Annotated in this window: 74 protein-coding genes, 4 tRNA genes and 3 pseudogenes; 41 read left to right on the forward strand and 40 right to left on the reverse strand. The window is 62.1% G+C overall.

What is annotated here, in order from left to right; genetic code table 11:
- Positions 1-306: 306 nt before the first annotated feature.
- Both INT12_RS17050 and folD read right to left on the reverse strand, forming a co-directional pair.
- Positions 307-591 (reverse strand): hypothetical protein, encoded by a 285-nt coding sequence (locus INT12_RS17050; RefSeq protein WP_017848150.1) that lies wholly within the window; start codon positions 589-591, stop codon positions 307-309.
- Positions 592-732: 141 nt separating this feature from the next.
- Positions 733-1,587 carry a bifunctional methylenetetrahydrofolate dehydrogenase/methenyltetrahydrofolate cyclohydrolase FolD gene (gene folD, locus INT12_RS17055; RefSeq protein ID WP_017848149.1) on the reverse strand — a complete coding sequence of 285 codons (855 nt, stop codon included), beginning with the start codon at positions 1,585-1,587 and terminating at the stop codon, positions 733-735.
- 275 nt (positions 1,588-1,862) lie between these two features.
- Between folD and INT12_RS17060 the strand changes: the two genes are divergently transcribed.
- The 10 genes from INT12_RS17060 (at position 1,863) to INT12_RS17105 (ending at position 11,263) form a co-directional block, all read left to right on the forward strand.
- Positions 1,863-1,939 (forward strand) — tRNA-Arg (locus INT12_RS17060).
- A gap of 32 nt (positions 1,940-1,971) precedes the next feature.
- Positions 1,972-2,047, forward strand: a tRNA-His gene (locus INT12_RS17065).
- Between the two features lie 57 nt (positions 2,048-2,104).
- Positions 2,105-2,189 (forward strand) — tRNA-Leu (locus INT12_RS17070).
- Positions 2,190-2,266: 77 nt separating this feature from the next.
- Positions 2,267-2,342 (forward strand) — tRNA-His (locus tag INT12_RS17075).
- A 400-nt stretch (positions 2,343-2,742) separates the two neighbouring features.
- Positions 2,743-4,053 (forward strand): trigger factor, encoded by a 1,311-nt coding sequence (gene tig, locus INT12_RS17080; RefSeq protein WP_046382846.1) that lies wholly within the window; start codon positions 2,743-2,745, stop codon positions 4,051-4,053.
- A gap of 91 nt (positions 4,054-4,144) precedes the next feature.
- Entirely contained in the window at positions 4,145-4,780 is a 636-nt protein-coding gene (clpP, locus tag INT12_RS17085; RefSeq protein WP_017848147.1) for an ATP-dependent Clp endopeptidase proteolytic subunit ClpP, read from the forward strand.
- A gap of 112 nt (positions 4,781-4,892) precedes the next feature.
- Complete coding sequence (clpX, locus tag INT12_RS17090; protein WP_017848146.1) at positions 4,893-6,176, forward strand: ATP-dependent Clp protease ATP-binding subunit ClpX; 1,284 nt, start codon at positions 4,893-4,895, stop codon at positions 6,174-6,176.
- Between the two features lie 161 nt (positions 6,177-6,337).
- Complete coding sequence (gene lon, locus INT12_RS17095) at positions 6,338-8,734, forward strand: endopeptidase La (protein WP_017848145.1); 2,397 nt, start codon at positions 6,338-6,340, stop codon at positions 8,732-8,734.
- Between the two features lie 148 nt (positions 8,735-8,882).
- A complete protein-coding gene (locus tag INT12_RS17100; RefSeq protein WP_003174819.1) occupies positions 8,883-9,155 on the forward strand; it encodes an HU family DNA-binding protein in 273 nt (90 codons plus the stop codon).
- A gap of 233 nt (positions 9,156-9,388) precedes the next feature.
- Entirely contained in the window at positions 9,389-11,263 is a 1,875-nt protein-coding gene (locus tag INT12_RS17105; RefSeq protein ID WP_193040136.1) for a SurA N-terminal domain-containing protein, read from the forward strand.
- A gap of 48 nt (positions 11,264-11,311) precedes the next feature.
- Here INT12_RS17105 and INT12_RS17110 read toward each other — a convergent pair whose 3' ends face one another.
- A complete protein-coding gene (locus INT12_RS17110; protein ID WP_193040137.1) occupies positions 11,312-12,478 on the reverse strand; it encodes an MFS transporter in 1,167 nt (388 codons plus the stop codon).
- A gap of 120 nt (positions 12,479-12,598) precedes the next feature.
- On the opposite strand from INT12_RS17110, the gene INT12_RS17115 reads away from it, so the two are divergent.
- Positions 12,599-13,498: a LysR family transcriptional regulator gene (locus INT12_RS17115; protein WP_046382850.1), complete on the forward strand. Its 900-nt coding sequence runs from the start codon at positions 12,599-12,601 to the stop codon at positions 13,496-13,498.
- Between the two features lie 89 nt (positions 13,499-13,587).
- The gene (locus tag INT12_RS17120; protein WP_169884918.1) at positions 13,588-14,388 is read left to right on the forward strand and encodes a DUF2242 domain-containing protein; all 801 of its coding nucleotides are present in this window, start codon (positions 13,588-13,590) and stop codon (positions 14,386-14,388) included.
- 1 nt (position 14,389) lies between these two features.
- Here the strand turns inward: INT12_RS17120 and aceE are convergent, their stop codons facing one another.
- Positions 14,390-17,050, reverse strand: coding sequence for a pyruvate dehydrogenase (acetyl-transferring), homodimeric type (gene aceE, locus INT12_RS17125; protein ID WP_193058938.1), 2,661 nt, complete (start codon positions 17,048-17,050; stop codon positions 14,390-14,392).
- A 145-nt stretch (positions 17,051-17,195) separates the two neighbouring features.
- Between aceE and INT12_RS17130 the strand changes: the two genes are divergently transcribed.
- Entirely contained in the window at positions 17,196-17,666 is a 471-nt protein-coding gene (locus INT12_RS17130) for a MarR family winged helix-turn-helix transcriptional regulator (RefSeq protein ID WP_108525050.1), read from the forward strand.
- Between the two features lie 108 nt (positions 17,667-17,774).
- Here INT12_RS17130 and INT12_RS17135 read toward each other — a convergent pair whose 3' ends face one another.
- Positions 17,775-18,779 (reverse strand): transketolase-like TK C-terminal-containing protein, encoded by a 1,005-nt coding sequence (locus tag INT12_RS17135; RefSeq protein WP_079444228.1) that lies wholly within the window; start codon positions 18,777-18,779, stop codon positions 17,775-17,777.
- A gap of 143 nt (positions 18,780-18,922) precedes the next feature.
- Between INT12_RS17135 and INT12_RS17140 the strand changes: the two genes are divergently transcribed.
- The gene (locus INT12_RS17140) at positions 18,923-19,102 is read left to right on the forward strand and encodes a hypothetical protein (protein WP_126585751.1); all 180 of its coding nucleotides are present in this window, start codon (positions 18,923-18,925) and stop codon (positions 19,100-19,102) included.
- Positions 19,103-19,110: 8 nt separating this feature from the next.
- Here the strand turns inward: INT12_RS17140 and INT12_RS17145 are convergent, their stop codons facing one another.
- The gene (locus tag INT12_RS17145) at positions 19,111-20,145 is read right to left on the reverse strand and encodes an AraC family transcriptional regulator (protein ID WP_046485428.1); all 1,035 of its coding nucleotides are present in this window, start codon (positions 20,143-20,145) and stop codon (positions 19,111-19,113) included.
- A gap of 4 nt (positions 20,146-20,149) precedes the next feature.
- Positions 20,150-21,280, reverse strand: a complete 1,131-nt coding sequence (locus tag INT12_RS17150; RefSeq protein ID WP_193040139.1) for a carbon-nitrogen hydrolase family protein — start codon at positions 21,278-21,280, stop codon at positions 20,150-20,152.
- A 211-nt stretch (positions 21,281-21,491) separates the two neighbouring features.
- On the opposite strand from INT12_RS17150, the gene INT12_RS17155 reads away from it, so the two are divergent.
- Positions 21,492-23,531 (forward strand): NADPH-dependent 2,4-dienoyl-CoA reductase, encoded by a 2,040-nt coding sequence (locus tag INT12_RS17155; protein WP_017848135.1) that lies wholly within the window; start codon positions 21,492-21,494, stop codon positions 23,529-23,531.
- A 57-nt stretch (positions 23,532-23,588) separates the two neighbouring features.
- The gene (locus INT12_RS17160) at positions 23,589-24,479 is read left to right on the forward strand and encodes a 1-aminocyclopropane-1-carboxylate deaminase/D-cysteine desulfhydrase (protein ID WP_193058939.1); all 891 of its coding nucleotides are present in this window, start codon (positions 23,589-23,591) and stop codon (positions 24,477-24,479) included.
- Here INT12_RS17160 and INT12_RS17165 read toward each other — a convergent pair.
- The 3 genes from INT12_RS17165 to INT12_RS17175 all read right to left on the reverse strand — a co-directional run bounded on the left by INT12_RS17165 (position 24,476) and on the right by INT12_RS17175 (position 27,102).
- Positions 24,476-25,021 (reverse strand): cytochrome b, encoded by a 546-nt coding sequence (locus INT12_RS17165; protein WP_193058940.1) that lies wholly within the window; start codon positions 25,019-25,021, stop codon positions 24,476-24,478. The two genes, INT12_RS17160 and INT12_RS17165, sit on opposite strands and share 4 nt — an antisense overlap.
- 114 nt (positions 25,022-25,135) lie before the next feature.
- Entirely contained in the window at positions 25,136-25,963 is an 828-nt protein-coding gene (gene phnX, locus INT12_RS17170; RefSeq protein WP_193040140.1) for a phosphonoacetaldehyde hydrolase, read from the reverse strand.
- A gap of 29 nt (positions 25,964-25,992) precedes the next feature.
- Positions 25,993-27,102 carry a 2-aminoethylphosphonate--pyruvate transaminase gene (locus INT12_RS17175; RefSeq protein WP_193040141.1) on the reverse strand — a complete coding sequence of 370 codons (1,110 nt, stop codon included), beginning with the start codon at positions 27,100-27,102 and terminating at the stop codon, positions 25,993-25,995.
- Positions 27,103-27,227: 125 nt separating this feature from the next.
- Here INT12_RS17175 and INT12_RS17180 point away from each other — a divergent pair, with 125 nt between their 5' ends.
- The gene (locus tag INT12_RS17180) at positions 27,228-28,085 is read left to right on the forward strand and encodes a LysR substrate-binding domain-containing protein (RefSeq protein WP_017848130.1); all 858 of its coding nucleotides are present in this window, start codon (positions 27,228-27,230) and stop codon (positions 28,083-28,085) included.
- A 101-nt stretch (positions 28,086-28,186) separates the two neighbouring features.
- A complete protein-coding gene (locus INT12_RS17185; RefSeq protein ID WP_017848129.1) occupies positions 28,187-28,894 on the forward strand; it encodes a YebC/PmpR family DNA-binding transcriptional regulator in 708 nt (235 codons plus the stop codon).
- 124 nt (positions 28,895-29,018) lie between these two features.
- Here INT12_RS17185 and INT12_RS17190 read toward each other — a convergent pair whose 3' ends face one another.
- From INT12_RS17190 to INT12_RS17205, 4 genes are all read right to left on the reverse strand, one after another.
- Complete coding sequence (locus INT12_RS17190; RefSeq protein ID WP_193040142.1) at positions 29,019-30,332, reverse strand: leucine-rich repeat-containing protein kinase family protein; 1,314 nt, start codon at positions 30,330-30,332, stop codon at positions 29,019-29,021.
- Positions 30,333-30,372: 40 nt separating this feature from the next.
- Entirely contained in the window at positions 30,373-31,467 is a 1,095-nt protein-coding gene (zapE, locus tag INT12_RS17195) for a cell division protein ZapE (RefSeq protein ID WP_104902857.1), read from the reverse strand.
- Between the two features lie 117 nt (positions 31,468-31,584).
- Positions 31,585-32,322 (reverse strand): anti-sigma factor family protein, encoded by a 738-nt coding sequence (locus INT12_RS17200; protein ID WP_193040143.1) that lies wholly within the window; start codon positions 32,320-32,322, stop codon positions 31,585-31,587.
- On the reverse strand, positions 32,319-32,825 hold the full coding sequence (locus tag INT12_RS17205) for a sigma-70 family RNA polymerase sigma factor (RefSeq protein ID WP_193040144.1): 507 nt from the start codon (positions 32,823-32,825) through the stop codon (positions 32,319-32,321). Before INT12_RS17205 ends, INT12_RS17200 begins: the two co-directional genes overlap by 4 nt.
- Positions 32,826-33,023: 198 nt before the next feature.
- Here INT12_RS17205 and INT12_RS17210 point away from each other — a divergent pair, with 198 nt between their 5' ends.
- The 5 genes from INT12_RS17210 to INT12_RS17230 all read left to right on the forward strand — a co-directional run bounded on the left by INT12_RS17210 (position 33,024) and on the right by INT12_RS17230 (position 38,469).
- The gene (locus tag INT12_RS17210; protein WP_193040145.1) at positions 33,024-34,631 is read left to right on the forward strand and encodes an amino acid adenylation domain-containing protein; all 1,608 of its coding nucleotides are present in this window, start codon (positions 33,024-33,026) and stop codon (positions 34,629-34,631) included.
- Positions 34,624-35,922 (forward strand): hypothetical protein, encoded by a 1,299-nt coding sequence (locus tag INT12_RS17215; RefSeq protein WP_193040146.1) that lies wholly within the window; start codon positions 34,624-34,626, stop codon positions 35,920-35,922. Before INT12_RS17210 ends, INT12_RS17215 begins: the two co-directional genes overlap by 8 nt.
- A gap of 43 nt (positions 35,923-35,965) precedes the next feature.
- Entirely contained in the window at positions 35,966-36,730 is a 765-nt protein-coding gene (locus INT12_RS17220) for an enoyl-CoA hydratase-related protein (RefSeq protein WP_017848122.1), read from the forward strand.
- A gap of 120 nt (positions 36,731-36,850) precedes the next feature.
- Positions 36,851-37,933 carry a catalase family peroxidase gene (locus INT12_RS17225; RefSeq protein ID WP_017848121.1) on the forward strand — a complete coding sequence of 361 codons (1,083 nt, stop codon included), beginning with the start codon at positions 36,851-36,853 and terminating at the stop codon, positions 37,931-37,933.
- Positions 37,930-38,469, forward strand: a complete 540-nt coding sequence (locus INT12_RS17230) for a cytochrome b (protein ID WP_017848120.1) — start codon at positions 37,930-37,932, stop codon at positions 38,467-38,469. The genes INT12_RS17225 and INT12_RS17230 overlap by 4 nt, the downstream gene beginning before the upstream one ends.
- A gap of 40 nt (positions 38,470-38,509) precedes the next feature.
- On the opposite strand, the gene INT12_RS17235 is transcribed toward INT12_RS17230, so the two are convergent.
- A complete protein-coding gene (locus tag INT12_RS17235) occupies positions 38,510-39,661 on the reverse strand; it encodes a M14-type cytosolic carboxypeptidase (protein WP_193040147.1) in 1,152 nt (383 codons plus the stop codon).
- A 464-nt stretch (positions 39,662-40,125) separates the two neighbouring features.
- Positions 40,126-40,476: a DUF6124 family protein gene (locus INT12_RS17240; protein WP_026140171.1), complete on the reverse strand. Its 351-nt coding sequence runs from the start codon at positions 40,474-40,476 to the stop codon at positions 40,126-40,128.
- A 129-nt stretch (positions 40,477-40,605) separates the two neighbouring features.
- Here INT12_RS17240 and INT12_RS17245 point away from each other — a divergent pair, with 129 nt between their 5' ends.
- Positions 40,606-41,241 (forward strand): LexA family protein, encoded by a 636-nt coding sequence (locus tag INT12_RS17245; protein ID WP_079444220.1) that lies wholly within the window; start codon positions 40,606-40,608, stop codon positions 41,239-41,241.
- Here the strand turns inward: INT12_RS17245 and INT12_RS17250 are convergent.
- Genes INT12_RS17250 through INT12_RS17265 form a run of 4 tightly spaced genes read right to left on the reverse strand, consistent with a single transcriptional unit; the run spans position 41,238 to position 46,764 of the window.
- Positions 41,238-43,163 (reverse strand): acetyl/propionyl/methylcrotonyl-CoA carboxylase subunit alpha, encoded by a 1,926-nt coding sequence (locus tag INT12_RS17250; RefSeq protein WP_193058941.1) that lies wholly within the window; start codon positions 43,161-43,163, stop codon positions 41,238-41,240. The two genes, INT12_RS17245 and INT12_RS17250, sit on opposite strands and share 4 nt — an antisense overlap.
- Complete coding sequence (locus INT12_RS17255; RefSeq protein ID WP_017848114.1) at positions 43,160-43,966, reverse strand: gamma-carboxygeranoyl-CoA hydratase; 807 nt, start codon at positions 43,964-43,966, stop codon at positions 43,160-43,162. Before INT12_RS17255 ends, INT12_RS17250 begins: the two co-directional genes overlap by 4 nt.
- A 15-nt stretch (positions 43,967-43,981) precedes the next feature.
- Entirely contained in the window at positions 43,982-45,589 is a 1,608-nt protein-coding gene (locus INT12_RS17260; RefSeq protein ID WP_057004449.1) for a carboxyl transferase domain-containing protein, read from the reverse strand.
- Between the two features lie 11 nt (positions 45,590-45,600).
- Positions 45,601-46,764, reverse strand: a complete 1,164-nt coding sequence (locus INT12_RS17265; RefSeq protein ID WP_046382870.1) for an isovaleryl-CoA dehydrogenase — start codon at positions 46,762-46,764, stop codon at positions 45,601-45,603.
- A gap of 151 nt (positions 46,765-46,915) precedes the next feature.
- Here INT12_RS17265 and INT12_RS17270 point away from each other — a divergent pair, with 151 nt between their 5' ends.
- Positions 46,916-48,598, forward strand: coding sequence for an AMP-binding protein (locus INT12_RS17270; protein WP_193040149.1), 1,683 nt, complete (start codon positions 46,916-46,918; stop codon positions 48,596-48,598).
- A 593-nt stretch (positions 48,599-49,191) separates the two neighbouring features.
- Here INT12_RS17270 and INT12_RS17275 read toward each other — a convergent pair.
- The 3 genes from INT12_RS17275 to INT12_RS17285 all read right to left on the reverse strand — a co-directional run bounded on the left by INT12_RS17275 (position 49,192) and on the right by INT12_RS17285 (position 51,624).
- Positions 49,192-50,091, reverse strand: a complete 900-nt coding sequence (locus INT12_RS17275) for a hydroxymethylglutaryl-CoA lyase (protein WP_193058942.1) — start codon at positions 50,089-50,091, stop codon at positions 49,192-49,194.
- Positions 50,092-50,107: 16 nt separating this feature from the next.
- The gene (locus tag INT12_RS17280; protein ID WP_017848109.1) at positions 50,108-50,503 is read right to left on the reverse strand and encodes a MerR family transcriptional regulator; all 396 of its coding nucleotides are present in this window, start codon (positions 50,501-50,503) and stop codon (positions 50,108-50,110) included.
- Positions 50,504-50,688: 185 nt separating this feature from the next.
- Positions 50,689-51,624: a LysR family transcriptional regulator gene (locus tag INT12_RS17285; protein WP_017848108.1), complete on the reverse strand. Its 936-nt coding sequence runs from the start codon at positions 51,622-51,624 to the stop codon at positions 50,689-50,691.
- 151 nt (positions 51,625-51,775) lie between these two features.
- On the opposite strand from INT12_RS17285, the gene INT12_RS17290 reads away from it, so the two are divergent.
- Positions 51,776-53,005, forward strand: coding sequence for an acyl-CoA dehydrogenase (locus INT12_RS17290; protein WP_017848107.1), 1,230 nt, complete (start codon positions 51,776-51,778; stop codon positions 53,003-53,005).
- Positions 53,006-53,134: 129 nt separating this feature from the next.
- On the opposite strand, the gene INT12_RS17295 is transcribed toward INT12_RS17290, so the two are convergent.
- Both INT12_RS17295 and xthA read right to left on the reverse strand, forming a co-directional pair.
- Positions 53,135-54,466, reverse strand: coding sequence for a substrate-binding domain-containing protein (locus tag INT12_RS17295; RefSeq protein ID WP_193040325.1), 1,332 nt, complete (start codon positions 54,464-54,466; stop codon positions 53,135-53,137).
- 134 nt (positions 54,467-54,600) lie between these two features.
- Entirely contained in the window at positions 54,601-55,413 is an 813-nt protein-coding gene (xthA, locus tag INT12_RS17300; protein WP_046382874.1) for an exodeoxyribonuclease III, read from the reverse strand.
- A gap of 168 nt (positions 55,414-55,581) precedes the next feature.
- Between xthA and INT12_RS17305 the strand changes: the two genes are divergently transcribed.
- The 7 genes from INT12_RS17305 (at position 55,582) to INT12_RS17335 (ending at position 66,499) form a co-directional block, all read left to right on the forward strand.
- Positions 55,582-56,232 carry a GNAT family N-acetyltransferase gene (locus tag INT12_RS17305; RefSeq protein ID WP_017848104.1) on the forward strand — a complete coding sequence of 217 codons (651 nt, stop codon included), beginning with the start codon at positions 55,582-55,584 and terminating at the stop codon, positions 56,230-56,232.
- Positions 56,233-56,295: 63 nt separating this feature from the next.
- The gene (locus INT12_RS17310; protein ID WP_017848103.1) at positions 56,296-58,023 is read left to right on the forward strand and encodes an autotransporter assembly complex protein TamA; all 1,728 of its coding nucleotides are present in this window, start codon (positions 56,296-56,298) and stop codon (positions 58,021-58,023) included.
- Entirely contained in the window at positions 58,023-61,694 is a 3,672-nt protein-coding gene (locus INT12_RS17315; RefSeq protein ID WP_193040326.1) for a translocation/assembly module TamB domain-containing protein, read from the forward strand. Before INT12_RS17310 ends, INT12_RS17315 begins: the two co-directional genes overlap by 1 nt.
- A 142-nt stretch (positions 61,695-61,836) precedes the next feature.
- Complete coding sequence (locus INT12_RS17320; protein ID WP_017848101.1) at positions 61,837-62,310, forward strand: MarR family winged helix-turn-helix transcriptional regulator; 474 nt, start codon at positions 61,837-61,839, stop codon at positions 62,308-62,310.
- The gene (locus INT12_RS17325) at positions 62,307-63,758 is read left to right on the forward strand and encodes an efflux transporter outer membrane subunit (RefSeq protein ID WP_046484984.1); all 1,452 of its coding nucleotides are present in this window, start codon (positions 62,307-62,309) and stop codon (positions 63,756-63,758) included. Before INT12_RS17320 ends, INT12_RS17325 begins: the two co-directional genes overlap by 4 nt.
- Before the next feature lie 15 nt (positions 63,759-63,773).
- Positions 63,774-64,970 carry an efflux RND transporter periplasmic adaptor subunit gene (locus tag INT12_RS17330; protein ID WP_017848099.1) on the forward strand — a complete coding sequence of 399 codons (1,197 nt, stop codon included), beginning with the start codon at positions 63,774-63,776 and terminating at the stop codon, positions 64,968-64,970.
- The gene (locus tag INT12_RS17335) at positions 64,970-66,499 is read left to right on the forward strand and encodes a DHA2 family efflux MFS transporter permease subunit (RefSeq protein WP_017848098.1); all 1,530 of its coding nucleotides are present in this window, start codon (positions 64,970-64,972) and stop codon (positions 66,497-66,499) included. The genes INT12_RS17330 and INT12_RS17335 overlap by 1 nt, the downstream gene beginning before the upstream one ends.
- A 141-nt stretch (positions 66,500-66,640) precedes the next feature.
- On the opposite strand, the gene lpxH is transcribed toward INT12_RS17335, so the two are convergent.
- Both lpxH and INT12_RS17345 read right to left on the reverse strand, forming a co-directional pair.
- Positions 66,641-67,390: a UDP-2,3-diacylglucosamine diphosphatase gene (gene lpxH / locus INT12_RS17340; protein WP_046382880.1), complete on the reverse strand. Its 750-nt coding sequence runs from the start codon at positions 67,388-67,390 to the stop codon at positions 66,641-66,643.
- Positions 67,387-67,890, reverse strand: a complete 504-nt coding sequence (locus tag INT12_RS17345) for a peptidylprolyl isomerase (RefSeq protein WP_017848096.1) — start codon at positions 67,888-67,890, stop codon at positions 67,387-67,389. The genes lpxH and INT12_RS17345 overlap by 4 nt, the downstream gene beginning before the upstream one ends.
- 248 nt (positions 67,891-68,138) lie before the next feature.
- Between INT12_RS17345 and INT12_RS17350 the strand changes: the two genes are divergently transcribed.
- Both INT12_RS17350 and cysS read left to right on the forward strand, forming a co-directional pair.
- Complete coding sequence (locus INT12_RS17350) at positions 68,139-69,836, forward strand: glutamine--tRNA ligase/YqeY domain fusion protein (protein WP_017848095.1); 1,698 nt, start codon at positions 68,139-68,141, stop codon at positions 69,834-69,836.
- A 14-nt stretch (positions 69,837-69,850) separates the two neighbouring features.
- Positions 69,851-71,239: a cysteine--tRNA ligase gene (gene cysS / locus INT12_RS17355; protein WP_104902869.1), complete on the forward strand. Its 1,389-nt coding sequence runs from the start codon at positions 69,851-69,853 to the stop codon at positions 71,237-71,239.
- Positions 71,240-71,297: 58 nt separating this feature from the next.
- Here the strand turns inward: cysS and INT12_RS17360 are convergent, their stop codons facing one another.
- Complete coding sequence (locus tag INT12_RS17360) at positions 71,298-71,540, reverse strand: hypothetical protein (RefSeq protein ID WP_193040329.1); 243 nt, start codon at positions 71,538-71,540, stop codon at positions 71,298-71,300.
- On the opposite strand from INT12_RS17360, the gene INT12_RS17365 reads away from it, so the two are divergent.
- Positions 71,469-71,927: an HIT family protein gene (locus INT12_RS17365; RefSeq protein WP_026140168.1), complete on the forward strand. Its 459-nt coding sequence runs from the start codon at positions 71,469-71,471 to the stop codon at positions 71,925-71,927. The genes INT12_RS17360 and INT12_RS17365 overlap by 72 nt on opposite strands.
- Before the next feature lie 127 nt (positions 71,928-72,054).
- On the opposite strand, the gene INT12_RS17370 is transcribed toward INT12_RS17365, so the two are convergent.
- The 7 genes from INT12_RS17370 to INT12_RS17400 all read right to left on the reverse strand — a co-directional run bounded on the left by INT12_RS17370 (position 72,055) and on the right by INT12_RS17400 (position 79,235).
- Positions 72,055-72,393 carry a Na+/H+ antiporter subunit G gene (locus INT12_RS17370; RefSeq protein ID WP_017848092.1) on the reverse strand — a complete coding sequence of 113 codons (339 nt, stop codon included), beginning with the start codon at positions 72,391-72,393 and terminating at the stop codon, positions 72,055-72,057.
- On the reverse strand, positions 72,390-72,668 hold the full coding sequence (locus tag INT12_RS17375) for a K+/H+ antiporter subunit F (RefSeq protein WP_017848091.1): 279 nt from the start codon (positions 72,666-72,668) through the stop codon (positions 72,390-72,392). The genes INT12_RS17370 and INT12_RS17375 overlap by 4 nt, the downstream gene beginning before the upstream one ends.
- Entirely contained in the window at positions 72,665-73,153 is a 489-nt protein-coding gene (locus INT12_RS17380; RefSeq protein ID WP_017848090.1) for a Na+/H+ antiporter subunit E, read from the reverse strand. The genes INT12_RS17375 and INT12_RS17380 overlap by 4 nt, the downstream gene beginning before the upstream one ends.
- Positions 73,150-74,832 carry a monovalent cation/H+ antiporter subunit D gene (locus tag INT12_RS17385; protein WP_046485002.1) on the reverse strand — a complete coding sequence of 561 codons (1,683 nt, stop codon included), beginning with the start codon at positions 74,830-74,832 and terminating at the stop codon, positions 73,150-73,152. The genes INT12_RS17380 and INT12_RS17385 overlap by 4 nt, the downstream gene beginning before the upstream one ends.
- On the reverse strand, positions 74,829-75,173 hold the full coding sequence (locus INT12_RS17390; protein WP_007986256.1) for a Na+/H+ antiporter subunit C: 345 nt from the start codon (positions 75,171-75,173) through the stop codon (positions 74,829-74,831). Before INT12_RS17390 ends, INT12_RS17385 begins: the two co-directional genes overlap by 4 nt.
- Positions 75,173-78,094, reverse strand: coding sequence for a monovalent cation/H+ antiporter subunit A (locus tag INT12_RS17395; RefSeq protein WP_017848088.1), 2,922 nt, complete (start codon positions 78,092-78,094; stop codon positions 75,173-75,175). The genes INT12_RS17390 and INT12_RS17395 overlap by 1 nt, the downstream gene beginning before the upstream one ends.
- A 211-nt stretch (positions 78,095-78,305) precedes the next feature.
- Complete coding sequence (locus INT12_RS17400) at positions 78,306-79,235, reverse strand: DMT family transporter (protein WP_017848087.1); 930 nt, start codon at positions 79,233-79,235, stop codon at positions 78,306-78,308.
- Positions 79,236-79,327: 92 nt separating this feature from the next.
- Here INT12_RS17400 and INT12_RS17405 point away from each other — a divergent pair, with 92 nt between their 5' ends.
- Both INT12_RS17405 and INT12_RS17410 read left to right on the forward strand, forming a co-directional pair.
- On the forward strand, positions 79,328-79,891 hold the full coding sequence (locus tag INT12_RS17405; protein WP_017848086.1) for a helix-turn-helix domain-containing protein: 564 nt from the start codon (positions 79,328-79,330) through the stop codon (positions 79,889-79,891).
- A gap of 110 nt (positions 79,892-80,001) precedes the next feature.
- A pseudogene (locus INT12_RS17410) lies at positions 80,002-80,658 on the forward strand (LLM class flavin-dependent oxidoreductase); the annotation flags it as partial.
- Positions 80,659-80,726: 68 nt separating this feature from the next.
- Here INT12_RS17410 and INT12_RS17415 read toward each other — a convergent pair.
- Positions 80,727-81,626, reverse strand: a complete 900-nt coding sequence (locus INT12_RS17415) for a hypothetical protein (RefSeq protein ID WP_126585737.1) — start codon at positions 81,624-81,626, stop codon at positions 80,727-80,729.
- A gap of 401 nt (positions 81,627-82,027) precedes the next feature.
- Here INT12_RS17415 and INT12_RS17420 point away from each other — a divergent pair.
- From INT12_RS17420 to INT12_RS17430, 3 genes and pseudogenes are all read left to right on the forward strand, one after another.
- Positions 82,028-82,177, forward strand: a pseudogene (locus INT12_RS17420) (acyl-CoA synthetase); the annotation flags it as partial.
- Positions 82,174-82,759, forward strand: a pseudogene (locus INT12_RS17425) (ABC transporter ATP-binding protein). The pseudogenes INT12_RS17420 and INT12_RS17425, both read left to right, overlap by 4 nt.
- A gap of 12 nt (positions 82,760-82,771) precedes the next feature.
- Positions 82,772-84,166, forward strand: a complete 1,395-nt coding sequence (locus INT12_RS17430) for an FAD/NAD(P)-binding protein (protein ID WP_193041081.1) — start codon at positions 82,772-82,774, stop codon at positions 84,164-84,166.
- A gap of 37 nt (positions 84,167-84,203) precedes the next feature.
- On the opposite strand, the gene INT12_RS17435 is transcribed toward INT12_RS17430, so the two are convergent.
- From INT12_RS17435 to INT12_RS17450, 4 genes are read right to left on the reverse strand one after another with little or no spacing between them, the layout of a single operon-like run.
- Positions 84,204-85,457, reverse strand: a complete 1,254-nt coding sequence (locus tag INT12_RS17435; RefSeq protein WP_046485019.1) for an efflux RND transporter periplasmic adaptor subunit — start codon at positions 85,455-85,457, stop codon at positions 84,204-84,206.
- Entirely contained in the window at positions 85,447-86,928 is a 1,482-nt protein-coding gene (locus tag INT12_RS17440; RefSeq protein ID WP_193041080.1) for a TolC family protein, read from the reverse strand. Before INT12_RS17440 ends, INT12_RS17435 begins: the two co-directional genes overlap by 11 nt.
- On the reverse strand, positions 86,921-88,120 hold the full coding sequence (locus INT12_RS17445) for an ABC transporter permease (protein WP_057004428.1): 1,200 nt from the start codon (positions 88,118-88,120) through the stop codon (positions 86,921-86,923). Before INT12_RS17445 ends, INT12_RS17440 begins: the two co-directional genes overlap by 8 nt.
- Complete coding sequence (locus INT12_RS17450; protein WP_193041079.1) at positions 88,117-88,824, reverse strand: ABC transporter ATP-binding protein; 708 nt, start codon at positions 88,822-88,824, stop codon at positions 88,117-88,119. The genes INT12_RS17445 and INT12_RS17450 overlap by 4 nt, the downstream gene beginning before the upstream one ends.
- Positions 88,825-89,094 lie beyond the last annotated feature (270 nt).

The following is an 89,094-nucleotide window of genomic DNA, read 5'->3' on the forward strand; positions in this document are numbered from 1 at the left end:
AAATACCGTTCTGCAACGGGCTTTATGAAAAATGACGTTACATTTTAGGAGTATGGATCAGAAAACGATAGAGAGCCTTTAAATAAAGGCTGTAAGGCGATGATTGGTTAGGCTTGTAGCCCATCGCGGGCAAAAAAAGGCCCGCTATGAGGGCGGGTCTAATGGGGATTTTCAAAGGAGTAGAGGTAAGTTGCGCCCGATCCTGTCGATGGCGGGTGAAAAGGATGTCGAAGAAACGCGAAACCGGGTGCTGCAGCTGGGTGATCGAGCCGGATGTTCGGGTGCGTGCTCTATTGGGCAAACCCGTCAGCGTCGGCAGTTCAAGGCGGCTACCTGCATTTTGCCAGCGTCCCCCACATTGACGATGCTCAGGCTGTCAGCGCCAACCTCGGCGGCTTTATTGAATGCGGTGTTCAGAGCGTCGCCGTTGGATGAGCCCTGCACCGTGAAGGCTTTGACGACGTGGCAAGCGTGGGCGGATGAGGCCGTGACGAGGTTGACCTGTTTGCCCGCTTCAGTCAGTTGGGTGGTGCAAGCGGGGATCAATACCGCGATGAGGATCAGCAGAGGGGCGGCATGTAGGTTGCGCATGGCGAAAGCACTCCTGGGGTTCCTGCGGCATCTGGCGGGTGCCGAAGATGTCAGCCGCGGATGCACGATAGCAGAGCGTGAGGTTCATCAGAAACCAAAAGCCCTGCGACAAGGCAGGGCTCTTTTCAGCGCGGCTGTCGATCAGCCGTGCAGGGTTTCCGCTGCATACAGCGTGTTTTCCAGCAGGCAGGCACGGGTCATCGGGCCAACGCCACCCGGTACCGGGGTGATCCAGCCGGCACGGGGCAGGGCGGTTTCGTACACCACGTCGCCGACCAGCTTGCCGTCTGCCTGGCGGTTGATGCCGACGTCGATGACGATCGCGCCTTCCTTGATCCACTCACCTTTGACCAGGCCCGGCTTGCCGGCAGCCACTACCACCAGGTCGGCGCGGCCGACGTGACCGGCGAGGTCCTTGGTGAAGCGGTGGGTCACGGTCACGGTGCAGCCGGCGAGCAGCAGTTCCATGGCCATCGGGCGCCCGACGATATTGGAGGCGCCGACGATCACGGCGTCGAGGCCGTAAAGGTTGACGCCGGTGCTTTCCAGCAGGGTCATGATGCCTTTGGGCGTGCATGGGCGCAGCAGCGGGATGCGCTGGGCCAGGCGGCCGACGTTATACGGGTGGAAGCCGTCGACGTCTTTGTCCGGGCGGATGCGTTCGAGCAACTGGGAGGCGTCCAGATGCGCGGGCAATGGCAGTTGCACCAGAATGCCGTCGATGTTCGGGTCATCGTTGAGGCCGTCGATCAGGTCGGTAAGGGCCTGCTGGGTGGTCTCGGAAGGCAGGTCGTAGGCCTTGGAAATAAAGCCGACCTCTTCACAGTCTTTACGCTTGTGCGAGACATAAACCTGAGACGCAGGATCGCTGCCGACCAGGATCACCGCGAGGCCAGGCGTGCGCAAGCCTTGCTGGCTACGCTCGGTGACGCGTTTGGCGATCTGCTGGCGCAGGCTGGCGGCGATTGATTTGCCGTCGATAAGTTGTGCAGTCATTACGCGTGATTAACCATCGAGAGGGGGAAGAAAAGTGCGCGCATTCTCGCATGCCAAGACGTGGGGGCAAAGGCGCTTGGTCTGCAAATTGGCCTAACCCCTTAAATAAAATGAATTTTTTTCAAAAAAGATTTGACGGCTTTCCGGCGCGTCTATACTATTCGTCGCACTTGTCGGGCACAGCCTAGCACTGGTTAAGAAGGTCTAGCAGGATTGTTGTTCTGCAAGGCTGGAAGCACTTAGTTTGTAATCCTCCAAGAGTACAGATTAATCAGGCGCCCGTAGCTCAGCTGGATAGAGCATCCGCCTTCTAAGCGGATGGTCGCAGGTTCGAGTCCTGCCGGGTGCGCCATTAGGCAGCTTTGGCACAAGTAGCGTTAGATGGTGGGCGTAGCTCAGTTGGTAGAGCACGGGATTGTGACTCCCGTTGTCGAGGGTTCGATCCCCTTCGTCCACCCCATATTTTGAAAAGGCGCCAGATTAATCATCTGGCGCCTTTGCTTTAAGAGCTTCAAGCGCGGATGTGGTGGAATTGGTAGACACACTGGATTTAGGTTCCAGCGCCGCGAGGCGTAAGAGTTCGAGTCTCTTCATCCGCACCAATTAAAGCTTTGCCCGGCCGGAAGGCGGGGTCAGGCTCGACAAAGAAGTGGTTTGGTTTCTTTGTTAACGCAATATGGTGGGCGTAGCTCAGTTGGTAGAGCACGGGATTGTGACTCCCGTTGTCGAGGGTTCGATCCCCTTCGTCCACCCCATATTCGAAAGGCGCCAGATTTAACAGTCTGGCGCCTTTTTTGTTTTAGTGGTTCGAGTATTCCGCGGCTGCAGGTTCTGGGTCGCAAGGCAGGGCGTTTCGTCGTATTTATGTGTCTCGATGATGCCGCGCTGCCTGCCGGTCCTGTTCGCAGGGGCGGCCGTCAGGGAGATGATTGGCGACTTCTTCTATATATAGAAGGGTCGGCGCAGAGCCCTGGCGCGATTGGCTGTATTTGTCACCGGGGCGAGGCGCAACAGTGTCTTCGTACCGATAAATTGCCTGCTGTTTTTTTACCCGTTTCCAGTAGGGTGACTTCTTGAGTTTGACCCACTAGAATGCATGCCCTTGATTCTGGGGTCGGAAACGGCCGGCTAACGTCTGTGCAACGAGGAATATCCATGCAAGTTTCTGTTGAAAATACTACTGCTCTCGAGCGCCGCCTGAGCATCACCGTGCCGGCAGAGCGCATCGAGACTGCGGTCAACAAGCGTCTGCAGCAGACTGCCCAAAAGGCCAAGATCGCTGGCTTCCGTCCAGGCAAAGTGCCAATGAGCGAAATCAAGCGCCGTTTTGGTGCTGATGCGCGTCAGGAAGCGGTAGGCGACGTGATCCAGGCGTCGTTCTACGAAGCGGTTGTCGAGCAAAAGCTGAACCCGGCTGGTTCGCCTTCGATCGAGCCTAAGTCCCTGGAAGCGGGCAAGGACCTGGAATACGTTGCTGTATTCGAAGTGTTCCCAGAGTTCGAAGTTGCCGGCTTCGACGGTATCGCGATCGAGCGCCTGAGCGCCGAAGTGGCTGATGCCGACCTGGACAACATGCTGGAAATCCTGCGCAAGCAGAACACCCGTTTCGAAGTGGCCGAACGTGCTGCCCAGAACGAAGACCAGCTGAACATCGATTTCGTGGGCAAGGTTGACGGCGAAGCATTCGCTGGCGGCTCCGCCAAAGGTACTCAACTGGTGCTGGGTTCCAACCGCATGATCCCGGGCTTCGAAGACGGCCTGGTTGGCGCAAAAGCCGGCGAAGAGCGCGTTCTGAACCTGACTTTCCCGGCTGACTACCAGAACCTGGACCTGGCCGGCAAAGCCGCCGAGTTCACCGTGACGGTCAACAGCGTGTCCGAGCCTAAGCTGCCAGAGCTGAACGAAGAGTTCTTCGCTCAATTCGGCATCAAGGAAACCGGCATCGACGGCTTCCGCACCGAAGTTCGCAAGAACATGCAGCGCGAGCTGCGTCAGGCCATCAAGTCCAAGGTCAAGAACCAGGTCATGGACGGTCTGCTGACCGCCAACCCGATCGAAGTGCCTAAGGCTTTGCTGTCCAACGAAGTGGATCGCCTGCGCGTACAAGCCGTTCAGCAGTTTGGTGGCAACATCAAACCTGACCAACTGCCGGCCGAGCTGTTCGAAGAGCAAGCCAAGCGCCGCGTCGTGCTGGGCCTGATCGTGGCTGAAGTGGTCAAGCAGTTCGACCTCAAGCCTGACGAAGACCGCGTTCGTGAAATGATCCAGGAAATGGCTTCGGCCTACCAGGAGCCTGAGCAGGTTGTGGCTTGGTACTACAAGAACGACCAGCAACTGAACGAAGTACGTTCGGTTGTGCTGGAAGAACAAGTTGTGGATACTGTTCTGCAGAAGGCTAAGGTGACCGATAAAGCGGTCTCTTACGAAGAAGCAGTCAAGCCGGCGGAAGCAGCACAAGCCGACTGATTGTCCAACTCGTTTGAAATACAACCATAAGCCAGCCTCGCGCTGGCTTATGCGTTTTCAAGACATGACTATTTGGGAGTAACTGCAGAGCATGTTCCGTAATTCCTATATTCAGCAGAACTCTGATATCCAGGCCGCAGGCGGCCTGGTCCCGATGGTTGTCGAGCAGTCCGCTCGTGGCGAACGCGCCTACGACATCTACTCGCGCCTGCTCAAGGAGCGAGTGATCTTTTTGGTGGGGCCGGTAGAGGACTACATGGCCAACCTGATTTGTGCGCAACTGCTGTTCCTTGAAGCGGAAAACCCGGACAAGGACATCCATCTTTACATTAACTCGCCGGGCGGTTCGGTGACCGCGGGCATGTCGATCTACGACACCATGCAGTTCATCAAGCCAAACGTGTCGACCACCTGCATTGGCCAAGCCTGCAGCATGGGCGCTTTCCTGCTGACCGCAGGTGCCGAAGGCAAGCGTTACTGCCTGCCGAACTCGCGCGTGATGATTCACCAGCCACTGGGCGGTTTCCAGGGCCAGGCATCGGACATCGAAATCCATGCCAAGGAAATCCTCTTTATTCGTGAGCGTCTTAACACGCTGATGGCCAAGCACAGCGGGCACACCTTGGAAGAAATCGAGCGTGATACCAACCGTGACAATTTCATGAGCGCCGAAGCCGCGCGTGATTACGGGTTGATCGACGCAGTGATTGACAAGCGCCCCGCTTAATATAAGCAGCTCAAAATAGGCCAGGTCGGCAAGTCCGATCACCTGCGGGCTTGAAAAAGCCCGCATAAGCCTTCATCTTGTGTTGCAAGCCTATCGGATTTGGATCGAACGAATGACTGACACCCGCAACGGCGAGGACAACGGCAAGCTGCTCTATTGCTCCTTCTGTGGCAAAAGCCAGCATGAAGTACGCAAATTGATTGCCGGCCCCTCGGTCTTTATCTGCGACGAGTGCGTCGACCTGTGCAATGACATCATCCGTGAGGAGGTGCAGGAAGCCCAGGCCGAAAGCAGCGCGCATAAATTGCCTTCGCCTAAAGAAATCAGCGGCATCCTTGATCAGTACGTGATTGGTCAAGAGCGTGCAAAAAAGGTTCTGGCCGTAGCGGTGTACAACCACTACAAGCGTTTGAACCAGCGTGACAAGAAAAACGACGAAGTCGAGCTCGGCAAGAGCAACATCTTGCTGATCGGTCCTACAGGCTCGGGTAAAACCCTGCTTGCGGAAACCCTCGCTCGCCTGCTGAACGTTCCGTTCACCATCGCCGACGCCACCACCCTCACCGAGGCTGGCTACGTGGGTGAGGACGTCGAGAACATCATTCAGAAGTTGCTGCAGAAGTGCGACTACGACGTAGAGAAGGCCCAGATGGGTATCGTCTACATCGACGAAATCGATAAGATTTCGCGCAAGTCCGACAACCCGTCGATCACTCGGGATGTTTCCGGTGAAGGCGTGCAACAAGCCTTGTTGAAACTGATCGAAGGCACGGTTGCTTCCGTACCGCCACAAGGCGGCCGCAAGCATCCACAGCAGGAATTCCTTCAGGTTGATACGCGCAATATCCTGTTCATCTGCGGCGGTGCGTTCTCCGGTCTGGAAAAGGTTATTCAAAACCGTTCCACCCGTGGCGGCATCGGCTTCAGTGCGGAAGTGCGCAGCAAGGAAGAAGGCAAGAAGGTGGGCGAGTCCCTGCGTGAAGTCGAACCTGACGATCTGGTCAAGTTTGGTCTGATCCCGGAATTCGTTGGTCGTCTGCCGGTCCTGGCGACATTGGACGAGCTGGATGAGGCTGCTCTGATTCAGATCCTCACCGAGCCGAAAAACGCCCTGACCAAACAATATGCCAAGCTGTTCGAAATGGAAGGCGTAGACCTCGAGTTCCGTACCGACGCACTCAAATCAGTGGCCAAGCGGGCACTGGAGCGCAAAACCGGTGCGCGTGGCCTGCGTTCGATCCTCGAAGGCGTATTGCTCGACACCATGTACGAAATCCCCTCGCAGTCCGAGGTGAGCAAAGTGGTGATCGACGAAAGTGTTATCGAAGGCAAGTCCAAGCCACTGTATATCTATGAAAACAGTGAGCCGGCTGCCAAGGCTGCGCCAGACGCGTAAGCGTCCGGCTGCTGCATAACAACAAGGGGCCTTTAGGGGCCCCTTTTGTTTTAAGGGCGTGTTTTTCCTGCATTTAACTGCTGGCATTGAGCTTGTTTTTTTTGCCGGCAGCCCCCATCTTGGTTTCATGCTTACTTTTCAACTGTCATAGAGGCGAAATCATGAAGACAACCATCGAATTGCCTCTCCTGCCGTTGCGTGATGTCGTCGTCTATCCGCACATGGTTATCCCGCTGTTCGTGGGGCGCGAGAAGTCTATCGAAGCCCTCGAGGCCGCGATGACGGGCGACAAGCAGATCCTGCTGTTGGCCCAGAGAAATCCTGCTGATGATGATCCAGGCGAAGACGCCCTGTATCGCGTCGGTACCGTTGCGACTGTCCTGCAATTGCTCAAGCTGCCCGACGGCACTGTCAAGGTGTTGGTGGAAGGTGAGCAGCGCGGTGCGGTCGAGCGCTTCATGGAGGTGGACGGCCACCTGCGCGCCGAAGTGGCACTGATCGACGAAGTCGAGGCCCCGGAGCGCGAGTCCGAAGTATTTGTACGCAGCCTGCTCTCGCAATTCGAGCAGTATGTGCAGTTGGGCAAGAAAGTCCCGGCTGAAGTCCTGTCTTCCCTCAACAGCATTGATGAGCCTAGCCGCCTGGTCGACACCATGGCCGCGCACATGGCGCTGAAAATCGAGCAGAAGCAAGACATCCTCGAAATCATCGACCTGCCGGCCCGTGTCGAACACGTCCTGGCGCTGCTCGATGCCGAAATCGACCTGCTGCAGGTTGAAAAGCGCATTCGTGGTCGCGTGAAGAAACAAATGGAGCGCAGCCAGCGCGAGTACTACCTGAATGAGCAGATGAAGGCCATTCAGAAAGAACTCGGCGACAGCGAGGAAGGCCACAACGAAATCGAAGAGCTGAAAAAGCGCATCGATGCCGCCGGCCTGCCGAAAGACGCCCTGACCAAGGCCAACGCCGAGCTGAACAAGCTCAAGCAAATGTCGCCGATGTCGGCCGAAGCCACCGTGGTTCGTTCCTACATCGATTGGTTGGTGCAGGTGCCGTGGAAGGCTCAGACCAAGGTGCGCCTGGACCTGGCTCGCGCCGAAGATATCCTCGATGCCGACCATTACGGCCTCGAAGAAGTCAAAGAACGCATTCTCGAATACCTTGCCGTGCAAAAGCGCGTGAAGAAAATTCGTGGCCCGGTGTTGTGCCTGGTCGGTCCGCCGGGTGTGGGTAAAACCTCCCTGGCCGAGTCGATTGCCAATGCCACCAACCGTAAATTCGTGCGAATGGCCCTTGGCGGCGTGCGTGATGAGGCGGAAATCCGTGGTCATCGCCGCACATATATCGGTTCGATGCCAGGAAGATTGATTCAAAAGATGACAAAGGTCGGCGTGCGCAACCCGCTGTTCCTGCTCGATGAAATCGACAAAATGGGCAGCGACATGCGTGGCGATCCGGCATCGGCCTTGCTCGAAGTGCTCGATCCCGAGCAGAACCACAATTTCAACGACCATTACCTGGAAGTCGACTACGACCTGTCCGACGTGATGTTCCTGTGTACCTCCAACTCCATGAACATTCCGCCAGCGTTGCTGGACCGGATGGAGGTGATTCGTCTGCCGGGTTACACCGAAGACGAGAAGATCAACATCGCCGTCAAATACCTCGCGCCCAAGCAGATTTCGGCCAATGGCCTGAAAAAAGGCGAGATCGAATTCGAGGTCGAGTCGATCCGCGATATGGTGCGTTACTACACCCGCGAGGCCGGTGTACGGGGGCTTGAGCGCCAGATTGCGAAGATTTGCCGCAAGGCGGTCAAGGAACATGCGCTGGAAAAACGCTTCTCGGTGAAGATCACCGCCGATGTGCTGGAGCACTATCTGGGCGTGCGTAAATTCAGCTACGGGTTGGCGGAACAGCAGGATCAGGTAGGGCAGGTGACTGGCCTGGCGTGGACCCAGGTGGGTGGCGAGTTGCTGACCATCGAAGCCGCGGTGATCCCGGGCAAAGGCCAATTGATCAAGACCGGTTCCCTGGGTGACGTGATGGTCGAATCCATCACCGCCGCGCAGACCGTGGTGCGCAGCCGTGCTCGGAGCCTGGGGATTCCCCTGGACTTCCATGAGAAGCACGACGTCCATATCCACATGCCGGAGGGGGCGACCCCGAAAGACGGCCCTAGCGCTGGCGTAGGCATGTGTACGGCCCTGGTATCGGCCCTGACCGGCATTCCGGTACGCGCCGATGTGGCCATGACCGGGGAAATCACCCTGCGTGGCCAGGTATTGGCCATCGGTGGTCTGAAAGAAAAATTGCTCGCCGCACACCGGGGTGGAATCAAGACCGTGATCATTCCTGAAGAGAATGTCCGCGACTTGAAGGAAATTCCTGACAATATCAAGCAAGATCTTCAGATTAAACCGGTTAAATGGATTGACGAGGTCCTGCAAATTGCGCTGCAATACGCGCCGGAGCCCTTGCCGGATGTGGCTCCGGAGATAGTCGCGAAGGACGAAAAGCGCGAGTCTGATTCCAAGGAAAGAATTAGCACGCATTAATGCGTTAAAGCCTGGGGGCTTCCTTGACAGCTTTTTAGAGCCCTTGTTATAAAGCGGCTCTTAAGTGTCTGTAGGCCATTCAGCACTGGTTTTTGCTTTCACCAAAAAACTTAGAATCATACTCAATAGATATATAAGGGGACTTAGAGTGAACAAGTCGGAACTGATTGATGCTATCGCCGCATCCGCTGATATCCCGAAAGCTGCTGCTGGCCGTGCGCTGGACGCAGTAATCGAATCCGTCACTGGCGCTCTGAAGGCCGGCGATTCGGTGGTACTGGTAGGCTTCGGTACTTTTTCTGTGACTGACCGCCCAGCTCGCACTGGCCGTAACCCACAGACTGGCAAAGCACTGCAAATCGCTGCTGCCAAGAAACCAGGTTTCAAAGCCGGTAAAGCCCTGAAAGAAGCCGTTAACTAAGCCTCGATCAAGCCTTTACCTACCCGGGTCCGACGCAGGTCTGGCCTGGCAGCGGAGCGGCAGCTGACCCACGTATCCATCGGGTCACCACGCCGGGGGTGTGGGTTCTAACCCCCGTCCGCTCCGCCAGTTACGAGAGAAGGCGCATCCTCGGATGCGCCTTTCTTCTATCCGGACTCTACCCACGCTCCACGGTTGCCAATTTTTGAAGTTCAACCGTTTCTGGGGGACGCATGCTGCAAAATATCAGGGACAATTCACAAGGCTGGATTGCCAAGACCATTATCGGGATCATCGTCGCATTGATGGCGTTCACCGGTATCGAGGCTATTTTTCAGGCTTCGACCAACACCAAGCAGGACGTGGCCAAGGTCAACGGTGAAGCAATCACCCAGACCGAACTGAGCCAGGCCGTCGACATGCAACGTCGCCAACTGATGCAACAGATGGGCAAGGATTTCGATGCTTCCCTGCTGGACGAAAAACTGCTGCGCGACGCGGCGCTCAAGAGCCTGATCGATCGCAAGCTGGTACTGCAAGGTGCCGCTGATTCCAAGTTTGCCTTCTCTGACGCCGCGCTGGACCAAGTGATCCTGCAGACGCCGGAGTTCCAGGTGGACGGCAAGTTCAACGCCGAGCGTTTTGACCAGGTGATCCATCAACTGGGCTACAGCCGTCTGCAGTTCCGTCAGATGATGACCCAGCAAATGCTGATTGAGCAGACTCGCTTGGGCATCCTCGGTAGCGCCTTCGTGACTGATGCGCAGGTGCTGGCATTCGCCCGCCTGGAAAAACAGACCCGCGATTTCGCCACCGTCAATATCAAGGCCAACCCTGCGGCGGTGAAACTCACCGACGACGAGGTCAAGGCTTACTACGACCAGCACGCCAAAGAGTTCATGACCCCGGACCAGGTGGTCATCGACTATCTGGAGTTGAAGAAGTCGTCTTTCTTCGACCAGGTCACCGTCAAGGACGATGAACTGCAGGCAGCGTATGAGAAAGAAACCGCCAACCTCGCTGAGCAGCGTCGTGCGGCGCACATCCTGATTGAAGTCAACGACAAGGTCACCGACGCTCAAGCCAAGGCCAAGATCGAGGAAATCCAGGCGCGCCTGGCCAAGGGTGAGCAGTTCGAAGCCCTGGCCAAGGAGTTCTCCCAGGACCCGGGTTCGGCCAGCAATGGCGGTGACCTTGGTTTTGCCGGTCCTGGCGTCTACGATCCGGACTTCGAAGCTGCCCTGTACGCCTTGAATAAGGACCAGGTCTCGGCACCGGTGCGCAGCACCTTCGGTTGGCACCTGATCAAGCTGTTGGGCGTTGAAGCGCCAGAAGTGCCATCGTTCGCCAGCCTGAAAGACAAGCTGACTCACGAGCTCAAGAACCAACAGGTTGAACAGCGTTTTGTCGAAGCGACCAAGCAATTGGAAGATGCGGCGTTCGAAGCCTCCGACCTGGCTCAGCCGGCCTCCGATCTGAAGCTGACCGTTCACACCTCTGCGCCGTTTGGTCGCGAAGGCGGTGAGGGTGTCGCGGCCAACCGTGCCGTGGTCACTGCCGCGTTCAGCCCGGAAGTGTTGGATGAGGGTGCCAACAGCACCGCCATCGAGCTCGACCCGGAAACCATCATCGTGCTGCGGGCCAAAGAGCATCTGAAGCCTACGCAACTGCCGCTGGAAAGCGTGGCAGCGGCGATCCGCACCCAGATGACCAAGGAGCGCGCCAGCGCGGCCGCCAAGACTCACGCTGACGAGTTGATCGCCAGCCTGCGTGATGGCAAGACCCCGCTGAACCAGCCCGTTGATGGCCAGGCCTGGAAAGTCACCGAAGCGGCTACCCGTAGCCAGGAAACGATCGACCCGGTGGTGCTGCAAGCCTTGTTCCGCATGCCCAAGCCTGCGTCCAAGGACAAGCCGACCTTCGCCACCGTGACCCTCGCTGATGGCAGCCTGGTGATCGTGCGCTTGAACGGCGTCACCGAAGCGGCGGCTCCATCGGACGATGAGAAGGCGCAATACCGCCGTTTCCTCGCTTCCCGTGTTGGGCAGCAGGATTTCGCGGCGTACCGCAAGCAGCTGGAAACCAAGGCTGAGATCAAGAAGTACTGATCTCGGTTTGAATTAAAAGCCCCCGGCCTGAAAAGACCGGGGGCTTTTTCATGCGCGTTTGCAAAGGGCCAGCAACATCAACGCCACTACCGCCCAGGGAAACGCGAGCACGCCCCAGCTCTGCAACAACAACCCGCCCGCCAGACCGCCACCGGCAATGCCCAGGTTCCATACCGTCACCAGCATCGACTGCGCGGCGTCCGCCGACTCGCCCGCCGACTTGGCCAGGGCGGTTTGCAGCAAGGCCGGTAGGCCACCGAATGCCAGCCCCCAGGCCGCGACGGCGATGTAGATGATCGCCGGCGAGTCGATCCAGAACGCCAACGCCAGCGCCGACAGGCCAAACAGCATGCAACTGAGTAGCACCAGCGGGCGCAGCCATCGATCGATCAGCAGGCCCACCAGCCAGATGCTCAACAACGCCGTCAGGCCAAACACCAGCAGTACCCGGTCGATATCGGCCTGGATGCCGGCGGGCTCCAGCAGGGGGGCGATGTAGGTGTAGAGAATGTTGTGCGCCAGCACGTAGGTAAAGGTCACCCAAAGCACCGGGCGAATACCGCGCAACCTCATCACCTGGCGCAGGCCCAGGCGTTGTTGTGCTGCTTGGCCGGCGAAGTCCGGGAGTTGCCAGCGCGCCCAGAGCAGCAATGCCAGCGTCAGCCCGGTCATGATCGCAAAACTCAAGCGCCAGCCAACGAGGGTGCCCAGCAGGGTGCCGGCCGGCACGCCCAGGGTCAGGGCCAGCGGTGCGCCAAGCATTGCGATGGCAATCGCCCGGCCTTGCAGGTGGGGGGCGACCATACGACTGGCGTAACCGGCCAACAGGGCCCAGAGCAACCCGGCGAATACCCCGGCGAAAAAGCGCGCTACCAGGGTCAGCCCGTAGTGACTGGATATGGCCGTCACGCTGTTGACCAGGGCGAAGCCAGCAATGGCCACCAGCAGTAGGGGGCGTCGGCGCCAACCCCGCGTCAGCAGCGTCAAGGGGATGGCCGCGAGCAATGATCCGAGTGCGTAGAGCGTGACCAGTTGGCCAACCAGGGCGGGCGACACACCCAGGCCTGCGCCCATCTGCGGCAGGAGCCCCGCGGGCATGGCTTCGGTGAGGATGGTGATAAAACCCGCGCAAGCCAGGGCCAACAAGCCTCCCAGCGGCAGCACGTCAGGCTCGGCGTTCGCCGGGCAATGGGTAAGTGAAGGGTTGTCGCTCATGACGCTTGATCCATATAAAAGGGGCAAGGCGGCAGAGTAAGGGGCTGTGCTGTGCGGAAAAACAGGCTAAGGTTCCGAACTTAGCGGACGTAGGTGTCCGTAATCAGTCGAGGCGTGATCATGGACAGCTTGAGCAGCCTGTCGGTATTTGTGCAGGTGGCGGAGACGCGCAGCTTCACCGTCGCCGGTCGCGTGCTGGGGGTATCGTCGTCGGCCGTGGGCAAAAGTATCGCGCGCATGGAAGAGCGCCTGGGCGTCAGGCTGTTTCACCGCAGCACGCGCAGTATCACCCTGACCAGCGAAGGCTCGCTGTTTCTTGAGCGTTCGCGGCGCATTCTGGCCGAGGTCGAGGCGGCCGAGCAGGAATTGACGGACGCCAGCGCCACGCCGCGCGGCAAGTTGCGCGTCAGCCTGCCGCAGGTACGCGGCTTGTTGATGCCGGTGCTCAGCGACTTTATGCGCGCCTACCCGGATATCGAGTTGGATGTGGATTTTTCCGACCGCATGGTGGACGTGATCGAGGAAGGTTTCGATGCGGTGATTCGCACAGGCAAGCCCGAAGATTCGCGCTTGATGGCGCGGCATCTGGGCTATTACCAGTTGGTGCTTGTGGGCACGCCGGGCTACTTCGCTCAACACGGCACCCCGCAGCAACCGCAGGATCTCAACGATCACGCGTGCCTGCGGCACAAATTCTGCGCCACCGGCAAGCTGGAAAACTGGCCGTTGCGTCACCTGCCGGGCGCCGCCGAGCCGACCTTGCGTACACCGCTGGTCAGTACCACCATTGAGTCCCTCAACCATGTGGTACACGAGGGATTGGGCATCGCCTGTCTGCCCGACTACATGGTCAACGAGGCCGTGGGGCAGGGGCGCTTGCTACGGGTGTTGGATGATTATCTCGAACACCGTGGCAGTTTCTGGATACTGTGGCCGTCAAGTCGTCATGCATCTGCCAAGTTGCGCGTGTTTATTGACCATATGTGCGCCGGGCTTTTCCCTGCAGGCACCGCTGTGTAGGCTTGTGACGTTTTATCGACAGGAATGCGCGCGCCAAGGCCTCGTTCTGTTGCACAATACCGCCCAGACCGTTTTCCTCAGGATTTTCAATGTCGACATCATTTCACTTGCGTAGCCTCGGGTTGGCGCTGGTGTTGGCGGGCGCCACGGGCTGCTCGTCACCCAAGACCGCTGTTTACGAGCACGAAAATTTCGACGACTCCGGTACGTTCTCCCGTAATTACCCGGTCAGTGACATCGCCGCGTGCGAGGCCGCACGCCGTGCCTTGCTGAGCCAGGGCTACATCATCACCAGCAGCGATCCGAAGCTGGTGGTGGGTAACAAGAGTTTCCAGCAGACCGGCGAAACTCACATGCAGATCAGCTTCAATGTGGTGTGTGCCAATGATGGCAAAGGTAAAAGCCACTCGACGATGTTTGCCAACGCCCTGCAGGATCGTTATGCGCTGAAGAAGGTCAACAACTCCGCCAGCCTGGGTGTGGGTGTGCTGGGCTCGGTGTCGATGCCGATCGGCTCCACCGACGACTCGATGGTGAAGGTGGCGAGTGAGACTGTCTCGGCGCCGAAGTTCTACGAGCGCTACTTCGCGCTGGTGGATGTGTTCCTGCCCCAAGAGGTGAAGAAGACCGAACATATTCCCGAACAGCCCAAGGCTGAACTGGGGGTGCCGGAACCCAAAGTTGCCCCGGCAGCGGAGCAGGTGCCAGCGCCGAAGGAAGAACCTGTAGCGCCGGCCGTCTCGACGCCGGTTACACCGGCACCGGAGCCTGCGCCGATCGTCCCGCAGGCAGAACCGAGCCCTGCGCCGGCACCGGCACCTGCGCCAACCACGCCGGACCTGCCGCCGCCGACAGAGGCGATTCCGCCCCTGCCGACGCCCGCGCAGTAAGTCAGACCGCTACGGGATTGGTCTTGTCGACATTGATCCCGTAGCGACTGATCGCCTCACTGAGTTTCTCGCGACCTATCAGCCCGTCATCGGCCAGCGCCTTCAGTGCCGCCAGCACAATGAAATGCCGGTCCACCTCGAAGAACTCGCGCAAGGCCTCCCGGGTATCCGACTGCCCGAAGCCGTCCGTGCCCAGCGCTACAAAGCGTCGGTTCGGCACAAAGGGGCGGATCTGGTCGGCGAACAGCTTCATGTAGTCAGTGGCCACCAGCACCGGACCCGTATGCCCGGCCAAGCATTGCTCGACGTAACTCAAGCGCGGCTCGTGTTCCGGGTGCAACAGGTTCCAGCGTTCGGCTTCATGCCCGTCACGGCGCAGCTCGGTCAGGCTGGGCGCACTCCATACGCTGCTGTGTACGGCGAAATCCTTGTCGAGCAACGCTGCCGCGGCGATCACTTCCCGCAGGATCGAACCGCTGCCCATCAATTGCACCTGTGCCTGCTGGTGTGTGCTCAGCGGATACAAACCCTTGAGAATGCCTTCTTCCACGCCTTCGGGCATTGCCGGGTGCGGGTAGTTCTCGTTGAGCAGGGTGATGTAGTAGTAAATGTCCTCCTGCTCGACATACATGCGCCGCATGCCTTCGCGAATGATCACCGCCAGTTCGTAGGCAAAAGTCGGGTCATACGATACACAGCACGGAATCACCGACGCCAGGATATGGCTATGCCCATCATCGTGTTGCAAGCCTTCGCCCATCAGGGTGGTGCGCCCGGCCGTGGCACCCAGCAGGAAGCCGCGTGCCCGGGCATCGCCTGCCGCCCAGGCCAGGTCGCCGACGCGCTGGAAGCCGAACATCGAGTAGAAAATATAGAAGGGCACGGTCATCAGAGCATGGTTGCTGTAGGACGTACTCGCCGCGATCCAGGAGGCAATCGCACCGGACTCATTCAGACCTTCCTGCATGATCTGTCCGTCCTTGCTCTCTTTGTAGTAGCTCAGTTGCCCGGCGTCTTGTGGGGTGTAGAGCTGGCCGACGGCGGAGTGAATGCCGATCTGACGGAACAGGCTTTCCATGCCGAAGGTGCGTGATTCGTCCGGCACGATGGGCACGATCAGCTTGCCCAGGTGCGGGTCCTTGAGCAGTGTGCCGAGGATCCGCACAAAGGCCATGGTGGTGGAGATGGCGCGCTCGCCGGTGTCTTTGAGCTGGGTCGCGAAAGCGCTCAGTTCAGGAATCTGCAGCGATTCGACGGCGCTGTGGCGCGCCGGCACGTAGCCACCCAACGCCTGGCGCCGGGCGGCGAAGTAGCGCGCCTCTTCGCTGTCGGCAGCCGGCTTGAGGTAAGGAATTTCAGCCAACTGCTTGTCGGGGACTTCCAGGCCGAAGCGATCACGGAACGCTCTGACGGCGTCGGCGCCCATTTTTTTCAGCTGATGGTTGATGTTCTGGCCTTCGCCGGCTTCGCCCATGCCGAAGCCCTTGACGGTTTTCGCCAGGATCACCGTGGGTTGGCCTGAATGACTCATGGCGGCAGCATAGGCGTTATAGACCTTGTCCGGGTCATGACCGCCGCGTGAGAGTTTCCAGATGTCCTCGTCTGACAGGTCCGCAACCAATGCCAGCAACGCCGGGTATTTGCCGAAGAAATGTTCGCGCACGTAGGCGCCGTCCTGGGATTTGTAGTTCTGATAATCACCGTCCACGCACTCCATCATGCGTTGGCGCAGCAGCCCGCTCTGGTCTTTTTCCAGCAGTGCATCCCAGCCGCCGCCCCAGATTACCTTGATCACATTCCAGCCGGCCGCGCGGTAGAGGCTTTCGAACTCCTGGATCACCTTGGCATTGCCGCGTACTGGGCCGTCCAGGCGCTGCAGGTTGCAGTTGACCACGAAGATCAGGTTGTCGAGTTTTTCACGCCCGGCCAGGGAAATGGCGGCCAGGGATTCCGGCTGGTCCATTTCGCCATCACCGAGGAACGCCCAGACCTTGCGGCCCTGGTGCTGCTTGAGCGCACGCAACTCCAGGTAGCGCATAAAGCGCGCCTGGTAGGCGGCGGTGATCGGTCCGAGCCCCATGGACACGGTGGGGAATTGCCAAAAATCCGGCATCAGCCGTGGGTGCGGGTAGGACGACAAGCCCGCACCGCCCGTTTCGCGGCGGAAGTTGTCGAGCTGGGCCTCGCTGATGCGGCCTTCGAGATACGCGCGGCCGTAGATGCCGGGGGAGGAGTGGCCCTGGATGTAGACCAGATCGCCATCGAAGGTGTCGGTGCGCCCACGGAAAAAGTGGTCGAAGCCGACGTCATACAGCACGGCGGCCGACGCGTAGGTGGCGATATGCCCACCGACGCCGGAGTGTTTACCGGCGCGCAGCACCATGGCCATGGCGTTCCAGCGGATAAACGCACTGGTGCGGCGTTCGAGGGCCAGGTTGCCAGGGTAGGGCAACTGGCGGTCCAGCGGGATTGTGTTGATGTAGGGCGTGGTTACCCGCCCGTAGACGTCACCATGTTGCGCCACGTCGAAATCCAGCAACTGGTCGATCAGGTAGTGGGCACGCGGGCGGCCTTCGGTGGACAGCACCGATTCGATGGCTTCCAGCCATTCGCGGGTTTCCTGTGGGTCGTCGTCCAGTCTTACTGCGGTATTCGGGGTCATGTGAGGCTCCAGGGTCGGCGAATATCAAGCAGCGTGCTCCTTGTGGGAGCGGCGCGCATATAGTTGCAATTGCAACTACATGTCTGAATCTAGCGCGGGATGAGCTACTATTGCAACCTTCTTGAAATTCCCCGGATGGTGTTGCATGTCGTCGAAAGAGCCTGATGTCTGGTTCCGTTTTGTCAGGGCCCACAGGACGGTCATCCGTGAAATCGAGCGGCGCCTGGCTGCGGCCGACCTGCCGCCCTACGCCTGGTACGACGCATTGTGGGGCCTGGAAAGCGGCCCCGAAGGTACTCGGCGCATGCATGAATTGGCCGATGTGCTGGCCATCGAGCGCTACAACCTGACGCGCCTGGTGGACCGCCTGGAAAAAGACGGCCTGGTGGTGCGCTCCCGCTCCGACGGCGACGGCCGTGCCGCGTTTGCCACGATCACCGAGGCCGGCCGGGTGTTGCGCAAAAAGATGTGGGGCATCTACGAAAGCACGGTGGATGAGCTGTTCCTGTCGCAGATCGCACCGGAGCAGCGCCAGGGGTTTGCCGAAGCCCTGGAACGTACTGCCGGGTTGGCGATGGAGGCCGGTGTGCAGGTCCGTAGCCGGCGCAAATCCTGAGACACGACGATTCAACGTGGAAGATGGCGTGGTCCCGATCACAGGCAGCTGTCGACTGACCCACCGCTATCGGGAGCAAGCCCCTCGCGCCGTTGTTCGCATTCCGGCTCATTGCAGTGAGTAGCGCTTCATCGCCCGTTCGACCTGCTGTGCAGCGATAAGCCCGTCCTTCGCCAGGGCGCTCAATGCAGACACCGCAATCCAATAACGACTGGGCGCCGATGCCTGTACCGAGCCCGCGCCCAGCCCCACGAACCGCGCATCCACGTAAGCCGCCAACGGGTCGACAATCGGCTGTGCATAGCCGGTCACTGCAATCACCGGCGCGGCATTCCCGGCCAGGCACTCGCGCAAGTGGCTGCTGCGTCTGGGGGCGGTGGGGTGCAGGCGATTCCAGCGTTCGGCGGCCGCGGCTTCTCGGGCCAGCCGCGTGTAGCTGGGGCAACTCCACAGCTGCGCGGTAATATTCCAGTCCTCTGCCAACAAGCGTTTGGCCTGCACGACCTCTTCAAGCGCCCGACCTGCGCCGAGCAAGCGCACGTCCCCTGGGGCATCGCGCTGGAGCGGATACATACCCTTGAGCGCATCTTCACGGTCCTGCTCGGTCAACGGTACTGCGTTGTCGTCGTCATGTAGCGCCAGGTAGTAAAACCCGGGCTTGCCGTCGATATACAAGGTGCGCAGTCCCGCCAGCACAATCGCCCGGACTTCCTCACCCGTGGCAGGATCGTAGGGTGTGCAATGCGGATTGCTCGCCAGCCACAGCGGGAGAGAAGGCTGTGCGCCCTTGGGCCAGGCCGAGGGTTGGGTTTCGATGTCGTTGCACAGGATGCCGCGCTGTGCCGTCTCGGCCGACAAGGCACACAGTTGTGCCGACGACACCGCGCTGTGCAGGTACAGCAACGGTTTTTCCGCAGTTTTGCGCGCAAACCAGACGGGCCAACTGCCCACGCGCCGGGAACGGGACTGGCCGCGAATCACCCAGGCCTGCCGGCTGGCTTCCAGGGTGTTGGCCATGCTCATGACGGTGTGCAATGGCGAACTTCGTGTATGTCCGGCCTGGTTCAACGCATCACAGCAAAGCTGTGCGGCGTGCGCGGTGGTGGCAATCATCGGTCTGACTCCTCGGCAAGGGAGGCTTACCCTAAGGGAAATCGACTTATAATTGCAATTGCAATGGTTGCAATTGTTTTTCGATGACCCAGTGCTAAATCCGCACAACGCTGCTACGTTTAATCTGAACGTGCAGGAACGTCATGACACCGACATTTTTCCGTCATCACGGCACATTAGGCTGGCTGTGCAGGTCATTTACCTGCGGCTGCTTTCAACTCAAAAAGGAGTTCACCATGGACGATTACCAAGAAGAACTGCTGGAGTACCAGGCCTTTGAATGGGACCCTTTGGACCCCGCCGACGACGCTACTGAGCTGTAAGACCGGCTTCAGGCGGATTGCCGCTGACTGCGGCGAAATTCCCCTGGGGTCTGGTTGTTCCATCGCCTGAACGCCCGTTGAAAGGCCTGGGCCGAGGCAAAACCGAGCAAGTAGGCGATCTCGCCGAATGCCAGTTCCGTATCGCGGATATAGGTCATGGCCAGGTCGCGGCGGGTATCGTTGAGGATCGCCCGGAACTGAGTGCCTTCATCGGCCAGTTTGCGGCGCAGGGTCCAGGTCGGCAGCTTCAAGCGCGCCGCCACTTCTTCCAGGTCGGGTTCCCGGCCGCCATTGAGCATCGGCCCGAGCAAGCGGGTAATGCGCTCGCGCAGGCTGCGGGTGCGGGTCAACTGCTCCAACTCCCTTTCACACAGTTGTAACAGCAGTTGCCAGGTACTCGGGCAATGCTCCGGGTTGCGCAGCGCCAGGGTTGTCTGGCTCAGGCGCAGTTGATTGGCCTCGGCGCCGAAGTGGACCGGGCTGTCACCCAGCACGCTGTATTGTTCGCTGTAGTCCGGTGCTTCGAATTCGATCTCGATGCGCTGCGCCTGTACCGGCTGCTGGGCCAGGCTCGACAGTTGGTGCAGCCAGCCGGCGATGATCGAGTCGACCACAAAGCGGTTATAGGCGTTATACGGGCTGATGGAGTAGAAACGCAGCCACGCGCCTTCGGCGTCTTCATGAAAGCTCGACTGCCCGCGATAGTTGGAGCCGTACAGCGCTTCAAAGCGCGTGAGCGTGCGGGCCGCTTCGCGCACGTTGGGCGCCTGGGCGGCCGTGACACCGGCCAGGCCGGCCTGGCTCAAGCGGCTCGACTGGCCCATGCGCAGGCCGAGGCCCGGGTCGCCGGTCAGTTGAATGGCAGCATGGCCCAGGCGCATGTAACGCGGGATCGACAAGCGCGCGCCGGCTTCGGCGAGCCGTAGCGGGTCCAGGCCGTATTGCAGCAACAGCGGTTGCGGGTCCAGGCCGTGGCTGCTGATGGCGTCGGCCAGGGTGTGCACGAAGCCCACCGACAGATCCCCCAGGCGTACCGGCTTCACGGCGTTACAGCCAGATATTCAGCAAGCGCGCGCCACGGGCGTCGCCGTCGGCGAACACCTGGCCGTTGCTGCTGAGAAAGCTCTGGCCGGCGCTGCCCAGGTCCCAGAACTGCCCGCGCAGAAACACACTCATGCCCGCGATGGCCTGGCTGATGGGCGGCTGGCTGATCAAGGTCAGGCGCCGCCAGGCTTCGCCTTCGCTGAGTTCTTCGGGTTTGAGGCTGATTTCCGCGGGCGTCGACACGCTTTTGAAGCCGCGCCAAGGGCGGCCCCAGGTGTCGCGGCCGATAACAAACGCGGGGACTGCGATCAACCTTGCACCTTGCTCATTGAGCTTGCGGTAGTTGTCCGGGTACCAGCTGTCGCTGCCGATCAGGATGCCCAGGCGTCCGGCCGGGGTGTCGACCACGCTGACGGTGTTTTCATCCCCGGGCGCAATGAAGCCGCGCTCGTCGTAGATCGGGTAGAGCTGACGCTGCGGCTGGCCCAGGGGCAGGCCATCGGCCGCAAATACCAGGCTGGCGTTGTACAGCGCGCCATGCCCGACCTGCAGTTGCCCCTCGCTCACGCTGGGGTTGGGCAACGCGATGGAACCGGCCACCAGGGTCACGCCAAACTCCTTGGCCAGGCCGCCGAACAGCACTTGGTAGTCCCGCGCCATTGCCGGGGCTTTCATGCGCAAGTACGCGTCGTCCATGCGGTTGTCGCCGGTGGCGCTGATCCAGGCACGCATGAACTGCAGCGGGTTGCTGATCGACAGCCAGTTCATCGCATCTTTCAGGTGGGTCGCCTGATACAGCTCGTTTTTTTCGCCGCTGAGCATCAGCCAGGTGCCGATATGTTCCGGCAGCACCACGATGGTTTTTTCATTGATCAGCCCCTGGTTTCGCGCCGTTTGCAGGTAGGCCGCGAGCTTCAGGTGTAGGCGTTCCAGGCTCTGGTAGTCGCCGGGGAACAGTTCCGGCTGAATGCCCAGCAGGTTGCCGCGATCGGCAGGCTGGCCTTCGTTGACGGCCAGGGTGATGCGCAGGTCGGACAGGTAATGCGCCACGGGGCGTTCCTGGGTCCAGGCCAGATAGGCGGCGACGGCGGCAACCAGCGCCAGGGTGACGGTAAAAGCGAGAAGTTTACGCATGGGGGAACAGACAACAGACCGAGTGCAGGGTTCGCGACTAGGGTAGGGCCCGCGGCTCGGCTTGCCAAGAGGCGCTGTGCATTTGGATCAATAACTTGTCAGTTTCGGTCATTGAGTGCTAGCCGAACGCCTCTTAGTCTGTGGGACATAAACCGATGGCAAGCCGTAAGAGCGTGCCACGTCCCGTGATGATCCGTTGTGGAGCTTGACCATGACCGCTGCTGCGTACCCGCACCTGCTGGCCCCGTTGGACCTGGGTTTTACCACCTTGCGCAACCGTACCCTGATGGGCTCGATGCACACGGGGCTGGAAGAAAAACCGGGCGGTTTCGAACGCATGGCGGCCTACTTCGCCGAGCGCGCCCGTGGCGGCGTGGGCCTGATGGTCACCGGCGGCATTGGCCCGAACGATGAAGGTGGGGTGTATTCCGGCGCGGCCAAGCTGACCACCGACGAAGAGGCGCAGAAGCACAAGATCGTGACCCGCGCCGTACACGAAGCCGGCGGCAAGATCTGCATGCAGATCCTCCACGCCGGCCGTTATGCCTACAGCCCCAAGCAGGTGGCTCCGAGCGCGATCCAGGCGCCGATCAACCCGTTCAAGCCCAAGGAACTGGACGAAGCGGGCATCGAGAAACAGATCCAGGATTTCGTCACCTGCTCGCTGCTGGCGCAATCCGCCGAATACGACGGCGTGGAAATCATGGGTTCCGAAGGCTACTTCATCAACCAGTTCCTCGCCGCCCACACCAACCACCGTACCGACCGTTGGGGCGGCAGCTACGAAAACCGCATGCGCCTGGCGGTAGAGATCGTGCGCCGGGTGCGCGAAGCGGTCGGCCCGAACTTCATCATTATCTTCCGCCTGTCGATGCTCGATCTGGTGGAAGGCGGCAGCAGTTGGGAAGAAATCGTGCAACTGGCCAAGGCCATCGAGCAGGCCGGTGCGAGCATCATCAACACCGGGATCGGTTGGCACGAAGCGCGCATTCCGACCATCGCCACCAAGGTGCCGCGGGGCGCGTTCAGTAAAGTCACCGCCAAATTGCGCGGCGCGGTGCAGATCCCGCTGATCACCACCAACCGCATCAACACCCCGGAGATTGCCGAGCAGATCCTCGCCGCAGGCGATGCCGACATGGTCTCGATGGCGCGGCCGTTCCTCGCCGACCCGGAGTTCGTCAACAAGGCCGCGGCCGGTCGTGCCGATGAAATCAACACCTGCATCGGTTGCAACCAGGCCTGCCTCGACCACACGTTCGGCGGCAAGTTGACCACCTGCCTGGTCAACCCGCGCGCGTGCTACGAGACCGAGCTCAACTACCTGCCGGTCAAACAGATCAAGAAAATCGCCGTGGTCGGCGCCGGTCCCGCGGGCCTGGCCGCTGCCACGGTGGCGGCCGAACGCGGCCATCAGGTGACGTTGTTCGATTCGGCCAGCGAGATCGGTGGCCAGTTCAACATCGCCAAGCGCGTGCCGGGCAAGGAAGAGTTTTTCGAGACCCTGCGTTATTTCAACCGCAAATTGCAGACCACCCATGTGGAGGTGTGCCTCAACACCCGCGTCGACGTCGCGCAACTGACGGCAGGCGGGTACGACGAGATCATCCTCGCCACCGGTATCGCCCCACGCACGCCGGCAATTGCGGGCATCGATAACCCGAAGGTGCTGAGTTACCTCGACGTGATCCTCGAGCGCAAACCCGTGGGCAAGCGCGTCGCGGTGATCGGTGCCGGCGGTATCGGCTTCGACGTGTCGGAGTTCCTCGTGCATCAGGGCGTGTCCACCAGCCTGGACCGCGACGCGTTCTGGAAAGAGTGGGGCATCGACACGCAGTTGCAAGCGCGTGGCGGCGTCGCCGGGATCAAGCCGCAACCGCACCCGCCGGCGCGCGAGGTGTTCCTGCTGCAGCGCAAGGCTTCCAAGGTCGGTGACGGGTTGGGCAAGACCACCGGCTGGATTCACCGCACCGGGTTGAAGAACAAGCAGGTGCAGATGCTCAACAGCGTCGAGTACCTGAAGATCGACGACGCGGGCCTGCATATCCGCATCGGCGCCGAGGGCGAGCCGCAATTGTTGGCGGTGGACAACATTGTGATCTGCGCCGGCCAGGACCCGTTGCGCGAATTGCAGGACGGCCTGGTCGCAGCGGGCCAGAACGTGCACCTGATCGGCGGTGCCGACGTCGCCGCCGAACTCGACGCCAAGCGCGCCATCAACCAAGGCTCGCGCCTGGCGGCTGAGTTGTAAAACGCCGAGAAGGGGCAGTGTTAGACTACTGCCCCTTTTTCATACGGACTTGCGCCGATGGGCCCTTTCGACTGGCTCCCCCATGCGCCCCTGGAACCGCTGCCGCTGGATTGGCTGAACGGGGTCGAACTGGCCGTGCTGCGCCTGGACCGCATCGACCCGCTGATCAGCGGCAACAAGTGGTTCAAGCTCAGCGAACACCTGGCCCTGGCGCAACAGGCCGGTGCCGACGGGATCATCAGCCTCGGCGGGGCGTACTCCAACCACCTGCATGCGCTGGCGGCGGCCGGCAAGCGTTTTGATTTTCCCACCGTCGGCCTGTTGCGCGGCCATCCCCAAGACACACCCACCGTTCTCGATTTGAAAGCCTTCGGCATGCAGTTGCATTGGCTGGGCTATGGCGGCTACCGCGCGCGGCATGAACCCGGTTTCTGGCAGCCGTGGCACGAACACTATCCCCATCTCTACCCGGTGCCCGAAGGCGGCGGGGGCATCGCCGGGGCGTTGGGTTGCGGCGTATTGGTCGAGCAGGCGCGTGCGCAATTGAGCAACGTGGGGTGGGACGATTACGACGCATGGTGGCTGGCGGCAGGCACCGGCACGACTGTGGCCGGGCTGGCGTTGGCCGAGGCGGGGGGACATCCGGTATACGGTGCAATGGCGGTGCCGGACGATCACGGCGTGGCGCAGAACGTGCGCGCTATCGTGCAGGACGGCTATGCGCTGTTGGACGCCAGCCGGGGTGGCTTCGCCAAGGTCGACCCGTTGTTGCTCGACTTTATCGAGACCACGCAACGGGCCTGCGGCCTGCCGCTGGAGCCGCTCTATACCGGCAAGGCACTGCTGGCGTTGAAGCAACAGGTCGAAGCCGGACGCTTCCCTCCCGGCACGCGTCTGATCTTCGTCCACACCGGCGGCTTGCAAGGCCGCCGAGGGTTGGCTGCCTAACGCTTGGGCAGCATGCGCAACACGGTGTTATCGCGGATGAAGTAGTGGTGGTACAGACCTGCCACGGCATGCAGGCCGATCAACCAATAACCGATGGAGCCGCCCAGCTCGTGCCACTCTTTGATCTGCTTGGACAAGTCCTTGTTTTCGCCGATCAGGGGCGGTAACTCGATCCCATAGAACATCACGGAATGCCCTTGGGCGCTGACGATCAGCCAGCCAGCGATCGGCATGCCGATCATGAAGGCATACAGTGCAAAGTGCATCAGGGTCGCCAGCAGGCTCTGCCATTGCGGCGGCGCCGGTACGATTTTCGGCGCGACCCCCAGCGAGCGGGCAAACAGGCGCAGCCAGACCAGCACAAACACGGTCAGGCCGAACATGAAGTGCATTCCCACGATCAGCGCCCGCCCGCCACTGCCTTTGGGGAAGATCCCGCGAAACTCAATACAGGCGTAGACCACCGCCAGCAGCACCACCATCAACCAGTGCAACGCAACCGACATGGTGCTGTAACGTGACTCGGAATTTTTCCACGGCATCGCTTGATTCCTCACTCATCAGGGCAAACCTCCGTTCTTTGGCGACGAAGTCCTTTTACTGTAAGCCTGTTTTGCAGGGTTTGCCCGGCGCGAATGCCGTTGAGTTGACCTCGATCAGTGGCTTTGCGGCATTTCACCGCGGGCCAGGCGCTGGTTGATGTCGGCGATCACCGCTGGCAGGTCGCTGATGGTGTCGATCATGTAGTGCGGGCGCGAACCTTCGAACATCGCTTCGATACGCGTGCGCTCATGGGCCAGGCTGGCGCTGTCCAGGGCGCGGAACTGTGCGTAGGTCAGGCCCAGGGCGTTGCCGGAACAGGTCAGCGCCACGGTCCACATCCCGGCGCGACGGCCTTCGAGAATGCCCGGTACGGTGTCGTCGACCTTGACGCATGCCGCCACATCGTCAACGCCCAGGGCGATCACGTTGGCCAGCGCCTGCGCCGGCCATGGTCGGCCGTTGGGCACTTCGTCGGTGGCGACCACATGGTCGGCGACGTAGCCGTTGGTGGCGGCCAGCGCGACGACCTTGTCCATCACTTGCTTGGGATAGCCGGAGCAGGAGCCGATCTTGAGCCCTTGCGCACGCAGGGCGGCGATGCAGTCGAGGGCGCCGGGGATCAGCGCCGAGTGCTCGGCGATCTTTTCGATCTGCAGCGGCATGAAGCGCTGGTAGATCGCGGTCACGTCCTCGTCGCTGGGCGTGCGGCCGAACGCCTGGCGGTAACGCTCGGCGACCTGCGGCTGGTTGCACAGGGTGCGGATATGGTCCCATTTGCCCATGCCCATCGGGCCACGGGCTTCTTCGATGGAGACCTGGACGCCGAACTCGGCGAAGGCTTCGACAAAAATCTGCGTCGGCGCGAACGAGCCGAAGTCGACCACGGTGCCGGCCCAGTCGAGGATGACAGCCTGCAGGGTATCGGGGTGTTGATAGTTCATGGTTCAGATCCTGGGGGTAAAAAGGGCAATCAGATGTCCAGCACTTGCATCGCGTGCAGCGCCTGCGCAATGGCCGCGACCGCCGCGCGCATCTCGGCCGCATCGACGTGGCCGATGCAGCCCACGCGAAAGGTGTCCACTTCGGTCAATTTGCCGGGGTACAGAATGAAACCCTTGGCCTTGACCCGTTCGTAGAACGCCTTGAACTGGTAGCGCGGGTCTGTCGGCGCGTGGAAGGTGACGATGATCGGTGCCTGGATCGCCGCCGGCAGGAAGCTGCGCAGGCCCAGTTCGGCCATGCCGTCCAGCAGCACCTGGCAATTGTTGGCATAGCGTCGCTGGCGCGCGGGCAGGCCGCCGTCTTCGTGGTATTGCAGCAGCGCTTCGTGCAGCGCGGCGACCACGTGGGTCGGCGGGGTGAAGCGCCACTGGCCGGTCCTGGCCATGTACTCGTGCTGCTCGAACAGGTCCAGCGCCAGGGAGTGGCAGTTGCCTTGGGCGGCGCCCAGCGCGTGTTTTTCAGCGAAGACAAAGCCCATGCCCGGCACGCCTTCCAGGCACTTGCCCGAGGCGGCGATGAGGGCGTCGAACGGCACTTCGCGGGCATCGATCGGCAGCGCGCCGAAGGAACTCATCGCGTCGACAATCAGGCGCTTGCCATGCTCTTTGACCACCTGGGCGATCTGCGGCAGCGGGTTGAGCAGGCCGGTACTGGTTTCGCAATGGACCAACGCGACGTGAGTGATGGCCGGGTCGGCCTGCAGCAGGCGGTCGACGTCGGCGGCGGTAGTGGGTTCGTCCTCGGCGGTTTCAAAGGTGCTGAAATCGCGGCCGAGCACTTCGCAGATCTGCGCCAGGCGCTTGCCATAGGCGCCGTTGATCAGCACCAGCACCTTGCCGTTGCGTGGCACCAGGGTGCCGATGGCCGCTTCGACGGCGAAGGTGCCGCTGCCTTGCAATGGCACGCAATGGTGAGTGGCGGCGCCGTTGAGGATCGCCAGCAGTTGCGAGCAGACGCTGGCGGTCAGTTGATTGAAGCGCTCATCCCATGAACCCCAGTCCACCAGCATTGCCTGGCGGGTGCGGGCAGAGGTGGTCAGGGGGCCAGGGGTCAGCAGGATCGGCGCGGCGCTGCTCATTTCAAGTCCTCGCAAAGTGTCCGGGGTGGACGTTACGGCGCCTAAATTGCAGTTTGGCTTGTCATCAATCAAATTGTTTGTTGTTATGCGAGCTATCAGTCAGGCCGATAGAAAGGTCACTCAACATGAATTTGTTCCAACTGCGCGCATTCGATGCAGTGGCCCGCGAGGGCAGCTTTACCCGCGCGGCGGCGCGGTTGTTCATCAGCCAGCCGGCGGTGACCGGGCACATCAAGGCCCTCGAAGAGCACTACCAGATCCCCTTGTTGCGCCGCACCGCGCGGCGCGTCGAGTTGACCGAAGAGGGGACACGCCTGGCAGCGATCACCCGGGCGATCTTTGGCCTGGTGGACGAAGCCCAGGCCCTGCTGGAGGCCAATCGGCAGTTGCTCAGCGGACGCCTCGAAGTGGCGGCGGACGGACCGCACCTGGTGATGCCGATGATCGCCAGCCTGCGCGCGCGTTACCCAGGGATCACCGTGAACCTGCGCCTGGGCAATGCCCAGGAAACCCTGGCGGCGCTGCTGTCCGAGCATGCGGATGTGGCGGTGCTCACCGAAGTCGAACCACGCAACGGCCTGCACTTGCAGGCGCTGGGCGAATCGCGGATCTGCGCGTTGGTGCCGGCCAGCCACCCGTGGGCGACGCTGGCCCAGGGCATTCAGTTGGAGCAATTGCACGAGGTGATCATGGTGCTGCGCGAGCCGGGCTCCATTACCCGGCGCACCTTCGATCACGCCTGCCTCGGCGCCGGGGTGCAGCCGAAAGTGCTGCTGGAGCTGGACAGCCGTGAAGCGGTGACCGAAGCCGTTGCCGCCGAGTTGGGGGTTGGCGTGGTGTCCTCGATGGAGGTCAGCCCGGACCCACGCGTGCGTGCGCTGCCGATCCACGGGCAGGGGCTGCTCAACCGACACATGTTGGGGTGCATGGAGCGCCGTCGGTCGCTGCGTTTGATTCAGGCGTTTTTTGAGCTGGCGCCGTGAAGGTTTTTTGGTGGAACGTTGCGTTTTTGCCCTATAAACTCTGCCCCCAAAGCGCCGGCCAGTAGACGTCTCGGCGCGATGCATGAGGAAGAGAGCAAGTCATGGGCGCACAGTGGAAAGTCAAACATAAAGAAGCGGCAGCCAATGCCAAGGGCAAGATCTTCGGCAAACTGGTGAAAGAGATCACCATCGCTGCCCGTAACGGTGCCGACACCGCGACCAACGCCCACTTGCGTCTGGTGGTGGAGCAGGCCAAAAAAGCCTCGATGCCCAAGGAAACCCTGGACCGTGCCATCAAGAAAGGCGCCGGTCTGCTCGGGGAAACCGTGCAGTACCACCGCGTGACCTACGAAGGGTTCGCCCCGCATCAGGTGCCGCTGATCGTTGAGTGCGTGACCGACAACATCAACCGCACCGTGGCGGAAATCCGCGTGGCGTTCCGCAAGGGCCAACTGGGCGCTTCCGGCTCCGTGGCCTGGGACTTCAACCACGTCGGCCTGATCGAAGCCGCGCCGGACAGCCCGGACGCCGATCCTGAAATGGCGGCCATTGAAGCCGGCGCCCAGGATTTCGAAGAGGGCGAAGAAGAGGGCACCACCCTGTTCATCACCGAAACCACCGACCTCGACGCCGTGCAGAAAGCGCTGCCGGAGCAGGGTTTTACCGTGCTGTCGGCCAAACTGGGCTATATCGCGAAGAACCCGGTGACGGGGTTGACCGACGAGCAGATGGCTGAAGTCGAAGCCTTCCTCGAAGGCCTGGACAACCATGACGACGTGCAGGATATGTTCGTCGGCCTGGCCGGCTGATCCGTGCCTGAATAAACGCGCTCAAAACTGTGGGAGGGGGCTTGCTCCCGATAGCGGTGTGTCAGTCAACGACAATGTTGAATGGGCCACAGCCATCGGGAGCAAGCCCCCTCTCACATTGGGTTCAGTGCTGTGGGATAGATTGCAGTAGCGCTTCGACTTCCTCGAAGCCCGGCCGCGCCAGCACTTCGGGCTGACAGCAGCGCGCCTGCAAGCCTTCCAGGATCTGGCGTGTGGTGTCGCTCAAGCCTACGTCGATCCGCTGCAACAACTCCCCGAGCAGCACTCCGAACGCACGCACTTCAATGCGTTGCAGTGCCCTGGTTTCCACGGTGTCGGCGGTGGCATGGAACGACGCCGCGCCGAAATCCCCGAGCAAGCAGTCGCCCGCCGCGTTCCATAGAATATTGTGGCCGTACAGGTCGCCATGGGTGATGCCATGGCGGTGCAGGTGCGCGCCCACCGAGGCGATGCCGCGAGCCATGCGCAATGCCACCGCGAGGCTGAAGCGGGTAGCCGGTTCGTAGATGTCGCGGGTGCAGGACGCCAGGCTCGGTAGGGCGGCGAGGTTGCGGTAGCTCGGCTCGATCAGGTCCATCACCAGCGCGGCCTGGTCGTCGGGGTGGCCAACCACGCGGCCTTCCACCTTGATCAGGTTGGGGTGCAGCCCGGCGGCAATGCATGCCTGCATTTCGTGCAGCGGTGAGCCGTCGCTGGTGATGCTGCCTTTGTACAGCTTGACCGCCACCGGCTTGGCCGAGGGCTGCCAGAGCGCCTTGCGGATCACCCCGGAGGCGCCTTCCCCGAGCACCTCTGCCAGTTCCAGCGCCGACCATGGAATGTCGGGTGTCGCATCGTCGGCGGCCACGTCCGCCGCCATTTCCACCGGGTTGCCGGCGTAGGCCAGCCAGGTCAGGCTGGGCAGCGCCAGGAGCCAATCGGGCAGGCCGGTGAGGCGGTTGGAGGCGATGCGGATCAGCTCCAGGTTGTGACAACTGGCCAGGCTTGGCGGCAGGTGCGCCAGGTGGTTGCCGGCCAGCATCAGTTTTTGCAGCAGCGGCCGCTCGCCCAATTCGTCGGGCAGTTGGCTGATGCAGTTATCGGTGAGGATCAACCAGCGCAACAGCGGCGGCAACGCGGCGGCCGGCACGTGGCGGATGCGGTTGGCCTTGAAGGCGATCATGCTCAGCTTTGCGCATTGGCCCAGGCAGGCCGGCAGTTCGGTAAAGGCGTTGTCCGAGCAGAACAGCACGCGCAGGTGCGGCAGGCGATGCAGGTCGTCGGGCAGGCTGCTCAGGGCGTTGCCGCTGAGGTTGAGGATTTCCAGGGAGTCGGCCAGTTCGAAGATTTCCCGGGGGAATTCGGTCAGCCCACAGGACAGGTCCAGGCGCTGGATGCCGGCCAATTGGCCGGTCTTGAGTTGGACGAGGGTATTCATGAACGGCGCGGTCACTCGGCAAGGGGGCGTAAAAAGGCGCTCATGATACCGGGTCGGGCGTGTGTTGCGGGCGGACCGCCTGCAATTGGTTCAGGCGACTGGCGGTGCGCGCCAGATCGATGGCCTGGCCGCTCAAGGCCTGCTCCAGCGGGTGCGCGCCGATCAGGATCAGCTGTTTATCCTGGTCGTAGAGCACGTCCACCAAGTTGATAAAGCGCTGTTGCACGGCGATCGGGCAGTCTGCCAGATGCGGCAGCCCGTCGATGATCCACTCGTCGAAGTCCTGGCACAGCAGCAGGTAATCCATCACCGCCGTGAGTTGTTCGCAGAGGTCATGGAAGGTGAAGGCGATGCGCCGTGCCTGCTGGCTGCGGCAGCGCAACTGGCGGTTGCCGACCGTCAGCGCCTGCGCCGGGCAATCCGTGGCCGGCAGCCCGAGCGCGGTTCGCTGCGCCGGTGTACCCGGCCACACGTACCGACCGCTGCTGAAGCGCTGTTCGGCATGGGCCTGGGGCAGGCTGCGAAAGTCCTTGGGCGAGCTGACTTCCAGCACGTCCATGCGCGTTGCGATCAGGTCGATCACCGGCTTGAATCGCTCGTGGTACAGCGGGTTGGGCAACAGCCCTTGCGGCGGATAATTGGACGTCACCAACACCAGGACGCGACGTTGGAACAACGCCTTGAACAGGCGGTTGATCAGCATCGCATCGCCGATATCGTGGACATGGAATTCGTCGAAACACAGCACGCGGCAGCCGTCCAGCAGCGTATCCAGGGTCACCGCCAGTGCGTCGTGGTGCTGACGGTGGGCGAACATGCCCCGGTGCAGGCGGGCGAAAAAATCATGGAAATGCACGCGTTGTTTTTCGGCGATCGGCAATGCCTGGAAAAACCCGTCCAGCAGCCAACTTTTGCCGCGCCCCACCGGCCCGTGCAAATACAGGCTGCGGGTGGGCTGGCCGGCGAGCAGGTGGTGGGTCTCGCGCGCCATTGCCGCAATCGCCCGGGCCTGGGCGGCGCTGAGGGTATAGCCGTGCTGCTCGGCCTTGGTCTGAAAGAAGGTGGGGATGGGTGAGTCGTCGTGGGTGGGGTGTTTTTTACCGAGCAAACGACGGATCAGGGAACGCGGCGCCAAGGGGAGTCACTCTGTGTGCGGTGGTCGCTCACTTTAGGGCGACAATCGGGATTTGACCAATAGCGAAGCGCGCCGCCAGCCATCTCGAAAACGCATGGCCTTTACGGGGCGTGGGCTTCAGAACTGCAGCAGCGGCGTGGTCGGCAGCCCCTGCGGGCTGACCATTGCGTAGTTGTACCCGCCGCCGGACCAGTACTCGGCGAGCAAACCATCGGCGCTGCGGCTGCCGCGGGGCAGGAAGTTATTTTCCGGGCCCGGCGGGCGGATGTAGAAACTGATGTGCCGGCCTTGCCGATCCTCGTACAGCACCATCGCCGCCGCGCCTTGTTCGGTGCTGAGCAAGCGCCCGCTGACGGCGGTGAAACCCGCCTGGCTCAAGTCGGGCAGACGCTGGGCCTGGTTGAAATAGCGGTCGAGCCAGGTTTGCATCGTGGCGTTGCCCTGGGCGTGATAGTCGGCGGGCAGCACACCGTCCTGGGCAAACAGGCGGTAAGCCTGCATGGCATCGGCCATGGGCAGCATGGGCGGTTGCGTGGCTTCGCGCGCCTGCCAGCCACCCAGGCCGCCGAGGCTGACCGCCATCAGCAACACCGCCGCCGTGGCGAAATGGCGGCGCGACTGCTGCTTGATGCGGTGGCGGATCAGCGCCGGGTCCAGGGCCGGGTTGGCCGGCTGCTGCAACGCGCCACTCAAGGCGGCGCGCAATACGTGCGCGTCCTGCTGCCAGGCATGCACCTGGGCGGCGACCTCGGGGTGGGCGGCCAAGTAGGTTTCCAGCACACGTCGATCGCTCTCCGGCAGTTGCTGGTCGACGTAGGCATGCAAATCGCGTTCGCTGGGGGGCAGGCTGATCATTTGAGTATCCGCAGGGAAGGGCTGGTCATTTCGCCATCGCTGAGTTGACGCAGGGCTTGGCGCGCCCTGGACAGACGCGACATCACAGTGCCGATGGGCACGTCGAGAATCCGCGCGACTTCCTTGTAGCTCAAGCCTTCGACCGACACCCACAACAGCAGGGCGCGCTGTTCGCTGTTGAGCCGGTCGAAGGCTTGCAGGGTCGACTGGGCGATTACCGTGCGTTCGACCGACGGCTGCACATCGTCGCGGCCGGTGAAGAACTCGAGCATGCGCGCATAGCGCCGGGTGCGCCGATGGGCATCGAGGAACTGCCGGTAGAGGATCGAGAACAGCCAGGCGCGCAGGTCGCCGTCGACGGTTTTGTCGGCCCAGCGGGTGATCGCCCGTTCCAGGGTCGATTGCACCAGGTCGTCGGCGCTGCTGGCGTTACGGCTCAGGGACAGGGCAAAGCGCCGCAGCCTGGGGATGAGTTCACGTAACTGTTCGTCGAGTTCATGCATGGGGAGTCGAGTTTAACCGGTTGTGTGCAGGTAGACGCTGCTCCCCGTAGGTTATTCCACTCGCGATGAAAAGAAACTTTACGCGTGTCGGTGAGAAGTTTCTGTAAAGCCTGAGCGCCTGTAATCGCGGGCTCGTACCTCAATCCACCCTCGTACCTGCCAGCCATTTTTCGGCAGTCAACCGATGAGGGTGTATCCATGATGTTTTCACCGACCGAAAAACCGCTTTTTTCCCCGCCCATGCTGGCGCCTCTGCCTGTCCTGCAGCGCGCCTTGGTTGAGCAATGGGGCTTTGGCCCATCGACCCCGCCGAGCGCCGCCTGTATCCACCACGCCATCGAAGCGCAAGCGGCGCTGGCGCCGCATGCGACGGCGGCAGTGTGTGCGGGGCAGCGCATCAGTTATGAACAACTCAACCGCCAAGCCAATCGTTTGGCCGCGGGCTTGATCGAGCAGGGCGTCAAACGCGGCGACACTGTGGCGCTGTTCGTTGAGCGTTCGATCCCCATGCTGGTGGGCCTGTTGGCCGTGTTGAAGGTCGGCGCCGCGTATGTGCCGCAGGACGCCAGAATCGTCCCGCCCCTGCAACTGGCCATGGTCCTCGAGTCATTGACCAGCCCGCTGATTCTGACCCTGTCGCACCTGGCGGATCGCATCCCGTCAGACGCCGCCCATCGCAGCTTGTGCCTGGACACGTTCCTGGCCGAAGTACCCTGGATCGCCCAGGACAATAAGCCGGTGGGCGCCGTCGTCGACACCCATGACCTGTGTTTCGTGCTGTTCACGTCCGGCACCACGGGGCGCCCCAACGGCGTGTGTGTCAGTCACCGTAACGTATGCAACATCCTGTTGACGCAGCCCGGGCGGATGGGCATGGCGCCGGGCCGCAATGTCGGGCAGATCCTCAATATCGGCTTCGACATGGCAGCCTGGGAAATACTCGGCTGCCTGGCCCATGGCGCGACCTTGCTGATTCGCGGCAAAGCCATTGCGCAGACCGCTGCACAATGCCATGTGTTGATCGCAACCCCTTCGATCCTGGCCGGCCTCGATCCTCGGCAGTGCCCCGATCTCCAGGTGGTCGCGGTCGCCGGAGAACCCTGTTCCCAGGCCCTGGCCGAGCGTTGGGCGGCGCATTGCACGTTCTACAACGGCTGCGGCCCCACCGAAACCACCATCGTCAATACGCTGCATCGGCATGTGCCTGGCACCCCATTGACCATCGGCCAGCCGACCCCCAACAACAGCGTGTATGTGCTCGACGAACAGGGCCGCCCCTGTGAGGCGGGGCAAGCCGGGGAAATGTGGGCGGGCGGCGCCGGGGTAACGGCGGGCTACCTGAACAACCGCGCATTGACCCACGAACGGTACCGCCCGGACCCCTTTGTGGGCGGCGACGCCATGATGTTCCGCACACGCGACCTGGGACGCTGGACGGCCGACGGGCAACTCGAGCACCTGGGGCGCGTCGATGACCAAGTGAAAGTCCGCGGGTTCCGGGTGGAGCTGGACGCGGTGTCCAGCGCCCTGGAAGCCGGCGATGGCTGCACGCGGGCCGTCACGCTAAAACTCGACAGCCGCACCTTGGTCGCCTTTGTTTCGCCGGCCAGCGCCGACGTGGCGTCCTGCCGACGCCAATGCGAGCAGCGCCTGGCCTACTACTGCGTGCCGGCGCTGATCGACGCAGTGGAGCATTTTCCGCTGACCGCCCGCGGCAAGATCGACAAGGCGCTGTTGCTGCAACGGGCGCGTGAAAGATGGGTGGCCATGCAGGCGTTCGCGGTGCAGGAGCCCGGCCATGCTTGATGCCCTGAGTCAAACCGTGGTGCCGCCCAAACCGGCGCTCTGGCGGCGCTGGACGGCGTTGCCGGTGTTTTCCTACTACAACCGCCTGGCGGCGCTGGTGTTGCTCAGCAACCTGGCGTTTGCGGTGCTGGGCGTCGGCCTGCAGGGCGTCAGCGCCCAGACGTTGTCGTCGCTGGTGCTGATCAACCTGTCGCTGGCCATCCTGATTCGCCAGCAATACCTGATCAATGCGTTGTTCTGGCTGGCGACGCGCATCCCCGTCACCTGGCCGCTGCGTGTGCGGCGCAGCGCGGCCAAGGTGTACCACGTCGGCGGGCTGCACAGTGGCGCGGCCCTGGCGGCCACGGGCTGGTTTGCGGGGTGGGTCGGTGTGCAGGCCGCGGACTATCTGCAGCGGCCGGGCAGCGTTTCGTCCGCTGGGTTGTGGCTTGGCGCGACGCTGCTCGGCGTGTTGCTGTTGATGGTGGGCATGGCGCAACCGCGCATCCGGGGGCGATTTCACAATGGCTTCGAGCGGGTTCATCGGTTTGCGGGGTGGGCCGCGTTGCTGTTGTTTTGGGCGCAGACCTTGCTGGCGTCCGTCGAACGCGGTGCGAGCCTGCTGCACAGTGGCGCGTTCTGGATGCTGGTGCTGTTGACGCTGAGCATCGCACTGCCCTGGCTGCGGCTGCGCAAGGTCGCCGTTGAGCACACGCGGCCTTCCGGGCATGCGGTGATTACGCGCTTTACCCACACCACGCCATTCGCCGGTTCGTCGACCGCGATCAGCCGACATCCGCTGTTGGAGCGGCACTCGTTTGCCAACATCCCCACACCGGGCCAAACCGGGTTTCGGCTGACCATTTCCCGCGCAGGGGATTGGACGGGGCGGTTTATCGAGGACCTGCCGCGCCATGTGTGGGTCAAGGGCATCACCACCGCCGGCGTGGCCCATGTGGAAACCCTGTTCAAGTCGGTGGTGTACGTCGCCACCGGCAGCGGGATCGGCCCGGTCATGCCGCATTTACTCGCGGCGCGGCTGCCGATCCAGCTGATCTGGTCGACCCGCAGCCCGCGCAAGACCTACGGCGACGAATGGGTCGACGAGATCCTGCGTGCCCAGCCCGGCGCCTTGATCTGGGACACCGATGAGCGCGGCAAACCTGACCTGGTGCAGTTGGCCTACGGCGCGGTGCAAGCCTGTGGCGCGGAGGCTGTGATCTGTATCGCCAACCAACGACTGACGCAGCAGGTCGTGCAAGAGCTGGAAGCCCGGGGGATACCCGCCTATGGCGCGATCTGGGATTCGTGAAGCGTGTGTGTTCATTAAACGATATCAATCAATGGAGGTGCCTATGAATGTAGTGATCGAGCGTCAGGGTCGGGTGGTCTTGGTCAGGCTCAATCGTCCCCAGGTCAAGAATGCGCTGAACTCGGCGCTGATGACCGAGCTGGTTTCCTGTCTGGAGGCCCTGGACCAGGACCCTCAGGTCGGGTGTTTTGTCATCACCGGCGGTGCGCAGTATTTTGCCGCCGGAGCCGATATCAAGGAGATGAGCGGCAAGACCTATCAGGATATGCTCAACGAGGATTACTTCGTCGGCTGGGAGGCATTTACCCGCCTGCGCACGCCGACCATCGCCGCCGTCAACGGTTACGCCTTCGGCGGAGGGTGCGAACTGGCGCTGATGTGCGACATGATTTTTGCCGCCGATAGCGCCACCTTTGCCCAGCCGGAGATCAAGCTCGGCGTGATCCCTGGCATGGGGGCGACCCAACGTCTGACAGGCTTGATCGGCAAGGCCAAGACCATGGATCTGGTGCTGACCGGGCGGCCGATGACGGCTCACGAGGCTGAACAGGCCGGGTTGGTGTCGCGTGTCTATCCGGCGGCGAGCTTGCTGGAGCAGACGCTGGCGGTGGCCGCGCAAATCGCCGGTTTTTCTCGCCTGGCCACCCGGGCGGCGCGCGAGGCGGTCGAGCAATCCCTGCAGCTCGGGCTGCACGAGGGCGTGCGGCTGGAACGCCGACTGTTCCACAGTCTGTTCGCCACGCCCGATCAGCAGGAGGGCATGCAGGCGTTTCTCGACAAGCGACCGGCCGCGTTTAATCGGGTCTAGGAGGGCCAAGGACTCGGCGCTGGGCTGCTCTGAAAAAAACTACAGTGAAGGAGGAATAAACCTACATGGGATTCGTCTCATAGCTCAATTTCCCCTTGGCCATGTGCCCTGGAGCTTTTCATGGTAGATCACTCATCACCGCCCCGTCCGCCACTCAGCACGGCCAGCCTGGCGATCAGGCTGGCGTGTATCGGTGGCGTGGTAGCGGCTGTCGCCGGGGCGTTTGCCTACGTCAACGGCACCTTCGACCCACAACGCCTGCAGCCCAAAACCCTGGTCAATGCCCTGGAAACCAATAACGGCATCCACCCGGGGTTTCGGCGCAACCATGCCAAGGGCGTGTGTGTCGCGGGGTACTTCGAGAGCAGCGCCGAGGCGCGTGCCTACTCCAGTGCCCAGGTATTCAATGCGGCCAGGACCCCATTGATCGGCCGGTTTGCCTTGCCCAGCGGTAACCCCTACGCGCCGGACAGCAGTGTGCCGATCCGCAGTTTTGCCGTGCAATTCAGCCAGGCCAACGGCCAGCAGTGGCGCACCGGGATGAACAGCATGCCGGTGTTTCCGGTGGGCACCCCCGAGGCGTTCTATCAACTGCTCAAGGCCGGCGCGCCCGATCCGGCCACCGGCAAGCCCAACCCGGCGAATATGCCGGCGTTCTTTGCGGCCCATCCCGAGGCCGCGCCGTTCCTGGCGTGGGTCAAGACGGCCAAGCCATCCGCCAGCTATGCGACGGAAACCTACAACGGCATCAACGCGTTTTTCCTGGTGGGCGCCGATGGCAAGCGCCAGGCCGTGCGTTGGGCGGTTGTCGCGCAAAGCCAGGATGCTGTGGGCGATACCGCGCCAGCCGGCAGTGACTTCCTGGAAAAAGACCTGGTGCAACGCCTGGCTTCCGGACCGCTGCGTTGGCAGTTGAATCTGACCCTGGCCAACCCCGGCGATCCGCTCGACGATGCAAGCAAACCCTGGATCGGCGAACACAAAATACTCAACGCCGGCACCCTGGTGCTGCAAAGCAGCCAAGCGCAAGCAGACGGCGATTGCCGCGACATCAACTTCGATCCGCTGATTCTGCCAAGCGGCATCGAGGCTTCGAATGACCCGCTATTGGCCGCGCGTTCGGCCGCCTACGCCAGTTCCTACCTGCGCCGCGCCGCAGAAGTCAGCCCGTTGCACCGCCCGCCTCAGGAGTCGAAGCCATGAATGCCCAACCACGGTTTTTCGCCCCTCTGGCGCGCCTGCTGCACTGGCTGATGGCGCTGATGATCATCGCCATGCTGTTCATCGGCGCGGGCCTGGCAGCGTCGGTTTCCGAACGGCATGAATGGTTGATCCACCTGCACAAGCCGCTGGGTATCGCGATCCTGGCGTTGGTGATCGTGCGTTTGGCGGTGCGTTTTTCCACGCGCCAACCGCCGTTGCCTGGCGATTTGCCGCGATGGCAAGTGTTGGCGGCCAAGGCCTCCCATTGGCTGCTGTATGCCTTGATGCTGGTGTTGCCGCTGCTCGGCTGGGCGATGATTTCGGCGGCGGGCGACCCGGTGATGCTCAGCCATTCGGTGCAACTGCCGGCGCTGGTGTCGGCCAACGCACCGCTGTTCGCGGTGCTGCGCAAGGCCCATGGCTATCTTGCCTACGTGCTGTTTTTCACGGTGTTGTTGCACCTGGCGGCGGCGCTGTTCCATGGGTTGATTCGCCGTGACGGCGTGCTGCAGAGCATGACGGGCACCCAGGACTGAGGCCCGCGCTTGATCCGTGTGGCGAGCACGCTCGCCACATTCAGCGCAACAGGCCGACGATATCGGCCACGCTGCTCAACACATCCTTGCCCAACTGCATCGAGCGTTTGCCCGACCAGCCGGTGTTCGGGTTGGGCGCGTCGTCGTTGTCCTTGAAGGGCATCTCCAGGGTCAGCGACAGGCAGTCGTACTTCTCACCGACGGCATTGCAGGCCAGGGTCATATTGGCTTCGCCCGGCAGGTCGCGGGTGTAGCCGTGGGTGGTCTGGAAGTCACGGGTCAAGGCGCTCAGGTGGCTGCGAAAGTGCTTTTCCAGGGCTTCGATACGCGGGGTGTAACTGGGGTTGCCTTCGCAGGCGGCGGCGAATACGTAGGGGATTTCCTCGTCACCGTGGATGTCGAGGAACAGGTCGACGCCATACTTTTCCATTTGCGTCTGGACGAACAGCACCTCCGGGCTGATCTCCTGGCTGGCGCTCTGCCAGGCGCGATTGAGGTCCTGGCCCATGGCGTTGGTGCGCAGGTGGCCGTGAAACGCGCCGTCGGGGTTCATGTTCGGCACCAGGTACAGGTCGGCGACGGCCAACAGCTTTTTCAGCTCGGCGTCACCGTCCTGCTGCAGGCGTTCGATGATGCCTTCCATAAACCATTCGGCCATGTGCTCGCCGGGGTGCTGCTGGGCGATGATCCACACCTTGCGCCGGCCTTCACCACCTTTGCCACGGCGCAACAGTTGGATATCGCGGCCTTCGACACTTTTACCGGTGGCCAGCAAGCGGGTACCCGCATGGTTCAGCGCCTGGTCGATGAGCCAGTCGTGGCGTTCGCGGTTGTAGGGTTCGAAGTAGGCAAACCAGGCGTGTTTCTCACGGGTTTCGAGACTGATGTGCAGGGTTTCGCCGTCGAAACGCGTAGGCACCCGGAACCAATTGACGTGGTCATACGACGCCACGGCGTTGTAGCCGCTCCAGGCGTGCTTATAGGACGATTGCCCGGCATTGCTCAGGCGGAAGGTGTGGGTGTGGCCCACGTGCATGCCTTCGGCCTTGAAATGGAACCATTGGAAATGGTGACTGCGGGTATCGGGTTTGATTGCCAGCAACAAGTGATAGGCATCGCTGGCATCCAGAACCTGGATGTTGCCGCTGTCGAAGTTGGTGCTGATTTTGATGGAGGTCAAGGCCACGGTCATAGTCTGGCTGCCTGAGTATGAGTGTTGTGGCGGTTATCTTACACAGAGGCCGGGCAAAATCCGGATGCAAAATTGTTGCGGGAGGAGGGGGCGTCATCCTTGACGCCGCAGCAGCTTAGAATTTGTGAGATTGATTCTCAAGTGCTATTTCGCAAAGGTCTGAGCCAGAGCGGTCGGCCGACTTTCTTTTGACGATGGTCTTTTGCTATCATGCGTGCCATCAAGCAACACACAGTCTTCATTAGCCTGAAGCAAAGCCAGAAACACTGGCAAAAAAAAGACCCGGCCAAAGAGCCGGGTCAAAAACCGTGATTAGCCTGATGAGGAGATATTCCAAGAGTCCGACCTAAGGTCCCTTGGTCTATCGACTGATCTCGCGATCAGCTTGGTCCAATAATAATCATTATCATTTGCAAGTCAAATGTTTTTATCCGTGGGATAGAAATATTTTTCTTTCGCGTGGCTCATGCACCGTCCTGAGCCTGCGGCGCCTGCAACGATCGCTCCACCATCGCCTTCGCCATATCAATCAAATACACCACTGAAAATGCCAGGTCACGCTGGTTGCCTTGATGGCTGCTCGCCGATTCGTAGGCTGTGGCAGCCGCGCTGCGCAACAGGTCCGAGGCATGCACCAGGGCTTCCTCCGGGCTGACACCGGGCTTGATGCTGAAGAAGGCGTCGTTCGGGGCCGAGGCGCACATCTCTTCTTTCAAATAGTAATCCAGCGCACGTTGGGCGGCGCCGCTGCTGCGCATGTCGAGCAGCTCATGGGATTCGGGTTCGCAGGGCAGGCGATACGGGCTTGTCGTCATAGGGCGGTACTCGGGTTGGGTGTCGAAACGCTGATACCCGATGATAGTACGTATCGTATTTATGTCGTTTTATGGATTACTACAAACTGTTTATTGCCCTGAAAAATACGCGACGTATTGTCAGGCCCCATGGATAAATGGATCGCGTTGGTCAGGGCCAACATGAAAGACCGCAAGGTCACGCAGGATGAACTGGCCGAACGCCTGGGCATGTCCCAGGGCGGTGTCGGGCATTGGCTGAACAAGCGCCGGGTGCCAAGCCTGGCGGACATGAACCGGGTGCTGGAGGCGCTGGGGCTGGGCTCCCTGGAAGTCGCGCTGGATATTCGTCGCAAGGCCGATGCGCTGCCGGTTGGGCCACCACACTACAACCCGTACTTCCGCTACCCGGTCAGCGATTGGAAAGGCGTGTGCGAACTTCGCGAAGAGCGCCCGGCCTACGGCGCGGCGCGCTTCGAACTGACGGACTACCATGCCCAGGGCGAGGCTTACTGGCTGCCCGTGGTCGGCGACGCAATGACCGCGCCCAGTGGCCTGAGCATCGGTGCCGGGATGATGATCCTGGTGGACCCGGCCATCGACGCCGAACCCGGCAAGCTGGTGGTCGCGCAGTGGGCGCACAGCCCGCAGGCGACCTTCCGCCAGTTGCGCGAAGAGAGCGGCCAGCTGTACCTGGTACCGCTCAATCCGACTTACCCCAAGCGCCTGTTCAGCGACGATTGCCGCATCCTCGGCGTCGTCGTGCAGGCCACGGCGAAGTTCTAGTCCGCGGGTTCAAGCTCGACCAGCGCGCAACCTTCGGCAACCATTTCGCCTTCCTGGCAGAACAGTGCCTTGACCACGCCGGCCTGCGGCGCGCGGATGCTGTGTTCCATCTTCATCGCTTCCAGCACCACCAACTGCGTGCCGGCTTCGACGGTCTGGCCGATGTCCACCAGTACCCGCACGATGCTGCCGTTCATCGGTGCGGTGAGGCCGCCTTGGTGGGATTGGTTGGCTTCGACCGCCGCAATCGGATCGAACAGGCTGACGGCATGCATGTCGCCCTCCCAGCGCAGGAACAGCGTGCCTGCGCTACGCACGGCCAGATGGGCACGGCGCACGCCCTGGTGGTCGATCAGCAGCTGTTCGCCTTGCAGTCGCGGCGTGTGTTGCGCCAGCGTCACCAGGCGATCCTGGCCGTTGCAGCTCAAGTGCAGCGAGACTTCGGCGGGCAGCCCTGCGCGAAAGCCGCGGGTGTCTGCCCACGGCCCGTCGCCGGCCGGCAGGCTCTGCATGAAGGCCGAACCCGCGGCCTGCCAGAATTCGTCGCTCAATGCTCCGGGCAGCGGCAGCAGTTCGTCCTGATAGCGCGGAATAAAGCCGGTATCCAGCTCGGCGGCGGCAAACGCCGGATGGGCGATGATGCGTCGCACGAAGCCCAGGTTGGTCTTGAGTCCGCCGACGGCGAATTCGTCGAGCATGCTCAACAGCCGCAGCCGCGCTTGTTCGCGGTCCTCGCCCCAGGCAATCAGCTTGCCGAGCATCGGGTCGTAGAAGGGCGAAACGCTGTCGCCTTGCTCGACGCCGCTGTCCACGCGGCGGCCCGGGCCAGGTGCGGATTCGCGGTACAGCGTCAGGTGGCCGGTCGCGGGGAGGAAATCATTGGCCGGGTCTTCGGCATACAAGCGCACCTCGATCGCATGGCCGATCAACGGCACCTGCGCCTGGGTGATCGGCAGCGCTTCGCCCTGGGCCACGCGAATCTGCCAGGCCACCAGGTCGAGGCCGGTAATCGCCTCGGTCACCGGGTGTTCCACTTGCAGCCGCGTGTTCATCTCCATAAAGAAAAACTCGCCACGGGCATCCAGCAAAAATTCCACCGTGCCCGCGCCCACATAACCGATGGCCTGGGCCGCACGCACCGCGGCTTCACCCATCGCCCGGCGCTGGTCGCCGCTCAAGCCGGGCGCCGGGGCTTCCTCGACGACTTTTTGGTGGCGCCGCTGGATCGAACAATCGCGCTCGTTGAGGTACAGGCAGTGCCCCTGCTGATCGGCAAATACTTGGATCTCCACGTGGCGTGGCTTGAGTAAGTACTTCTCCACCAGCATCTGCGCGTTGCCGAAGGACGACAGCGCCTCACGCTGGGCGGAAGCCAGGGCTTCGGCCAGTTGACTGACGTCCTCGACCACTTTCATGCCCTTGCCGCCACCACCGGCCGTGGCCTTGAGCAGCACCGGGTAGCCGATGCGCGCGCAGGCGGCGCGGAAGGTGTCCAGGTCCTGAGCGTCGCCGTGGTAGCCCGGCACCAGCGGCACACCGGCGGTTTCCATCAGTGACTTGGCGGCGGATTTGCTGCCCATGGCGTCGATTGCCGAGGCGGGCGGGCCGAGAAAGATCAACCCGGCCGCCTCGACGGCGCGGGCAAAACCGGCGTTTTCGGAAAGGAAGCCGTAGCCCGGATGAATCGCCTGGGCGCCGCTGGCCTGGGCGGCGGCGATCAGTTTGTCGATTTGCAGGTAACTGTCGGTCGCTTTGCTGCCGCCCAGGTCGACGCGGATATCGGCTTCGCGGCTATGGCGCGCATCGCTATCGGTGGCGCTGTGGACCGCCACGGTGGTCAACCCCATCGCCTTGGCGGTACGCATCACGCGGCAGGCAATTTCGCCACGGTTGGCCACCAGTACGGTGGTCAGTGTGCTCATGAGCGTGGCTCCTGCGACTGCCAGCTGGGTGGGCGTTTTTGCAGGAATGCGCGTAAACCTTCCTGGCCTTCGGCGCTGACGCGGATCCGGGCGATGGCATTTTCGCAATAGCGCCGCAGCGCCGGGGTGAGGGCGCCGTTACCGACTTCGCGCAGCAGATCCTTGCTTGCACGCATCGCTGCCGGGCTGTTTTGCAGGAGGTTGGCAATCCAGTGGTCGACCTGTTGATCCAGGGTTTCGGCCGGATAGCTTTCCGCCAGCAGGCCGATGTCGCGCGCGCGTTCGCCGCCAAAACGTTCGGCCGTGAGCGCATAACGACGCGCCGCGCGTTCCCCGATGGCTTGCACCACAAACGGGCTGATCACCGCAGGCGCCAAACCGATGCGTACTTCCGACAGGCAGAACTGCGCGTCATCGGCCCCGATCGCCATGTCGCAGCAACTGATCAGGCCCAGCGCGCCACCGTAGGCCGCGCCTTGCACCACCGCCAGCGTCGGGATTTTCAGCTTGGCCAGGTTGTACATCAGCTCCGCCAGTTCGCGGGCGTCGTCGAGGTTGGTGGCGTAATCCAGTTCGGCCGACTGTTGCATCCAGGCCAGGTCGGCGCCGGCGCTGAAGTGTTTGCCGCGCCCGCGCAGGACCAGAAAGCGTAGCGACGCATTGCCCTGCACCTGGTCGAGGGCGATGATCAGTTCGCGGATCATCTCGGCGTTGAAGGCGTTGTGCTTGGCTTCGCGACTGAGCCACAGCGTGGCGAAACCACGGCTGTCGGTGATCAGTTCGAGGGTGTTGAAATCGTTCATGGGGTACAGCTCCATTTACATGCGGAACACGCCGAAGCGGCTCGGCTCGATGGGGGCGTTCAGTGCGGCAGACAGGGCCAGGGCCAGCACGTCGCGGGTCTGCAACGGGTCGATGACGCCGTCATCCCACAGGCGTGCGCTGGAGTAATACGGGTGGCCCTGGGTTTCGTACTGGTCGAGGATCGGCTGTTTGATCGCCGCTTCCTCTTGCGCGCTGAAGCCGTTGCCGGCGCGTTCGGCCTGCTCGCGCTTGACCTGCACCAACACGCCGGCCGCCTGTTCGGCGCCCATCACGCCGATGCGCGCGTTGGGCCACATCCACAAAAAACGCGGGTCGTAGGCGCGGCCGCACATACCGTAGTTACCCGCGCCAAAACTGCCGCCGATGATCACGGTGAATTTCGGCACCTTGGCGCAGGCCACCGCCGTGACCAGCTTGGCGCCGTGCTTGGCGATACCGCCGGCCTCGTACTTCTGGCCGACCATAAAACCGGTGATGTTTTGCAGGAACAGCAACGGAATCCCGCGCTGACACGCAAGCTCGATGAAGTGCGCGCCTTTTTGCGCGGCTTCGGCGAACAGAATCCCGTTGTTGGCCAGGATCGCTATCGGGTAGCCGTGCAAGTGTGCAAAGCCGCAGACCAGGGTGGTGCCGAACAGCGCCTTGAACTCATCGAACACCGAGCCGTCCACCAGTCGGGCAATCACTTCGCGCACATCGAACGGCTGCTTGGCATCGGCCGGGATCACGCCGTACAACTCTTCGCCGCTGTACAGCGGCGCCACTGGCGTGCGTTGCAGCAACTGGCCTTGTTTGCGCCAGTTGAGGTTGGCCACGCTGCGCCGGGCCAGGGCCAGGGCGTGTTCATCGCTGTCGGCATAGTGGTCGGCCACGCCGGAGATCTTGCAGTGTACGTCGGCACCGCCGAGGTCTTCGGCGCTGACCACTTCGCCGGTGGCGGCCTTCACCAGCGGCGGGCCGGCGAGGAAGATGGTGGCTTGCTGGCGCACCATGATTGCTTCGTCCGCCATCGCCGGCACATAGGCGCCGCCGGCAGTACACGAGCCCATCACCACCGCAATCTGCGGGATGCCCTGGGCGCTCATGTTGGCCTGGTTGAAGAAGATCCGCCCGAAGTGCTCGCGGTCGGGGAAGACCTCATCCTGGCGCGGCAGGTTAGCGCCGCCGGAATCCACCAGGTAGATGCATGGCAGGCGGTTCTGTTCGGCGATGGTCTGCGCGCGCAGGTGTTTCTTGACCGTCAGCGGGTAGTAGGAGCCGCCTTTCACCGTGGCGTCGTTGGCGACGATCATGCATTCGACGCCTTCCACGCGGCCGATCCCGACAATCACCCCGGCGGCCGGCACGTCTTCGCCATACACCTGATGGGCGGCCAGTTGGCTGAGTTCCAGGAACGGCGAGCCCGGGTCGAGCAAGCGGTTGATCCGCTCGCGTGGCAGCAGTTTGCCGCGCGAGGTGTGGCGCTCCTGGGCCTTGGCGCCGCCGCCTTGCTGCACCTGGGCGAGCAGGGTGTGCAGGGCGTCGACCTGTTGGCGCATCGCCGCGCTGTTGGCGGCGAACTCCGCCGAGCGCGGGTTGAGCAGGGTGTGCAAGGTGGCCATGGCGCGCTCCTTCAGCGGGTTTCGTTGAAGAGTTCGCGACCGATCAACATGCGCCGGATCTCACTGGTGCCGGCGCCGATTTCGTACAGCTTGGCGTCGCGCAGCAGGCGTCCGGCGGGGAATTCATTGATGTAGCCATTGCCGCCCAGGATCTGGATCGCGTCGAGGGCCATTTGCGTGGCGCGTTCGGCGCTGTAGAGGATCACCCCGGCCGCGTCCTTGCGCGTGGTTTCGCCGCGCTCGCAGGCCTGGGCCACCGCGTACAGGTAGGCGCGGCTGGCGTTGAGTTGGGTGTACATGTCGGCGACCTTGCCCTGGATCAGCTGGAATTCGCCGATGCTCTGGCCGAACTGCTTGCGGTCGTGGATGTACGGCACGATCAGGTCCATGCAGGCTTGCATGATCCCGGTCGGGCCGCCGGACAGTACGACGCGTTCGTAGTCCAGGCCGCTCATCAGCACTTTGACGCCGCCGTTGAGCACGCCGAGGATGTTGTCCTCCGGCACTTCCACGTCATCGAAGAACAGCTCGCAGGTGTTGGAGCCGCGCATGCCGAGCTTGTCGAACTTGTTGCTGCGGCTGAAGCCTTTCCAGTCGCGCTCGACGATGAACGCCGTGATGCCGTGGGCGCCTTTCTCCAGGTCGGTCTTGGCGTAGATCACGTAGGTGCTGGCGTCGGGGCCGTTGGTGATCCAGGTCTTGCTGCCGTTGAGCACATAGTGGTCGCCGCGCTTGTCGGCGCGCAGTTTCATCGAGACCACGTCGGAGCCGGCATTCGGCTCGCTCATGGCCAGGGCGCCGACGTGTTCGCCGCTGATCAGCTTCGGCAGGTACTTGAGTTTCTGTTCATGGCTGCCGTTGCGGTTGATCTGGTTCACGCAGAGGTTGGAGTGGGCGCCGTAGGACAACGCCACCGACGCCGAACCACGGCTGATCTCTTCCATAGCCACCACATGGGCCAGGTAGCCCAGGCCGGCACCGCCGTATTCTTCGGCCACGGTAATGCCCAGCAGGCCCATGTCACCGAACTTGCGCCACAGGTCGGCGGGGAACAGGTTGTCGATGTCGATTTGTGCCGCGCGCGGAGAAATCTCCTTGGCCACGAAGGACTGCACTTGGTCGCGCAGCATGTCGATGGTTTCGCCGAGGGCGAAGTTCAGGGAGGGGTAACTCATGGACAGGCACCTTTATTGAGCTTTGTTGTTGTGGGGTGACGGCACCGGGGGGAGGGATGCTCACCTTTACGTTAACGTAAGCTTGCGTTACGGCGCTGTCAATCGTAGTTTACGTTTACGTCAACCTACAAAAAAGACAACAGGGGTCGTTATGGATCAACCGAATCAGAGCTACAGCCGTGGCTCTCAGGACAAGACCTTGTTGGCCATGACGATCGGTCAGGCCTTCGATCACACGGTTGCGCAGTCTCCCGATGGGGAAGCCTTGGTGGTGCGTCACCAGCAACGCCGCTACACCTGGCGGCAACTGGCTGAGACCGTTGACCTGCACGCCCGCGCGCTGCTGGCGTTGGGCCTGCAGCGCGGTGATCGCCTGGGCATCTGGGCGCCGAACTGCGCCGAGTGGTGCATCAGCCAGCTGGCCAGCGCCAAGCTCGGGGTGATCCTGGTCAATATCAATCCGGCCTATCGCAGCACTGAGCTGGAATACGTGCTCAAGCAATCCGGCTGCCAATGGCTGGTGTGTGCCGGTTCGTTCAAGACCTCCGATTACCACGCGATGTTGCAGGAACTGCTGCCCGAGCTGGCGGAGCAACCTGTCGGCCGCTTGAACTGTGAAAAACTGGCGGACCTGCGCGGCGTGATCAGCCTTGCGCCGCGCCCGCCCACGGGCTTTTTGCCCTGGTCGCAACTGGCGGCCCTTGGTGCGGGCATCCCGCCTGAGCGATTGATCGCGCGCCAAGCCAGCCTGCACTTCGACCAGGCCGTCAATATCCAGTACACCTCCGGCACCACCGGCTTCCCCAAGGGCGCCACCCTCAGTCATCTCAATATCCTCAACAACGGCTACATGGTCGGCGAAAGCCTGGGCTTGACCGCGCAGGACCGCCTGGTGATCCCCGTGCCGCTGTATCACTGTTTCGGCATGGTGATGGGCAACCTGGGCTGCATCACCCACGGCACCACCATGATTTACCCGAACGACGGCTTCGACCCGCTGCTGACCCTGGCCGCCGTCGCCGAAGAACGCGCCAGCGCCCTGTACGGCGTGCCGACCATGTTTATCGCCATGCTCGACCATCCGCAACGCGGCGAGTTCGACCTGTCCAGCCTGCGCACCGGAATCATGGCCGGTGCCACCTGCCCGATCGAAGTGATGCGTCGGGTCATCGGCGAAATGCACATGAGCGAAGTGCAGATTGCCTACGGCATGACCGAAACCAGCCCGGTGTCCCTGCAGACCGGCCCCGATGACGATCTGGAGCGCCGCGTCACCACGGTCGGCCGCACCCAGCCGCAATTGGAAAGCAAGATCGTCGACCTCGCCGGTCACACCGTCGCGCGTGGCGAGATCGGTGAGCTGTGTACCCGTGGCTACAGCGTGATGCTCGGTTACTGGAACAACCCCGACGGCACCCGCGACGCAATCGACGACGCCGGCTGGATGCATACCGGTGACCTGGCGACCATGGACGAGCACGGCTACGTGTGCATCGTCGGGCGCAACAAGGACATGATCATTCGCGGTGGCGAGAACGTGTACCCGCGCGAGTTGGAAGAGTTTTTCTTCACGCACCCGGCGGTGGCCGATGTGCAGGTCATTGGTATTCCGGATGAGCGTTATGGCGAAGAGATTGTTGCTTGGGTCAAGTTTCACCCCGGGCATGTGGCCAGCGCGCTGGAGTTGCACGCGTGGTGCAAGGGGCGTATCGCGCACTTCAAGACGCCCAAGCATTTCAAGTTCGTGGACGAATTCCCGATGACGGTCACCGGCAAGATCCAGAAATTCCGCATGCGCGAGATCTCGATCGAAGAGCTGCGAACGCTGTCTTAGTCGTTTCGCTGAAAGGGAGGGAGCAAGCCCCTCCCACAGTTTAAATTGCGTAATCCCAGACAGCACAAAGGGGACTCGAAGGTCCCCTTTAATTTGTTGTTACGTGCTCTTTTTTTATTATTGAGGGGCGGTCTATTGTTGTTTTTGGTAACCGTTACCCTTTACCGCTGTTTTTGGCGACCCCATCCAGGGTCAAGAGCAAACGTATTTTTTTGAGCGCTGATCTGCTTCTTCGTACACGATCCAACCAGTGGGTAGCTACCTGAGGTAGTTTTATTTTTCTCTATCCGGTTGCGGGTTTCGGCATGCCGTACCCTGCGAAGCACATCTTCTCCAAAAAAATCTGTTAGCTGCGTCTCTGCCGTGTTGTTTTTGTTATGTCAGAGTCGTTTCGTCTTATTTTTATTAGGTTTGGCGCTTTTTATTCTTGTTATGCCATAGAGATAGCAGAAGCCGTGCCAACTTTTAAAAATCGTTTAAAATCAATGAGTTGAGTTTTTTGTGGGAAATGCCCTACGGTGAACACGGGAAAATATGTTCCCGTGTTACTCGTCCGGCCGGCCTGCGGTAACACATTGTCACGGCTAAGCTACTCAACTGGCGTTACGCGCCCTGGCAACGCGCGAGCCGCTGGGCCGGCCGAGTACGTCGCTGATCTGCCGGCCCGCGAGAATCAATCGCTCCAGGTCGATGCCGGTCTCGCTCCCGAGGCCGTTGAGCAGGTACACCACATCTTCGGTGGCGACGTTACCGCTGGCGCCCTTGGCATAGGGGCAACCGCCGAGGCCGGCGATAGAGCTGTCGAACACGTTGATCCCTTCCAGCAGGCTGGCGTAGACGTTGGCGACGGCCTGCCCATAGGTGTCATGGAAGTGCCCCGCCAACTTGTCCCGTGGCACGTGCGCGCCCACCACCTCGAACAGTCGGCGCGTGGCTCCCGCGGTGCCGGTGCCGATGGTGTCGCCCAGGGACACTTCATAGCAGCCCATGGCATACAGCTCGCGGGCCACCGCCGCCACTTGTTCCGGGGCGACCGCGCCTTCGTAAGGGCAACCCAGCACGCAGGACACATAGCCGCGCACACTGACACCCTGCTGTTTGGCGGCCGCCATGATCGGCACGAATCGCTCCAGGCTTTCGCTGATCGAGCAGTTGATGTTGCGCTGCGAAAACGCCTCGGACGCCGCAGCAAACACCGCGACCTCCTTGACCCCGGCGGCCAGCGCATCTTCAAAGCCGCGCAGGTTCGGCGCCAGCGCGCCGTAGGTCACGCCGGGCTTGCGCTGGATCTGCGCAAAGACTTCGGCGGAACCGGCCATCTGCGGCACCCATTTGGGCGAAACAAAACTGCCGACTTCGATGTAGCTCAGGCCCGCGGCGCTGAGGGCATCCACCAACTGCACCTTGTCGGCGACGCTGATGGGTTGGGCTTCATTCTGCAAACCGTCGCGCGGGCCGACTTCGACCAGGCGCACGTGGGAGGGGAGGGACATGGCAACTACCTTATGATCAATGGCCAGCCTGGCCTTGGATGGTTTCGGCCAGGGCCTGGGTGCAGCGCTCTTCCGCGGTGTCCAGTTCCAGCTTCATTTGTTCGATGTCCAGTAACTGCTGCTCCAACTGTTCGCGACGCTCGGCGATTTTCACCAGCATGCTGTTGAGTTGGACATGGTTGCCGCTGGTGGGGTCATAGAGTTCGATCAGTTCACGGCATTCGGCCAGGGAAAAACCGATGCGCTTGCCGCGCAGGATCAGCTTGAGGCTGACCTTGTCCCGCGCTGAGTAGATACGTTCCTGGCCCCGGCGTTCCGGGGCCAGCAGGCCTTGTTCCTCATAGAAGCGAATGGCGCGGGTGGTGATGTCGAGCTCGCGGGCGAGGTCGGAAATGCTGTAGGTCGTGCTCATGAAGGCGCTCAAGAAAGTCTTGGCGCTAAACTAATGTCAGGTTGACGTAAACGTCAAGGTCGATCATCAATCCCTGTAGGAGCGAGCTTGCTCGCGAAAAACGTCAACGCTAACGCGGTAGCCCTGATACCCAAAGGCGCCCTCGGGTTTTTCGCGAGCAAGCTCGCTCCTACACGGCGACAGGTTCAGGCTTGCAGCTTGTCGAGTTTCTTCTCGTGCGCCGTGACCTGCTGGCACAACTCGATCATTTGCTCGCGCATCCAGCGGTTGGCCGGGTCCTGGTCGGTGCTCTCGTGCCAGTACAGGTGGGTTTCCACCGGCGGCACGTCGTTGACCGGCAGGTTGAACCAGTGCAGTTCATGGCGGCGGGCGAAGCGCTCGGGCACGGTCATCACCATGTCGGTCTGTTGCAACACTTGCGAGGCCATCAGGTAGTGCTGGGAGCGCAGGGCGATCTTGCGCTGGATGCCCATCTTGCCCAGGGCCAGGTCGACATGGCCCAGGCCGTTGCGGCGGCTGGAGATATGGATATGCGTCAGCGACAGGTAATCGTCCAGGGTGAACTTGTCCTTGCCCGCCATCGGATGGCCCTTGCGCATGGCGCACACGTAGCGGTCTTCCATCAGCTTGACGTGACGCACCTGCGGGTCGGTGTTGAGCGGTGCGTCGACGGCAAAATCCAGGCGCCCGGCGGCCAGCTCCTTGGTGGTCTCGCGGCGTTTGGACAGGAAACTCTCGATCACCACCGTCGGCGCCAGGCGACGCAAGCGCTGGAACAGCAGTGGCAGGATCACCGCTTCGGTCAAGTCGGTCATGCTGATGCGGTAGGTCTTGGCCGCCTGTTGCGGGTTGAAAATCCGGCTTTCCTGCACCGACACGCGCAGCAATGACAGTGCGTTACGCACCGGGCCGATGATGTTCTGCGCCATCGGCGTGGGCACCATGCCTTGGGCGGTCCGCACGAACAGCGGGTCGTTGAAGGTCTCGCGCAGGCGTGCCAGAGCGTTGGACACCGCCGGTTGGGTGATGCCGACAATCTGCCCGGCACGGGTCAGGTTGGCTTCGGTGTAGATCGCGTCAAAGACGATAAACAGGTTGAGGTCGACCTTGCTCAGATTCATTTCGTTGCGCTCTTATTGTTAGGTGGCCATGCCCCGATCATATATCGGTGATGAATGTTAATACACGCCGAGAATAGGCTAGGTAAATTATCAACGCTGTTCTAGCATCGATTGCATGACCTAAACAACCTCTCAAAGAAGGGAGCTGCTCATGGATTTCGCCTATTCGCCCAAGGTTCAGGAACTGCGTGAACGCGTCACTGCGTTCATGGACGCTTACGTTTACCCGGCCGAACCGGTGTTCGAACGCCAGGTCAGCGAAGGCGACCGCTGGCAGCCCACCGCGATCATGGAGGAGCTCAAAGCCAAGGCGAAAGCCGAAGGCCTGTGGAACCTGTTCCTGCCCGAATCCGAACTGGGCGCTGGCCTGACCAACCTTGAATACGCGCCGCTGGCGGAAATCATGGGCCGTTCGCTGCTGGGCCCGGAGCCGTTCAATTGCTCCGCCCCGGACACCGGCAACATGGAAGTGCTGGTGCGCTACGCCAACGCCGAACAGAAACAGCGCTGGCTCGAACCGCTGTTGCGCGGTGAAATCCGCTCGGCCTTCGCCATGACCGAGCCCGACGTGGCCTCCTCGGATGCGACCAACATGGCCGCCCGCGCCGAGCGCCAGGGCGATGAGTGGGTGATCAACGGCAAAAAATGGTGGACCTCCGGCGCCTGCGACCCGCGTTGCAAGATCCTGATCTTCATGGGCCTGAGCAATCCCGATGCGCCGCGCCACCAGCAGCACTCGATGATCCTGGTGCCGGTGGACGCCCCTGGCGTGAAAATCGTGCGCCCGCTGCCGGTGTTCGGTTACGACGATGCGCCCCACGGCCACGCCGAAGTGCTGTTCGACAACGTGCGCGTGCCGTATGAAAACGTCCTGCTGGGTGAAGGCCGCGGTTTTGAAATTGCTCAGGGGCGTCTTGGCCCTGGCCGCATTCACCACTGCATGCGCTCCATCGGCATGGCCGAGCGTGCGTTGGAACTGATGTGCAAACGCGCGATCAGCCGCACCGCGTTCGGCAAACCGTTGGCGCGCCTGGGCGGCAATATCGACAAGATCGCCGACTCGCGCATGGAAATCGACATGGCACGCCTGCTGACCCTGAAAGCCGCCTACATGATGGACACCGTGGGTAACAAAGTGGCGAAAAGCGAAATCGCCCAGATCAAGGTGGTGGCGCCGAACGTGGCGTTGAAGGTGATCGACCGGGCGATCCAGATCCATGGCGGCGCCGGCGTCTCCAACGACTTCCCGTTGGCCTACATGTACGCCATGCAACGCACCCTGCGCCTGGCCGACGGCCCGGACGAAGTCCACCGTGCGGCGATCGGCAAGTTCGAGATCGGCAAGTATGTGCCTAAAGAGTTGATGCGCGGCGGGCAGTAACACCGCGTCGCCTGCCATCGCGGGCAAGCCCCCTCCCACAGTTGACCGAGTTGTGCATGAGAACGCGGTCTAGTGTGGGAGGGGGCTTGCCCGCGACGAGGCCCGTGCGAACAACACAAAACACAAACCTCAGTACACCCAAACCTCCACCCGCCGATTCTTGATCCGGCCCTCATCCGCGGTATTCGCCGCCACCGGCATCTGTGCGCCAAACCCGCGGATATCGCGGAGCACTACGCCGCTCTTGACCAATTCCCGACGCACCGCCATCGCCCGCAGCTTGGACAACAGCGCCGCGCGTTGCGGGTCATTCTTGATATCGCCGAACCCTACCAGCGTCACCTGCTTGTCGAGCTTGCCGTGGCCTTTTATATACGCCACCACGCGCTGCACATCCTGGCGCGCCTTGTTGTCCAGGCTCGCGCTGCCTTCTTCGAAGCGGAAATTCACCGTCAGGCGCTGGGCCTCGCGGGCAATTGCCTGATAGTCCTCGGGCATGGACGGGCGCGGCTCCACGCTTATCGCCTGGACCCGCTGCGCGATAAACCCGTTGGCCGCCACGATCGCCTGGCCCTTGCTGCTCTGGGTGAAGTCCACCAGCGCCTTGGCCCACGGATTGTGCGTGGTCGGCGGTAGGTAAAAGAACAGGCGGCGCGACAGCGGGTAGTCCTCGGTGGCAATCAGGCTGTTCAGCGGCAGCATCGGTTGCGAGTCACCGTCGACGATCGCCACCGCTTTGGCCTGGCGCACATAGGGCAGGCCGATGAAACCGATGCCTTGTGGGTCCTGGCTCACCGCGTCCGACAGTTGCTCGCTGGCCTCGAACCGCTTGGCCGACGCGGCGAGCGGCTTGCCGCGACGGCTCAGGACCAGGTCCTTGAAGGTGTCATAGGTGCCCGACCGATCATCCCGCGCATATAAATGAATCGCCCCGCCGATGCCGCCGAGTGCTTCCCAGGTGCTGATTTCACCGTTGAAAATTTGCGCCAGTTGCTCGGTATTCAGCGTATTCAGCGGGTTGCGCGGGTTGAGGATGATGGCCAGGCCGTCGATGGCGATCACCTGTTCGGCCTCGGGGCTTTTCAGGTCGCCCAGGGGTTCGAGGTCCACCAGTTCGCTGTCTTTGATCGGGCGGGAGGAGGCGGCGAGGTCGGCGCTGGCTTTGTGCAGCGCGGCAAAACCGGTGCTGGAACCATGGGCGTCGACCTCGATGGTCAGCGTCTTGCCCTGGCGGGTCTTGCCGATCACGCGCTGTTCATTGGCGCCTTCGGCGGGTTCAGCGTGGACCCCTTGCAGCCCTTGCTGCTCCATCAACCCCTTGACCAGCGCCGGGCCAAGTGCCGCGCCGATCGTGTTGGAGCCCTGGATGCGCAAGGCGGGGCCCTGATCGGGGACGGGCAGCGGCGCGCTAACGGCACTCAGGGGAAAAAGGGTCAGCAGTAACAGAACGCGCAGGGTCATGCCGGCACCGTCTCAAGGCAAAGGGAGTGCCGCGAGATTAAGTCAGTTGGGTTTCAGTAATATGACTGTCACTCAACCGTAAAAATGTGAGAGCGGGCTTGCTCCCACATTGTTTAAGCGCGCCGTCCGTGAAGTCAGCTCAATTCCAGCCAGATCGGTGCATGGTCCGAGGGTTTTTCCAGGCCGCGCAGTTCGTAGTCCACCCCAGCATCCTTGACCCTGGGCAGCAAGCCGTTGGACGCCAGGATCACATCGATACGCAGGCCACGCTTGGGTTCATCTTCAAACCCACGACTGCGGTAGTCGAACCAGCTGAAGCGGTCGGTCACGTCGGGGTTGAGGTGGCGGAAGCTGTCCACCAGGCCCCAGTTCTTCAGGCGGGCCATCCACTCGCGCTCCTCCGGCAGGAAGCTGCACTTGCCGGTTTTCAGCCAGCGCTTGGCATTGTCGGGGCCAATGCCGATGTCACAGTCTTCCGGGGAAATATTCACATCGCCCATCACCACCAGCGCCTGGTCGTTGCTGAACTGGCTTTCCAGCAACTGTTGCAGGTCTGCGTAGAAGCGCTGCTTGGCCGGGAACTTGGTGGGGTGGTCGCGGCTTTCGCCTTGGGGGAAATAGCCGTTCATGATGGTGATCGGGTTGCCTTGCGCATCGGCGAAGGTGCCCCAGATAAAGCGACGCTGGGCGTCTTCTTCATCGCTGGCAAAGCCTTTGTGTACGCTCAGCGCTTCCTGGCGCGAGAGCAGGGCCACGCCGTAATGGCCTTTCTGGCCGTGGTAGTACACGTGATACCCCAGGGCCTGCACTTCGGCCAGCGGGAACTGGTCGTCGTGGACCTTGGTTTCCTGCAGGCCGATCACATCGGGTTGATGCTTTTCAATCAGCGCCGCCAACTGATGCGGGCGAGCCCGTAGCCCGTTGATATTGAAAGAGACGATTTTCATGGTCGGCTGTCCAGTCTGGCAAAAGGGCGATGCTAGCCGACAAGTCGGACGGGGGCCAGCGTGGCGGTAGGACGGATGCGCTGCTAATGTCTGGGAACGACTCGCGCTGCGTAAGTTCGTACCCATAAGAACGCCGTCTTTTGAATGGCGCCCAGGGAGATTCACTGTATGTCTGACACTTCAACTGCGATTGCCGAAATCCGCCTGCTCAATAGCGACTATTCCAGCGAAGCGCGCTCCCTGTTGTACCAGGCTTATCGCCATGAGCCGACGTTCGCCTACATCTTCGAAGCTGAGCGGCCGGGGTATGAGCAGCGGGTCCGTGCCACCGTGCGCGAGTTGGTCAAACAGCATTTCTTCCAGAAGCTTCCCGCCATCGGCCTGTTCGTCGACGACCGACTGATCGGCGTTGCGTTGATCGCGCCACCCCAGCGGCGCCTGGGCATCACCGAGAGCTGGGCGTGGCAATTGCGCATGTGGTTGAGCACCGGTGTGCGGGGGACGCGGCGTTACCTGGATTATCACCAGGCGGTGCTGGCGTGCCTGCCCAGCGATTCGGTGCATGTGTTGCCGTTGCTGGGTATTCACCCGCAATTCCAGGGCAAGCACTTCGGTGAGCAACTGCTCGGCGCGGTACACAACTGGTGCGCCGAGGACCCGCATTCGTCCGGTGTGGTGCTCGATACCGGCAACTCACGTTACCTGGAGTTCTACAAGCGTCAGGGTTATGAGGAAATCGGCGAAGTTGCTGTAGGACCGATCCTGGAGCATGTGTTTTTTCATGCCAATCCACAGCCGTTACAGGCTGTAACGACTTGAGTCAGGATTTTCAGATAAATCCGAGTTCAAAGAGTCTCCTCAGCTCGTGTAGCATCCGCGCCTATGAAGTTTCCAGGAAGATTCACCAGCGGCTTGATTCTGCTGTTCACAAGCTGCGGCGCTTTGGCGCAAAGCGAACTGGATGTGCGAGTCAAACCCTCAAACGACGCGTTGAAAGCCAACATCGAAGGCTACATCGGCGGGGTAGGCGATCGCGATGAAGAAGCGTTGCTGCGCTTCAGCCGTGGCGCCGAAGAGCAGGCGCGCAAAGCGGCCCAGGCCTTGGGCTTCTATCAGCCGCAGATCAGCAGTGATGTGCAGGGCGGCAAGAACCCGCGCCTGACCCTGACCATCGAGCCCGGCGAACCGGTGCATTTGCGCGACGTGACCATTCGGGTCGACGGCCCGGCCGCCGCCCTCAAAGCCTTTCGTGTGCCTGCCAGCCGCGACCTTGAATCCGGTGCCGTGCTCAACCACGGCCATTACGAAGACGCCAAGCGTCTGATCCAGAACCAGGCCTCGCGCTACGGCTTTTTCAATGGGCGCTTTACCCGCCAGACCCTGTCGGTCGACCCCAAGGCGGGTGTCGCCGATATCGAACTGGTGTATGACAGCGGCCCGCGCTACACCTTGGGCAAGGTCAATTTTGCCGGCGATACGCCGTTCGATGAAGAACTGTTGCAACGCATGGTGCCGTTCAAAAACGGCGCGCCCTACGATTCCGAACTGATTGCCGAGTTGAACCAGAACCTGCAAGCCAGCGGCTTTTTCGAGGGCGTACGGGTGGACGCCGCGCCGGCTGCGTCGGCCAACGATGTGATCCCGGTCGCGGTGCAACTGGAAACCCGCAAGCCACGCACCATGGGCCTGGGCCTCGGCTTTTCCACCGACGTCGGCCCGCGCGGCAAAGCCAACTGGACGCGCCACTGGGTCAATCCGCAGGGCCACAGTTATGGCTGGGAAGCCGAATTGTCGGCGCCACGGCAGAACGTCGGCCTGTGGTACGACATCCCGCTCGACCCACCGCTTACCGACAAACTGCGTTTTGCCGGCGGCTACCAGAATGAAGAACTGGCCAACACCGACACCCTGAGTAAATTGCTCACCCTCGGCCCGGAATGGCACAGCAAGTTGCCCAGCGGCTGGACCCGGGTGGTCTCCCTCAAGTGGCAGCGTGAAGAATATCGCCTGGGCGATGACTCGGGCCTGAGCAACCTGTTGATGCCGGGGCTCAGCTATTCCTATTTGCGCAGCGACAACCGCATCGATCCCCACCACGGCTATCGCCTGCAATTCGACACCAAGCTGGCCAAGGAAGGCTTCGGCTCCGACACCAACCTGCTTTACGGCACGGCCATGGTCAAAGGCCTGACCACCGTGTGGGACAAGCACCGCTTCCTCGCGCGGGCGCAGATCGGCGGCAGCGCCACCAACGGCTACAAGTCGGTGCCGCCGTCGCTGCGTTTCTTTGCCGGTGGCGACCAGAGCGTGCGTGGTTACGAGTACCAGACCCTGTCGCCGGAGAACGACCGTGGCGACCGCATCGGTGGCCGCTACATGGTGGCCTTGAGCGCCGAGTATCAATATTCCATCGCCGAAAAATGGCGGATCGCGACCTTTATCGACCAGGGCAACTCCTTCAACACCCTGGAAATGCCAAGCCTGAAAACCGGCGTGGGCGTCGGCCTGCGCTGGGTGTCGCCCGTCGGGCCGATTCGCCTCGACCTGGCCCATGCCCTGGAAGACCCGGGCGGTATCCGTTTGCACTTTTCCATGGGGCCTGAGCTGTGATGCGTGGTTTGAAAATAGCCGGGCTGGCTGCCGTTGCCCTCCTGGCCGTGGTGTTGCTGGCGCTGTGGGCCGTACTCGGAACCCAGGCGGGCAGCCGTTGGGCGTTGGGCCAGGTGCCGGGCTTGAGCGTGGACAATTTTCAGGGCCGTTTGGGCGGCCAATGGAGTGCCGAGCATCTGCTGTGGCAGCAGGGCAGTGACCGTGTCGAACTCAACGCGCCGACGTTCGACTGGTCGCCGGCCTGCCTGCTGCGCCTGACGCTGTGCATTGACCGGTTGGCGGTGGATCAAGTCAGCCTGCAATTTGCGCCGAGCACGGAGCCGAGCAGCGGGCCGATCCAGCTGCCGGCGCTGAAGTTGCCGGTTGCGCTCCAGTTGGGCGACGTTCGCGTCGGCAGCCTGCTGTTTAACGGCAGTGAGGAACTCAAGGGTATGCAACTGGCGGCGCATTGGACCGCCGCGGGCCTGCAGATCGATTCCGTGCATCTGCAACGCGATGATCTGGTGCTGGACCTGTCCGGGCTACTCCAACCCAGCGGTGACTGGCCGTTGACCGCCAGCGGCAACCTGAGCCTGCCTTACGCCCCCGGCGGCGCGCCGTGGACGGTGGCGTTCAGGGCCGATGGCGACCTGCTCAAGACCCTCAAGCTCGACGCCGACAGCAGCGGCTACCTGCCGGCCAAGCTCAGCGGCGAGTTGCAGCCGCTGGTGGAAAACCTGCCGGCACAGCTGCACATCACCGCCGACGCCTTCAAACCCAGCGCCGATTTGCCTGACACCCTGCAACTCAATCAACTTGACCTCACCGCCAAAGGCGACCTGGACAGCGGTTACCAATTGCTCGGCAAAGCCGTACTGCCCGCGGAAAAGGGCCCGGTGGACTTACTGCTGCAAGGTAAGGTCGATGCCAAGGGCGCGCAGATCGCCGGCCTGGATCTGAGTGCCGGTGACAAACAAAGCCTGAAACTCACGGCACAGCTGGACTGGCAGCAGGGCTTTCAAGCCGATGCGAAAATCGATTGGCTGGACTTTCCCTGGCATCGCCTCTACCCCTTGATTGACGAGCCGCAGGTCATCTTGCGCACCTTCAATGGTGAAATTTTCTATAAAGACGGCAACTACCTCGGCAACCTCAAGGCCGACCTCGATGGCCCCGCGGGCAAATTCAACGTGGTCACGCCGTTCAGCGGCGACCTCAAACAAGTGTTCCTGCCCGAGCTGAAACTGACCGCTGGCCAAGGCAAGGCCGAAGGCCACCTCAACCTGCAGTTCGCCGACGGCATCGCCTGGGACACGGCGCTCGACCTGTCGGCGCTGAACCCGGCGTACTGGGTCGCGGAGTTGCCAGGCACGCTGGCCGGACCGCTGCGCAGCAAAGGCGAGTTCAAGAACCAGCAGCTCAAACTGAGCGCCGACCTCGGCCTCAAGGGCCGTCTGCGCGGGCAGCCCGCCGTATTGGCCGCCAAGGCCGAAGGCGCGGGTGAGCAATGGACCCTGGCCAACCTGGATATCCGCCTGGGCGACAACCGCATCAACGGCAGCGGCAGCCTGCAACAACGCCTGGCCGGGCAGATCGATATCAAACTGACGCGGCTGGCCCAGCTGTGGCCGCAGTTACGCGGGCAGGTCAATGGCCGACTCGATGTGGCCGGTAGCCTCAAAGCGCCTCAAGGCAAACTCGACCTCAAGGGCCAGCAACTGGCGTTTGCCGACAATCGCCTGCAAAGCCTGAGCCTCGACGCCACGCTCGATAACGCCCAGCGCGCGAAGATCGACCTCAAGGGCAGCGGCATCCAAAGCGGCGACAGCCAAGTCGGCACCCTGACAGCCAGCGCCCAGGGCGATGTCAGGCAACAGAAGGTCCAGTTGGATCTGGCCGGCCCACTGGTCAAGCTGGCCCTGGCCCTGGATGGCAACCTCGACCAAGGCAACTGGCGCGGACGCCTGGCCAGCGGTGACGTGCAGGCCGGCGGCCAGGATTGGAAGCTGCAGGCCCCGGCGAAAATCGAGCGCCTGGCCGATGGCAGGCTGACCTTCGCCGCCCACTGCTGGGTCGCGGCCCCGGCCAGCCTGTGCGCTGAAGATCAGCGCCTGATGCCTGAACCGAAGCTGCGTTACCACCTCAAGCAATTCCCCATCGATAGCCTGGCGGCCTGGTTGCCCAAGGACTTCGCCTGGCAGGGCACGCTCAACGCCGACGTACAGCTCGACCTGCCGGCCAGCGGCCCCAAAGGCGTGATCGCAGTGGATGCCAGTGGCGGCACGTTGCGGGTCAAGGACAAGCACCAGTGGCTGGATTTCCCCTACGACACGCTGCAATTGGACGCCACCCTCAACCCCAAGCGCATCGACACCCAACTCAACTTCCAGGGCGGCAAGCTCGGTGAGTTGCGGTTGCAGGCACAGATCAACCCGCTGGCGAAAAACAAGCCGATCACCGGTACTTTCAGCCTCACCGGTCTGGACCTCACCGTGGCGCGGCCGTTTGTGCCGATGGTGGAAAAACTCAACGGCAAGCTCAACGGCAATGGCCGCATCTCCGGTGGCCTGCTGGCGCCGCTGGTCAACGGCAGCATGAACCTGGTGGGCGGCGAGATTTCCGGGGCGGAACTGCCCATCAGCCTCGAAGGCTTGAACGTACAGGCGCTGATTGCCGGCGAAAGCGTGCAACTCGATGGCCGCTGGCACAGCGGCAAGGCCGGGCAGGGCAGCCTCAAGGGCCACATCGACTGGGGGCGCGCTCTGGCGGTTGACCTCAGCCTGCAAGGCTCGCATCTGCCGGTCACCGTCGAACCTTACGCGGTGCTGGAAGTCGCGCCCGACCTGAAGATCAGCCTGAAGAACGACAAGCTCGCGATCGCCGGCAAGGTGCAGATCCCGCGGGGTGACATCACCGTGCGCGAACTGCCGCCGTCGACGGTCAAGGTCTCCGATGACACGGTGATCGTCGGCAGCCAGACCGAAGAGGGCAAGCCGCCGATGGCAATGGCGATGGATATCGACGTGGCGGTGGGTGAAGACCAGCTCAACTTCTCGGGCTTCGGCCTCACCGCCAAGGTGCAGGGGCATGTGCATATCGGCGACAACCTGGACACCCGCGGCGAGCTGTGGCTCAACGACGGCCGCTACCGTGCCTACGGCCAGAAGCTGGATGTGCGCCGTGCGCGTTTGCTGTTCGCCGGGCCGCTCGACCAGCCTTATCTGGATATCGAAGCGATCCGCAAGACCGGCGATGTCGTCGCCGGTATCCGCCTGAGCGGCAGCGCCGAACAGCCCACTACGCAGATCTTCTCCGAGCCGGCCATGAGCCAGGAGCAGGCGCTGTCCTACCTGGTGCTCGGCCGCCCGCTGAGCACCACCGGTGAAGACAACAATATGCTCGCCCAAGCCGCCCTGGGCCTGGGCTTGATGGGCAGTGCCGGCGTGACCTCGGACATTGCCAAGGACCTCGGCATCCAGGATTTCGAGCTCGACACCCAAGGCAGCGGCACCAACACCGCCGTGGTCGCCAGCGGCAAGATCTCGGAGAAGCTCAGCCTGCGTTATGGGGTCGGGGTGTTCGAGCCGGCCAGCACCATTGCCTTGCGTTACCTGTTGAGCAAGAAGGTGTACCTGGAAGTGGCCAGTGGGGTGGCCAGTTCGTTGGATATTTTCTACAAGCGCGATTTCTAGCGCCGGACTCGGTAAAAAAGTGGGAGCGGGTGTCTGTGCTCGCATATACCAAGCAAGCTAATCATTTCATTTGACATTAGCTGCCTAAGCAGTAATATCTCGTCACACATTCGCTGCCTAGGCAGTAATAAGGTGACTTCCGATGAAACACTTCACCCCGGACAACTTCCACAACTGCCGCCTCGGGCTGTTGCTGGGCCGTGCGGCGATCCTTAAAGACAAAATCATCGACACCCATATGGAACCGCACGGCATCACCGCCGCGCAGTTCAAGGTGTTGATCATCATGGCGCAGTTCGGTGTCGACACCCCGGCGGAGCTGTGTCGCCACCTGTCCCTGGACAGCGGTTCGATGACCCGCATGCTCGATCGCCTGGAGCAAAAAGGCCTGCTTGATCGCAAGCGTTCGGCGCTGGACCGTCGCCAAGTGCAACTGGTGTTGACCGACGACGGCCAGCGCCTGGCGGACAGGCTGCCGTACATCGGCGCCGAGGCGTTGAACCAGTTGGCCGGCGCACTGGAGCCGGATGAATTGCAAACCCTGGAAAAGCTCCTCAAGAAAATGCTGATAGCTGCCGGTGATCCGATCACCCTGCAGCGGGTAGGTAAAGCATGAACACACGTGCCCTTTGCCTGGTGCTGGCGGCCATGAGCATGGCCGGTTGCGCCAATTTCAGCGGCCTCGACACCCAGGGCCAACGCCTCGACGCGAACACCCTGCAGACCGGTAAGTCGTTGACCGGCGTGACCCTGTCGAGCGCCGCCTGGCCCAGCGCCGACTGGTGGAAAAGCCTCGGCGATCCGCAGCTCGACGGTTTGATCCAGGAAGCCCTGCAAAACAGTCCCGACATGCAAGTGGCCAGCGCCCGCGCCCACCAGGCCGAAGCCGCCGCTTATGCCGCCAACGCCGCACGCCTGCCGACCCTGGACGCCAGCGCCGGTGTGAGCCGTTCGCGCCTGGCCAGGGACAAGGACCCGCTGGGGCAGGGCGATGCCTACTCGACGGTGCGAAACATCGGCGCCAGCTTCAACTACAACTTCGACCTCTGGGGCGGCCAGCGTGCTGCCTGGGAAGCCGCGTTGGGCCAGGCCCGCGCCGCCGAAGTCGACCAGCAGGCCGCGCGCCTGACCCTGGCGGCCGATGTGGCCAAGGCCTACAGCGACCTGGGCCAGGCGCACATCGTGCGGGACCTGGCCAATGACGACCTCAAGCGCACCCGGCAAATGCTCAGCCTGAGCCAGCGCCGCCTGAACTCGGGCATCGACAGCCGGTACCAGTACCAGCAGACCGAAAGCCTGGAAGCCAGCTCCCAGTCGCAACTGATCGATGCGGAAAAACAACTGCAGAGCGCGAAAATCGCCCTGGCGGTATTGCTCGGCAAAGGCCCGGACCGCGGCAACGAACTGGCGCGCCCGGCGGTGCTCAAGCCCAGCGCCGTCGCCGTGCCCTCGGTGCTGCCCGCCGAACTGCTGGGCCGGCGCCCGGACCTGATCGCCGCACGTTGGCGGGTGGAAGCGGCGAGCAAGAATATCGCCGCCGGCAAGGCCAGCTTCTACCCCAACCTCAACCTGAGCGCGAGCGCCGGGGCCGAGTCATTGCTGGGGGATGCGATGTTCGGTTCGGCCAGCCGCTTCTTCAACATTGCGCCGACGATTTCGCTGCCGATTTTCGATGGCGGCCGCCTGCGCGCCAACCTCGATGCGCGCGATGCCGACTATGACCTGGCCGTGGCCCAGTACAACAAAACCCTGGTGCAAGCCCTCGGCGATATCGGCAACAGCCTTTCACAACTGCGCGAAACCGGTCGGCAGATCCAGGCCCAGCAACATGCCGCGGACATTGCCCAGCAGTCCTACGACACCGCGATGCAGCGTTACAGCTCCGGGATCGGCAACTACCTGGACGTGCTCAGCATCGAGCAGCAATTGCTGCAGGCCCAGCGTCAGCTGGCGACCTTGAACGCCGCGCAAATCGATCTGTCGATCCAATTGATGCAAGCCCTGGGTGGCGGCTACGACGCCGCAAATGTGGCATCGACCACCCCAGCTACACGCACGGAATAATTTGAGGTAACTGACATGGCCACTGCCGAAAGCAACAACGCAACGGGAACGCCCGATAACAACCCGCGCAAACGCAAAGTCATGCTGGTCGGCCTGGTGCTGATCGTCATCCTCGGCGTGGTCGGCGTGTGGGGCTGGTATGAACTCTACGGCCGCTTCAATGAAAGCACCGACGACGCCTACGTGAACGGCAACGTGGTGGAAATCACCCCGCTGGTCACCGGCACCGTGGTCAGCATCGGCGCCGACGATGGCGACCTGGTCCACGAAGGCCAGGTGCTGATCAACTTCGACCCCAACGACGCGGCGGTCGGCCTGCAAAGTGCGCAGGCCAACCTGGCCCGCACCGTGCGCCAGGTGCGGGGCTTGTACAGCAACGTCGACGGCATGAAAGCCCAGGTCAATGCGCAGAAAGCCGACGTGCAAACTGCCCAGGACAACTACAACCGGCGTAAGACCCTGGCCCAGGGCGGGGCGATTTCCCAGGAAGAACTGTCCCACGCCCGCGACAGCCTGACCGCGGCCAAGAATGCCCTGACCAACCTTGAGCAGCAGCTCAAAAGCAGCAACGCCCTGGTCGACGACACGGTGATCTCGTCCCATCCGGACGTGCAAGCCGCCGCCGCGCAACTGCGCCAGGCCTACCTGGCCAATGCGCGCAGCACCCTGATCGCCCCCGTCACCGGCTATGTGGCCAAGCGCACCGTGCAACTGGGTCAGCGCGTGCAGCCGGGGACGGCGTTGATGGCGGTGATCCCGCTGAACCAGCTGTGGATCGACGCCAACTTCAAGGAAACCCAACTGCGCAATATGCGTATCGGCCAACCGGTGGACATCGAAGCGGACATTTACGGCAGCGATGTGAAGTTCAGCGGCACCATCGACAGCCTCGGCGCCGGCACCGGCAGCGCGTTTGCCTTGCTGCCTGCGCAGAACGCCACGGGCAACTGGATCAAGATCGTGCAACGGGTGCCGGTACGCATCCACGTCAATGCCGAAGAACTGGCCAAACACCCCCTGCGGGTGGGCTTGAGCACGGTGGTCAGCGTCGACCTGCATGACCAGAGCGGCCCGGTACTGGCGCAACAGGCGCCGCAAAAGGCCTCGTTCACCACCAATGTGTATGACCGCCAGTTGGCCGAAGCCGACGCCATGATCAGCCAGTTGATTCATGACAACAGCCTCGCCGCGCCCAAGGCTGTGCAACGCTGATGAGCCAGAACGCGTCCTTCTCGCCACCCAGCTTGGTGATGGCCACGATTGGCCTGTCGCTGGCGACCTTCATGCAGGTGCTCGATACCACGATCGCCAACGTGGCGTTGCCGACCATTTCCGGCAACCTTGGCGTGAGTTCGGAGCAGGGCACCTGGGTGATCACCTCGTTTGCGGTGAGCAACGCCATTGCCCTGCCGCTGACCGGCTGGTTGAGCCGGCGCTTCGGCGAGGTGAAGCTGTTTCTCTGGGCCACCGTGCTGTTTGTGCTGGCCTCGTTTCTCTGCGGTATTTCCACGTCGATGCCCGAGCTGATCGGCTTTCGGGTGTTGCAAGGCCTGGTGGCGGGGCCGTTGTACCCGATGACCCAAACGTTGCTGATCGCGGTCTACCCGCCGGCGAGGCGCGGCATGGCCCTGGCACTGCTGGCGATGGTCACGGTGGTGGCGCCGATCGCCGGCCCCATCCTCGGCGGCTGGATCACCGACAGCTACAGCTGGCCGTGGATCTTCTTCATCAACGTGCCCATCGGCATCTTTGCGGTGATGGTGGTGCGTTCGCAGTTGAAGAAACGCCCGGTGGTCACCAGCTACCAGCCGATGGACTATGTGGGGTTGTTGAGCTTGATCGTCGGGGTCGGCGCGTTGCAGATCATCCTCGACAAGGGCAACGACCTGGACTGGTTCGAATCCAACTTCATCATCGTGGGGGCGGCGATTTCGGTGATTGCCCTGGCGGTGTTCATCATCTGGGAGATGACCGACAAACACCCGGTGGTCAACCTGCGGCTGTTTGCCTACCGCAACTTCCGCATCGGCACCATCGTGCTGGTCCTCGGCTACGCGGGCTTCTTCGGCATCAACCTGATCCTGCCGCAGTGGCTGCAAACCCAGATGGGCTACACCGCGACCTGGGCCGGGCTGGCCGTGGCGCCGATCGGTATTCTGCCGGTGCTGATGTCGCCGTTTGTCGGCAAGTACGCGCACCGATTCGACCTGCGCGTCCTGGCGGGCCTGGCGTTCCTGGCGATTGGCTTGAGCTGCTTCATGCGCGCCAGCTTCACCAATGAGGTGGACTTCCAGCACATCGCCCTGGTGCAGCTGTTCATGGGTATCGGCGTGGCGCTGTTCTTCATGCCGACCTTGAGCATCCTGATGTCCGACCTGCCACCGCACCAGATCGCCGACGGCGCCGGCCTGGCGACGTTCCTGCGGACCCTGGGCGGCAGCTTCGCGGCCTCGCTGACCACCTGGATCTGGATTCGCCGCGCGGACCAGCACCATGCGTACATGAGCGAGAACATGACCACCTACGACGCAGCGACCCGCGATGCGTTGAATGCGTTGGGCGGCGCGGGGCAAAAGGCCTACGCCCAACTCGACCAGATCCTCACCAGCCAGGCGTACATGATGTCCACCGTGGATTACTTCACGTTGCTGGGGTGGATGTTCATGGGCTTGATGCTGCTGGTGTGGTTCGCCAAACCGCCGTTTACCGCGAAGGCGGGCCCGGCGGCATCAGGGCACTGATCGGCCAAGGCTGAAATGCAATCAACCAGGGCTGGAATGCAATCAACTGTGGGAGGGGGCTTGCCCCCGATAGCGGTGTATCAGTCAACCTATTTGAAGCTGACCCACTGCCATCGGGGGCAAGCCCCCTCCCACAGTTGATCAGGCGCCCGGCAGTGCCAGTTGCGGATTGACGAAGTCAAACGCCGCCAGCTGAAACCCTTGCTCATCCACCTGCAATGCCCAGCCTTGCTTGTCCCAATCCCCCAGCACAATACGCTTGGCCGCCTGCTCGCCGATCTGCAACTTATGAATGGCGGGGCGGTGCGTATGGCCGTGGACCAGGGTACGCACGCCGAACTGCTGCATCACCCGCGGCACTTCCTCGGGGGTGACGTCGACAATGTCGTTGGCCTTCATCCGCGTCTGCGCCCGGCTTTCGTTGCGCAGCTTGCGCGCCAGTTTGTGGCGGGTGCGCAAGGGCAGGTGACGCAGGATAAACAGCACAATCGGGTTGCGCAGGATGCGCCGCAGCTTCATATAGCCGACGTCGCGGGTGCAGAGGCTGTCGCCGTGCATCAGCAGCACGGGCTCGCCGGCGAGTTGCACGACGCTCGGGTCCTTGAGCAGCTTGGCGCCTGCGGCTTTGCAGAACGTCTTGCCGATCAGGAAGTCGCGGTTGCCGTGCATGATGAAAATCGCGGTGCCGCTGTCGCTCAGTTCGCGCAGGGCCGCGCAAATCGAGCGCTGGAAAGGGGTGATCCCATCGTCGCCAACCCAGGCTTCAAAGAAGTCCCCGAGGATGTACAACGCCTGGGCGCCACGGGCGCGGCCGTGGAGTAAATCCAGAAACGCCCGGGTAATGTCCGGGCGTTCCTCTTCCAGATGCAAGTCTGAAATCAGCAATATCACTCAATGATCTCGGCTTTCTCGATGATCACGTCGTCTGCTGGCACGTCTTGGTGGCCGGCTTTGCTGGTGGTGGCAACGCCTTTGATCTTGTCGACGACGTCAGTGCCTTCGGTGACTTTACCGAACACCGCGTAGCCCCAGCCCTGCACGTTCTTGCCGCTGTGGTTGAGGAAGGCGTTGTCGGCGACGTTGATGAAGAACTGCGCGGAGGCCGAATGCGGCTCCATGGTACGGGCCATGGCGACGGTGTATTTGTCGTTGGAAAGGCCGTTGTCCGCTTCGTTCTGGATGCTTGGGCGCTTGTCTTTCTTTTCTTTCATGCCAGGCTCGAAACCGCCGCCCTGGACCATGAAGTTGCCGATGACACGGTGGAAAACGGTGTTTTCGTAGTGGCCGGCTTTCACGTATTCAATGAAGTTGGCGACGGTGATCGGCGCTTTCTCGGCGTTCAGCTCGATGACGATGTCACCGTGGTTGGTGGTCAGTTTGACTTGAGTCATGTGTACTACTCTTTTCAGGGAATTCGTGGGTTCGGGCGCTGTGCGCCTGACCTGTTTGGCTAAACGTTGGCCAAGACGCGCAGTTTAGCGTGCCCTGCGGGAATTTCGAGGTGGTTTTTTACCGCCCGGGCAATTAAAGCAGCAGTTTTTGGCCGCACCCTGTCAGGCGGTTGACCGCTTCGGCTATGATAAGCCCTTTGTTTTATCTGGCCTGCCCAAGGCCACGTACTCGTCTGTTCAAGGATAATATGAGCAAGCCCACTGTCGACCCTACCTCGAACGCCAAGGCCGGTCCTGCCGCCACGGTCAATTTCCTGCGCCCGATCATCCAGGCGGACCTGGATTCGGGCAAGCACACGCAGATCGTCACGCGCTTTCCGCCGGAGCCCAACGGCTACCTGCACATCGGTCACGCCAAGTCGATCTGTGTGAACTTCGGTCTGGCCCAGGAGTTCGGTGGCGTCACGCACCTGCGTTTCGACGATACCAACCCGGCCAAGGAAGACCAGGAATACATCGACGCCATCGAAAGCGACATCAAGTGGCTGGGCTTCGAATGGTCCGGTGAAGTGCGCTATGCGTCCAAGTATTTCGACCAGTTGTTCGACTGGGCCATCGTGCTGATCAAGGCCGGCAAGGCCTACGTCGACGACCTCACCCCTGAACAGGCCAAGGAATACCGTGGCACGCTGACCGAACCGGGCAAAAACAGCCCGTTCCGCGACCGTTCGGTGGAAGAGAACCTGGACTGGTTCGCCCGCATGCGCGCCGGTGAGTTCGCAGACGGTGCTCGTGTACTGCGTGCCAAGATCGACATGGCCTCGCCGAACATGAACCTGCGCGACCCGATCATGTACCGCATCCGCCATGCCCATCACCACCAGACCGGTGACAAGTGGTGCATCTACCCGAACTACGACTTCACCCACGGCCAGTCGGACGCCATCGAAGGCATCACCCACTCCATCTGCACCCTGGAGTTCGAAAGCCACCGTCCGCTGTACGAATGGTTCCTGGAGCACCTGCCGGTTCCGGCACACCCGCGCCAGTACGAATTCAGCCGCCTGAACCTGAACTACACCATCACCAGCAAGCGCAAGCTCAAGCAACTGGTGGATGAACAGCACGTCAACGGTTGGGACGACCCGCGTATGTCGACGCTGTCGGGCTTCCGCCGTCGCGGCTACACGCCCAAGTCCATCCGCAACTTCTGCGAAATGGTCGGCACCAACCGTTCCGACGGCGTGGTCGACTTCGGCATGCTCGAATTCAGCATCCGTGACGACCTCGACCACAGCGCCCCGCGCGCCATGTGCGTGCTGCGCCCGCTGAAAGTCGTGATCACCAACTACCCGGAAGGCCAGGTCGAGAACCTCGAACTGCCACGCCACCCGAAAGAAGACATGGGCGTGCGCGCACTGCCGTTCGCCCGTGAAATCTACATCGACCGTGACGACTTCATGGAAGAGCCGCCAAAAGGCTACAAGCGCCTGGAACCTACCGGCGAAGTGCGCCTGCGCGGCAGCTACGTGATCCGCGCCGACGAAGCGATCAAGGACGCCGCGGGCAACATCGTCGAACTGCGCTGCTCGTATGATCCAGAAACCCTGGGCAAGAACCCTGAAGGCCGCAAGGTCAAGGGCGTGATCCACTGGGTGCCGGCCGCCGCCAGCGTCGAGTGCGAAGTGCGTCTGTACGACCGTCTGTTCCGTTCGCCGAACCCTGAGAAAGCCGAAGACAGCGCGAGCTTCCTCGACAACATCAATCCGAACTCGCTGCAAGTACTCACGGGTTGTCGTGCCGAGCCATCCCTTGGCAATGCACAGCCGGAAGACCGTTTCCAGTTCGAGCGCGAAGGCTACTTCTGCGCGGATATCAAGGACTCGAAACCTGGCCATCCGGTATTCAACCGTACCGTGACCTTGCGTGATTCGTGGGGCCAGTGATTTAAGGAACCGTCGTGCTAACGATCTACAACACGCTCAGCAAGAGCAAAGAAGTCTTCAAGCCGCTGGATGGCAACAAGGTACGCATGTACGTGTGCGGCATGACCGTGTACGACTACTGCCACATCGGCCACGGCCGCAGCATGGTCGCCTTTGACCTGGTGACCCGCTGGTTGCGTTTCAGCGGCTACGACTTGACCTATGTGCGCAACATCACCGACATCGACGACAAGATCATCAACCGCGCCAAGGAAAACGGCGAGCCGTTCGACGTCCTGACCGCGCGCATGATCGCCGCCATGCACGAGGACGAGGCGCGCCTCAACATCCTCAAGCCGGACATGGAACCGCGTGCCACGGACCATATCCCGGGCATGCACGCGATGATCCAGACCTTGATCGACAAGGGCTACGCCTACGCTCCAGGCAATGGCGACGTGTACTACCGCGTCGCCAAGTTCATGGGCTACGGCAAGCTGTCGCGCAAGAAAATCGAAGACCTGCGCATCGGCGCGCGCATCGAAGTCGACGAAGCCAAGCAAGACCCGCTCGACTTCGTGCTGTGGAAAGGCACCAAGCCCGGCGAGCCAAGCTGGGAATCGCCTTGGGGCGCCGGGCGTCCGGGCTGGCACATCGAATGCTCGGTGATGTCCACCTGCTGCCTGGGCGAGACCTTCGACATTCATGGCGGCGGCAGCGACCTCGAGTTCCCGCACCACGAAAACGAAATCGCCCAAAGCGAAGCCGCCACTGGCAAGACCTACGCCAACGCCTGGATGCACTGCGGCATGATCCGCATCAATGGCGAGAAGATGTCCAAGTCCTTGAACAACTTCTTCACCATCCGCGACGTGCTGGAAAAGTACCACCCGGAGGTGGTCCGCTACCTGCTGGTGTCCAGCCACTACCGCAGCGCGATCAACTACTCGGAGGACAACCTCAAGGACGCCAAAGGCGCCCTGGAGCGTTTCTACCACGCGTTGAAAGGCCTGCCCGCCGTGGCCCCGGCCGGCGGCGAAGCGTTCGTGGCCCGCTTCACCGAAGTGATGAACGACGACTTCGGCACACCGGAAGCCTGCGCGGTGCTGTTCGAGATGGTGCGCGAGATCAACCGCCTGCGTGAGAGCGATCTCGACGCAGCGGCCGGTCTGGCTGCACGCCTGAAAGAACTGGCCAGCGTGCTGGGCGTGTTGCAGATGGAAGCCGACGACTTCCTGCAAGCCGGCGCCGAAGGGCGTGTGGATGCGGCTGAAGTGGACGCGCTGATCCAGGCGCGCTTGACGGCGCGGGCCAACAAGGACTGGGCGGAGTCCGACCGGATCCGTGACCAACTGACCGCGATGGGTGTGGTGTTGGAAGACGGCAAGGGTGGGACGACGTGGCGCTTGGCTGATCAGGCTTGATCAGTAAACGCTGAATGAAAAACGCCCCGACTGGTTCGGGGCGTTTTTCATTTTGGGTTCAGCGAAACATGCGCGAAGGGCCGGTCTTCGCAACGCTGTCGGAACACGGCTTCGAGTCGTAGCCAACCTGCGACGTTCTGGAAAAAGCCCATTTGCTTTGACGCCCGCCCAATCCTGGCTTTAGATGGTCGACCAGACCAAGCCCATGATGAAACTGACGGTGATTCAAATGGATTGTATTTTCTGCAGCATTGTCCGAAAAACCTCCCCGGCCCATATTCTGTGGGAAGACGAACAGCATATGGCCTTCCTGTCTATTTTCCCCAACACGCCCGGTTTCAGCGTGGTGATCCCCAAGCAGCACTACGGAAGCTACGCCTTCGCCCAGTCGGATGAAGTGCTGGCAGGTCTGGTGGTGGCGGCGAAGAAAACCGCGCAGCAGATCGACCGGGCGTTTCCCGATGTGGCGCGCACGGGGATGATTCTGGAAGGCTACGGGGTGGATCACCTGCATGCGAAGCTGTTTCCCATGCATGGGACCGGGCAGGACAGTGACTTCAAGCCCATCAGTTCCAGGGTCGACAAGTTCTTTGATCGCTACGAGGGGTATATCTCGTCCCACGATTTTGTGCGGGCGGATGATGCCGAGTTGGCGGAGTTGGCGGCACACATCCGATCCTTCGCCTAGCCTCGATCCAAATGTGGGAGGGGGCTTGCCCCCGATAGCGGTGTGTCAGCGACAGCTGCATTCACTGACACCCTGCTATCGGGGGCAAGCCCCCTCCCACATTTTTTTGACCGTGTCGCATCAGAACTCAGCGACGGCTGCTGACCTCGGCGGGCACATCGTCACCGGCCATGCGCTTGCGGAACAGCGCGGTGCGCGCCAGCAGCAGCGTCGTCACCGGCACGGTGATCGACAGCAAAATCGGGATCAACCACCCGTGCAACACCGGCCCGGACTTGAGCACCGAAAAATAGATGATCGACGCCAACGCCACGCTCCACGCGCCCAGCGTCGAGGCCAGTGCCGGCGGGTGCATGCGCTGGAAGAAATCCTTCATGCGCAGCAACCCGATTGCGCCAATCAGGGCAAACACGCTGCTCAGCACCAGCAACACGGCCACGCACACTTCAACCCATAACGGCATCATTCGATCACCTCGCCACGCAGCAGGAATTTGGCCAGGGCAAATGACCCGACAAAGCCAAACAGCGCAATCAACAGCGCCGCTTCGAAGTAGGTATCACTGGCATACCGAATGCCCAGCACCAGCATCATCAGCATCGCCAGGATGTACAGGTAGTCCAGCGCCAGGACCCGGTCCTGGGCCGATGGGCCTTTGAACAGGCGGACCAGTGTCAGCGCCATGGCCAGCGAGAACAGGAACAGGCTGAACAGGATCGCATTGGAGAGCAGGGCGCTCATTCGAAGATCTCCATCAAGGGCCGTTCGTAGTCGTGTTTGAAGTGCTGGATAAACTGCGCTTCATCGTCCAGGTCGAAGACATGCAGCAGCAGGATGCTGCGGTCCAGGGCGAGTTCCGACCAGACGGTGCCGGGGGTCACGCTGGTGATCATCGACAACACGGCCAGGCCGTTGGCGTCGCGCAGGTCCAGGGGGATTTTGATAAAGCGCGAACGCGGTGGCCGCGAGCCGCACACCAGCACGCCCCAGGCGACTTGCAGGTTGGAGATGATCACGTCACGCCCCACCCGGAAGAACAGGCGGATGATCACCCCGGGGCGGCGGATGCGGATCGGCAGCGGGCGCAGCGGCGCCATCAGCAGCGGCGCGAGCAAACCCAGTAGCGCGCCCAGTAACAGGTTGCCGGGGCTGATCGACAGGTTCAGCAGCAGCCACAACACCCACAACGCCAGCGATAACCACGGGGCCGGGAACAGGCGCTTCATGGCTGCACCTCCAGCGCCGCGGTCTTGGCTTCAGGGCTGGGCACCGGGCGCGTGGCCATGACCGCCATCACATACTGTTCCGGGTTGTTCAGGCTCTTGGCGGTGTCCAGGGTGTAGCGCATCAGCGGCTCGGCCTTGAAGGTCAGCAGGATGCTCAGGCCGAGCAGGAAGAAGATCGGCACGCACTCATAACGGCGCAGCAGCGGTGACGGGCGTTCTTCCGGGGTCCAGAAGCGCTGGATGCCCAGGCGGGCGAAGGCGATCAGCGAGGCCAGGCCGGACAGGATCAGCAACGTCACCAGGCCCCACGCGGCAGGGCGGACAGGCTCATCCAGCGCATGGCCCAAGCCCGGCGGATTGACCAGCGCGCTCAACAGGCTGAGCTTGCCGATAAACCCCGACAGCGGCGGCATGCCGATGATCAGCAGGGCGCAGGCGACAAAGCTCAAGCCGAGGAAGGCCATGGTCCAGGGAATCACCTGGCCGACCACGGCTTTCTGTTCGTCGTCGAGGTTCACGCCGGGGCGCGGATGCAGGGATTCCATGGCTTTGGGCAGCGCATCGATCTCTTCATCCAGCGGCAGGTCGTTGGCCGAGCGTGAGCGTTCGATCAATTCGGCCAGCAGGAACAGCGCACTCAACGCCAGCGTGGAACTGACCAGATAGAACAGTGCTCCGGCTGTCAGGCTCGGCTGGGCGAACCCCACCGACGAGAGCAGGATGCCGGCCGAGACCAGGATGCTCAAACTGGCCATGCGCTCCAGGCGCTGCGCCGCCAGCATCGCCAGCGCCGCGCAGATGATGGTCACCATGCCGCCGTACACCAGCCAGTCGCCGCCGAACAGCGCCGACGCCCCGGCCTGGCCGGAGAACAGCAGGGTCCACAGGCGCAGCACGGTGTACACGCCGACCTTGGTCATGATCGCGAACATCGCCGCCACCGGCGCGCTGGCCGATGAGTACGCCGGCGCCAGCCAGAAGTTCAGCGGCCACATGCCGGCCTTGGCCAGGAATGCGGTGGCGAGGATCGCCGCCCCCGCGTGCAACAGGCCGCGATCGGCCTCTGGCACCAGCGGGATTTTCAGCGCCAGGTCCGCGAAGTTCAGTGTGCCGGTGACGCCATAGATCATTGCCGCGCCAATCAGGAACAGCGACGAGGCCAGCAGGTTGATCGCGATGTAATGCAGCCCCGACGACACCCGCGCCCGGCCGGAACCGTGCAGCATCAAGCCATAGGAGGCCGCCAGCAACACCTCGAAGAACACGAACAGGTTGAACAGGTCGGCGGTGAGAAAGGCGCCGTAGAGGCCCATCATCTGGATCTGGAACAACGCATGGAAACTGGTGCCCGCACGGTCCCAGCGCGCCATCGCGAACAGCAGCGCACTCACGCCGATGATCCCGGTGAGTACCAGCATCAGCGCCGACAGTTGGTCCACCACCAGCACGATGCCGAACGGCACTTGCCAGTTGCCGGGCAAGTACACGCCGATCGAACCGGGGCCGCCTTGTTGCGTCCAGTACAACAGCAAGATGGCAATAGCGAGGCCGAGCATGCTCGAGAACAGGTTGATACGCGCCTTGAGCGGGCGGTGCTTCTCGCCGAGCATCAGCATCAGCGCGGCGGTCAGCAACGGCAGCAGAATCGGCGCGACGATCAGTTGGTTGACCCAGGTCATTCCTTGGGCTCCCGGCCGTCCACATGGTCGGTGCCGGTCAGGCCCCGCGACGCCAGCAGTACCACGAGGAACAGCGCGGTCATGGCGAAGCTGATCACGATCGCCGTCAGCACCAGGGCCTGGGGCAGGGGATCGGTGTAGTGCAACAGGTCTTGCGGCACGCCGTCCTTGATGATCGGCTCTTTACCGATAAACAGGCTGCCCATGCTGAAAATGAACAGGTTGACCCCATACGACAACAGGCACAGACCCATCACCACCTGGAACGTCCGTGGCCGCAGGATCAACCAGACGCCGGAGGCCGCCAGGACCCCAATGGCAATTGCGATGACTTCTTCCATCAGGCGGCTCCTTCCGGTGTGGCAACGGTTTTCGGCTGGTTGCTCGGTTTATGGGCCCGCACCGATTGGTGACCGAGGGCGGTGAGCATCAGCAGCGTCGAGCCGACGACCATGGCGTACACGCCGACATCGAAGAACAGGGCGCTGGCGATATGGATGTCGCCCAACACCGGCAAGCTGAGATGCCAGGTGTGGGTGGTGAGGAACGGGTAGCCGGCGAACAATGCGCCGAGCCCGGTCAGGGTCGCCGAGAACAGGCCGAAGCCCATCCAGCGCATCGGCCGCAGACTCATCTGCGCCTCGACCCACTGGGTGCCGGCGACCATGTATTGGAGGATAAACGCCACCGACATCACCAGGCCCGCGACGAAACCACCGCCCGGTTGGTTGTGGCCGCGCATGAACAGGTAGAACGACACCACCAGCGCAATCGGCAGCAGCAGGCGCACCAGCACCGCCGGCACCATCATGTAGCCCAGGGCGGTGTCGCTGGCCTGGCGCGGGTTGATCAGGTCGGTGGCTACGTCCGGCGCGAGTTGGCGCTGTTGCGCGGGCAGTTGCATGCTTTCCTTGGAGGGGCGGAAGCGTCGCAGCAGGGCGTACACGGTCAGCGCCACGGCGCCGAGCACGGTGATTTCGCCGAGGGTGTCGAAGCCACGGAAGTCCACCAGCATCACGTTCACCACATTGCTGCCGCCGCCTTCGGGGAGGGCGCGGCTCAAGTAGAACGAGGAAATGTCGTTGGGCGTCTGGCGGGTCAGCATCGCGTAGGACAGCAGCGCCATGCCGCCACCGACCACGGTGGACAGCAGGAAGTCGCGCAAGCGGCGAATGCGTGCCTTGCGCAGCGTACTGGGCAGTGGCGACACTTCTTCGATCCGCCGTGGCAGCCAGCGCAGGCCCAGCAGGATCAGCACGGTGGTCACCACTTCCACGACCAGTTGCGTCAGCGCCAGGTCCGGCGCCGAGAACCACACGAAGGTGATGCAGGTCATCATGCCGCACACGCTGACCATGGTCAGGGCCGCCAGCCGGTGGTACTTGGCCTGCCAGGCGGCGCCGAGGGCGCAGGCAATCGCCAGCAGCCACAGGGTGACGAACACGATGGAGCCCGGGATCTTCGGCCGGTCGCCCCAACTGAGGCCGCTGTTGAGCAGCGGGATCAGCCCGCCGATCACGGCGACCAGCACCAGCAGGAACAACTGCGTCTGCAGGCGCTTGGTACTGATGCGTTTCTCGATTTTGCGCGCACCGCGCATCATCAGCACCAGGCAGCGCTCGAAGCCGCGCTTGCCGTTGAAGTAGCTGATCACCGGCGGGTACTTGAAGCGCCCGCGCTTGAGTTGCTTGCGCAGCAGCAGGTAGAGCAGCACCCCGCCGCACATCGCCACCAGGCTCATGATCATCGGCGCGTTCCAGCCGTGCCAGATGGCCAGGCTGTATTGCGGCAACACGCCGCCGACGACCGGCAGCGCGGCGGCGGCGAGGATCGAGCCGACCACCTGGGCCGGGAAGATCCCCACCAGCAGGCAGGTGAACACCAACAGCTCCACCGGCGCGCGCATCCAGCGGGGAGGCTCGTGCGGGGTGTGGGGCAGGTCCGTCGCAGGCGGGCCGAAGAACACATCCACGGTGAAACGCAGCGCGTAGGCCACGCTGAAGGTGCCGGCGATGGTCGCGATCACCGGCAGTGCGATTTCTACCCAGGCGGTCGACGAGATGAATACGGTTTCAGCGAAGAACATCTCTTTGGACAGAAAGCCATTGAGCAACGGCACGCCGGCCATGGACGCACTGGCCACCATCGCCAGGGTTGCGGTAAACGGGATCAGGCGCACCAGGCCGCTGAGCTTGCGGATATCGCGGGTGCCGCTTTCGTGGTCGATGATGCCCGCCGCCATGAACAGCGAGGCCTTGAAGGTGGCGTGGTTGAGGATGTGGAACACTGCGGCGACGGCGGCCAGTGGGCTGTTGAGGCCGAGCAGCAGGGTGATCAGGCCGAGGTGGCTGATGGTGGAGTAGGCCAGCAGGCCCTTGAGATCGTTCTGGAACATGGCGCAGTAAGCGCCGAGCAGGAGGGTCAGGGCGCCGGCGCCGCCGACGAGCCAGAACCATTCTTCGCTGCCGGACAGCGACGGCCACAGGCGGGCCAGCAGGAACACGCCGGCCTTCACCATCGTCGCCGAATGCAGGTAGGCCGACACCGGTGTCGGTGCCGCCATGGCGTGGGGCAGCCAGAAGTGGAACGGGAACTGCGCGCTTTTGCTCAACGCGCCGATCAGCACCAGGGCCAGCATGACCGGGTACAGCGAGTGCGCGCGAATCTGATCGCCCGCCGCGAGGACCAGGTCCAGGTCATAGCTGCCGACGATATGCCCCAGCAGCATCACGCCGGCCAGCAGGCACAAACCGCCCGCGCCGGTGACCATCAACGCCATGTAGGCACCGCGTCGCGCATCGGCGCGGTGGTGCCAGTAACCGATCAGCAGGAACGAGAACAGGCTGGTCAGTTCCCAGAAGAACACGATCTGGATCAGGTTGCCGGAGATCACCAGGCCGAGCATGGCCCCCATGAATGCCAGGAAAAACGCAAAGAAGCGCGGCACCGGATCGTCCGGCGACATGTAGTAACGCGCATACAGCGACACCAGCGTGCCGATGCCGAGCACCAGCATCGAGAACAGCCAGGCGAAGCCGTCCATGCGCAAGACGAAATTCACGCCCAGGCTGGGCAACCACATGAATTCTTCGCGGATCACCCCGCCGTGGGCGATTTGAGGGTAGAGCAGGGCGACTTGAACAGTACCGATCAGGGCGATGAGGCCGGCCAGCAAGGATTCGGTGTTACGTGCGTTGTGCGGCAGCAAGGCCGCCAGACAGCTGCCGATAAAAGGCAGAAGCAGTAGAACTATCAGGGACATAGGCTTCTAATCTGCGGGAGTTTGGGATGCATCATACGTGCCGCTTTCTTGATCACCAAACGGCAACGTGTGGCAGGATCCTACAAGGTAGGCTGAAAACGCCCATTTGGCATTGTTTCAGCTAACCCCCCACCACGCGCACCAGCGCCTGATTGTGGACGCTGGGCGTGCCCGGGATGGCGATTTGACAGCCACCGCCCGGGCTCGGACCTTACCCCTGCTGTTCCTGTTCCCGCGCATTTTGCAATTCGATGGCCTTCTGCCCGCGCGTCTTCAACTCACTCACCACCACCGCCGCTACGATCAACGCCGCCCCGACCATGGCAATCGGCGGGAACCGCTCCCCGGCAATCCGCCCAACCACGCCGGCCCACACCGGTTCCCCGGCATAAATCAATGTGGCCCGCGTCGGCGAAACGCTTTGCTGCGCCCAGTTCATCGCCACCTGGATCACCGCGCTGGTCAAGCCCAGGCCCACCGCGCTGAACAACAGCAACCAGGAGAACCCCGGCAACGCCTCGCCCATCGGCACCACCATCAGGAACGACAACAACGACGCCGTGGCCAGTTGCACCACGGTCACCCGACGCACGTCCACTTGCCCGGCAAATGCGCTGATCAGGATGATCTCGGCGGCAATCGCCACCGCACCGATCAGCGTGGCGATCTCGCCGGGGCTGAAATTCAGCGAAGCACCGGCCGGGCCGGTCAACAGCATCAACCCGGCGAACGCCAGCATGATGCCAATGCTCGGCATCAACCCTGGCCGACGACCCAGCACCAGCCATTGCAACAACGGCACGAACGGGACATAGAGCGCGGTAATGAACGCCGACTGACTGCTCAGAATTGTCTGCAGGCCGATGGTCTGCAGCCCGTAACCAAACATGATCGCCACGCCGATAAATACGCCGGCTTTCAACTCGAACAGGGTCAGGTCGCGCAGGGTGCGCAAAGAGAAAAAACCAACCGCGATCGTCGCCGCGGCAAACCGCAGGCCCACGAAAAACATCGGCCCGCTGACAGTCATGGCGTGCTGCACCAGCAAAAAGGTGCCGCCCCAGATCATGGTGATGAACACCAGGATGCATTCGGCTTTGCTGAAGCGGTTGAAACGCGAGGGAGCATTCGGGGTGGTCATGGCGGCTCAGTCTTGCAAGGGAAGGGCGCGGAACGCACAATGCGCCGCACGCTGGGCAGTATACTGCGCACACCCACCCATTGAGCAATATAGTGCACAAAGAAAATCCGCAACGGGCCTCGGTCCTGCAGCATGTCAGCCAGAATGTTCGTCGCCTGCGTCATGCCGCCGACTTGAGCCAGACCGCGCTCTCGGAAAAGTCCGGGGTCAGCCGACGCATGCTGGTGGCCATCGAGGCTGGCGAGAAAAACGTCAGCCTGTCCACCCTCGACCGCGTCGCCGAAGCGCTGGACGTGGCTTTCAGCGACCTGATCCAGGCCCCGGATGCACCCGACCATAGCCGTATCAACGAACTGGCCTGGGCCGGTGACATCCCCGGCAGCAAAGCTGTATTGCTTGCCAAGGCCACGGCGCGGCGTGAAGTCGAGCTGTGGGAGATGCGCCTGGAGCCGGGCGATTGCTACAGCCCCGAGCCGGACCCGGATGGCTGGAGTGTGCAGTTGTTCGTGTTCGAAGGCCGCCTGACATTGGTGCTGGATGGCCAGGAAAAACCGGTCGGCGCCGGTGAGTTCTTCATGTTCGCCAGCCGCCAGGCCCACGCCTATCGCAATGACGGCGACGTGGCGGTGCGCTTTGTGCGCAATGTGGTGATCTGACTGTTGACCCGGCAACAGCGGATGGACACTTTGCTCGATCGCAGGCGGGTTCCTTTGCATTGAAATGACGGCAACCTACTGATCTTATTGAAGTGGCAAGCAGTTCGCTGCCGTCCAAGACGCTGCTGAAAAACACCGTCGCCGACATTCGTCACCGCGCGGCCGAGGCCGGGCGTGATCCGCGCAAGATCCTGATCTTCAACCTGCAGACGGTGATCGTCGGCGAGACCGACGCGAAGGCCAAGGCCAAGTTCGACGAGTACAAATCCTACGTCAGCTACGGAGGCGCCATGGCGCTGATCTCCGGCTGGACCGGCATCGACTTCAGCCAGTTCAAGCCCGACGAACCGCTCAAACATGTGCATACCAATGCGATTCAGTCGGCGGTGGAAGCCTTCTCCACGGCGGACCCGAGCAAGGTCTGGACGCCCAAGGAACTGGCCGACTGGGTCGGTATCGGCGGCTTTGGTCCGCTGTTTGTCGGCAGCCCGGAGACGGTCGCGGACTTGCTGCAGGAGTGGGTGGAAGACACCGATGTGGACGGCTTCAACCTGGCCTATGCGCTGACCCACGAAACCTTTATCGACGCGGTGGAACTGCTGGTGCCGGAGTTGCAGAAGCGTGGCGTGTACAAGAAGGAATACGCCCAGGGCACGTTGCGCGAGAAGTTGTTTGGTGAAGGCCCGAGGTTGCCGGTGTCCCATCCAGGCAGGCGCTATCGAACGTTAGCGAATGTGCAGAAAGATAGGGCTGTTGAGCATGCCTGATTCAACCGTGTGAAAGGACCGTCGGGTGGTGTGAATAACTCACAACACCCGACGACGACTCACGGTTCTCATCGTTCCATATCGAAAATTCCATTTTCTACTTTTAAGACGCGTACTCTGCCATCGTCAAGTTCGACGGTTGCCGTGAAGTTAAATTGTCCTGAGAGTTTTCCTGCAAAGCTCTCGAAGTTTGGAATGGATTTAAATGTGATCGTGCCGCTGTCGGCCGGCCAGACGAGGCTTTCAGGGATATTGAAGAAGAATATCCGCACCTGTTTACTGTCTGGACTAAAGCTGTAAGTGCCGGGTGCAAGGCCTTTGGCTATGTTGATGGATAATCGATAGTCCTTGAGGTCGGGTTTCGACGTGAACTGTCGTGACCAGGCCTGTAGATAAGCAGGGAAACTACCTGAATCGTCTCCTAGGCTGAACGCTGTCTCAGTAGATTCATAGCGCTCAGTAATTAACTCGCTGAAGTCGCATACTATTGAACCGCTGGCTCTGGCTTTTTCGTCCTCGGTAAATCCTTGGAGTTTCATCTCGCCCTGGGTAAGAGAGACTGTTTTTGAACCGCTTTGTGCTGCAAACTCGAAGGTTGACTCCACTGTCTGCAGGTTGCTGTTCAGCGTGACCGTCACACTTCCGCTGATGGCGGTGTAAGGGCGAAATGACGAGGAAGTTGCTTTTGTCCATGACGCATTGGCTTTCCCCTGCGCACCATGGTCGTCAACGATTGCGTAGGTTTTTTTTACAACGTCACCCTCGTTAGGCAACCACAGCGAAATATATTGATATTGACCAAGATGGTCTTCATCGCTTGCGCCTGAGATATACCATCTGTTTGTTTTTTCATCCAGATAGAAATAGAAGCGTGTGCCCTCGAAACTGTTAAAGTCCTCGTCGTCATTCACTATTGCACTGGCTGTGCCTGAAGTGGCTTTTGGCTTGGTTTTATTCGAGCTGCTCATAAGCGGCTCTCCTTTGTTGTGACGTGGGTTCGGCTTGAGTCTATTAAGCGGGCAATACAATATCTACTGTCAAAAATGACAGGTATAACGTGATCGTTTCTAATAGCGAAAATGGTTATTCGGAACACATGTTTGAATGCCGCTCACTTATCAATTCCGACCCCGCTCGGCAGGGTATTCGCTGTTGCTCCAGCAACAGCGAAGAAGCACTTTGTGCTGTGTCAGCTTCATAACTGTTGATGAACGCCTGGGTTATGCGGCGTTTTATATCGGCATGGTTCCTGCTTAGCCTTTATATCAACGCTATCGACTTTCCGTTCAATCCTCATTCAGCCAGCGGACCACCGCACGCTTACCCACCCAATAGGAGCATCACCCCTATGAGCGTGCATGTACTCAAACCTCCGTCGGCTCTGCGCCGTCTGCTGAAAAACCGCGTGCGCAAACTGCTGGGCTTTCAACGCCTGGCCTCTATCTGGCAGCCACCCAGCACGGGCAAGTCCGTTGTCGAGCCGGTGTGGCTGGCTGAATTCAAACGGGACATCGCATGAGCCAAGCCATTCTCCAGGTGCGGGATATCTCGCTGACGGTCAACGACATCGAAGTGATCTACGACGGCGCGATCCTCGCCGTGGCCGGGGTGTCGCTGAGCGTGCCCAAGGGCGCGATCGTCGCCTTGCTCGGCGCCAATGGCGCCGGCAAGAGCACCACGCTCAAGGCGATCTCCGGGCTGGTGCGCGCCGAGCGTGCCGAAGTCAGCCGTGGCGTGATCGAATACGCCGGCCACGACCTGGCCGGCGTCGACCCCAGCCAACGGGTGCGCCAGGGCATGGTGCATGTACTCGAAGGTCGCCATCGGCCGGGCGTTGATGACCCGTCCTACTTTGGTACTGCTCGACGAGCCGTCCATGGGTTTGGCGCCTATGATCGTGCAGGAGATATTCGAGATCGTCGCGCAGCTCAACCGCGAGCAGCAGGTGAGCTTCCTGATCGCCGAGCAGAACATCAACGTCGCGCTCAACTATGCGTCCCACGGCTACGTGCTGGATACTGGCCGCGTGGTCTTGAGCGGCGGCGCCGCTGAACTGTTGGCGCGGGGCGATTTGCATGACATCTATCTGGGTAAACAGTAAAGGCGAACAGGCATGACTGAATCCATCCGCAACGCCGATGTCCTGATCATCGGCGGCGGCCTGAGCGGTACGATGCTGGCCGTGCAACTGCTGCGCCTGCCCGGCTCGCGGCAGATCCTGGTGATCGAACCGCGCGCCGAACTTGGCCGCGGCGAGGCCTACAGTGCGGTCGAGCTGGGCCATACCTTGAACGGCAATGCGGCGCGCATGAGTGTCGACCCGGACAACGCCGACGACCTGACCCAATGGCTCACCGACTACATCGGCGCTGGCGGCTGGCCGGAGTCGGACCAGCAGCATGTGCCGATCAGCGAGCTGTTCCCGCCGCGCGGGATGTTCGGGTTGTACGCGCAGCAACGCTTGGCCGATGCCAAGGCGCTGTCGACGTCTACCGTCGAGCATATCCGCGCCGAAGTGGTCGACCTGCAAGTGGACCCCGCCTCGACGCTGCTGACCCTGGATAACGGCCAGCAACTGCGCGGTGCCCAGGCGGTGTTGGCGACCGGCATGTTCCCGGCGGCGCGCACGCCGCAGACCGAATCCAGCGGCTTGAACGCTACCGCAGTCGACCCGTGGGACGTGCAGGCCATGAGCCAACTCGACCCGCGCGCGACGGTGCTGATCATCGGTTCCGGGCTGACCATGGTCGACGCCGTGGTGTCCCTGGAACAGGCTGGGCACCGGGGCCCGATCGAGGTGTTCTCGCGCCACGGCCTGCTGCCCCATGTGCGTCGACAGCCACCGGGCTGGGACGATTTTCTCGCCGCCGACCACCGCCTGCGCAGCCCTCGGCAGTTGCTGCGCGAGGTGCGTCGGCAGTGTCGCATCGCGACGGCGCAGGGCATCGATTGGCAGGCGCCGCTGGACACCGTGCGCGCGCATATCGGCCGTTTGTGGAGCCAGGCCAGCGAGCGCGAGAAGCGCCAGTTCGTGCGGCATGTGCGGCCGTGGTGGGAAAGTCATCACCACCGTTCGCCGCCGCTGAGTGCGCAGTTGGTGGCGCGTCTGCATGAGGAAGGGCGCCTGCGCATTCGCGCGGCGTCGTTCAAGGGCTTGGCGCCTGCGGTCCACGGCATCAGCATCCGCTTGCGTTACCGTGGCGAGCAAGCGATCACCCAGGTTGCGGGCGCGGCACTGATCAATTCCAGTGGCATCGAATACGACTGGCGCCGGGTAGCCCGGCCGTTGCCCCAGCAGTTGCTCAAACGCGGGTTGATCCAGCCCGGGCCGCTGGCGCTGGGGATCGCAGCGGATGCCTCGGGGGCGGTGCTGGATGCCCAGGGCCAGGCCAGCCGGCGCCTGTTCGCCATAGGCCCGCCGCTGCGCGGGATGTGGTGGGAGAGCACGGCGGTGACCGATGTGGCGCTTCAGGCCAAGGCGCTGGCGTTGAAGCTGACAACGATCTAAAGGTGGGAGCAAGCCCCCTCCCACAGGGCAACTTCCTCTATCTTGGGGTCTTTATAAAGCCGGGTTTTAGGCCAAACACCTCGACGCCCTGCGGCGTCGATTGCCCGGTGGTCACGGTCACGCGTTCCACCGGCTGGTCCATCGTCGGCCGATATTCGACGGTCATGTCCGGCTGGATCGCCTGGCTCGGAATCACGATCGCCTGCGCGTTGTTGTAAGTGACGATGGTCAGTCGCGCACTCATCCCCAGCCGTACCCGCTGCAATTGCTGTGGGGTCAGCCTGGGGATCGACAGGGTTACCGGGAACTGCGCGCTGCCCTGGGTATCGCCGGCAATCGCCAAACCGCTGACCACACTCACCGAGCCGCTCAACCGTTCGCCGTCGAAGCCATCGCCCATCACTTCCACCGCCTGGCCCTGGTGCAGTTGGTTGATGTCCAGCTCGGAGACCCTGGCGACGATTTTCAGCCGTTCGATATTGGCCAGACCGAACAGCACCTGGCCCTGGCTGACCTTGCTGCCGGCCTGCACCGGGGCGTTGGTGTTGCCCGCGCCTGCTGCCGCGTTGCTGCTTCCGGGTGCGGGCACCACGATGCCGGAGAAGGGTGCCTTGACCTCCTTGTCTTCGAGCTGTCGGTAGAGCGCGTCGTACTTCACCGTGGCATTGGTCAGCTCCATCTCGGCGATCTGTCGGTATTCGCCCTTGCCTTGCTCCAGTGCCTGTTGCAGTTCATCGCGTGCGGCGATCAGGTCCAGTTGTTGCTGCTGGGTCTGTTGCTTGAGGTCGTCCAGTTCGTTGCGCGGGATGATGCCGCGCTGAAACAGGTTTTCGCTTTCGGTGAGTTTGCGCTGGGTGTTGTCGGCGCTCATTTGCGCGGTGCGCAGGCTGCGGCGTGCACGGCTGACGGTGGGGCTGCTGTCCCAGTCTTGCATTTCCTGCACGGTGCGCCGGGCCTTGAGTTGCGCGGAGAGTGCATCGCGCAGTTGCACTTCGAGCAGGGCCGGGTCCATGCGCAGCAACACTTGCCCGGCGTCGACGCGTTGGCCTTGCTCCACCAGGTTGGCCTGCACATTGCCGTCGAACGGCGCGGTGAGGGTGAGGGTGGTGTCGGGCTCGATCTTGCCCACCAGGCCGATCTGATGCACCAGCGCGCCAGGCGTCACCGCCAGCCACTGTTCGGTCGGGAGGATCGGGTCGGCGGTGCTGCGATGGCTTTGCACCGCAACGCCGGCGGCCGCCAGCAGCACGATCAATCCAGCCGCCAGCAGGCGTTTTTGGTTAGTAGTCATTGAGGGCGATTTCCCAGCTTTCCAGCGTCATGCCCAGGGTCAGATCGAGCTGGGTCTGGGCGTTCAAGTAAGCGATCAGCGCATTGAGCTGCGTGTTTTCGGCGTTGCGCAGGTCGGTCTCGAAACTCAGCACCTGGAAGTTGGTGGAGCGCCCGGCGCTGAGTTTTTCGCGTTCGATCTCGATCTTGCGCCGCGACAATTCCACGGCGCGTTGGGAGATTTCGTACTGGCGCCAGCGCGTGCCGAGGTCGCGCACCACGTTGTTCACGCTGCGTTCCAGTTCCTGGCGGGCGTCGGTGATGCGGATGGCCTGATCCTCCACATTCACCCGTGCGCGCACTTCGGCCTGGCGCGTGCTGATGTCGCCGATGGGGATTTGCACCTGCACCCCGGCGTAGCTGTCCCAACTGCGGTTGTTGCCGCTGCCGGTGTCGTTGTCGTAGTTGTTGCGTATCTGGTTCGCCCCGGCCACCAGGTCCACTTGCCAGCGCCCGGAGTCTTTGGCGATCACCAGGTTGAGGTCGGCCTGCTGGCTGCCGAGCAGGGTGGCGAGGTACTCCGGTTGCTGGTTCTGCGCCAGGTTGAAGGCCTCGCGTTTGTCGATCTGCATGGGCTTGGCCTCCAGGGCTTCGGTGGCGCGGATCGGCGTCGACAGGTCGAGGGCTAGCAGGCGCAGCAAGGCCAGGCGGCTGGTGTCGAGTTGGTTCTGCGCTTCTTCCACGCCCAGTTGCTGGGTGGCGATATCGGCTTCGGTCTGCACGATCTCGAACTCGGCCATGCGCCCGGCGCTGATCAGCGCCTTGTTGACTTCCAGCAAGGTGTTGGCGCGTTTCAGCGCGTCCTGGACGATGCTCAGTTGCTCCTGGGCGCGCAGCAACTCGCGGTAGGTGGCGATGATCTGGCTGATGGTTTGTGCCACGGTGGCCTTGAGGTTCAGGCGGTTGGCCTGCTCCGACAGGCGCGACAGGCGCAGCGGCGCGGTGGTCGCGTCCCAGCCGGCGCCGCGCATCAGCGGTTGGATGAGCGCCAGGTCGAGGCCGTCGCTGCGGTAGCGACCGGCCCGGTTGGCGTTATTCAGTTGCTGGGTCCAGGCCATGCTCAGGCGCGTGCCGTACTCGCCCAGCAGGCTGGTGGCAGGGGCCACGTTGGTATTGCGTGCATTGTCGGCGGAACCGCGGGAGCTGCGGTAATAGCTGTTGAGGGTGAGCTTGGGGTTGAACACGTCTTCGGCCACGCGCAGGTCGAATTTCTGCGCGACCCGCTGCAGGTAGGCGCTGCGAATCGCCGGATTGTTGCGCAGGCCCAGGTACACCGCGTCGCCCAGGGTGATGGCGGTGACCTGGGCATTCAGCGAGACGCCGCGATCATAGCCACTGCGCGTGGTGCTGGGCGCTGCGGGACGGATCACCACGTCGGCGGCGACACTCGGCAGGCTGATCAGCGCCAGGAGCAGCAGCAGGCGTTTATTCATCGCGCAACGCCTCCACCGGTTGCAACCGCGAGGCCGAGACCGCCGGGTAAATGCCGAAGAACAACCCCACCAGCAAGGTGCTGCCCACCCCCAGGGGCAGGGCGGCGACCGCCAGGGCGAAGGCCCAGCCCGACAGCCAGGCGTAGAGCCACGCGGCGGTCATGCCGAGCACCGCGCCGCACAGCGCGCCGACGGCGGTGAGGGTGATGGCTTCGAGCAGGAACAGGTTGCGGATATCCCGCTGGCGCGCGCCGAGCGCCATGCGAATGCCGATCTCGCGGCGGCGTTCGGAGACGTTCATCAGCATCACGTTCATCACCCCGACACCGCCGCCCACCAGCGAGATCGCGCCGAGGGCCAGCAGCAGGTAGGCGAAGGTGCGGCTCTGCCGGGTCATGCCGTCGATCATTTGCTGGGGCACCGTGATGTCGACGCTGTGCTCGGTCAATTGGCGTTGCAGCGCGGCGGCGGCGTCCCGGGCGATGCGTTCCATGTCCTGGCCCGGCGCGGCGCGGATGATCACGTTGCCGATTTGCGGGCTGGCGTAGATGCGGCGCATGCCGTCGGCGGGGATGAACAGCGATTCGTTGGCCTGCACCGGCATCAGCATCGCCCGGGGCTGGTGGTGCAGGATGCCGACCACCTGGAACAGGTAATCGTTGATACGCACGCGGTCGCCCAGCTTTAACGGCGCGCCGGGGGCGCCAAGGGCCTGGGCGATCTGGTCGCCGATCACGCCGTAGGTTTCGTTGGCATCGAACGCCGACAGGAAGCGCCCCTCGCGCAGCGCCAGGCGCAGGGCCGCGGGGATATCCGGTGTGCTGCCGACGAAGTTGGCGTTGACGCTGCGGCCCTGGAACACGATGGGGCCGCTGAACAGGCTCAGCGCGCCGATGTGCGCGATCCCGGGCACGGCCTGGCGCACGGCGTCGAGGTCGAGGCGGGCACGCATCGGTACGCTGCTGTCGGCTTTGGGCGGAAACTGCGCGACCAGGGTGTCGGTGCCCATGTCCTTGAAAATCAGCGCGGCATCCACCGCCGCGTTATGCCCGATATTGATCAGCGCCACCACCGACGAACTGCCGATCACGATGCCCAGCAGCGCGAGGATCGAGCGCTTGCCCAGGGTGCGCAGGCTGACGAACGCTTCATGCAGTAATTGGCTCAGGCTCTGCTCGACCCGCAGGCTCATGGGCGCCCGGCCTCATACACCACGCCGTTGCGCACCAGGATCTTGCGCTCCAGGCGTTCGGCGATGTGTGCGTCGTGGGTGACGATGATCAGCGTGACCTGCTGCTCGCGGTTCAGCGCCAGGAGCAGGTCCATGATGTCCTGGGCGGTGCTGCTGTCGAGGTTGCCGGTGGGTTCGTCGGCCAGGATGACCGAGGGCTTGCCCACCAGCGCCCGCGCAATCGCCACACGTTGGCGCTGGCCGCCGGAGAGGTCGGCGGGGCGATGGTGCGCGCGCTCGGCCAGGCCGACTTGTTCGAGCATGCGCAGGGCCTGCTCCACCGACTCGTGGCGCGACACGCCGCGATAACTCAGGGGCAGGGCGACATTGTCCAATGCGCTGAGGCGCGGCAGCAGGTTGAAACTCTGGAACACGAAGCCGATCTGCTGGTTGCGGATCGCCGCCAGTTCATCCGGGCTGGCGCTGAAAATGTCGTGGCCGGCAAAGCGGTACTGGCCGCAGTTGGGCAGATCCAGCAGGCCAAGGATGTTGAGCAGGGTACTTTTGCCGGAGCCGGAGGCGCCGAGGATGCCGCAGCTGTCACCGCGGGCGATGGACAGGCACACATCATTGAGGATGGACAGGTGCTGTCCGGCGAGCTGATAGCGTTTGCCGATGCCTTGCAGGGAGATCAAGCCTGGGTGCGCGGGGGTATCTGTCATCATGACTACGCCTGCAGTCTCGACGCTGCCGTGCTGCCCCGGTAAAGATTTGTAACAAGTTCGGGAGCTGCCTGGGACACGTCACGGACTGGTTTGATTTCTTGTTTTTAAAATATTCTTTGAATACTAACCGCGTTCAACCGGCTCCGCCAGCCATCGTTGTAGAGGGTTTTTACCCTTTGAAATAAATGCACTGGGGGCAAAACCCATCGCGCAAAAAACCTGTGGTCAGCCTCGACGGGCCCGTCTGCCAAGGCGTGCGCTGATATGGCG

It is taken from the genome of Pseudomonas sp. K8 (assembly GCF_014889455.1).
GTDB classification, from domain to species: Bacteria; Pseudomonadota; Gammaproteobacteria; order Pseudomonadales; family Pseudomonadaceae; genus Aquipseudomonas; species Aquipseudomonas veronii.

What these genes read in the sequence shown, in the direction of transcription:
- INT12_RS17275 (WP_193058942.1), bottom strand. Translation starts at nt 50,091, where the DNA reads ATGTCCCTCCCCTCCCACGTGCGCCTGGTCGAAGTCGGCCCGCGCGAC.
- INT12_RS17130 (WP_108525050.1), top strand. Translation starts at nt 17,196, where the DNA reads ATGTCGTCGAAAGAGCCTGATGTCTGGTTCCGTTTTGTCAGGGCCCAC.
- INT12_RS17295 (WP_193040325.1), bottom strand. Translation starts at nt 54,466, where the DNA reads ATGACCCTGCGCGTTCTGTTACTGCTGACCCTTTTTCCCCTGAGTGCC.
- INT12_RS17270 (WP_193040149.1), top strand. Translation starts at nt 46,916, where the DNA reads ATGGATCAACCGAATCAGAGCTACAGCCGTGGCTCTCAGGACAAGACC.
- INT12_RS17190 (WP_193040142.1), bottom strand. Translation starts at nt 30,332, where the DNA reads ATGAATACCCTCGTCCAACTCAAGACCGGCCAATTGGCCGGCATCCAG.
- INT12_RS17225 (WP_017848121.1), top strand. Translation starts at nt 36,851, where the DNA reads ATGGTAGATCACTCATCACCGCCCCGTCCGCCACTCAGCACGGCCAGC.
- INT12_RS17350 (WP_017848095.1), top strand. Translation starts at nt 68,139, where the DNA reads ATGAGCAAGCCCACTGTCGACCCTACCTCGAACGCCAAGGCCGGTCCT.
- INT12_RS17175 (WP_193040141.1), bottom strand. Translation starts at nt 27,102, where the DNA reads ATGAGCAGCGCCGCGCCGATCCTGCTGACCCCTGGCCCCCTGACCACC.
- INT12_RS17200 (WP_193040143.1), bottom strand. Translation starts at nt 32,322, where the DNA reads ATGATCAGCCTGCCCCCCAGCGAACGCGATTTGCATGCCTACGTCGAC.
- INT12_RS17415 (WP_126585737.1), bottom strand. Translation starts at nt 81,626, where the DNA reads ATGAGCAGCTCGAATAAAACCAAGCCAAAAGCCACTTCAGGCACAGCC.
- INT12_RS17395 (WP_017848088.1), bottom strand. Translation starts at nt 78,094, where the DNA reads ATGTCCCTGATAGTTCTACTGCTTCTGCCTTTTATCGGCAGCTGTCTG.
- INT12_RS17105 (WP_193040136.1), top strand. Translation starts at nt 9,389, where the DNA reads ATGCTGCAAAATATCAGGGACAATTCACAAGGCTGGATTGCCAAGACC.
- INT12_RS17310 (WP_017848103.1), top strand. Translation starts at nt 56,296, where the DNA reads ATGAAGTTTCCAGGAAGATTCACCAGCGGCTTGATTCTGCTGTTCACA.
- aceE (WP_193058938.1), bottom strand. Translation starts at nt 17,050, where the DNA reads ATGACCCCGAATACCGCAGTAAGACTGGACGACGACCCACAGGAAACC.
- INT12_RS17450 (WP_193041079.1), bottom strand. Translation starts at nt 88,824, where the DNA reads ATGATGACAGATACCCCCGCGCACCCAGGCTTGATCTCCCTGCAAGGC.
- INT12_RS17255 (WP_017848114.1), bottom strand. Translation starts at nt 43,966, where the DNA reads ATGAACGATTTCAACACCCTCGAACTGATCACCGACAGCCGTGGTTTC.
- INT12_RS17165 (WP_193058940.1), bottom strand. Translation starts at nt 25,021, where the DNA reads ATGCCGTGGAAAAATTCCGAGTCACGTTACAGCACCATGTCGGTTGCG.
- INT12_RS17325 (WP_046484984.1), top strand. Translation starts at nt 62,307, where the DNA reads ATGAACACACGTGCCCTTTGCCTGGTGCTGGCGGCCATGAGCATGGCC.
- INT12_RS17360 (WP_193040329.1), bottom strand. Translation starts at nt 71,540, where the DNA reads ATGCTGTTCGTCTTCCCACAGAATATGGGCCGGGGAGGTTTTTCGGAC.
- INT12_RS17220 (WP_017848122.1), top strand. Translation starts at nt 35,966, where the DNA reads ATGAATGTAGTGATCGAGCGTCAGGGTCGGGTGGTCTTGGTCAGGCTC.
- INT12_RS17265 (WP_046382870.1), bottom strand. Translation starts at nt 46,764, where the DNA reads ATGAGTTACCCCTCCCTGAACTTCGCCCTCGGCGAAACCATCGACATG.
- phnX (WP_193040140.1), bottom strand. Translation starts at nt 25,963, where the DNA reads ATGAACTATCAACACCCCGATACCCTGCAGGCTGTCATCCTCGACTGG.
- INT12_RS17240 (WP_026140171.1), bottom strand. Translation starts at nt 40,476, where the DNA reads ATGACGACAAGCCCGTATCGCCTGCCCTGCGAACCCGAATCCCATGAG.
- INT12_RS17215 (WP_193040146.1), top strand. Translation starts at nt 34,624, where the DNA reads ATGCTTGATGCCCTGAGTCAAACCGTGGTGCCGCCCAAACCGGCGCTC.
- lon (WP_017848145.1), top strand. Translation starts at nt 6,338, where the DNA reads ATGAAGACAACCATCGAATTGCCTCTCCTGCCGTTGCGTGATGTCGTC.
- INT12_RS17245 (WP_079444220.1), top strand. Translation starts at nt 40,606, where the DNA reads ATGGATAAATGGATCGCGTTGGTCAGGGCCAACATGAAAGACCGCAAG.
- INT12_RS17285 (WP_017848108.1), bottom strand. Translation starts at nt 51,624, where the DNA reads ATGAATCTGAGCAAGGTCGACCTCAACCTGTTTATCGTCTTTGACGCG.
- INT12_RS17250 (WP_193058941.1), bottom strand. Translation starts at nt 43,163, where the DNA reads ATGAGCACACTGACCACCGTACTGGTGGCCAACCGTGGCGAAATTGCC.
- INT12_RS17160 (WP_193058939.1), top strand. Translation starts at nt 23,589, where the DNA reads ATGGGCCCTTTCGACTGGCTCCCCCATGCGCCCCTGGAACCGCTGCCG.
- INT12_RS17155 (WP_017848135.1), top strand. Translation starts at nt 21,492, where the DNA reads ATGACCGCTGCTGCGTACCCGCACCTGCTGGCCCCGTTGGACCTGGGT.
- INT12_RS17390 (WP_007986256.1), bottom strand. Translation starts at nt 75,173, where the DNA reads ATGGAAGAAGTCATCGCAATTGCCATTGGGGTCCTGGCGGCCTCCGGC.
- INT12_RS17260 (WP_057004449.1), bottom strand. Translation starts at nt 45,589, where the DNA reads ATGGCCACCTTGCACACCCTGCTCAACCCGCGCTCGGCGGAGTTCGCC.
- INT12_RS17210 (WP_193040145.1), top strand. Translation starts at nt 33,024, where the DNA reads ATGATGTTTTCACCGACCGAAAAACCGCTTTTTTCCCCGCCCATGCTG.
- INT12_RS17115 (WP_046382850.1), top strand. Translation starts at nt 12,599, where the DNA reads ATGGACAGCTTGAGCAGCCTGTCGGTATTTGTGCAGGTGGCGGAGACG.
- clpP (WP_017848147.1), top strand. Translation starts at nt 4,145, where the DNA reads ATGTTCCGTAATTCCTATATTCAGCAGAACTCTGATATCCAGGCCGCA.
- INT12_RS17385 (WP_046485002.1), bottom strand. Translation starts at nt 74,832, where the DNA reads ATGACCTGGGTCAACCAACTGATCGTCGCGCCGATTCTGCTGCCGTTG.
- INT12_RS17230 (WP_017848120.1), top strand. Translation starts at nt 37,930, where the DNA reads ATGAATGCCCAACCACGGTTTTTCGCCCCTCTGGCGCGCCTGCTGCAC.
- INT12_RS17135 (WP_079444228.1), bottom strand. Translation starts at nt 18,779, where the DNA reads ATGATTGCCACCACCGCGCACGCCGCACAGCTTTGCTGTGATGCGTTG.
- INT12_RS17180 (WP_017848130.1), top strand. Translation starts at nt 27,228, where the DNA reads ATGAATTTGTTCCAACTGCGCGCATTCGATGCAGTGGCCCGCGAGGGC.
- INT12_RS17370 (WP_017848092.1), bottom strand. Translation starts at nt 72,393, where the DNA reads ATGATGCCGTTATGGGTTGAAGTGTGCGTGGCCGTGTTGCTGGTGCTG.
- INT12_RS17110 (WP_193040137.1), bottom strand. Translation starts at nt 12,478, where the DNA reads ATGAGCGACAACCCTTCACTTACCCATTGCCCGGCGAACGCCGAGCCT.
- INT12_RS17205 (WP_193040144.1), bottom strand. Translation starts at nt 32,825, where the DNA reads ATGCATGAACTCGACGAACAGTTACGTGAACTCATCCCCAGGCTGCGG.
- INT12_RS17120 (WP_169884918.1), top strand. Translation starts at nt 13,588, where the DNA reads ATGTCGACATCATTTCACTTGCGTAGCCTCGGGTTGGCGCTGGTGTTG.
- INT12_RS17150 (WP_193040139.1), bottom strand. Translation starts at nt 21,280, where the DNA reads ATGCGTAAACTTCTCGCTTTTACCGTCACCCTGGCGCTGGTTGCCGCC.
- INT12_RS17185 (WP_017848129.1), top strand. Translation starts at nt 28,187, where the DNA reads ATGGGCGCACAGTGGAAAGTCAAACATAAAGAAGCGGCAGCCAATGCC.
- INT12_RS17280 (WP_017848109.1), bottom strand. Translation starts at nt 50,503, where the DNA reads ATGAGCACGACCTACAGCATTTCCGACCTCGCCCGCGAGCTCGACATC.
- clpX (WP_017848146.1), top strand. Translation starts at nt 4,893, where the DNA reads ATGACTGACACCCGCAACGGCGAGGACAACGGCAAGCTGCTCTATTGC.
- INT12_RS17050 (WP_017848150.1), bottom strand. Translation starts at nt 591, where the DNA reads ATGCGCAACCTACATGCCGCCCCTCTGCTGATCCTCATCGCGGTATTG.
- INT12_RS17335 (WP_017848098.1), top strand. Translation starts at nt 64,970, where the DNA reads ATGAGCCAGAACGCGTCCTTCTCGCCACCCAGCTTGGTGATGGCCACG.
- INT12_RS17440 (WP_193041080.1), bottom strand. Translation starts at nt 86,928, where the DNA reads ATGAATAAACGCCTGCTGCTGCTCCTGGCGCTGATCAGCCTGCCGAGT.
- INT12_RS17330 (WP_017848099.1), top strand. Translation starts at nt 63,774, where the DNA reads ATGGCCACTGCCGAAAGCAACAACGCAACGGGAACGCCCGATAACAAC.
- tig (WP_046382846.1), top strand. Translation starts at nt 2,743, where the DNA reads ATGCAAGTTTCTGTTGAAAATACTACTGCTCTCGAGCGCCGCCTGAGC.
- INT12_RS17435 (WP_046485019.1), bottom strand. Translation starts at nt 85,457, where the DNA reads ATGACTACTAACCAAAAACGCCTGCTGGCGGCTGGATTGATCGTGCTG.
- INT12_RS17365 (WP_026140168.1), top strand. Translation starts at nt 71,469, where the DNA reads ATGGATTGTATTTTCTGCAGCATTGTCCGAAAAACCTCCCCGGCCCAT.
- folD (WP_017848149.1), bottom strand. Translation starts at nt 1,587, where the DNA reads ATGACTGCACAACTTATCGACGGCAAATCAATCGCCGCCAGCCTGCGC.
- INT12_RS17140 (WP_126585751.1), top strand. Translation starts at nt 18,923, where the DNA reads ATGACACCGACATTTTTCCGTCATCACGGCACATTAGGCTGGCTGTGC.
- INT12_RS17375 (WP_017848091.1), bottom strand. Translation starts at nt 72,668, where the DNA reads ATGAGCGCCCTGCTCTCCAATGCGATCCTGTTCAGCCTGTTCCTGTTC.
- xthA (WP_046382874.1), bottom strand. Translation starts at nt 55,413, where the DNA reads ATGAAAATCGTCTCTTTCAATATCAACGGGCTACGGGCTCGCCCGCAT.
- INT12_RS17315 (WP_193040326.1), top strand. Translation starts at nt 58,023, where the DNA reads ATGCGTGGTTTGAAAATAGCCGGGCTGGCTGCCGTTGCCCTCCTGGCC.
- INT12_RS17320 (WP_017848101.1), top strand. Translation starts at nt 61,837, where the DNA reads ATGAAACACTTCACCCCGGACAACTTCCACAACTGCCGCCTCGGGCTG.
- INT12_RS17305 (WP_017848104.1), top strand. Translation starts at nt 55,582, where the DNA reads ATGTCTGACACTTCAACTGCGATTGCCGAAATCCGCCTGCTCAATAGC.
- INT12_RS17235 (WP_193040147.1), bottom strand. Translation starts at nt 39,661, where the DNA reads ATGACCGTGGCCTTGACCTCCATCAAAATCAGCACCAACTTCGACAGC.
- INT12_RS17400 (WP_017848087.1), bottom strand. Translation starts at nt 79,235, where the DNA reads ATGACCACCCCGAATGCTCCCTCGCGTTTCAACCGCTTCAGCAAAGCC.
- INT12_RS17345 (WP_017848096.1), bottom strand. Translation starts at nt 67,890, where the DNA reads ATGACTCAAGTCAAACTGACCACCAACCACGGTGACATCGTCATCGAG.
- INT12_RS17380 (WP_017848090.1), bottom strand. Translation starts at nt 73,153, where the DNA reads ATGAAGCGCCTGTTCCCGGCCCCGTGGTTATCGCTGGCGTTGTGGGTG.
- INT12_RS17445 (WP_057004428.1), bottom strand. Translation starts at nt 88,120, where the DNA reads ATGAGCCTGCGGGTCGAGCAGAGCCTGAGCCAATTACTGCATGAAGCG.
- INT12_RS17430 (WP_193041081.1), top strand. Translation starts at nt 82,772, where the DNA reads ATGACTGAATCCATCCGCAACGCCGATGTCCTGATCATCGGCGGCGGC.
- INT12_RS17290 (WP_017848107.1), top strand. Translation starts at nt 51,776, where the DNA reads ATGGATTTCGCCTATTCGCCCAAGGTTCAGGAACTGCGTGAACGCGTC.